Genomic DNA, 112,420 nt, shown 5'->3' with positions numbered 1-112,420 from the left:
AAAGCTGGGAATTGAACGGCTGTACGAATTGAAGTTTAACGCCGCCCTGGCCAGCCTCTCTCCCGAGGATTTCGCACGCAACGTGATTCACGATGGCCTCGGCCTGCGCCACGTCGTTGTCGGGGCCGATTTCTGTTTCGGCAAGGGCCGTGCGGGCGACGCGGACGACCTGCAAAGGTTTGGCCGGCAAATGGGTTTCGGCGTGACGGTTGCCAAGCTGATTGCCGGCGAACAGGGCGAGGTTTCCTCGACCGCGATCCGCAATGCGCTGGCCGAAGGCCGCCCGCGCGACGCGGCTGCCATGCTGGGCCACTGGCACCGCATCGACGGTGCCGTGATCGGCGGCGAACAGCGTGGCCGGGAGCTGGGCTATCCCACCGCGAACATGTCGATAGACGGGCTGCACCCGCCTCGTTTCGGCGTCTATGCCGTGCTGGTCGACGTTCTGGACGGGCCGCACAAGGGCGCCTATCACGGCGCGGCATCCATCGGCGTGCGACCGATGTTCAATGGCGAGCGCCCCAACCTGGAAACCTTCATTTTCGATTTCTCCGGTGACCTTTACGGTGCGGAACTGTCGATTGGGCTGGTCGAGTTTCTGCGCCCCGAAGAAAACTTTGACGGTCTCGATGCGCTGATCGCCCAGATGGATGCAGATTGCGGCCGCGCCCGCGACATCCTTGGCGCGCTATGACGTCGCTGCGCCCACGCTTCTGGGAAACCGTGCCGCTGGAACGGATGACCCATGCCGAGTGGGAGGCGCTGTGCGACGGCTGCGGCAAATGCTGCATGAACAAGCTAGAAGACGAAGACACCGGCGAGGTGGCGCTGACTAATGTCGCCTGCCGCCTGTTCGACGATGCGACCTGTCGGTGCAGCCAGTACCAGATACGTCATCAATTCGTGCCCGAATGCATCGTTCTCAAGCCCGGCAACATGGATCGGAACTTGTACTGGATGCCCGAAACCTGTGCCTACAAGCTGCTTTGGCAGGGTCAGCCTTTGTTTGATTGGCATCCGCTGCTCTCGGGCGATCCGGACAGCGTGCACCGCGCGGGCGTTTCCATGCAGGCCCGTACCGTGCCAGAATTCGAAATCGACGACGACGATTGGGAAGATCACATAATCGAGGAGCCCACCTGATGTTTTTTGCCTCTGACAATGCAGGGCCTGCGCATCCGTCCATAATGCAGGCATTGATTGACGCCAACGCAGGCTATGCCCTGCCTTATGGGGCCGACACCATCATGGAGCGTGTCCGGGCCCGTATTCGCGAGCTGTTCGAAGCGCCAGAGGCGGCGGTTTACCTTGTGGCCACCGGCACCGCGGCCAATTCTCTGGCTCTGGCCTGCATGAGCGAGCCCTGGCAGACGGTATTCTGCTCACCCGTGGCCCACATCCACGAGGACGAGTGCAACGCACCCGAGTTCTACATGGGTGGTGCCAAGCTGACGCTTGTGGGCGACAGCGACAAGATGACACCAGACACCCTGCACAAGGCAATGGCCGCCGAGGAAACCCGCGGTGTTCATGGGCCGCAGCGTGGCCCGGTCTCGATCACGCAGGTTACCGAAAAGGGCCGCGTCTACAGCCTGGAAGAACTGGCCGCGTTGACAGGCGTCGCCCGTGACTTTGGCCAAAAGGCGCATCTGGACGGCGCGCGCTTTGCCAACGCCCTGGTGGCGCTCGGCTGCAGCCCGGCGGAAATGACGTGGAAGGCGGGTATCGACGCGGTCAGTTTCGGCGGCACGAAAAACGGCTGCCCCGGGGTCGAGGCGGTGATTTTCTTCAACCCCGAGAAAGCGTGGGAGTTCGAACTGCGGCGCAAGCGGGGCGCCCATCTGTTTTCCAAGCACCGGTATCTTTCCGCCCAGATGGAGGCCTATCTGACCGACGACCTGTGGCTGACGTCGGCCCGCGCGGCCAACGCCAATTGCAGGCGCCTGGCCGATGGGTTGGCCGGAATACCCGGTGTCGAGATGCTGCACCAGCCGGAGGCCAATATCATCTTCGCGCAAATGCCCCGCGCCGCGCATCAGCGGCTGAACAAGGCCGGCGCCATGTATTACGTGCTGGATGGCGACCTGAACAAGGGCGACCCGGACGAACCGCTGCCCTGCCGCCTGGTGGCCGACTGGTCGATCAGCGCAAAACAGATCGACCAGTTCGTCGAGATCGCGAAAGGCTGACCCGCGTCAGGGCAGCACCGGCTGTTTCTCGGGCACGCTTTCAAGGAAACCGCGCACCTGCGCGGCCACTTCTTCTGGGTGGGTGATCGGGACCATGTGCCCTGCCCCATCGACAACGATCCGTTCGGCCCGCCGCAAGCGCTTCATCAAGCCGTCATTGATGGCCGCGACATAGGGGGGCGAGTCGCCCCCCTCGATCAGCAGGGTCGGATGTGACAGACGATCAAGCGCGCCACTGGCAAGGATACCGGCCTTGTCGCCATAGATCTGCGGGTGGCCTGCATGCACGAGGCGAATACGCTTGACCATGGCGGCGCGCTGCGGCGCCGGGATCGTATCCCACGCGCGGCCATCGCCCCAGAAACCGCTGAAGATGCGCGTGGCCTCTTCCAACTCACCCGCCTGCATCGCGCGGTAGTAGGGCCCCAGGTCCTGATCATGCATGTCCAGCAGGTCAGGCCGATCGGCCATGGCCACGGCAAAGAACACCGGCTCGATCAACACAAGGCTGCGCACCAGTTCCGGTCGCTCAACCGCGATGCGCAGGGCAATCGTACCGCCGAAACTGTGGCCGATCAGGTCCAACGGCTGGTCAGGATCCAGAAAATCCAGCGCCATGTTCATCGACACGGTTTGCAGGTCGCTGACCCCGTCCCAATCCGCGCTGCGGCCATGGCCCGGCAAATCAAAGGCCGTCATGTCCAGCATGTCGTCCAGGTACCGCGCCACGCCCTGCCAGCCACCGGAATGACCCAACGAACAATGCAGCAACAGGGCCTTGCGGTGGCCGTGCCCCATGCGCACCCAATGCGTATCCACGCCACCACGCCGATCGACAGGCATCACAGATCCCCCGCCAGGTGGGCATCAAGGTCTGCCAGCCGATCCTGCCCCCAGAACATCTGCCCCCCGTCGGTGATATAAAAGGGCGCACCGAATACCCCGCGCGTGACGGCCTCTTCGGTATTTGCAGCATAAGTTTCGGCCCCTGCCAGCAGCCCCTTGTCGGCCAGGCTCGGATCGAAACCGGCGGCCGACAGGCAACCGCGGATCACGTCATCCTGCGCGATATCCTTTTGCTCGACCCAGACGGCGCGCAAGATACCATGCACCAGCCCCCCCAGGTCGCCACCTTCCGCCGACTGTGCCGCTATGATCGCATAAGAAGACGGCGCTGCATTCGTCGGGAAATGTGCGGGTTGGAAATTCAACGGCATTCCCAGTTTCTTCGCCTGGCGCGGCAGCTCTTGGGCGCGATAGGCGGTGCGGGATGGGTGGCGCTGATCGACAGGGGCGCCGCCGGTGCGCGGAAAGGCGGCAACCAGGTCAAAGGGTTTATAGGTGATGGTCGCGCCGTGGTGTGCGGCGATTTTCTCCAACCGGCCGCCCGCCAGGTAGCAATAGGGCGATAGGGTGGAGAAAAAGTAATCGACATGGGCCATTTGCGCGGCTCCCCGAATGCATAGGTTTGCCCGAACGTATTCAGATGATAGGCAGTGTCAACGTCACGAATCTGTCATTCACAGCTTTCCCGGAACAGTCCTCATGCCCTCCATGACCGAACCCAAACTTATCACCGGCAATGCCAATCTGCCTCTGGCCAACGCCATCGCCCGCCGGATGTCGATGCATCGCGGCATTTCGCAAAACCTAGTCGATGCCCGCGTGGAGCGTTTCAACGACCAGGAGATTTTCGTCGAAGTTTACGAAAACGTCCGCGGCGAAGACATGTTCATCATTCAGCCGACTTCGAACCCGGCCAATGACAACCTGATGGAGCTGCTGATCATTTCAGACGCGCTGCGGCGGTCTTCGGCATCGCGGATCACCGCCGTGATCCCGTATTTCGGCTACGCGCGGCAAGATCGTCGCTCGAAGGCGCGCACGCCCATTTCCGCCAAGCTGGTGGCCAACATGATGGTCGAAGCCGGAATCGAACGGGTGCTGACCATGGATCTCCACGCCGCCCAGATTCAGGGCTTCTTCGATATCCCGGTCGATAACCTTTATGCCTCGCCGGTTTTCGCACTGGATATTCTGCACCAGTTCAAGGATACGCTGGAAGATGTGATGGTGGTCAGCCCCGATGTGGGCGGCGTGGCGCGGGCACGTGAACTTGCCAAGCGGATTAACGCACCGCTGTCGATCGTCGACAAACGCCGTGAAAGGCCGGGCGAGATCGCGGAAATGACTGTGATCGGAGATGTCTCCGGCAAGAAATGTATCATCGTCGACGATATCTGCGACACCGCCGGGACCTTGTGCAAGGCCGCCGAAGTGCTGATGTCACATGGCGCAACCGAGGTGCACAGCTACATCACGCATGGCGTGCTGTCGGGCCCTGCGGTCGAACGGATAACCAAATCGGTGATGAACTCCCTTGTCATCACCGACTCGATCGAGGCGACAGACAATGTCAAAGCAGCATCCAACATCCGGATCTTGCCAACAGCACCGATCTTTGCGCAGGCCATCCTGAATATCTGGAATGGCACAAGCGTGTCGTCGCTGTTCGAAACCGAAACGCTCGGCCCGATTTACGAAGGTATCCTGTAAAACCGCGGCAGTATCGCGCGTGGTCAGTACAGATCCCAATCGTCGTCGTTGCTGACCTCGCCGATCGCCATCCAGCCGACGCGGGCGCGGGCCACGCGCGTATTGCCCCATGTTCGAAAAACCAGGTCAAAGCCGGTGTCGCTGATATTTTCGGCGCTGACATCGGCGCGCACGTTCGTGGCGTGATCAACATCCCACATACTGAGCGAACACTGCACCACCGGCGGCGAGCAGAATCGCTCGGAGAAGTCTACGGATTTCCGTCTTTCGCGCGGGCCGTCGCCCGTCCACATTTCGCCGCCGTCTTCGTAGTCGGAAAACAGAACATTGTCGCCCTGATCGATGCCGATTCTGTGCGTTCCCAGTTTTTTCATCAGATCTGAACTCTTTCGCCTTCAGCCTACCATACTGGACAAATTCGGCATAATTTTGGAACAAAAATGAAAAAGCCCCCGTCCAAGACGGGGGCTTTGAACCTTGGGTACCCAGATCACAGGTTGGGCGGTGAAATCCCGATATGGTCGCCCATGGCAACCATGTCTGCCAGCAACTTTGCGGCGTCATCCACCGGGCCGGGCTCGTTCTGGAAGGTCTCACGCGCCTTCGCGTGAGCCTCATGCGCAGATTTGACCATATCGTGGTAAATCTCTTGCGTCATGTCCTCGACGGGCACAGCCCGCTCGGCCAGGATGCTGGCGCCCGCGCTGCTGATCTCGGCGAAACCGCCGGTCACGACAAACTTGGCCTCCCCGTCCGGGCCGTCCACGCTCAGAACACCGGGACGCAGGGTGGTAATCAACGGCGCATGGTCTTTCATCGCCGTAAGATCGCCATCAGCGCCGGGGATCTGAACCGCCGCCACCTGAAGCGACGCAACGCGCCGTTCCGGGCTGACGAGGTCGAATTGCATTGTCTCTGCCATCGTAATTCTCCTTGCGAGTGTCCCCGGGCCGGGGCGCGCGTCGGCGACGGGCGCCCGCTGATCCCAGGTTACGCCGCGTCGGCAGCCATCTTCTCGGCCTTGGCTTTCACGTCTTCGATGCCGCCTACCATGTAGAACGCGCCCTCGGGCAGGTGGTCGTATTCACCCGCAACAACGGCCTTGAACGATGCGATCGTGTCTTCCAGCGGGACCTGGATACCGTCCGAGCCGGTGAACACCTTTGCCACGTCGAACGGCTGCGACAGGAAACGCTGGATTTTCCGGGCACGGGCCACGATCAGCTTGTCCTCTTCGCTCAGTTCATCCATGCCAAGGATCGCGATGATGTCTTGCAGCGACTTATAGCGCTGCAGGATGCCCTGCACGTCGCGTGCCACCTGGTAATGCTCTTCGCCGATGATCTGCGGGTCCATCAGACGCGAGGTGGAATCGAGCGGGTCCACGGCGGGGTAGATGCCCAGCTCGGAAATCGCGCGGTTCAGAACCGTAGTTGCGTCAAGGTGCGCAAAGGTGGTTGCCGGTGCGGGGTCGGTAAGGTCATCCGCAGGCACGTACACGGCCTGGATCGAGGTAATCGAGCCCGACTTGGTCGAGGTGATGCGTTCCTGCATCTGGCCCATGTCGGTGGCCAGCGTCGGCTGATAGCCCACGGCCGAGGGGATACGACCCAGCAGAGCCGACATTTCCGAACCCGCCTGCGTAAAGCGGAAGATGTTGTCGACAAAGAACAGCACGTCGGTACCGGTGGCGTCGCGGAACTGCTCGGCCAGGGTCAGGCCGGTCAGCGCAACGCGAGCACGTGCACCCGGCGGCTCGTTCATCTGGCCATAAACCAGCGCGATCTTGGAATCGGTCAGGTTGTCGGGTGTCAGAACGCCGGATTCGATCATCTCGTGATACAGGTCGTTGCCTTCGCGGGTCCGCTCACCCACACCGGCGAACACCGACAGGCCCGAGTGCACCTTGGCGATGTTGTTGATCAATTCCTGGATCAGAACCGTCTTGCCCACACCGGCACCGCCGAACAGGCCGATCTTACCGCCCTTGGCGTAGGGGGCCAGCAGGTCGATCACCTTGATGCCGGTCACCAGAACCTCGGCCTCGGTGGCCTGGTCCGCGAAATCGGGCGCTTCTGCGTGGATCGGGCGGTATTCATCCGCCTTGACGGGGCCCTGTTCGTCAACCGGGTCGCCCGTCACGTTCAGGATGCGGCCCAGCGTTGCGGTGCCGACCGGCACCGTGATCGGCGCGTCGGTGTCGGTCACTTCTTGACCGCGCACCAAGCCTTCGGTTGCGTCCATGGCGATGGTGCGCACGGTGCCTTCGCCCAAGTGCTGCGCCACTTCCAGAACCAGGCGCTTGCCGTTGTTGTCGGTTTCAAGCGCGTTGAGGATTTCCGGCAGGTGGTCGCTGAACTGCACGTCCACGACGGCACCGATCACCTGGGTGATTTTGCCTTTTGCGTTTGCCATCTATTCGTCTCCGTCCTCTTAGAGCGCCTCGGCGCCCGAGATGATTTCAATAAGCTCGTTGGTGATCACGGCCTGGCGCGAGCGGTTGTATTCGATCGTCAGCTTGTCGATCATTTCGCCCGCGTTGCGTGTAGCGTTGTCCATCGCCGACATGCGCGCGCCCTGTTCGGACGCCGCGTTTTCCAGCAGCGCTGTGAAAATCTGCGTCGCCACGCCGCGCGGCAAAAGATCGGCCAGAATGGCCTCTTCGTCCGGCTCGTAATCGTACAGCGTGGTGCTGCCGTCGCTGTCGCCCTCGTCCGCGGTGTCGTAATCGGCCGGGATGATCTGCTGGGCGGTCGGAATCTGGCTGACGACGTTCACGAACTCCGAGTAGAAGATCGTTGCAACGTCGAATTCACCGTCGTCAAAACGGTTCAGGATATCCCGCGCAATGCCCTGCGCGTCCGTGTAGCCCACTCGTTTGACCTCGGTCAGGTCCACGTGACCGACGAACAGGTCACCATAGTCCCGCCTCATGCTGTCGCGGCCCTTCTTGCCGACAGTCAGGATTTTGACTGTCTTGCCCTGCCCTTTGAGCTTGGCAGCATGGTTCTTGGCCAGCTTGGCGATGTTGGCGTTGAAGCCGCCGCAAAGCCCGCGCTCGGCCGTCATCACGACCAATAGGTGCACGTCATCCTTTCCGGTTCCCGTCAGCAGCTTGGGCGCGCTGTCGGAATCGCCGACCGAGGCCGCCAGCCCTGCCAGAACGGCATTGAACCGTTCAGCATAGGGGCGGGCCGACTCGGCCGCATCCTGTGCCCGCCGCAGCTTCGCGGCGGCCACCATCTGCATGGCCTTTGTGATCTTGCGGGTCGATTTGACCGACTCGATCCGGTTTTTCAGGTCCTTAAGACTTGGCATAGCCTCGTCTCCTTACGAGAAATCGGCGGCGTATTCGTCCAGCGCGGCCTTGATCTTGTCTTCGGCCTCACCCTTTACCTTGGGGTCTTCGGTGGTGAGCCAGTCCAGCAGGCCCTGGTGCTTGCCGCGCAGGTGTTTCAGCAGGCCTTGTTCGAAACGACCCACATCCTTGACGTCGATATTGTCGAGATAGCCGTTGGTGCCGGCGTAGATCACGCAGACGATCTCGGAGTTTGTCAGCGGCGAATACTGCGGCTGCTTCATCAGTTCGGTCAGGCGTGCACCACGGTTCAGCAACTGCTGGGTAGCAGCGTCGAGGTCGGAGCCGAACTGAGCGAATGCCGCCATTTCACGATACTGTGCCAGCGACAGCTTCACCGGACCAGCGACCGATTTCATCGCGTTCGTCTGGGCCGACGACCCAACGCGCGAAACCGACAGACCCGTGTTCACGGCCGGACGGATACCTTGGTAAAACAGTTCCGTTTCCAAGAATATCTGGCCATCGGTGATCGAGATCACGTTGGTCGGAATAAAGGCCGACACGTCGCCGCCCTGGGTTTCGATGATCGGCAACGCGGTCAGCGAGCCCGAGCCGTTATCCTCGTTCAGCTTGGCCGAACGCTCCAGCAGGCGGGAGTGCAGGTAGAAAACGTCGCCGGGGTAGGCTTCGCGGCCCGGCGGGCGGCGCAGCAGCAGCGACATCTGGCGGTAGGCCACGGCTTGCTTCGACAAGTCATCATAGATGATCAGCGCGTGCTTGCCGTTGTCGCGGAAATACTCGGCCATCGCTGTCGCGGCATAGGGCGCCAGGAACTGCATCGGCGCGGGGTCCGACGCGGTGGCAGCCACCACGATCGAGTATTCGATAGCGCCGCTTTCTTCCAGTTTCTTCACGAGCTGGGCCACGGTCGACCGCTTCTGGCCGATGGCGACGTAGACGCAATACAGCTTGTCGCTCTCGTCTTTTGCAGCGTCGTTGTAGGTTTTCTGGTTCAGGATCGTGTCGAGCGCCACGGCGGTCTTGCCAGTCTGACGGTCGCCAATGATCAGCTCGCGCTGGCCACGGCCGATCGGGATCATGGCGTCAACGGCCTTGAGGCCGGTTGCCATCGGCTCGTGCACCGATTTACGCGGGATGATGCCCGGCGCCTTGACGTCGGCCACGCGACGCTCGGTCGCCTTGATCGGGCCCTTGCCATCCACCGGATTGCCCAGGCCATCGACGACGCGACCCAGCAATTCGGGGCCGGTGGGCACGTCCACGATCGAGTTGGTGCGCTTTACCGTGTCACCTTCGCCAATTTCACGGTCCGAGCCGAAGATCACGATACCGACATTGTCGGCTTCCAGGTTCAGGGCCATGCCCTGAATACCACCGGGAAATTCGACCATCTCACCGGCCTGAATGTTGTCGAGGCCATGCACACGGGCAATACCGTCGCCAACCGACAGCACCCGGCCAACCTCGGCCACCTCGGCCTCTTGACCGAAATTCTTGATCTGGTCCTTCAGGATCGCAGAAATCTCTGCCGCTTGGATACCCATTTATCCGACCTCTTTCATTGCATTCTGGAGGGAGTTCAGCTTCGAAGCGATCGAGGTATCGATCATCTTCGAACCCACTTTGACGATAAGACCGCCGATAAGACTTTCATCGACGGTCGCGTTGATTTTCACATCCTTGCCCACACGCTCTTTCAGCGTTTTCGCCAGCTTTTCGGCCTGGGTCTTGGTAAGGGCCTTGGCGCTTACCACGTCGGCGGTGACTTCGCCCTTGTCTTCCGCGATCTGTGCACGCAGGGCGGAAATCATGTAGGGCAGAACGAAAAGACGGCGCTTTTGCGCCATCAGGCCCAGCACATTTGTGACCACTGCGGTCAGGCCCATCTTCTTGGCCAGCGCTGCGATCGCCTTGCCCTGCTCATCGCGCGAGTAGATCGGTGATGAGATCAGGGCGCGGAAATCTTCGCTGTCGGTCAGCGCGGCTTCCAGAGCGTCCAGGTCTTTTTCGATCTTGGCAACGGATTTATCTTCTTTGGCCAATTCAAAGACGGCCGTGGCATAGCGCGCGGCGATGCCGGAGGAAATCGAAGCTGGTTCGGACACGTCCACCCTTCCGATATTCTGGCCCCGGTTTGAATGGCCTTCAGGCCCCGGGGGTGATTGCACAGCCTGACTGTTATCAAGGCACGGAAATTCGGCAGGGGTGTAGCAGAGCAATCCTAAGCTATCAACCTGCTATAAAACATACTCGCACAAAGCGTTTGATCATGTTTTCAATTACTTAGCGAAAGTTCGGCCCATTCTGCGCATTTCTTGTGCAACATTTTTTACGAACTGGTCGCAGGTTTTTCGATTCCTCGGACATCCCTGCCCCGATTTCGTTAACGCTATCACACGGGGCGGGCCTGTTCAAAGCTCCGATCGCCTGCCGGTAACCGGCTTGCCCAGACCATCGAGCACCCCCAGGGGGCGACGTACCGCCTCGGTCAGGCCACTGGTTGGCGCATGAACGCGCTTGCTGGCCTCGACAATCAGCACGCCGCCCGCCAAGGCCAACGGCAAGCGGCGCCCGGCGGTTTCCCAGAACCCCGCGGTCTTGCGCCAGAACCGCCGCTGGCTGGGCGGCTGGTGCAAGGTCGTGACATGGCGTTCGGGCAGAAAATGGTGGCGCTTGAGCTGCGCCTCGATCTGGCTCAGCGTGTAAGGGCGGCCGTAGCCAAAGGGCGTGCGGTCGCTGCGCGACCACAACCCGCCGCGGTTCGGCACGATGAACAACGCCTTGCCGCCCGGCCCAAGCACGCGGAAACACTCATCGAGCAGCGCGGTTGGATTCTCACTGGTCTCCAAGCCGTGCATCAACAGCAACCTGTCCACATGTCCCGTTTCCAGCGGCCACAGCGTTTCTTCGCATAGCACGCTGACATTGGGTTGACCGGCGGGCCAGGGCATCACGCCTTGCGGCCCGGGCATCAACCCGATCACCCGGCGCGCGTCTTTCAGGTAGGGGCGCAACAGCGGCACGGCAAAACCGAACCCCACGACCGTCTGGCCCTGCGCCTCGGGCCAGAGCTCAAGCACGGCGTTTCTGACAGTTTTCTGGGCCGCGCGCCCCAAGCTGCTGCGGTAGTAGAAATTACGCAGATCCTGCACATCCAGATGCATTGCGGGTCGGCCTCTGATCAGTCACTGTACTCCCGACAATACCAAGCAAAGGATGAAACGCCATGCCCCTTGAGATCGTGACCATCCCATGCCTCAGTGACAACTACGCTTTCCTGGCACATGACAAGGCCAGCGGCGAAACCGCACTGATCGACGTTCCCGAAGCCGGCCCGATTCTGGAAGAGCTTGACCGCCGCGGCTGGCAGCTCACACATATCCTGCTTACCCATCACCATCTTGATCACGTTCAGGGCATCGACGCCGTGCTGGCGGCCTATCCCGCCAAGGTCGTCGGGGCCACCGCCGACGCGCATCGGCTACCGCCGCTGGATATCGGCGTGGCCGAAGGTGACACGGTGCAGATCGGGGGGGAAAGCGGTCATGTCATCGACGTATCTGGCCACACCGTTGGGCATATCGCCTTTCATTTCCCCGAAAGCCAGGTGGCCTTCACCGCCGACAGCCTGATGGCCCTGGGCTGCGGGCGCCTGTTCGAAGGGACACCCGGCCAGATGTGGCAAAGCCTGCAGAAACTGGCCGCGCTCCCGCCCGAAACGCTGATTTGTTCGGGCCATGAATACACCGCTACGAACGCGCGATTTGCACAGACCATTGAACCCGGCAACACAAGACTTATGTCTCGTATCGACCGCATCGGCGAAGCCCGCGCCAAGGGGCTGCCCACTGTCCCCTCGCTGCTATCCGTTGAGTTGGAGACAAACCCGTTTCTGCGCGCCGATCAACCGGGCGTGCGACAAGGTGTCGGCATGGAAGGGGCCGCACCTGACGAGGTCTTTGCCGAAGTGCGCCGACGCAAGGACGCATTCTAGGCGGTCAATCAAAGGGCGGGGCGAGCCTGCGATCGGCAATTGTGATCGCTCCGTACCAGAAAACACTTGAAGCGCGGCCGTTATCGACCAAACTTTAATAGCATGAGGCCCATGGTTGGATCGCATGACGAACCGGCCGATTGAACAAGACAGGAGCACGCATCGTGCCTTCATTCTCGAACACGCTCGAACAAGCAATCCACGCGGCGCTGGCGCTGGCCAATGCGCGCCGCCACGAATTCGCAACGCTGGAGCATCTGCTGCTTGCCCTTGTGGACGAGCCAGATGCCGCACGCGTGATGAAAGCATGCTCCGTGGACACCGAGGAATTGCGCCAGACGCTGGTCGAATTCATCGACGAGGATCTTGAGAACCTTGTCACCGATATTGACGGCTCCGAGGCGGTCCCGACAGCCGCGTTCCAGCGGGTGATCCAGCGGGCTGCAATCCACGTGCAAAGCTCGGGCCGGACCGAGGTGACAGGCGCGAACGTGCTGGTCGCCATCTTCGCCGAGCGGGAATCAAACGCCGCCTATTTCCTGCAAGAGCAGGACATGACCCGCTATGACGCGGTGAATTTCATCGCGCATGGCGTGGCGAAAGACCCTGCTTACGGCGAAAGCCGTCCTGTAAGCGGCGCGACCACGCCCGAGGCGGAAGAAATCAACCAAGGCTCTGAGAAAGTGACCGAAGGTGAATCGGCCTTGGCAAAATATTGCGTCGACCTGAACGAAAAGGCGCGCACCGGCGATGTCGATCCGCTGATCGGTCGCAGCTACGAGGTTGACCGTTGCATCCAGGTGCTGTGCCGTCGTCGCAAGAACAACCCGCTGCTTGTGGGAGACCCGGGCGTGGGCAAAACCGCCATCGCCGAGGGCCTGGCCCGCAAGGTCGTGCAAGGCGAAACTCCGCAGGTGCTGTCGAAAACCACCATTTTCAGCCTCGATATGGGCGCGCTTCTGGCGGGCACTCGCTACCGTGGCGATTTCGAGGAACGGCTCAAGGCCGTGGTGACCGAGCTGGAAAACCACCCCGACGCTGTGCTGTTCATCGACGAGATTCACACGGTGATCGGCGCGGGTGCCACCTCGGGCGGGGCAATGGATGCCTCGAACCTGCTGAAGCCCGCATTGCAGGGCGGCAAGCTGCGATGCATGGGCTCGACCACCTACAAGGAATACCGCCAGCATTTCGAAAAGGATCGTGCGCTCAGCCGCCGGTTCCAGAAAATCGACGTGAACGAACCGACCACCGAGGATGCGATCAAGATTCTCAGGGGCCTGAAGCCCTATTTCGAAGAGCATCACAGCGTCAAGTTCACCAATGACGCGATCAAGACGGCGGTTGAACTTTCGGCCCGCTACATCAATGACCGCAAGCTGCCCGACAAGGCCATCGACGTGATAGACGAAGCCGGCGCGGCGCAGCACCTTGTGGCCGAATCCAAGCGCCGCAAGACGATCGGCACCAAGGAAATCGAGAATGTCGTGGCCAAGATTGCCCGCATCCCGCCGAAAAACGTCTCGAAAGACGATGCCGAGGTGCTCAAGGATCTGGAAAGAACGCTCAAGCGCGTCGTCTTTGGCCAGGATCCGGCGATCGAGGCACTTTCAAGCGCGATCAAGCTGGCCCGTGCCGGCCTTCGTGAGCCTGAAAAGCCCATCGGGAACTACCTGTTTGCCGGCCCCACCGGCGTGGGCAAGACCGAAGTGGCCAAGCAACTGGCCGATACGCTTGGGGTGGAATTGCTGCGTTTTGACATGTCGGAATACATGGAGAAGCACGCGGTCAGCCGCCTGATCGGCGCGCCACCGGGCTATGTCGGGTTCGACCAGGGTGGTCAGTTGACCGATGGCGTCGACCAGCACCCGCATTGCGTGCTGTTGCTCGACGAGATCGAAAAGGCCCACCCGGATGTCTACAACATCTTGTTGCAGGTGATGGATCACGGCAGCTTGACCGACCACAACGGGCGCACGGTGGATTTCCGCAACGTGATCCTCATCATGACATCGAACGCGGGCGCGACCGAGCAGGCCAAGGCGGCCATCGGCTTTGGCCGCGACCGGCGCGAAGGCGAAGACACGGCCGCGATCGAACGCACCTTTACCCCGGAATTCCGCAACCGCCTGGATGCCGTCATCAGCTTCCGGCCTCTGCCGAAATCGGTGATCATGCAGGTCGTCGAGAAATTCGTGCTTCAGCTTGAGGCACAGTTGATGGATCGCAACGTGTCCATCGAACTGACCAAGGCCGCCGCCGAATGGCTGGGCAACAAGGGGTATGACGACAAGATGGGCGCCCGCCCGCTTGGCCGGGTGATCCAGGAATACATCAAGAAACCGCTGGCCGAAGAACTGCTGTTCGGCAAGCTGTCCAAGGGCGGGCTGGTCAAGGTCGGCGTCAAGAACGGCGAGATTGACCTGCGCATCGAAGGACCGGGAAACCCCCGCCTGTCAGGCAACAAGCCACCGCTTTTGACGGCGGATTGATGCGCGCGCTTACGGCGCCCATATTCATGATATGCGTTGCGGCGGCCACATCGGCCGCCGCACGCGATCTGCCCCTTGCGATTCCGGTCGATTGCACATTGGGGGACAGTTGCTTCATTCAGCAATATGTCGATCATGACAACGGCCCCGGCGCACATGATTTCACCTGTGGCCCGCTTAGCTATGACGGGCACAAGGGAACCGATTTCGGCCTGCCCTCTTTCGCGGCGATGCGTGCAGGAGTGGATGTGCTGGCTGCGGCCCCCGGCACGGTTGCTGGCACGCGCGACGAGTTGCCCGATACCGGCTGGTCACCCGAATTCGAAGGCAAGGATTGCGGCAACGGCGTGGTCATCGACCACGGCGGCGGCTGGCAGACCCAATATTGCCACATGAAGCGCGGCAGCATCACAGTAGAACCCGGTCAGCGCGTGGCAATGAACACCGTGCTTGGCAAAATCGGCTTTTCCGGGCGCACCCAGTTTCCCCATCTGCACCTGTCCGTGCGACAGGATGGCAAGGTTGTCGACCCGTTCGACCCCGACGGTCAGATCACGTGCGACATGGTGGATGACAGCCCGCTTTGGTCGGCGACGCTCGATTACATGCCCGGCGGGTTGTTGTCGGCCGGATTTGCCGATGCCGTGCCCGCCTATGACGCGATCAAGGATGGCACCGCCCATGCCGGAACGCTGCCGGCCAGTACCGATGCCGTGGTCTTGTGGGGCTATGCTTTCGGGGCCAAGGCCGGTGACACGATACGCTTGGTCATCGAATCCCCCGATGGCACCCGTTTCTTCAGCCACGATGCCGCTGTCGCCGACGCCAAGGCGCAGTTGTTTCGCGCCGCAGGCAAGCGGTTGCGCAGCCCGATGGCAAGCGGCAGCTATCGTGGCGAAGTTACGCTGATCCGCGCGGGCCGCGTGATAGACCAGATGCAGACGCAACTCCGCGTCGATTAACGCTCGGTCAGTTTCAGTTCGATACGCCGGTTCTGCGCCCGGGCCTCGTCGGTATCGGCGGGGTCGACGGGCTGGTACTGGCCAAACCCGTTCGCAGCCAGCCTGTCGGGCGGAATGCCCAGGAAATTTATCATGTAACGCACCACCGAAAGCGCACGTGCCTGGCTAAGTTCCCAGTTGTCCGAGAACTCTCCCAAACCGGAAAGCGGCACGTTGTCGGTATGCCCGTCGACGCGGATGATCCAGTCGATACCGTCAGGGATTTCCCCAGCCACGTTGCGCAGGATGCCGGCAACCTTGGCGATCTCGCGTTCGCCTTCAGTGCTCAGGTCGGCGCTGCCCGGATCGAACAGCACTTCGGAGGAAAACACGAACCGGTCCCCGTCGATCCGCACGCCTTCCTGGTCGCCCAGGATGTCGCGCAGGCGCCCGAAGAACTCGCTGCGATACCGTTCAAGATCGACCTTCTCGGCCTCCAGCCGCTTGCGTTCTTCCTCTTCCAGTATGCGGCGGCGGCGTTCTTCCGCGGCCACCCGCGCCAGCGCGGCGTTCAAGTCGGCGCCAAGGGATTCGATCTGCACCTGTGCGGCGGCATCGCGTTCCTCGTAGTCGTCCAAAAGCGCCCGCAACTCGCCCAGTTGCGTGCGCAACGCGGCGACCTGCCGGTTAAGCAGGGCCTCCTGTCGCTGCGCCTCGGTACTGGCCGATTCCGCCGCCTCAAGCTCGCGCTCGGCCTGTGCCAGCAGCGCAGCCTGGCGGTCAGCCTTGCTCAGCGCCTCTTCGGCGCGGCTTTCGGCAGCCAGTTTCGCGGCCAGGGCCTCGGCCAGTTGTTGCTGCACATCCGTCTGGCTGGCATTGAGCGCCTGTTCGGCCTCGTTCGCGCGCGCCTCGGCGGCCAGCTTGGCGGCAAGCGCACGCTCCAGTTCCGCGCGAATCGCGGCCTCGTCTTCCGCCGCCTCGGCCCGCAAGGTTTCGGCTTGCCGTTCGGCGGCCAACTTCTCGGCCAGCGCACGCTCCAGCGCGGCCTCGGCATCGGCCATTTCACCCTGCGCCTCTTGCTGCGCGGCCAGTGCCTGCGCCAGGCGCTCTTCCAGTTCGGCGTTGTCAGCCTGCACCGCGGACAACCGCTCTTCCGCCTCGCCGCGCGCGGTGGCCAACGCGGCCCGGGTTTCGTTCAACTCCTGGCGCAGGTCGGTAACGGTGGCAGCGTTCTCGTCGGCCTCGGCCACGGCGCGCGCAAGCGCCTCTTGAATCTCGGTCAACTGCGTGACCGTGATCTCGCGGCCTTCCTGGGCGCGTTCCAGGTCGGTTTGCAGGCGGGCAATCTCGGCTTCGGCCGCAGCCAGCGAATCTTGCGCAGTGTCTCGTGCCAGAAGAGCCGCGGCCAGGTTACCCTCGGTATCCTCTTGTGCCAGCAACGCTTGCGCAAGGCGCGTGTTCAGATCCTCCTGTGCCTCTTCGGCGGCGGCCAGCAGGGTCAGGGTTTCTTCGGCGCGGGCGCGCTCTTCCTCCAGGGCCATGGTCATCGCGGTCAATTCGGCGTCAGCCTCTTCCAACCGTTTCCGAAGGGCGGCCGCGGCCTCGGCCTCGGCCAGTCGCGCGGCCTCTTCCTCGCTCAACTGCTGTTCCAAGGTGTCTACCTGCGAGCTCAAGCCCGCAGCGGTATCCGCAGCCTCGGCATTGCGCGCGCGCAGATCGGCGATCAGCGCCTCCAGCGCCTCGCGTCGGGCGGCCGCCAGGCGCGCAGCCTCGGCGCCAGCATCCAACTCGTCGCGTGCCTGAGCCAGGGCCGCGTTCAGCGCCTCTTGCTCGCTCAGCAACTCGGCCCGCTCGCCACGCAGATCTGACACTTGCTCTTGTGCCGAGTCACGCTCGGCAATCAACGCGGCGACCTGCGCTTCGAAATCGGTGATCCGCGATTGTGCCGCCGTCAATTCGGCCTCGCGGGCGCCCAGATCGGCACGCAGGCTATCGATCAACGCCGATTGTGCCGCTGCTTCTTCGCGCGCGGCACTGAGCGTTGCATCCAGTTCGCCGACCTGGTCTGTCAACGCAGCATTGCGACGCCGCTCCAGCCCCAGCGCCTGTGCAAGCGCCGCGATTTCCGAGGACAGCGCATCCAGCCGCTTATCCTGGCCCGAGATCGTTTCGCGCAGCACGAATTGCACAACCATGAAAATGGTCAGCACGAAAACCAACACCATCAAAAGCCCGGTGACAGCATCCACGAAGCCCGGCCAGATCGAGCCCTGAAACCGTTGCCCGGTGCGCCGCGACAGGGCCATGCCTCAGCCCTCCTGCCCCGGCTCCGCGTCGGGGCGGGCCTTGTCGGTCGGCCACATCTTGCGCGTGCTGGCCGGGCGCCGTGTCTGGCCAACCGCCCGCGTCAAGGCAGCCAGGTCGGTGCGCAGTTCGGTCATGGTTTCCTGCCGCCCCGCGCTCAACTCTTCGAGGATCCGCAGCAATTGCACGTCGATCGAACGCAGGCGCATCCGGCTTTCGGCATCCATGCCCTCGCCACGTTCCTGGTTCACCATCACGTCGACCAGGTTCTCTTGGCTTTCCGCCACGCGGGTCAGCGCATCATGCACCTGCCCCGTACCGGCCAGCCTGTCGGTCAGGCGCTCGACCGATGCCGCCAAGAGCCCCAGTTGCCCTTCAAGTTCCTGCCGGCCCGCCTCGCCCGCGGCGTGCATTTCGCGCAGGCCCTCCATCTGCTCGGCCATGTGGTCGATCAACTGGACCATCGCGCCTTGATCGCCGGTGCCCTCTCCCTCGCCAGAGAAACCCAGCCGGGTGATCGAACTCAGCCATTCCTCCAGTTCGCGGTAGAACCGGTTCTGGCCGTGGCCCGCGAACAATTCCAGCAGCCCCACGACCAGCGAACCGGCCAGGCCCAGCAGGGATGAACCGAACGCAACGCCCATCCCCGAAAGCTGCGCCTCGAGCCCGCCCATCAGGCGGCCAAATATCGCCAACCCCTCTTCACCCTCTTGCGGGGCCATGCCGCGAATGGTGTCGATAAGTGCCGGAACTGTCGTGGCCAGACCGTAGAACGTGCCCAAGAGGCCCAGGAAGATCAAAAGATTGACGATATAGCGCGTGATCTCGCGGTCTTCGTCAATGCGGGTACCGACGGAATCCAGGATCGAGCGGGTCGATGTCGCCCCGATTTGCATCCGCTTGCCGCGCGTGCGCAACAAGGTGGCCAAGGGTGCCAGCAAAACCGGGGCACGGCCCGCGTCACCCCCGCCCGCGAAATCGCCGATCCAGCGAACGGAATTGAACAGTTGCGCCACCTGGTAGAAGCAGGCCACCACGCCCAGAACGAAAACGAAGAAGATAAAGCCGTTCAGATAAGGGTTTGCCTCGAATATCGGCAAGATCGTCGGCAGCGCCAGCGCCACGACGACACCGGTCAGCAATAGCACAATCAGCATCAGAAAAATCTGACGCACAGGTCGGGTAAATTGCGGCTCGGCCTCGCGGTCCGGCTGATCCATCAGGACAGCTCCTGACACTTGTTTTCTTTGGGCAATCCTAGAGCCTCGCCCGGCATAATCCAAGGACTATCCACAGATCACCCGCACCCGTTCGTCCAGCCACTCCAGGTCGCCGTCCTCGATGCCCAATTGCCGCAAATGTGCCACCGTGTTGTGCAGGTACTCGGGGTTTGGCCCACGCCCACCCAACGCGCAGGCGATGGTCTGTGCCTGTTCTTCCAGCGGCATGTCGCCGCAATACTGTTCGTGCGCCGCGTCGACGACATAAGCCACTGCTTCAACCCGCCGGCCATCCGTCAGGTCAAGCCAAAGCCGCTTTTCAACGTAGGCCGAGCTGACAAGTTCTCGCTCGCGCAGATAGTCTAGCGTTTCGTCCTCGGCGCCGGGCGCCACTGCCAAACCCAAGCCGGTGCAGGCCGCGCCAGGCCATTCATCCAGTGCCAGCACCAGCCCCGGTTTCTCGGGCGTGCCGCGATGATGGACCGAGCGCATGCAGAAACTACGGTGATAATCCGGCAACCGCGCCAATACGCGATCAGCCACCGGAAACCCGGGGTTCCATAAAAGCGACCCGTATCCGAAAACCCACATCGTCATGCATCTGGCCCTTTGCTTGCCGCCCTTGTAAACACCACGGCGCGGCAAAGGAAAAGGGGTGCCCCGATGAAACGCCTGCTATTCGTAATCGTGATTGGCGCCCTGGCCTGGGCAGGATACTGGTGGGCCGGCGCCACGGGCACGCGCACCGGCTATGCCGTGTGGTTCGATGCGCGCCGCGCCGAGGGCTGGGTGGCCGAGGCCAGCGAAATCGCCGTGCGCGGTTTTCCCAACCGTTTCGACACCACGCTGAGCGATATTCGCCTGGCCGACCCTGAAACCGGCTGGGCATGGGAGGCCCCGTTTCTCCAGGTTTTCGCGCTGAGCTACAGGCCCAACCACGTGATCGCCACATGGCCGGGGCAGCACCTTCTGGCCACACCCACGCAGAAATACGAGATCACCAACAGCGAGATGCAGGCAAGCGTCGTCCTGGGTGCCGAAGGCCTGTTGCCGCTCAACCGGGCCAACCTCGTGGCCGACACGCTGGCCATTACCGACGAAGGCGGGAACACCACCGCGATGACATCACTACGGCTGGCGGTGGAGCGTGTCGCAGAAACCGAGGCCACTTATCAATTGGGCTGGGCCGCCGACAACCTGGCCCCGGCGCGCGCCACGCGGTTGCGCATCGACACCGGCGGCCAGTTGCCGCAAACGCTCAGCGCCTTTCGCGCCGATATCGAGGCCACCTTCACCCGCCCGTGGGACAGGCGCGCACTGGAACAAACCCGCCCCCAGCCCACGCAAGTGACCGTAAGACTGGCCAAGGCCCGCTGGGGTGACCTGGAATTGGCTCTGGCAGGCCGTCTTGATATCGACGATCAAGGCCGACCCAGTGGAAGGATTGATGTGAAGGCCCGCAATTGGCGCGAAATACTGCACCTCGCCCGGGCCTCCGGGCAAATACCCGACGTTCTGGCCGACCAGATCGAAACCGGGCTTGCCACTCTGGCGCAGCTTTCCGGCAACAGGCAAACGCTCGATGTGCCTCTCGACTTTCGCGGTGGGCGGGTGTTTCTTGGCCCGGTGCCCATTGGCCGCGCACCCATCATCCGATTGCGCTGACCCATTCCGGGCGGCGTTCGCCCGGCTATCGGGCCAACAGGTCGCAGCCGTTTACCGGCAAAAGGTGCCGCTGCGATACCCGGCCGTATCGAAATGGAAATGATCGCGGTGAAACCGGTTGGCCTCGGGGCCCAGCACGGTGCCAAAAGGGCCGCAGGCGGTGCGGTGCATCTTGCGCAGTATTCGACCCTCGCGGCTCTTCCCCCAATCGCGCAGCACGCTGATCTCGGCCCCGTTTCGCAAACCAAAGGCGCCGATATCAAGCGCCCGGCCTTTTCCGTGCTCGGAAATGCGTGCGCCCTTTTGGCTGTTTCGGGTGCGGCAGGCATAGCTTGCAAAGACCCGGATACTGTCAACGCCCCCGCCCCGGTTGCCCACCGCCGGGCGCATCCCGCGCTCGACCCAGGATTTCAACGCCTTCGCGGTTCCGCAATCTACCGTGACCGGCGAGGACAGGCGCACGCCCGACACCGATTTCAGCCGCACGGCGTTGTCGATGCCGCAGCCGCGCATTTGACCCGTGACGCGCCCCAGGACATCACCTTGCAAATCCGCATCGCCACAAACGGCGCCACGGCGCAGCGCGGCGCGCGACTGACGGGCGCGCCGCTCCACGTTGTCGCTGCGTTCGCGTGGGCGCAATGACTGGAAAAGGCCGAGCCTTCCACGGTTGCCCGTGGGCTCGGCCTGTGACGGGTCGGCTGCATCTGTGCGCAGAACCGGGCGCAGCGAAGTGTCGGGGGCCTCGGCCAGGGCGGCACCGGCCAGCAGCAGAACCAGAACAGCCGCCAGCCCCTTCATTCGCCCTGTTTCCCCCGGCCGAAATCGGGCGCGTCGGTATCCTGGCCAGCCTCGATAATGCCGCGTCGAATGGCGCGGGTGCGCGAAAAATAGTCGAACAGGTGGTCGCCATCGCCGGTGCGGATCGCGCGTTGCAGTGCGAACAACTCTTCGGTGAAGCGACCCAGGATTTCGAGCGTCGCGTCCTTGTTCGACAGGAACACGTCGCGCCACATTGTCGGGTCGCTGGCGGCAATCCGGGTGAAATCGCGGAAACCGGCGGCGGAATACTTGATCACCTCGCTGTCGGTCACCCGGCGCAGGTCATCGGCCACACCCACCATCGTGTAGGCGATAAGGTGCGGCGCGTGGCTGGTCACCGCCAGCACGAGGTCATGGTGGTCGGGCTCCATCTGGTCGACATGCGCGCCCATACCTTCCCAAAGCAAACGCAGGTTTGCCATCGCCGCGTCGTCCACACCGCCCTCGGGCACAAGCAGGCACCAACGATTGTCGAAAAGCTTGGCAAAGCCTGATTCCGGGCCGGAATGTTCGGTTCCCGCCAACGGATGCGCAGGAATGAAGTGCACGCCCTGCGGCACGTGCGGGCCGACTGCATCTATCACCGCCCGCTTGGTCGAGCCCACATCGGATAACGTGGCACCCGTCTTAAGGTGCGGCGCGATATCGACGGCCACCGCCTCCATGGCACCAACAGGCACGCACAGAACCACCAGGTCGGCGCCTTCCACGGCCTCGGCCGCACTATCGCAAACTCGGTCGACCAGACCGATCCGGCGCGCGGTGTCGCGTGTTTCGGCGCTACGTGCGTACCCTGTCACCTCGCCCGCCAGGCCCCGCCGGCGCATTGCCAGCGACATCGACCCGGCAATCAGCCCCAGGCCGATCAGGGCGACGCGGTCATAGATAACGCTCACCGCGCGCCCTCCTTGAATTGGCCGATGGCGTGGGCGACGCGGCGGCACGACGCCTCGTCACCAATTGTGATGCGCAAACAGGCGGGCAGGTTGTAGCCGGCCACCGACCGCACGATCAGCCCTTGCGACAGCAGGTAGGCGTTACAGGCCTCGGCCTCGTCGGCGTCGGTGAAACGGGCCAGGATGAAATTCGCCTCGCTTGGGTCGCAGGGCACGCCATGACCTTCCAGAACATCGATCAGCCAAGCACGCAGTCGACGATTGTCAGCCCGGCATTTCGCAACCCATGCCTGGTCTTTCACCGCGGCCTCGGCCGCCGCCAGCGCGGGGCCCGACAGGTTGAAAGGTCCACGAATGCGGTTCAACACGTCGATCACATGCGCCGGCCCATACCCCCAGCCGACGCGCAGACCGCCAAGGCCGTATATTTTTGAAAAGGTGCGTGTCATCACGACGTTGTCGCGCTGATCGACCAGCGCCGCGCCGCCATCAAAACCCTCGACATACTCGGCATAGGCGCCGTCCAGCACCAAAAGCGCAGTATCGGGGATGCCATCGGCCAGCCGCTGTACCTCCTCCGCGCCGATCATCGTGCCTGTGGGGTTGTTGGGGTTGGCGATGAACACCAGCCTTGTTGCCGGGCCGCAGGCCGCCAGAATGGCATCGACATCGGTCGTGCGCTCATTTTCCGCCACTTCGACAGGCGTAGCGCCGGCGGCCAGCGCGCCAATGCGATAGATGGCAAAGCCGTGCTCGGTATGAATCACCTCGTCGCCGGGGCCCGCGTAGGCCTGGCACAGCAGGTGCAAGATCTCGTCGCTGCCGACGCCGCAGATGATCCGCGCGGCATCCAGCCCGTGCGCATCGGCGATGGCGCCGCGCAAGGCCGCGTGATCGGTTGGCGGATAGCGATGGAGATCGAACCCGGCGCGACGGAACGCCTCGATCGCAGCCTCGGATGGGCCAAACGGGTTCTCGTTCGAGCTGAGCTTTACCGCATCCGTCCGTCCGGCCACCTGGCTGGCCCCGCCCACGTAGGGGGCAATGTCCAATATACCGGGTTGTGGGGTGATCTTGGTCATGGCAGCACTCCTTGCCCCGTCTTTAGCTGGGGGTGTTCCGCATGGAAAGAACCAAACGCCGGGGCGCGGGCCGATGTTGCGCCCATGCACAAGTCGGGCAAAGGAAAACCCGCCGCGGCCGGGCCGGGCGGGTTTCCATCGTTACAAAGGGTCGGCGCAGATCAGTTCTGCGCGTAGAATTCGATGACCAGGTTCGGTTCCATCATCACCGGATAGGGCACATCGCCCAAGCCGGGAGTGCGGACGAAGGTCGCCGTCATCTTGGAATGGTCGGCATCGATGTAATCGGGCACGTCACGCTCGGGCAGTTGGGTGGCCTCGAGCAGCGCGGCCATCTGCTTGGACTTTTCGCGGACTTCGATCACGTCACCCTCTTTCACGCGGTAGGAGGGAATGTTGACGCGCTTACCGTTCACCAGGACATGGCCATGGTTCACGAACTGTCGTGCGGCAAAGACGGTTGCAACGAACTTGGCGCGGTAAACAACCGCGTCCAGGCGGCGCTCCAGCAGACCGACAAGCAGCTCACCGGTGTCGCCGCGCTGACGCTCGGCTTCGCGGAAGATGCGGCGGAACTGTTTTTCCGTCAGGTCGCCGTAATACCCCTTGAGCTTTTGCTTGGCGCGCAGCTGCAGGCCAAAATCGCTCATCTTGCCCTTGCGGCGCTGACCGTGCTGGCCGGGGCCATATTCGCGGCGGTTGACGGGGGATTTCGGGCGGCCCCAGATGTTTTCACCCATCCGGCGGTCAATCTTGTACTTGGCAGACGTGCGTTTGGTCACGGCTGATCTCCTTCTTAGAATGTGAAGGGCGTTGTCCTCTGGATTGCTCCCGACAGGCATCCCCTTGCGGGGGCCACCAACACCAATGAAGCCGCGCTTATACGCGTGCCCGGCCCGGAGTCAACCGCTTGTCGCACAAGCGGCCCAAGGGATTACCCCATTGGCCGCTTGCGGGTACCACCGATGCATCTTGGTCAATCGACCTTGTAATCCGCGAAGGCCGCGTCGACCGGCGTGCCGGCAAGATGGTTGACATAGTTCGAGAACGTCTTGCACGCGATGGCAACAACGATGCCCAGAACATGGTCCTTGCTATACCCGGCGTCCAGGAAGGTATCGACCGCCTCTTTGCCAGGGTTCCCGCGAGAAACCACCATCGATTCCACGAAATGCGACAGCGCCGCAAGTTTGGCATCGGGCAGGTCTTCACCGGCGCGCAACGCTTTCAGGACATCCTCGGGCACGCCTGACTTCTTGTCGGCGATCATGGAATGCGCAGCGGTGCAATAATCACAACCGTTGACCTTGCTGATGGTCAGAAATACCACTTCTTGCTCGGGCGGTGTAAACCCCGAGTTTTCGCGAAAATCTGCATAGGTTTGCATGTAACCGGCCAGAACGCTCGGCTGCACGCCCATGTAGGTATACATGTTGGGCACGAAACCAAGGTTGGATTTCGCGGTTTCCATCAGGTCACGGGCGCGTGGTTGTGCGGTTTCCAGCGTGACTGGTTCAATCGACATAAGAGGGCCTCGGCTCATGAAAGTAGCTCCTTTTCTATAGAACGTTTGTTCTGCTAATTACGCTTACATTGACGCGCTTTTTAAAGAAAGGTATTTTCAGAACGATGAGTTCAAAAACCAGTGAGGAACAAGGCGCGAAACGGCGCGGCCGCCCCCCGAAAGCCGGGCAGGCCCAGGTGCTTGAGGCCGCGATGACGGTTTTCTGGGCCGAGGGTTACGAGGCGTCCTCGGTCGATACGTTGTGCCGGGCTACCGGTTTGCCGCGTGCAAGCCTCTACAAGAAGTATGACGGCAAGGAGGGTTTGTTCCTCGCCGCTCTTCAACACTACGTTGAAACGCGCATCGCCCCGATGCTTGCCGCGCTTGACCAAGGTGGCTCTCTGACATCGGACCTTGCGGCCTTCTTTGAAAAGGTGGTGGCACTGGCCACCGGGCAACACGGGCCCAACGGCTGTCTCATATCATGTGTTTTAAGCGATGCCGCCGGCACCAACCCGAGGTTCAAGACCGAGTTGGAGACAAGGTTTTCCGCGCTTGAGACGCGGCTGGCAGACCGCATTGCCGCCGAGGCCGCCGCTGATAGCGGCGCTATCGCGCCGCGGGTTCAGGGCATGCTTTTGGCGGCCGTCGCCCGCGGAATAATGGTACGCGCACGCGCGGGCACGCCGGCATCGCAACTTGCGCCGGTTGCCCATGCAGCGGTTCAGGTCTGCGCACCGCAACCCGGCGTGTGAAGATCAGGCCGCCTCGTGCTGCAAAATAGCCGCCTCCGAGCGCGACAGGTTGCGCCGGGCGTAACTGCCATAGCTTGTGGGGTCGTATTCCAACTCGGGGTGCAGGGCCAGAAGCCGGGCGCGATCCTCTTCGGCCAGCGTGCTGAGCGCCGCGTTGGCGGGGTGGAAACTTTCGCTTTCCACACCGTTTGCCCAAACCACCTGGTGCTGGGGCAAAAGCAGATGAATATAGGTCACCTGCCTTAAATTGGTGTCCACGGCCACGGTCGACCCGTTGACCAGATCGCGTGCCGCGACCAATACTTCGGGTGTGTTGAACAGAGCCTGCGCGGCACGCCCCCGCACCAACATGCGGTGTTCGGGCGACACGATCAATTCCTGGTCGGGGCGTTCGATCCCCAAAGCGCCCGCCCGGATTCGGATCGGGCGCAGCTTGGGCATCGCGAAAAGCCGCGCGCCAGTCATCCTGCGGCTGCCGATCCACAGTACCTCTTGCGCGCCGCTGTCTCTTGTCTGGACATGATCGCCTTCGCGCAGGTCCTGGACCAGGCGCGGCCCATCGGGCGTGCTGATCCACGTGCCGGGGGTGAAACAGATCACCCCACCGCTGGACGGACCCATCGGGTTTTGCTGCGTGACGTTGTCGATCGTGTGATGCACGACCCAAAGATCACGGCCGCGAGGTGGAATCTTGTCAAGGAACATCAACAAGGGTGAAGCACCGGGGCCCACCTCGATCATCGTGATTGTATAGGTCTGCGCGCCATCGGTCACGACTATGGCGCTGTCATCCGACATTTCAGGTGTGCCCACCTGATGCAAGTCGCGCTGGCCACTGATGGCCGCCCCTACCAGGCGCCGCACCATGTGCGCCGCACGCCGCCTGACATTGTCTTCGCCATCCGCCTGCTCCAGCCGCAACACGTCGCCGGGGCCGTCCACGCGCACGGCCTCTCCGCGCCACGCCCAGGCTGCACCCACCGACAAGGATTCGACAGGTGCGGCCACGAGACCGTCGACTTCCGTTTGCGACCAGGAGATGACGAACGTGCCTCCAAAGCCCGTTCCCATGCTCTGCCTGTATATCTGCCTCAGTTTTATTATTGTCCCGAGGATAACAGAGCCGATTCGTCACGGAAAGGTTTTTCTTGCCAAGGCGTTAAAGCGTGATCTTCATGCACCGTGACACACCGGTCAAAAACGAACCCTGAGGCGCAGCGACCCTGTCAGTTGCCCGTCGGGCTGTGCCTCGAATTCCTTGCCGAGCCAGGTCAGGCCATAGAACAGGCTGCCAAGGCGCCCGTCATGATGCACACCCAGCCGCAGACGTGTGCGCATGTCGGTCAAATCATACCCACGATCGGCAGGCAGGTAGATACTGTCAGAGACATGGGCGACATCACCCCCAAGCACCAGCGCCGCCCCCCCTGAACGATGGTTGCACAGCGCGATATCGATGGCCCGATACCATGTCGCGTACCATCAAGGCTCCTTGCCCCACCTGGCCGAACACCAGGTCGGCGCCCGCGCGCACCAAGGTTTCATCGCCCCAACGTCCTTCGACAAACGGGTGCAATGTCGCCGACGAGCCCAGGGAAATGTCGCGCCCGATCTCGAACACAAGGGTTGGATGCAGGCCATCGTCGATCTGGTTGGCTCGCACGCCGGGTGACGGACCAGCCACCCCAAGCAGATCGTGCAGCGACTGTTGCAGATCGTCGAGGCCCGTTTGCGGCCCGGTCATCACCAGGTCGGTACCCAGTGACATATCTGCAGCGCCCCGGCGGAAATGGGTGTGAAGCCCGGCGAAAAGCGCACCGGCATAAGGTCGGTCCGTCGGGTTGGGCGCGCTCAGACTGGCGGGGGCCATGACCTGCCCGCCCCAGCGCAGTTCGATCAGCTGACCGAACCTCTGGGGCATTTGCCCCGACCATGTCGGCCCCCAGACATGGCTTGCCTGGATCGACCCGGTCCGCCAGCGATCCTTGAAATCGCCGAAGCTGTCATTTGTCAGCAAAAGCCCTTGGCCCAGGTAGCGCCGGGCCTCTTCGGCCGACGCGGTGCTGACAACGCCAAGACATCCCACCAGAATCGCCGCGAAAAAACGGATCATGACCGCTCCCTTCAACCGCCCCCAGCGACTTTCCTAGCGCCGATACCCCCGCCGCGATAGTGCGCAAGGGCAACACATCCGTACCGATCAAATCGAAAGGTAGGCGTCGCGGATCTCGGGATGGGCATTCAGCTCTTCCAGCGTGCCGTTGAATTTCTGTGTGCCCCCCTCGATGATCACCGCCATATCGGCCACCGCGCGGGCGAAATGCAGGTTCTGCTCTGACAACAGCACCGTCAGCCCGTCAGCCTTGAGCGTCTTGATCACGTTGACCATCTGTTCAACGATCACGGGGGCGATGCCCTCGCTCGGTTCATCGAGCAAAACCAGGCTGGGGTTGCCCATCAGCGTGCGCGCAATGGTCAACATCTGCTGCTCTCCCCCGGAAAGGGCCTTGCCGCGGTTGCCGCGCCGCTCGGCCAGGTTCGGGAACAGGTCGAAAAGCATGTCGGTCGTCCAGGCATAGGTGCCATCACGCGGCGGCTGGCGGCCAACCTCAAGGTTTTCGGCCACTGTCAGATCGGTAAAGATTCGCCGCTCTTCGGGAACATAGCCCAGCCCCAGCTTGGCCACCTTGTGCGTGGGCATGCCGGTGATGTCCTGGCCCTGGAACGTCACCTTGCCGCTGCGCGGCTGCACCAGTTGCATGATGGATTTCATCGTCGTGGTCTTGCCCGCGCCATTGCGGCCAAGTAATGCCACCACCTGCCCGCGCGCGACCGTGAAACTCAGGTCGTTCAGCACATGTGCCTTGCCGTAAAAGGAATTGACCGCGCTCAGTTCAAGCATCTTCTGCCTCGTCTTCCGATTTGAACACGGTGCCGCCGCCAAGGTACACCTCTTGCACGCGGGGGTCGTTTCGAATGGCTTCGACATTGCCATCGGCAATCAACTGCCCGCGGTTCAGCACCATGATGCGATGCGAATGGGCAAACACCACGTCCATGTCATGTTCGGTGAACAGCACACTTACACCCTGGTCGCGCACGATATCCGCCGTCAGTTGCATCAGCGCGATCCGCTCTCGCGGGGCCATGCCGGCCGTGGGTTCGTCCATCAGCAACAGCGTCGGCTCATGCGCCAACGCGATGGCCAACTCCAGCCGCTTGAGATCACCGTAGGCCAGGACCGCGCAATGGCGATCCGCCTGTTCGGCCATGCCGACCATCTCAAGCAGCTCATGCGCGCGGTCGCGGTGCATCTTGTGCGCATAGGGCAGCACCTTCAGCACCTGGTGATTATGCGACAGCAGCGCCATCTGAACATTTTCAACCACCGTCATCGAGGCATAGGTGGCCGTGATCTGGAACGTCCGCCCGACGCCCCGACGCCAGATTACGCGCGGCGAAAGCCCGGTTATGTCCTCTCCCATAAGGTGCACGCTGCCCTTGGTGGGGCGCAACTGCCCCATCAGCATGTTGAAACACGTGCTTTTGCCTGCGCCGTTGGGCCCGATCAGTGCCAGCAACTCGCCCTTGTGCAACTGTAACGATACGTCGTTCACCGCCACCAGCCCGCCAAAGGCCTTGGTCAGGCCCCGGGTTTCCAGAACCACGCTCATGACTCGTCCTCCGCTCTTTTCAGCACGCCCAGCCGCTCGGCCCATTTGCGCAATGTTCCCACGATCCCGTCAGGCGCGAGGATGACCACACCGATAATCAACAGACCCATGGCAAGCCTCCAATATTCAAAGCGGGTCAGCACGTCCTCGACCCCCTTGAAGAAGGCGGCGCCGACGATGCCACCCGAAAGGGTTTTCACACCGCCCAGGAACACCACGATCAACGCGTCGAAACTGCGCGTGATCTCAAGCTCGTTGGGGAAAATGCTGCCTTTGGAGAAGACGAACAAACCGCCCGCCAGCCCGGCCATGAAGCCCGCGAAGGAAAAGGCCAGCATACGCACGCGACGTGTGTTGATACCCGTCGCCTCGGCCTGGCGTTCGCTGTCACGCGCGGCGCGCAAGGCATAGCCAAAGGGCGAATGCGCGACATGTCTCAAGAACAGTACGCCCCCCACGCTGAAGACCAGGGTAAAGTAGAAATAGGGCGTCGTGCCGCTCAACCATTTCGCGGGCCATAGCCCCAGGATGCCATCGTCACCGCCGGTGAATTCGCCCCATTGGAACACCAGGCTCCACAGCAGTTGTGCGAAAGCCAACGTCAGCATGGCGAAGTAGACGCCCGTCAACCGCAGGCACACCCAGCCGATGATGAACGCGCCCAGACCCGCGCCAAGCGGCGCCAGGATAAACGCCAACTCCATCGGCGTGCCGGCATGTTTCACCAACAGCCCGGCCACGTAGGCGCCACCGCCGAAATAGGCCGCGTGCCCAAAGCTGACCAGCCCGCCCAGACCCAGCAGGAAATGCAGCGAGGCGGCAAACAGGCAGAAGATCAGGATGTCGGTTGTAAGAACCTGCATGAAGCCCGAGCCATAAAGCGGCAGCGCCGCCAGTGCCGCCACGCCCGCGGCCACCAGCAGGCGCACCTGCAAACCGGCGGGTTTGATCGGGCGCTCGGGCTCGCCGACCTGGCCGTGCTCACCGGCCACCTCTTCGCGGCCAAACAGGCCGTAGGGACGGATCATCAGCACCAGCACCATGACGATGAACATCAGCACAAGGGTGGATTGCGGAATGTAGGTCACGCCGAACACGTTCAGAACGCTGATGATCACTGCGGCCAGGTAGGCGCCGGGCAAAGACCCCATGCCGCCGATCACCACCACCACGAACACGGCCGTCAGGATGTTGAAATCCATCATCAGGTCCGCACCGCCCTTGGGCAGTTGCAAAGCCCCGCCCAGCCCAGCCAGGCCACACCCCAACGCGAAGACGCCCGTGAACAGCCATGCCTGGTTTACACCCAGCGCGCCCACCATTTCCCGGTCCTGGGTCGCGGCGCGCACAAGCACGCCAACGCGCGTCTGCGTCATCAGGTACCACAAGGCCAGCGCCACGAAGGGCGTGATCACCAGCAAGGCGATATCGTATTTCGGAACGGGTTCACCCATGATGCGCACCACGCCGACCAGCCCCGGTGAACGCGGGCCCAGCAGATCCTCGGGGCCCCATGTCATCAGTGCCAGGTCCTGAATCACAAGGATCACCCCGAAAGTGGCAACCAGTTGAAACAGCTCGGGCGCGCGATAGACGGGGCGCAGCACCAGGATTTCGACCAACATGCCGATCAGCCCCACGGCCAGCCCCGCCAGTAGGATGGCCCCCCAGAATCCGACCACGCCGGGAAGCACCTGAATCAGAGTGTAACCGACATAGGCGCCCAGCATGTAGAAACTGCCATGCGCGAAATTTACGATGCGGGTGACGCCAAAGATCAGGCTAAGCCCCGAGGCGACCATGAAAAGCGCCCCTGCATTGGCAAGCCCCGTCAATAGCTGAGCGATGAAAAGGCCCATCTACATCCCTGTCCTGGTTTATGTGGGAAATGCCCCGCCGCACGGCGCTGACCGCGCGGCGGGTATCGATATCGCGCGGATCAGTCCGCCGGGCGGAGCTTGCTGACCTCTTCGTCGGACGGCAGGTAATCGGCGCCATCCTTGTAGACCCAATCCACCATCACGCCCTTGTCGTCACGCAAGGCGAGTGTGCCCACGTAGGCGCCCATGGTCGACTGGTGGTCGATGCCGCGATAGGTGATTTCACCCATCGGCGTGTCCAGCGTGAGGTCCTTGAACGCCTCGCGGATCGCGTCGGTTTCGGTGCTGCCGGCCTTTTCCAGTGCTGCGGCGATGGATTGCACGGTCATGTAACCCACGATCGACCCCAGCCGCGGATAGTCGTCCCACCGCTCTTGATAGGCGGAAACGAACGCGCCCGCCGCGCCCTCTTTCAGATCATACCAGGGATAGCCGGTCACGATCCAACCCTCGGGTGCCTCGGCACCCAGCGGGTCCAGGTACTCGGGTTCGCCCGACAGCAGGCCGAAAACCTGACGGCCTTCGAACAGACCACGGTCAGTACCTTCACGCACGAATTTGCCCAGGTCCGGCCCAAAGGTCACGTTGTAGATGGCGTCAGGCTTGGACCGTTCGAGCGCCTGGACCTCGGCCCCGGCGTCGATCTTGAACAGGGCGGGCCACTGCTCGGCCACGAATTCGGCTTCCGGTTTCAGCCGCAGCAGATTTTCCTTGAAGGCCGACACCGCATCCTTGCCATAGGCATAGTTGGGCGCGATCGTCGCGAATGTCGTGGCATCGGTCTTGGCCGCCTCTTCGGCCAGCATGGCGGCCTGCATGTAGGTCGAGGTACGCAGCCGGAAGGTGTAGTCGTTGCCCGACTCCCAGACCAGGCTGTCGGCCAGCGGCTCGGACGCCAAGTAGACATAGCCGCGCTGCGCCGCCAGCGACGAGATCGCCAGACCGACATTCGACAGGATCGAGCCGGTCAGCATCACCGCGCCGTCGCGGGTCATCAGTTCTTCGGCGATCTTGATCGCCTCGCCGGGCTCGCCCTGGTCATCGCGAAAGATGAATTCCAGCGGCCGGCCCATCACGCCACCGTTTTCGTTCACCTGTTCAAGCGCCAGTTCGATCCCGTTCCTGTAGGGCTCGGCAAAGGCAGCCATGCGTTTGTAGTGGTTGATCTCGCCGATCTTGATGGGGTCTTGCGCGGCGGCACTCAGCGGCATCGCGGCCAGCGCGGCGGCCCCGATCATGCCTTTGAGAAATGTCTTTCTTTTCATTTTCTTCCCTCTCTGTTGGTTCCTGTTCAGCCTCAGTCGTGCTGAACGAATGTCGGCCTTTCCGGTTCTCCCGGATATTCTGACGTTTCCGCATCGACCAGATCGCGGATGCGCTTGCTGTAAACATTCGGCGCCTTGTCGATGGCGATGCGAACGGGCTTTCGTGTCTGCGGCCTCTGCTCTTCCTCGTGAATGGCGCCCAGCACCTGCTTATCCTCTTCACAGTCGCCCCGGAGCACCGCATCCATACGGGCGCGGGCCTTGTCATGATCCTGCGCCATGCTGCGCATATGCATCCAGTGGTCGATTGCGTAATCTTCGGTCACGCGGATCACGTAATGCAAGGGGGCATCCTCGGGCAGGTTGCGCCCCGCATCGACGCGGCCAAAATAAATCCGCTCGACGATCCGGCCCGCCGAGGCGCAAAACATCTCCTTGGCCCGCCCACCGGTCATGACCGGTTTCAGCGTATCGCCGAAATCGCGCGACCAGCCGGCGACAGGCCGGACATTTTGGACAAAACTCATGCGCGACCACTCCCTTGCTGGCATTCAGACTCGCTCGCAGCTGCGGCACCGTGTCTCGATTGGGCACCATCATATTGTTAGTTGTCAAACAATTTCTGCCCCCGTATTCCCGCAAATATTGGACCATGCGCGAATAACGTGAAAGAGTGGTTCCAAACTGGGCGGAACGGATGGACATGAACGTCAACACCGACACGGAATACCGGCTTGAGGACCAGATCGGTTTCAAGCTGCGGCTGGCGAACCAGAAACATCTTGAACTGTTCGCCCGCATGATGCCCGAGGTCACGCCCACCCAGTTCGCCATCCTGGCACGGCTGCGTGAAACCGGGCCGATCTCTCAAAACGACCTGGGCCGGCGCGTCGGGCTCGACGCCGCGACAACCAAGGGCGTGGTCGACAGGCTGCGCGCCAAGGGGTTGGTGGAAAGCCGCAAAAGCCCGACGGACCTGCGCCGGCTGGTGATTTCCCTGACCGACGAGGGCCACATGTTCGCAGACCGGGCCGTGGCCACCGCGACCGAGATTTCACGCGCCACCGCCGCCAAGCTGACCCAGCGCGAACTGACCCGGCTTTTGGCGTTGCTGGACAAGCTTTGAGTTCTCCAAAAGCGCCGTAACGATGGCCGCGTAGGGTGGGCAGGCCTGCCCACCGCCACGGCCCGTATCAACGCAGCCCGTCTTTTCCTTCGGCCTCGTCATGGGTCAGCCCGCCCACGCGTGGCAAGGGGCGACCGCTGTCGGTCACGGCCACGGCGACGAGGATTTCATCAGCACGCGGCGCATCGTTCAACCGCACTTCCACCCCGTCGAAATGGCTCCGCACATAGGCCGCATCCTTGTGGCCCAAAGGCACGTCCAGGTCCTGACCGGGCCCACCCATTTTCTTGGACGACGGCACCAGCGCCGCCCCCTTTTCCACCGCTTTCCGCAAGGGTGCACCCAGTTTCGGGTGCAGGATGGCGGCAGCATGTTCCAGTTCGCCATTCTCGCCGACCATTGCGGCCTTGCCATAACTTTCGGCCTGTTCCGGCGCGATGCCCAGAGCGGCCACGGCCCGTTCGCCCAGCAAGCCGCCCAGTTCGGCGCCGATCTCCATCAGTTCCGAAAGATCGTCATGGTAGTGCCCGGCAAAGGGGTTGGCGATCACCGCCACGGCCACCGCCTTGCGGGTGGGCGGGTCGATCCGTTTGCCTATCTCGGTGTGTGTTTCTTCGACCCAGACAGCCAGTTTGCGAATATCCGCGCTCATCTCAAACCATCCTCTCCCTTGATGTCCTTGGCAGCCAACCCGCCCGCACGGTCATGCACGCGCGCGCCCGTTGTCATCACGAGAACAACCGCCATCTCTCTCGCGCGCGGTGCATCGTTCAGCCCCACCTCGATCGCGTCAAAATGGCTGCGCACATAGGACGCATCGGTATGCGTCACGGGCACGTCCAGCCGGGTGCCCGGCCCGCCCACTTTCTTGGTCGACGGCACGATGGCCTTGGAGCCTCCCAGTACCTCGCGCATCGCGTAGCCACCCGGCGCGTGCCACAACGCGCCGTGCTCAACCTCACCCTCAAGGCCCACGATGGCGCCCTTGCCGTAGCCTTCGACAACCGACGAATCGCCACCCAGCGCTTCGACCAGCCGCTGCGCCATCATCACACCCAACGGTTTGAGGTCTTCCATGAAGGGCTGGATATCCTCGACATATTCACCGGCGTAGGGGTTGGCGATCACGGCCACGATGGCCGCCCGGCGATAGGGCACGTTGGCGCGCGGTCCGCCCTCGTGAAACACCTCTTCGACGGTGGTCAGGATCTTTCGGATTTCCACGTCAGGCATGGGCCAGGATTCCTTCTTCTTGTTTGTCATGAACGGCACGCGGGGCGATATCGCCCACCACGCGCGCCTGCCCGCGCAGCATAAGCGCCGCGCCGACGATCAGCCCACGCTGCCGCATCTGCCTTGCCGCCGCAACACCGGCTGCCAAGGCACGTGCCACCTCATCCGGGGTCAACAGACCGACCGCACGCACGACCGGGCGGTCGCCCAGGTCACTGTCATCCTGCACGTCGCTTGCGGGCACGCGTCGAATTTCGGGATGATCGGCCAGGTCGACCGCCCCCGCGATCAGCGTGGCCGCCACATCCGCCGCAGCGGCATTGGCCGCCAGAACAGTCACGCTGTCGGCGATCCCCAGGCTCAGGCTGCGCCCGCCCGCGCCACTGGTCGCCACGCCACGCACCGCCATGTCCGCATCGACACAGGCCCTGCCCAGGCCGATGCCATCCAGACCGGCCAGACCGATCTCGAACCGCGCGCCCGGACCAAGGTACAGCGCGATATCGCCGCCGTTGTTTACATAGGCGCGGGTCAGCGGCGCTGCGGCAACCATCGCGGCCAGAACCTCATCAGCAACCGATCCGGCCACCGCGGCCATTGGCGTGACAAAGGTGACACCCTCGGCCTGGGGTATGCATGCTGCGTGCATGCGTTGCGCCACCAGGCCGGCAGGCGCATCCCCCACCGGGCGGCGCAGCAGCGGCAACTCCTGCACGAGTTCCTCCAACACGGTTTGGAAGCGGTCTGTTGCAGCAGCAAAAGCGGCGTCACGGTCGCCATCCGCCCCGATCACCAGGTCGATGGGCCCGTGCTGCAAATGCAAGCGCTGGCCGGGCAGGATGGCGGCGACAGGTCCGGTCATTTGCGCCCCTTGCGTGAATGGCTCCATCGGTGGTGCTGGCGCGTATGCGGATCAGGCCCGCCCTGCGGCAGCACCTTGCGGATCTCGGGGTTCAGCACGGAGTCAACCGGCTGCACATGTTCCGTGTGCCCGCCCAACGCGGCGTAGTCCTCGGCCCGCAGGGTGAATTCAATGGGTGCGACCAACGCGGGGGTCGGCACGTAACCGAACGAATTCGTGGGCATATCCATCACATCGGCCATGAAGGTGATACCACCACCGGGCCAGACATAGGCCTCGGCCCCGCCACAGCTGACATATGTCAGCGCATCCTTGACCGAATGGGTCAGGCGCACCGGGTTTTCAGTGACACCGGCACGCAGGCTGCCCCCTGCACCGCCCATGAACAGAACCGAGCAAAGCGACGGTTCGCAGTTTTCCGCGATGCGCTCGCAGGTTTTAAGCAGCGGCGGCGTGATGTCGGCCGGTTGTGGCTGCAACTCTTCGTCAAGCGTGAAAAAGGCCCATTGCTCACCCGTCGTCGAAACCATCAGCAGCCGCAAACCGGGCCAGGCGTTCTTTGGATCGGCGGGGCGCAAGACCGTCAACGGGTCATCAACATCGGTGCCCCCCCAGCCGGTGCCCGGTTCGGCCACCTGGAAATAGCGCCCCGGCGTCGAGCGGCGGCCGTTGATCCTTATCCCCGAGGGTCGCATGCCCAGCTGTTTGCCAGCCTCGTGCTCGGTCAGCACACCGGTGATATGATCATCCACCACGATCACCTCGTCTACGTGACCTTCCCACTGCTTGGCGAACATCCCGATCGTGGCCGAGCCACAGCCGACGCGCATCAATTTCTCGGGCGCCCCATTGATGACAGGTGGCTTTCCGGCCTGCACCACCAGCGTGGCGCCCCCGTCGATCTGCATTTCCACAGCGTCGCGATTGCACAGGCGCAGCAGCGCATCGCAGGTCACGCGGCCCTCTTTCTTGCTGCCCCCTGTCAAATGCTCGACGCCGCCCAGCGACAGCATTTTCGAGCCGTATTCCGAGGTCATCACATGGCCGATCGCCTCGCCATCCACGCGCACCACGGCGCGCTCGTGGCCGATATGGCGATCGGTGTCGATCTTGACCTTGACGCCGCAGTAGCTGAATATTCCCTCGGTCACGACGGTGACCATGTCCACCCCTTCGACATCCTGGCTGACGATGAAGGGCGCGGGCTTGTAATCGGGATAAGTGGTGCCAGCCCCCACGGCAGTTACAAAGGTCCGGTCACCCTGGATCACGTCGCCATCCCAATCCTGGGCCTGTGCATCATCATGCAGGAACGCAACCGCCCGCGCGCCTGACTGGATCACCGTCAGCGGATCGAGCCGCACCAGTTCCCCCCCGTGATTGGCATAACGGTCGCAGGCGCCAGCCTTGCCGTCGGCGATGTAGCACATGACCGGGCAGGCATCGCAACGGATCTTTTCCGGCTTGGGGCGGCGGGGGGTATCGTCAGGCATCTCGGGTTCCTACATCTTTTCTCAGGGAGCGGCGGCTTTGCCGCAGGTCACGCCGGGGCCAACATCATCGCCTCACGCATGGCCCGCCTCCTTCAACGCCGCGCGCAAGCGCGCGGGCGTGACGGGCACCTGCCGCAGCCGTGCGCCGGTGGCACGCGCAATGGCATTCAAAATCGCGGGTGCCGTGGGGATCAGCGCGTGTTCACCCAGCCCCTTTGCGCCAAAGGGGCCGTGCGCGTCCTCTTCTTCGATGACAAGGGTTTCGATCTCCGGCATGTCACCGAAGGTGGGGATCAGGTAATCGTGCAGGTTCTCGGTGCGGCCTGGGATGTATTCCTCCATCAGGGCAAGGCCCAGCCCCTGCGCCACCCCGCCTTCGACCTGACCCTCGATCAGAAGCGGGTTTATTGCGCGGCCCACGTCATGGGCGGCCTTGAACCGCAGCACGCGCGCGGTGCCCAGCCTTGTGTCGACCTCAACCAGTGCCAGGTGCGCGGCATAGCCGAACTGCGCATAAGGCACGCCCTGGCCGTTTTCATCCAGGGGCTCGGTCGGCGGGTCATAGGTTTCGGCCACGCGCATCACGAAACCCTCGGAATCGGCGGGGAGCTGGTCAAGCCGCAGATCATGCGCGCCGCTGCCATCCTGCACATGGGCATCCGGCCCGAGCCGAAGAACCGCGTCCTCGGGCGCGTTGACCAGCGCCAGCACCTGCCGCCGAAGCGCCGTGCCCGACAGCCGCGCGGCGTTGCCGGTGACGAAAGTCTGCCGGCTGGCCGAGGTCTTGCCCGCGTCCGGCGTGACATCGGTATCGCCCCCCTTGATCAGTACGTCGCGCGGATCAACGCCCAATGCCTGTGCGAAGATCTGCGTGATAACCGTATTCGAGCCTTGGCCGATATCCGCAGCGCCCTGGTGCAGCACAACCGTGCCGTCGGCACGCAGACCGGCCTTGATGGTCGAGGGGTTGGGCAACGAGGTGTTGCCGCAGCCGTACCAGCCCCCGGCAATGCCGACGCCACGTTTCAGCGTATCGTTTTCAGCGTTGAACGCCGCGCAGGCCGCACCCCATTCGGCCCAGGCGGGGCGCAGCGCCTCGAAGCAGGGCTTGATGCCAACACCCTGATCGAACACTTGCCCGCAAACCGTGGGCACGCCGTTTACCAGCGCGTTCTTCAGACGAAAATCCAGTGCGTCTATGCCAAGCTGATCGGCGAGTTCGTCGAACAAAACCTCTTGCGCGATGGCCGATTGCGGCACGCCAAAGCCGCGAAACGCACCCGCGGGCGGGCCGTTGGTGTAGATTCCGCGCGCCTGTGCCAGGTAATCGGCCACGCGATAGGGCCCCGAGGCATGGATCGGCACACGGTTGGCCACGGTCGGCCCCCAACTGGCATAAGCACCAGTGTTGAACAGCCCCTCGAAATGCATCCCCGACAGCGTGCCATCCTTGCACGCGCCGATTTTAAGGCTGATCTGCGCGGGATGGCGTTTGGTGGTCGATTGCATCGATTCGATGCGCGAATAGGCCATGCGCACCGGCTGGCCCAGTTTCAGCGCGGCCAGCGCAAGGAATGGCTGCACGGAAACATCGAGCTTCGAGCCAAACCCACCCCCGGTGGCTGTCGGCACGATGCGGATGCTTTCAAGTGGCAAGGCCAATGCCTTGGCCAGCATTTGCTGGTCCATCACCGGGGCCTGCGTGCAGGCATGCACATGCACGCGGCCATCCACGACCTCGGCAAACCCGGCTTCGGGCTCGATATAGGCGTGCTCGACAAAGCCAGTGGTGAAATCGCCCTCGGCCACCACATCGGCACGCGCCAGCGCGTCATCGGCCTGCCCGTGCCGCACGAAACCACCGGTCATCACGTTTTGCGCGTGCCCCTTGTGCAGTTCGGGCGCGCCATCGGCCATCGCCTCAGCAACATCCAGGATCGGCGGCAGGTCTTCCCAGGTGACCGGAAAATCGGACGCGTCGAAGCGGGCCAACTGGTCGGCCGAGCCAACGATGGCGGCGATCGGCTCGCCGCGGAACCGGGCATAACCTTCGGCGAAAACGGGCTGATCCTCGAACCCCGGGATCACGCCAAAGGCGTTGCTTCCGGGCACGTCATCCGCTGTCAACACCAATGCCACCCAAGGATGCGCCGCCCGAAACCCGTCAATATCCCCAAGGGTGAATCGTGCGTGGAAGTGGGGCGAGCGGATCACCCGCAGCGCAAGCGCACCATCGGGCGCCACATCATCGCCGAACGCCTCGCGCCCGTCGACCTTGGGCGCACCATCCAGCCGGGTCAGGGCCGTGCCTACCGCACCGCTGACCTCTGCCTGGGCCACGTTGCCCGCGCCGGCGGCCACGATCGCATCGACGATCTTGGCATAGCCGGTACAGCGGCACAAAACCCCGCCCAGGGCATCGCGCACCTGTTGGGCTGTCGGCGCGCCGACATCGCGCAGCAGCGCCACGGCGCTGACCATCATGCCTGGCGTGCAGATACCGCATTGCGCGGCCTGGTGGGCCTGGAACGCCAGCGCCAGGCGGGCACCTTCGTCGCTGCGTACCAGCCCTGTCAGCGTATCGACCTGCGCGCCATCGGCCCGCGCCGTCGGCATCAGGCAGGCACAGACCGCCGCGCCATCGACCAGCACCGTACAAGCCCCGCAATCGCCCGCGTTGCACCCCACCTTTACGTCGCGCGCGCCCAGCCGTTCGCGCAAGGAGTGTGACAGCCGTTCACCCGGGTCGGCATCGACCGACACCGCCTGCCCGTTCAGCTTGAAACCCGTGCGCGTGATTGCCGTCTGGTCGTCCATCATGCCCCCCTTGCCGCCTGCGCTATGGCCCGGCCTACCAATTCTGCCACAGCGTCAAGGCGATAGCCCGCGCTGCCGCGCACATCGCCGATGGGCGACAGATCTTTCAGATGATCGGGGCGCACCGCACCGGCCAAGGCGTTGACCGCCACGCCCTGCAGGTCGGCCTCAAGCGCCGACAGGCGCCGCGCAACCGGCGAACAGGCCCCAACGGCCACACGCGCCCAGGCCACGCGCCCGCCTTCGACATGGACAAGCGCCGCGACCATGGCGATCGAGATCACCAGGTATTTCCGCGCACCCAGCTTGATGAAACCGCCCGCCGATGGCCCGGGGTCGGGGATGTGCAGCGCGGCCAGCAACTCGCCCTCGCGCAGGTCGGCCTGGCGCGGGCCGGTCACGAAATCGGCCAAGGGAACCTCGCGCGCGCCATGCGGGCCGATCAGTTCAACCTTTGGGTCCAGCGTCAGCAGCGGCGGCATCCCGTCAGCTGCGGGCGAGGCGTTGCACAGGTTGCCGCCCAGTGTGCCCGCGTTCTGGATCTGTAGTCCGCCGACCTCTCGCGCGGCCCGCTTCAACCCGTCAAAAGCGGGCGGCAAGTCGGCGCGCGCAATGTCGGTCCAGGTGGTGGCTGCGCCAATGCGCCACCCGGCCCCGTCGCGCGTGATGCCGCGAAACCCCTGCAGGCGCGTCACGTCCAGCACGTTCATGGGCACCGGCCCATCGCCGCGCGACGGGTACCAATCGGTGCCCCCCGCGATCACCGAGGCGCCGCTTGCCAAGGCCGCAAGCGCATCCTCGATCCTGTCAGGCCGGTGAAACCCCATGTGCCCTCCGCCAATTTCATTTGCACACATACAAGAAAGCGCGGCACGGGGGATTCTGTCAAACCCTTTCGAACATGCTGCATCTGCAAAAGCGCCCGCTTGATCGATCTGCCAATTCTGTTAGCGTTCAAATGAAATCAACAGAAGGGGCACGGCCATGTCCGACACGCCGCAGAAACTAGTTATCCGCAATATCGGCCTGATCCTGTCGGGCAAGATGGAAGAGCCGATTTTCGACGGCGACTGCCTGATCGCCATAGACGGGCGCATTTCAGCATGGGGCCGCGAGGCCGACATGGACACCACCGGCGCGACCACTGAGATTGATGCCAATGGCGTCACGCTGGCGCCGGGGCTGATCGACAGCCACGTGCACCCGGTGGTCGGCGACTATACCCCCCGACAGCAACAACTGCACTGGATCGACAGCACCCTGCATGGCGGTGTAACGACAATGATTTCCGCGGGCGAAGTGCATATGCCCGGCCGCCCCAACGACCCGATCGGCACCAAGGCAATGGCGATCGCCGCGCAGCGCTGGTACGAAAACCTGCGCCCCTCGGGGATGAAGGTCCATGCCGGCGCGCCGCTGCTGCAGCAGGGCCTTGAAGAAGAGGATTTCAAGGAAATGGCCGAGGCCGGCGTGCGCCTGATCGGCGAGGTCGGGCTGGGCACCGTCAAGGACGGCAAGACCGCCAACAAGATGATCGGCTGGGCACGCAAATACGGGATGCAAAGCACCATCCATACCGGTGGGCCCTCGATTCCCGGTTCGGGGCTGATCGACGCTGACATGGTACTGGAAACCGGCACCGACGTGGTGGGCCACATCAACGGGGGCCATTCCGCCCTGCCCGACGACCAGATCGTGTGCCTGTGCGAAAACTGCAAGGCGGCGCTGGAAATCGTGCATAACGGCAACGAACGCGCAGCCCTTCTGACGCTGAACACCGCGCGCGAGCTGGACAAGATGGACCAGTTGATCCTGGGCACAGACGGGCCGGCCGGCTCGGGCGTGCAGCCTCTGGGCATCCTGCGGATGGTGGCGCTGCTGTCTTCGCTGGGCAACATCCCGGCCGAGGTAGCGTTCTGCTTTGCCAACGGGAACACGGCACGTCGGCGCGAACTGGATTGTGGCATCATCGAGGAAGGTCGTGCCGCCGATTTCGTCCTAATGGACCAGGCCCAGCACGCACCCGGAAAGCACATGCTTGAATCCGTGCAACTGGGCAACCTGCCCGGCGTGGGCATGACGATCATCGACGGCATCGTGCGGTCGACCCGCAGCCGGAACACGCCGCCCGCAACGCGGTTGCCCCAGGTTATGGCATGAAATCTGCCGGGGTTTGCTTGATCCTGCAGGCCCCGCGCTGCATCCTGAGCGCCCGACCTGAACGGAGGGCCGATGCGCCTGTTTTCCACCCGTAACCGGCCCCTGCACCTGGGGCCCTATCCCGTTGACCGGCTGAAACGCGGGGCGATGCCCGACCTTTCGGGCGTGCCCCATGCCACGCCGGTGGGATTTGAGCGCCCCGATGACCCCGCCAGCATCGTGAACGCCATGCGCGACGCGCAGGCCATGCTTGACGTGCTGCGAACCGGGGCGGCCAATCCCGCGCGCTCGGAAATTCCTGCCGACCCTGTCGAAAGGGCCAATCACCTGAAGGCGTTCGCTCATTTCTGTGATGCGGACATGGCTGGCGTGGCGCGCATTCCCAAGCTCGCCTGGCTGGATTCGGCAGTGGAAAATCCCGCCATAGCCCCCCTGACCGACCGGCTGCGCACCGAACAGACCAATACCCTGGCCGCCGGCATCGACCAGGTCATGGCCGATTTGCGCAGCAGCGTCGAAACCCCGCCCGCGCCGATCTCGCACCACACCCACGCGCTGGTATTGCTTTATGCCTGGCCGCGAGACCCGCGTGAGGACGAGCCGGGCAGCGACTGGATCATGAATGCGCAAGCCCAGCGCGCGTGCCTGCGTGGCGCTGAAACCGCCACGGTGCTGGCAAATTACATCCGCCTACTGGGATGGGATGCGCGGGCACATTCCGGTGCTGCGGCCGATGTCTGCATGAACCGGCTGGCGGTGGCGGCGGGACTGGTCGATTCCGATCTGGCTGCGCCCTGGCTGGGCCATCGCTACGGGCTGAGCGTGATCACGACGGATATAGCTCTTGCCTGCGATGCCCCGCTGGCCCCGATGGACCGGCAGCCCTGGTATTGGATGCGCGGCCCCGGCTGGCAGTTGGGAACTGGCCACACCGCTAAAACCGGCCGCACCGCCGACCCTTACGCCAACCGCGATTTCGCCGACGGCCCGCACCCGTTCGAAACGCTCAAACGGGTGGACGACCCCACCACCTATATCGACGAGCCCAACGTCGCCCGCGTGCCCAAACGCACCGACCTGTTCGCCCGGGCGCAATTCGGTGATATGGGCCGCGCGCTGCAAAAGGGTGCGGCGGGTGGTCTTTACGTACGTAGGCAGGCGCCGTCGCTGGCGCAGCGGCGCGCGTTGGGGGCCTTTGTTCTGCTGCAGGATGGCCCAGCGGCAAGCCCGCGCATCACCACAGACCCCGCGCGAAACGCGGCCAACCTGAAAGCTGCAAGTTATTTCCTGGGAATGGATGCCGTGGGCCTGTCGCGCTGTCCCGAATGGGCCTGGTATTCGCATGACGCCCTTGGCGACCCGATCGACCCGCCGCACGACCAGGCGATTTCCATGATCGTCGACCAGGGCTACGAGACGATGGAAGGCGCCTCGGGCGACGACTGGATCTCGGTCGCGCAATCCATGCGCGCCTATCTGCGCTTTTCGATCTTGGGCAGCGTTATTGCCCAACAGATTCGCAACCTCGGGTTCTCGGCCAAGGCCCACAGCGTGATGGATGGCGAGGTGCTGCAACCGCCGCTTTTGCTTTTGTCGGGCCTGGGCGAGGTAAGCCGGATCGGCGAGGTGATCCTGAACCCCTTCCTCGGGCCGCGCCTCAAATCGGGCGCTGTCACCACCGACATGCCCGTCGCCCACGACCGGCCGATAGATTTTGGCCTGCAACGATTTTGCGAAGCCTGCAACAAGTGCGCGCGCGAATGCCCCTCGGGTGCCATCACCGCCGGGCCCAAGCGGATGTTCAACGGCTACGAGATCTGGAAATCGGACAGCCAGCGTTGCGCCGCCTATCGCATTACCACGCAAGGCGGCGCCATGTGCGGGCGCTGCATGAAAACCTGCCCCTGGAACCTTGAAGGGCTGTTTGCCGAGGCCCCTTTCCGCTGGGCGGCGATGCACATACCCGCAGCCGCGCCCGTATTGGCGAAGCTGGATGACGCGGTGGGCAATGGCGGGCTGAACGATTCCAAGAAATGGTGGTGGGATATCGAGCTGAAGGAAGATGGCAGTTATGGCATGCCCGCCGCCCCGGTAAACCGGCGCGACCTGCAAAAGGACCTGGTGCTGCGCCATGAAGACCAGACGCTGGCCGTCTATCCCGCGCCGCTGGCGCCGTGGCCCTGGCCATACCCCTTTCCGATGGACCGCGAGGCCGGAATCGCCGCCTACAAGGCGATGCTGCCCGCCGAAGACTACCGCGCCCGCAGCGCGCGCGGCGAAACGGGCCACATACACCGCTACACCGTGCCGGGTGATCCGCCCGTGGTGAAAGTAACGCTTGCCGACGTTTCGCAGATGACGCCGGATATCACGAAATACACCTTCACCGCGCCCGATGGCGCCGCATTGCCGCGATGGAGCGCGGGCGCGCACCTGGACGTGGTGGTGACGCCCGAGTTCCTGCGGCAATACTCCATGTCGGGCGACCCCGCCGACCGGAGCCGATACGAGATCGGCGTTCTGCGCGAAGATGCGGGGCGTGGCGGCTCGGCCATGTTGCACCGGATATTCACGCCGGGACGACGGGTATTCGTGTCAAAACCGATCAACCATTTCGGGTTGGTGGAAAACGCGGAAAAGACTTTTCTGATGGGCGGCGGCATCGGCATCACCCCGATGATCGCCTTTGCCCACAGCTTGCACGCGCTTGGGCGTGACTTCGCACTGCATTATTCGTGCTCCAGCCGCACGGCAGCCGCCTATCTGGACGATTTGAGCGCCGCGCCATGGGCCGACCGCGTCCACCTGCATTTCAGCGACGAGGGCAGCCGCGCCGACCTGTCTGCCATCCTGACGGGCTACCGCCCCGGCTGGCATGTCTATACCTGCGGGCCGAACCGTTACATCGATGCGGTGATACAAGCCGCGGAACAGGCAGGCTTCCCCGAAGAGGCACGGCATCTCGAATATTTCTCGGCCCCCGAGGAACCGGATTACGAGAACTACCCCTTCACACTGCAACTGCGCGACGGGCGCCAAGTGAACGTGGCCGCCGACCAGTCCGCCACCGATGCGCTGGCGGCGGCGGGCGTGCATGTCGACGTTAAATGTGCCGAAGGTCTGTGCGGCGTATGCCAATGCAGGGTTCTGTCGGGTGACGTTGAACACCGCGATTTCGTTTTGTCAGCCAGCCAGCGGCAATCTGCGATGATTTTATGCAAATCGCGCGCGGCAACGGCTGACGCCGTGATTGAGTTGGACCTCTGACGCCCGGCGCAGTATGGCTGGGGCCGACAAGGAAAACGCGGATTGCGCGCATGGCCCGCCTGAAGAAAACCGACTGGATCGCTGCCGGCCTCAGGATGCTGGCCGATACCGGGCCGGAGTCGCTCAAGGCCGAGCCGATGGCCCGCGCGCTTGGAAATACCAAGGGGTCATTCTACTGGCATTTCGCGGATGTGCCCAGTTTTCACAACGCCCTTATCTCGCACTGGGCCGAACGGGTGAACGCCCCGCTCTTCGACCGCGCCGAAGCGGCCGACACCCACACCGCCGCCCTGCGAAGCATGACCCAGCAGATCGCCCAACGCGATTTCGGCGATCACGCAAGGGCCGAGCCGGCAATACGCGCCTGGGCCCTGTCAAACGACCAGGCAGCACGGGCCGTGGCCCGGGTGGATGACGAACGCTTGCAAGCGATTTCCGCATTGCTTGAGCGGGTCGGTGTATCGAACCGCGATATCGCGCACGCGATTCTGGCCGCAGCTACCGGAATGCCCGACGACATCACCGGCGACCCGATGGGCACGCTGGTCGACTTGGTGTTGGCGTTGCGATGATCAGCCGTTGCGCGCAAGGCGACGCTGCATGGCATCAACGAAACGGTGGCGCGCTTCGGGCAAGGGTTTGTCGCCCATGTCATATGCCATGTGATTGGCCAGGAAATGCCCCGTCACCCCAAGGCCCTCAATGATCTCGGCATCTGATGCATCGCCTTGCCCCAACAGGCATTGCGGCAACGGCAGCAATCGATCAGCCCATTCCCCCGCGCCGGCGGCCGACACGGCCCGCCCGCTTTTGGGCGAGATGTAAACCAGCCCCGCACGCGCCCCTGTCACAGCACAGGTCGAAAGATCCAGCCCGTATCCCAGTTCTTCAAGAAGGGTCATCTCCCAGCGCAGATAGGCCAGCGGCCACAAATCGGCATCGCCCAGCAGATCCAGCAGGTTTTCCGAGTGGAGGTAAAGCGCACCATGCGCCTCGCGCTCGGGCAGGGCAAAATGCAAGAGCGCCAGCACCGCGTTCAGCCCCGCCAAGGACAGCCGGTCGCCCATCGCCTCGATCCGGCTGCGCACCGGTTCCACGGTGAAGGCCCCGATATGATCCTCCAGTCGCGCGCGCCAGGTCACATCCAATTGCGCACCCGGTTGCAACACCGGCGCCATGCGACGCCCCGCGCCACCGCGCACCACGCCGGCGTGGCGCCCGCGCGAGGGTGTGAACACCTCGATTATCGCGGCGCTTTCCCCGTGCCGACGGCTGTGCAGCAATATTCCCTGGTCGCGCCATTCCATGCGCAGATCATTTCGTGCAAGACCGCGAATAACAAGGGCTCAGCCCAGCCCCTCGGCATCCAGCATGTGCCGGCCCTGCCGGTCCTCGACCTCGATCACCCAAAGGTCGGGGTCGGTGGCGCGCTGGCGGGCCAGCACCGCGTCAACATTGGCCTCGTCACCCTCGGCCAGCACGTCCCAAACCCGCGCGCCGCTTGCCAGGTCAAAGGTGCGGTGAAACAGCCACGCCTGCCCATCGAGCGTGTTCAGCTTGATCATCACCGTGCCGCCGGTGTCGTCACCATGCGCGACGACAAAAGCCGGAATATCCACAAGCCGCAGCCGCGCAAGATAGGCATCTACCCAAAACCGCGCGGTCAGCCGGTCGCTCACGCGTTGCCATCCTTGAAATCGAGGCCCATTTCCGAATAGCGCTCGGCCTCGTCCAGCCAGTTCTCCCGAACCTTGACCTGTAGAAACAGGTGCACGCGGCGGCCCAGGAACTCTTCCAATTCTTCGCGCGCGGCCTTTGATATGGCCTTGATCGTTTCACCCTTCTTGCCAAGGATGATGCCCTTGTGCCCATCGCGCGCCACATAAATCATCTGGTCGATCCGGGCCGAGCCATCCTTGCGCTCTTCCCAGTTCTCGGTCTCGACGGTCAGTTGATAGGGCAATTCCTGGTGCAGCCGCAGGGTCAGCTTTTCGCGCGTCATTTCTGCGGCAATCATGCGCATCGGCAGATCTGCAATCTGGTCTTCGGGGTAAAGCCAATGCCCCTCGGGCAATTCGCTCGCCAGCCATTTTTTCAGGTGGTCAACGCCATGGCCCTTTTCCGCGGAGATCATGAATGTTTCGGCGAAATCGAACCGTTCATTCATGTCCTTGGTCAGCGCCAGCAGCGCGGGTGCCTCGACCCGGTCGATCTTGTTGATGGCCAGCGCCACCTTGCGGCCGCGCGCAACAGCGGGCAGTTGCTCCAGGATCGCCTCGACCCCTTCGGTGATGCCACGATGCGCCTCGATCAGCAGCACGACGATATCGGCATCGGCCGCGCCACCCCAGGCGGCGGCCACCATCGCACGATCCAACCGGCGGCGCGGCTTGAACAGGCCCGGCGTATCAACAAACACGATCTGGGCGTCGCCTTCGATCGCGACGCCGCGAATACGCGCGCGCGTCGTCTGCACCTTGTGGGTGACAATCGAAACCTTGGCCCCGACCATGCGGTTGGTCAGGGTGGATTTGCCGGCGTTTGGTTCGCCGATCAGGGCGACAAAGCCGCTGCGTTGGGTCATTTAGCTTTTTTCCTTTGCGATCTTGCGGCGGGAATAGCCGATTGCGCCGCTCAAGGCGAGTCCGGTGATCGCCAAGGCGCTGCAAGTCCTGCGGGTTCGGCAGCCGGGCGGTATCGTTACTGTTTCAAGTGCCAAGCGGGCTGGCGTGGAAGGGGTCAGGCCCCGGATTCGACCTGCGCCAGCAGCGCTTTGGCCGCGGCCTGTTCGGCCTGACGCTTGCTGCCGGCTATGGCCGCAGCGCGCTGGCCATCCTGTAGTTCCACCGCGATGGTGAATTCGGGCGCGTGGTCGGGGCCCGAGCGTCGCTGTTCGGAATAGACGGGCGGCGGCATCCCGCGGGCCTGCGCCCATTCCTGCAACGCGGTCTTGGGGTCGCGGGCGTCGGCCTCGACCCGGCCGATACGGTCACCCCAAAGCCGCAGGATCATGTTCTTCGCCGCGTCGAAACCGGCATCAAGGTAAACGGCGGCGATCACCGCCTCCATCGCGTCGCCCAGAAGGGCCTGCTTGCGCCGACCGCCCGACATCATTTCCGACCGGCCCAGTTTCAGCGCGTCACCCAGGGAAATGGCGCGGGCCACGTCGGCGCAGGTTTCCTTGCGCACCAATGCATTGAACCTTGGCGCCAACTGACCCTCGGTCGCCGCCTTGTCATGGGCCAGCAGCGCCTCGGCCATCACAAGCCCCAGCACCCGGTCGCCCAGGAATTCCAGGCGCTGGTTATCCTTGCGGGTGGGAGACGACATCGAGGAATGTGTAACCGCACGCTGCAACAGCTCGGACCGGGAAAACCGGTGCCCGATCCGCGCCTCAAGCGCAGTCAATTCGGCCGACAGCTTCACTCGATCCCCTTGAAGAAACGATCGCCCCGCCATGTCCAGAAGGCCAGCATCGAACGCCCCGCGGACGAGAACATGACGCGATCCGCCCGCCCGATCAGGTTTTCATAGGGCACGTACCCCACGCCGCCTGCCTGTGGCGGCACGCGGCTGTCGGTAGAGTTGTCGCGATTGTCACCCATGAAAAAGTAATGTCCCGCAGGCACGTTATAAACAGGTGTATCGTCCGAGCCCTGGCGCGTGATGTTCAGGACCGCGTGTTCCGTGCCGCCGGGCAGGGTTTCGATCTGGCGCGATTTTTCGCACAGCCCACCACGACCGACCGGCCCGTTCTCGCAGCGTGGGCGCAGACCCTGCGGCCCCTGCGGCTCGGCCACTTCGGTGAAGGTGCCGTCGTCGCGCAGTTCGACCGGGGTTCCGTTGATCACCAACCGCCCTTCGCGCATCTGGATGCTGTCGCCGGGCAAGCCTATCAGGCGCTTGATATAGTCGGTGCCGTTGACGGGATGGCGAAACACCACAACGTCGCCGCGCTTGGGCTCGCCGCCCAGGATGCGGGTGTTATCGCCATCCAGAAAACCGCAAATGTCCTTGGCGTCGATATGCAACCCGATCGCGGGCACGCGGATCGTGGGGCAGGACGCGTAGGAATAGCCGTAGGTCATCTTGTTGACGAACAGGAAATCCCCGATCAGCAGCGTGTCCTTCATCGACCCGGAGGGAATCCAGAATGGCTGGAAAAATATCGTGCGGAACACGCCTGCGATCAACAGGGCATAGACAATCGTCTTTACGGTTTCGACGAAGGCGTTGCCCTTCTTGGCCTCGGATGCCATTGGCGTGCTCCTTGCGGGGTTGGAATGGTCGCTACATGCGGGGCGAGGGTGCCGGTGTCAAGGCAGGGGCCGCGCCTCGATCACGACAAAGGCCTGCGCCCAAGGGTGATCGTCGGTCAGGGTGACGTGAATGATCGCCTCGTGGCCCGGTGGTGTCATCGCATCCAGCCGGTCGCGCGCCCAGCCCGTCACCTCCATAACCGGCTGGCCGGTATGCAGGTTGGATACGGCCATGTCCTTCCACGCGATGCCCATACGCAAACCGGTGCCCAACGCCTTGGAACAGGCCTCTTTCGCGGCCCATCGCTTGGCATAGGTGCCAGGCGTGTCGGCGCGGCGTTCCGCCTTGGCCTGTTCGACAGGCGTGAAGACACGATTGCGGAACCTGTCGCCAAAGCGGTCGAGCGTCCCGGCGATCCGGTCGATATTCGCAAGGTCGGTGCCGATGCCCAAGATCATCGCGCTACCCCTGGAACAGCGGAAAGCTGACCGCCAGCGCCCAGCCAAGGATCACGCCCAAGGCCAGCCCCGGCGCAGCGGCACCTGCGCGCAGGGCCACGGCCCGGCCCATGCTGCCGAACACAAGGAAAAACAGCAATATCACCGGCACGATCATCACGACGAAGAACAACCCCTCGAAATCCATCGCGACCGCCAGGGCCAGCGATGCGAAAAACCCCAGTCTCGCCAGCACTCTTTGCCAAAACGGCGCGTGGTGGACAAGCAGCGCGTCAGACAGGCCGAAAGGCAACGCCCCCGCCACGAGCGCAACCAGGACCCAGCCACGCCCCGGACCAGGCCAGAAATTCGCACCGTACCGATCCAGTGCGAAGCCGAAAACGGCTAGACCCCAGATCAACAGCAAGGCAATCGCCCCCGGTGAAAGCGGCCCCAACGGCCGCCCCAGCCAGCGCAGAACTGCGAGTTGCATCGCACCGTAGATAAACAGGTGCAGCGCCAGGTAATCGGCGACCAGAACCGGCAACCACCCCATGTTGAGCGGCACCGCGATCAGCGGCGCGGCAATCGCGGGCACGACAATGGCCAGCGCAAAGCGTCGCGCCGCCAGGGCTGGCAGTGCCGTATCGCGCGCAGGCAATGCCCGTGCCAGCGGCCATGTCAGGGCAACCAACGCGGCCAGCAGGCCCAGCAATGCCCAGCCGGTGCGCGGATAGGTTATGTCGCTGGCACGGCCATTTGCCCGATCAAGCCAGGAAGTGCTTTCCGCCATTGCCGCACGGCTGTGCAGGATGGCGACGTGATCAGCAGCAGGTGCCAGCGCCGCGCGGCGGGTGACACCGCCAGCGGTGACCGTCTGGCCCAAGCCGGCGTCTGGCTGCACCATCCGCAGGGCGCGCAGCGCGAAATCGCGCAGTCCCGGCTCCCAGGCGCCCGCAACCAGTAGCATCTGGTCAGGCACGGCGTCATCAATGGCCTCGGAAAACGCCGAGATCAGCACCAGCGGCTCATCCCCAGGTGTTTCAAGCGCAACGCGCACAAGGATATCGCTGGCCATCGAATGGCCCAGCAGCGCCACGGGCCCATCCATTGCCACCGCATCGACCACCGCGCGGGTCTGATCCACCAGCAGCCGTGTGGTGCCGTCAATCGCGGTCACATCGCCCGACATCGGCACCGGGTTTCGCCCGTGCCCTTCGAAATCGAAGGCATAGGCAGCATAGCCCGCCCGTGCCAGCGCAAGGGAATACGCCTGCATGATCTGGCGCGACCCTGCAAAGCCATGCGCCACCACCACGGCCGGACCATCCGCATCGGGCTTTGCATATCGGGTTACCGGCGTCTTGCCGACGCTGATCTGGGTGATCGCAATGTCATGGCGCGCCCGTTCCAGTGTCCAGAGGCAGGCCAGCGCCAACACCAAGGCCGCGATGGCAATCAGAACTGGCCTTGCTGCACGGGCGACGGTCATGGGCGCCTCCTTGATGTTCAGGTGCTGCCGGGGCCATGACGGCCCGAATAAAGCGGCAGGGCGCGGTGCTCTTCCTGGCCACCGTGATAGCTGAACGCATCCCCCGATGCGGCACACAGATCGGCGATGCCAAGGCGCGGAAACTGGAAATAGGCGGGGCCGATATTGGCTTGCGTGGCGGCAAAGACAACGCGCCCGATTCCTGCCCAGCGCATCGCGGCCAGGCACATCTCGCACGGTTGGCACGAGGCGATCAGCGTGCAACCCTCAAGATCAGGCGTTTCCAGCAACGCACCTGCGCGCGCCATGGCCTCAATCTCGGCATGGCGGGTCGGGTCACAGGTTTCGGCCACGCGGTTTTGCGCGCGGCACAGCTCGGACCCGTCTTTCAGAATGGCCGCGGTGAATATGGGCATGGGCCTGGTTTGCGCCAGCTTCAGCGCCCAATCGACGATCTCACGCAGCACGGCTGCTTCAAGCGCGTTGGGCGCGGTCATTGGGTTGCCTCTTGAAAAGCAAGGTGATGCGCAGCGCCGATCACGCCCGCGCCTCGTCCATCAGGCGGCGCATTTCGGCAATCGCAGGGCCCAGCCCGCGGAAGATCGACTCGCCGATCAGGAAATGGCCGATATTCAACTCCATCACCTGCGGCAGCGCCGCGACCGGCTTTACCGTGTCATAGGTCAAGCCGTGGCCTGCGTGCACCTCCAGCCCCAACTCATGCGCATAAGCGGCCATGTCGCTCATGCGCGCCAGTTCGGCGTCGCGCTGGTCGAACGCACCCTCGGCGTGGAAATCGCAATAAGCCCCTGTGTGCAGCTCGATCACCTGCGCGCCAATACGAGCAGCGGCCTCGATCTGGGGTCGATCGGCGGCGATGAAGATCGATACGCGGCATCCCGCATCGCGCAAAGGCGCGATGAAATGGGCCAGGCGGTTTTCCTCGCGCGCGACTTCGAGCCCGCCTTCGGTGGTTCTTTCCTCGCGCTTTTCGGGCACGATGCAGACAGCATGCGGTTTGTGCCGCAACGCGATTTCCTGCATTTCCCCGGTTGCCGCCATCTCGAAATTCAGCGGCACGCTCAGCGCCTCCATCAGCGCGTCGATATCGGCATCGGCGATATGTCGACGGTCTTCGCGCAGATGCGCGGTGATTCCGTCAGCGCCTGCCTCTTCGGCCAGTTTCGCGGCGCGCACCGGGTCGGGATAGACCCCGCCACGCGCGTTCCGCACGGTCGCCACGTGGTCGATATTGACGCCCAGGCGCAGTTTTCCCAACGGTTCCATCGCGTTTCCCTTTTCTCTTAATAGCGCCAGAATCGCCGCTCAATCGCCCTTTTTACTGTCATCGCCGGCCAGGTGTGTTTTCTTGCGCAGCGCCGCCAGCTTGGCCTTGATCGCGCCCCGCCGGCGATTCTGATAGGCGCGGATCAGCGGAACAGACACATAGTAGCAGATGAGCCCGACGACGACGCCGGGTATGATGCCCCCGATCATGTAAGGAAAGAATACCTCGTCATAGAATACCGACAAGCGCGACCAGTCGGCCACATCATCGGTGAAAAGCGCGGCCAGGTTGGCTTTGAGATCAGCCGCCGCATCTACGAACATGCGCCCCAACGAGGTGTGCATTTCATCTGTTGCCGCCGTGTCGGGCCGCAAACCCAACAGGAAATACCCTGTCTTTAGCGACACAACGCCGATGGGCACATAGGTCAGTGGATTGCCGAAAAACGTTGCCAGGAGCGCCGCGATGATATTGCCCCGCATGATCCAGGCAAGCAGCCCCGCCACCAAGAAATGCAAACCGTAAAACGGCGTGAACGTGGTAAATACCCCGGCGAAGATTCCGCGCGCGATGCGGTGGGGCGGGTCGGGCAAACGGTGCAGGCGATGCTTGACATAGCGCGCCGCGCGCGCCCAACCGCCGCGGGGCCAGAAGAATTCAAGCACGATCTTCCAGATCGGCCGTCTGTCCCTGCGTTTGAAAACCACTTTTTGGCCTCTTCGTCAGTTCCTTTGCGCGTTCAGACGCGCCGGATCGCGTAAACGACTGACCGCAGCCACGTCGCTTTCTGCCTCTAGCGCCGTAACAAGAGAATGAAGATGCTCGGCGTCGCGCAAATCCACATCTATGCTCAGGCGAAAAAAGTCAGGCTTTCGGTCCACGAACACAAGGTTCGAGATATTGGCCTTCTGCTCGCCGATCAATGTACAAATCCGCCCCAGCACGCCCGCATCGTTGCCAATCGTCACATCGAGCGTTGCGGCATAGATAGCCGGGTGGGGGCCGGAATGCCAGTGCAGATCCAGCCACCTTTCGGGCTGATCCTCGTAGGCGGCAAGTGCCTCGCAATCAATGGCGTGCACCACGACACCACGACCGCGAAAGGTGATTCCGACGATGCGTTCACCCGGCAAAGGCTGACAACAAGGTGCCCTTTCAAAGCTCTGCTCGGGTGACAGGCCGATGACGGCACGGGCACGGTCGATCGCATCAGCCTTGACGGGGGCCAAATCGGGATAGATCGCCTGCACGACCTCTCGGCCGGTCAGCTCGGCACTGCCCAGACGTGCCAACAACTCGTCGCGGTCGGGCAGGCGCAGACGCTTGGCTGCGGTATCCAGCGCCTTGTCAGTGGCTTTCTTGCCCACGTGGTCAAACGCGGCACGCGCCAGTTCGCGCCCCAGCTTTGAAAATCGCTGGCGGTCGACGACGCGCAAGGCACGGCGAATAGCCGTCTTGGCCTTGCCGGTGGTGGCAATGTCCAGCCAGGTGGCTTGCGGCGTCTGCCCTTCGGCGGTGATGATCTCGACAGACTGGCCGTTCTTGAGCCGTGTCCATAACGGCACGCGCATCGTGTCGACCTTGGCGCCGACACAGGCGTTACCGATCCGGGTATGGATGGCATAGGCAAAATCAATCGGCGTGGCGCCCTTTGGCAACTTCACCACCTCGCCCTTGGGCGTGAAGCAGAACACCTTGTCAGTGTACATCTCTAGCTTGACCGCTTCGAGGAAATCCTCGTGATCCTCTTCCGAGGTGAACTGCTCGGTCAGGCCACTGATCCACTTGGCCGGATCTACTGCAAAGGGGTTTTCGCTGCGCACCCCATCACGATAAGACCAATGCGCGGCGACACCGGTTTCAGCCACATCATGCATGGCCTGCGTGCGTATCTGCACCTCGACCCGCTTGCCGTCGCGCCCGGACACGGTCGTATGGATAGAGCGGTAGCCGTTCGATTTCGGCTGGCTGATGTAATCCTTGAACCGCCCCGGCACAGCGCGCCAGCGTTGATGGATGGCCCCAAGGGCACGGTAGCAGTCCATCTCGCCCGACGTGATGACCCGGAACCCGTAAATGTCGGACAGGCGTGAAAACCCCATGCCCTTTTCCTGCATCTTGCGCCAGATCGAATAGGGTTTCTTGGCACGTCCCAGCACCTGCGCCTCGATACCGGCCTTGTCCAGCTCGGTGCGCATGTCGCCGGTGATGCGCGGGATCACATCGCCGGTTTCCTTTTGCAGCATGATGAAGCGACGCATGATAGAGGCACGACCCTCGGGGTTGAGCACCTTGAAGGCCAGGTCTTCCAGTTCTTCGCGCATCCACTGCATCCCCATGCGCCCCGCAAGAGGCGCATAGATATCCATAGTCTCGCGCGCTTTCTTGACCTGCTTTTCTGGCTTCATGGCCTTGATCGTGCGCATGTTGTGCAGCCGGTCGGCCAGCTTGACCAGAATGACCCGCAAATCCTTGGACATCGCCATGAAAAGCTTGCGGAAATTCTCGGCCTGCTGGGTTTCGGTACTGGAAAGTTGCAGGTTGGTCAGCTTGGTCACGCCATCGACCAGTTCGGCAATCTCGCCGCCGAACAATTTTTCCACCTCGGCAAAGCTTGCCTTGGTGTCTTCGATCGTGTCGTGCAACAGCGCGGTAACGATGGTCGCATCGTCCAACCGCTGCTCGGTCAGGATAGCCGCAACGGCAACGGGATGCATGAAATACGGCTCGCCCGAACGACGAAACTGCCCCTCGTGCATGTTGCGGCCATAATCATAGGCCGAACGAATGAGAGCTTCGTTGGTTTTCGGGTTGTAGTTGCGGACAAGCGCGATCAGGTCGTCGGCCGCGATCATTCTGTCCGCATCCTTGGTGCCGGGTTCGGGCCGGGGTGAGCTCAGCCCTGCCCCTGTGCTTCCATCAATGCGCGAAGCAGCTTTTCTTCTGACATATCGTCCTCGGCCGGCTTGTCAGCAGGTTCGCCCCGTCCCATCAGCAGGGCCATCGAATCCTCTTCGGGTTCGTCCACCTCGATCTGGGTCTGATTCGACTCGATCAGCCGTTCGCGCAGTTCATCTGCCGATTGTGTCTCATCGGCAATTTCCCGAAGCGCAACGACAGGGTTCTTGTCATTATCACGATCCACGGTAACAGGCGCACCCGATGAAATCTCGCGGGCGCGGTGCGCCGCCAGCATTACCAGCTCGAACCGGTTAGGAACCTTGTCTACGCAGTCTTCTACGGTTACGCGGGCCATTAAGGGCACTCCAATCGTCAGGGTTGGATCAGAAAGCAGCCGTGTAACGCATTGACTGCAAAATGGCAAGGCCCCTTAGCCGTTGGGAACAACCTCGTCGCGGACATCCCGGGGCAAGGCGGCACACATTTGCGCGACGCTTTGGCCCAGCACCGGATGCCTCCAGTCAGGCGCAATTTCGGCAAGCGGAACAAGTACAAAGGCCCTGTCTTGCAGTCGCGGATGCGGCAACACCAGTGTATCGGGCGCTTTTTCGCGCTGTGCGTCGGGGGGCAAATCACGCCAGGCCGCGTGGGTGGCAAGGTCGGGCATCACGAGATCGCCCGCCGCGAGCAGGTCAAGATCAAGCGTGCGCTGGCCCCAACGCGTATCTCGCGACCGGCCGAATTCAGCCTCGGCCCGATGCAAAAGCGCCATGAACGGCATGGGCGCAAGATCGCTTTGCAGATGGGCAGCAGCATTCACGTAATCGGGGCCGGCGCCTGCAGGAAAGCAGGGCGTGTGGTAGAACGTGCTGACCGCCAATACGGCCACACCTTCGGCGGACAGGCGACCCAGCGCCTTGTCCAGAACAACGCTTGGCGAATGGCCCCGCCACGGCATGTTCGCGCCGAGGGCGATCAAGTAGTTTTGATCCGTCATGTAAGCCGACCTATCCTTTATAGAGTGTGCGCGGTCTTGCGGGGCCTTTTGGATGGCTCTACCATTCCGCGCTCTTCTGACGCCACGCTATTTCACTCACGGACAAACGTCAGATCCATTCGGAAGGAACTTAGATGTTTTACAAGGACGAACGGCTTGCGCTGTTCATCGACGGGTCAAACCTCTATGCAGCGGCCAAGGCGCTGGGGTTCGACATCGATTACAAGCTGTTGCGGCAGGAATTCATGCGTCGCGGCAAGCTACTACGCGCTTTCTACTACACAGCGTTGCTGGAAAACGACGAATACTCTCCCATTCGGCCCCTGGTGGACTGGCTGCATTACAACGGCTTCACCATGGTCACGAAACCGGCCAAGGAATACACGGACAGCCAGGGACGCCGCAAGGTCAAAGGCAACATGGATATCGAACTGACCGTCGACGCCATGGAGCTGGCGCCGCGCATCGACCATATCGTTCTGTTCTCGGGCGATGGCGATTTCCGCCCCTTGGTGGAAAGCCTTCAACGGCAGGGCGTGCGGGTATCGGTCGTTTCGACGATCCGGAGCCACCCCCCGATGATTGCCGATGAACTGCGCCGGCAGGCCGACAATTTCATCGAACTTGACGAGTTGAAAGAAGTGATCGGTCGCCCCCCGCGCGAAGCCTCGGCTATCCGCGAAAACGATTACGAGGCAAGCTGAGCCGGTCAATCGTCGGCAGTGGCGTTCAACTGGTTGTGCCGGTCGATGACCGACGTGGGCCAGGTGCTCTTGATGTAGGCCAGGATCGATATGATTTCGGCATCCGTCAGGACATCTGCAAAGCCGATCATGCGGCTCTTGTAGCCATTGCCGACGATAGCCTCGATCCCGCGGCGGGTGATGTCGATCAACTGGCTGTCTGGGTGGTGCCACGTGTGCCCCGACGCATCATGCGGCGGGGCGGGTAAATACCCGTCTGCATCGCGGCTGCGCCAGTTTTCTTCACCCTCGAGCTCGGCACCATGGCAGACGGCACAGTGGTCGGCATATAGCTCTTGGCCCTGTGCGACGACTCCGGCATCGCGATAAGGCAAAATCCCACCTCCCCCGTCTTCCGCCGCAAGGGGTGGCGGGGCAAGGGCAAGACCGATGATCAGGACTAGGCCAAACTGGTGCACGTTCATGCCCCCATGAAAGGCCATTCCGCCTGCACAGCCAAGCAACACTTGCGTGAACCGCGTAAAGGCAACGTCAGATCGCCTCGATCTCGTGCGACGCCCCACAGGCGCGGGTGAGCCAAACCCCGGTATTTCAAGACGACGGTCCTGCCAGATTTTCGAACGTCGTGATCGCCTCTTCGATCGTGGCAACGGTACTGTCGGGGCCGATCCTGTCGAGCAGGTCGGGATCTTCCAGAACGATGCGGCCACTCACGATCACATGGATATTCGGATGGGCAAGGCGCACGTCGCCCAACAACCGCGCCAGTGCATCGCCTGATGCGCGCCCGCTGGATGACAAGCCAAGGATCAGACAGGAACTGCGCGCTATTTCTGCCATCACCTCATCATGGCTGCCACCGATCAGCAACTTTATATCCCAACCACGCTGCCGCAGCAGCTCGGCCGCCATTTCGATACCGATACCGTGGTGCTCGCCAGGAACCGTCGCGAACAGAACGACCGAATCTCGGGTGACGCGCGGTGGGGGCAGACGGTCGCGCAGCAGCCGAACAAGGTCATATATCCGGCCGACACCCAACGCGACCTGAAGGAATGTCAGCTCGTCACGCTCCCACATCAGGCCAAGACGTTCAGCAGCCGGCGCAAGATAGCGCATGTAAAGCGCGTCCAGGCTTTCTTCCCCGGCCTGGATGTCCAGCACCAGCCGGACCACGCTTTCTTGCGACTCGGCGATCAGCGCATGGCACAACGCGTCGATCCGTTCCGCCACCTCTTCCGACATCGCGGCGGTATCGTGCCGGCGTGTGGCCAAACGCAACAAAACTTCTCGCGACAACTCGTCAAGCGCCGACCTTGACAGTCTTTCTTCCAGCGCGCGAACACGTTGGAGCGATCTTTGCAAAGAACCGTCGTCAAACCGTTTCATGGCCGCCTTGTATGCGATTGAATACGAGTCAATAGTTTCGCCACAACTCAAATCAAGGCTGGACTGGACGAATGGCACCCGTTCCCCTACCTCTAGGCCAAAGGCCGGAGACCGAAATGACCAAGTCCTCCTTGACCGTCTACCTTGCTGCCCCGCGTGGTTTCTGCGCAGGGGTAGACCGCGCGATAAAGATCGTCGAAATGGCGCTCCAGAAATGGGGGGCACCTGTTTATGTCCGCCACGAGATCGTTCACAACAAGTACGTGGTCGACAACCTGCGCGCGCAAGGCGCCGTCTTCGTCGAAGAACTGGAAGACTGCCCCGATGACCGCCCGGTGATATTTTCAGCGCACGGGGTGCCGAAATCGGTGCCCGCCGCCGCCGAGGCCCGGCAGATGGTTTTCGTCGATGCCACCTGCCCGCTTGTCAGCAAGGTCCACATCGAGGCCGAACGCCACGCGGAGGCGGGCCTGCAGATCATCATGATCGGCCATGCAGGGCACCCCGAAACGGTGGGCACAATGGGCCAGCTACCGTCCGGTGACGTTCTGCTGGTGGAAACCGTCGAAGACGTGGCCAGGCTGGATGTGCGCGACCCGGGCAAGCTGGCTTTCGTGACGCAAACCACCCTCTCGATCGACGACACCGCAGACGTGGTCGCCGCCTTGCAGGCGCGCTTTCCCGCCATCGTAGGCCCGCACAAGGAAGACATCTGCTACGCCACCACGAACCGCCAACAGGCGGTCAAGGAAATCGCGCCGAAATGCGATGCGCTGCTGGTCGTGGGGGCGCCGAATTCATCCAACTCCAAGCGCCTGGTCGAGGTGGGTGCACGCGCAGGCTGTGGCTACGCCCAATTGGTGCAACGCGCCAAGGACATCGACTGGCGCGCGCTGGAAGGGATATCCAATATCGGTATAACCGCCGGCGCCAGCGCGCCCGAGGTACTGGTGAACGAAGTGATCGACGCCTTTCGCGACCGCTTCGATGTAACGGTCGAGGTGGTGGAAACCGCGCAGGAACGGGTAAATTTCAAGGTGCCCCGCGTTTTGCGCGAACCGGCCTGACGGGCCATGCCCACGCCCTTCGATCCACGCGAAGTGCTTGAAAAGCCGCTCATGGCCAACCTTGCGACGCTGGCCGAAGATGGCAGCCCCCGAAATTCACCGGTCTGGTATCACTGGGAGGATGATGCGCTCTGGATGCTTGGCGATGCGGGGGCGTCCTCGGTGCGGCGCATCGTGCGTGACCCGCGCGTTGCCGTCGAGATTGTCGATTACGACAATTCGCTTGGTATCTTGCGCCATCTGGGCCTGCGCGGGCGGGCACAAGTCGTCTCGATGGACCCGGCGCTGTTTCGGCGTCTGCTCACGCGCTACCTTGGGCCTGAAACCACCTGGAACCCCTGGTTCATCGAAACCGTGGCCCGTCCCGACGATTTGAACGGGCGACTGATCCGGCTTGCCCCGCAAAGTACGTTCACGAACGATGCCAGCTTTTTCCGAACCGGGCCGAAACTGGCCCGCCCTACCCGAAATGGCCACTCCGCGTGATCGAGAGGTGCAAACTGACAGCTGGCAAAGCCAGGCCACGGTTCAGGTTCCTCCGTGGCGCAATGGCGCGCAACGCGTGAGCGTTATTTACCGCACCCCCCATCGGGCCGGCTTGCGTCGGGCCGTGTCCGGGGGCCATAAAGGCACCATGACACAGATACCCCGCGCCGCCCTGTTGCTTGGCCTTGCCGGCCTGATCCCTTTTGCCTGGGGTGCCGTTACCACCATCTTGCCCGACGTGGGCATGTGGAGCGCACGTGCCATCGGCCCACGGTTCACCGGCCCTTATGTCGGGCTGTTCTATGGCGCGATCATCCTGTCCTTCATGTCGGGCGTGCTTTGGGGGTTTGCCACCCGTGCCACCGGGCAGGTGGCAGCGACGGGCTACGCGCTGTCGGTCATTCCCGCCCTTTGGGCGTTCTTCATGACGGGCGGCGGCCCCACCAGTGCCGGGATAAGCCTGATCGCCGGTTTCATCGCGCTTCTCGGTCTCGACTGGTTATTCTGGAAACAAGAGCTCGCCCCGCCCTGGTGGATGTCCCTGCGCATCATGCTGACGGTCGTCGTGGTCGCCTGCCTGGCCATTCCCCTGATATGAGCCGCGACGACGAAACCCTGCGGGTCTACGACGCCCGCGCCGCAGAATATGCCCGGGTGACGCATACCGACACGCCGGGCCCCCTGCTGGCCGCTTTCATCACGGCACTGCCCCCAGGCGCCCGCGTGCTTGACCTGGGCTGCGGACCCGGCGTCGATGCCGGCCACATGGCCGCAGCAGGCCTCGTGGTCGAGGCGCTGGATGCCTCGGCCGCGATGGTCGCGCAGGCCCGGAAGCGCCATGGCGTTGCCGCGCGCCAGGCCGATTTCGATGATTTCGTGGCCGAAGGTCATGACGGCGCCTACCATGGCATCTGGGCCAATTTCAGCCTTCTTCATGCCCCCGAAGCGTCCCTGCCCGCCTACCTTGCGGCGATACATGACGCGCTGCGCCCCGGCGGCCAGTTTCATATCGCGGTCAAATCCGGTACCGGCAGCCGCCGCGATGAACTGGGCCGCATCTACACCTATTACACACCCGACGGGCTGGCCACGCTGCTGTCCAACACTGGGCTGAAACCCCTGGCTCATGCCGCCGGGCGCGAACCGGGGCTTGACGGCAAACCGGCCGACTGGATCGCCATCCGCGCTACCCGGGCCTGAGCGGCTTGCACCCGGCCCCGCCACTCAGCTAGATGCGCCCATGACCAAGCTTTACGCCTATACCGACGGAGCGTGCTCCGGCAATCCCGGCCCGGGGGGCTGGGGCGTTCTCATGCGTGCGATGGACGGCGAAACCGTCGTGAAAGAGCGCGAGCTTTGCGGTGGCGAGGCGGAAACCACCAACAACCGGATGGAGCTTCTTGCCGCGATCACCGCGCTGGAAACCCTGGCCAAACCGTCACGCCTCACCATCGTCACCGACAGCGCCTATGTAAAAAACGGCGTCACCGGCTGGATCCACGGATGGAAGCGCAACGGCTGGAAAACCTCCGCGAAAAAACCCGTCAAGAATGTGGAACTGTGGCAAAGGCTCGACGCGGCACAGGCCCGCCACGACGTGACGTGGGAGTGGGTCAAGGGCCATGCGGGCCACCCCGAGAACGAACGCGCCGATGAACTGGCCCGGCGCGGAATGGCCCCCTTCAAACGCGGCAAAAGCGCATGAACACGGCTCTTCTCGCGCTCGACTACACCTCGGTGCTGATCTTCGCCCTGACCGGCGCACTGGTGGCCAGCCGCACGCAGCTCGACATCGTGGGCTTCGCCTTTCTGGCCTGTCTAACCGCCGTGGGCGGCGGCACGCTGCGTGACGTGCTGCTCGATCGCAACCCGGTTTTCTGGATCGCGTCTCCCGGCTTCATTGGCGTCGCCGTGGCCGCCGCCATCACGATGTTTTTCACCGCGCACCTGTTCGAGAATCGCTACCGCGCCCTTCTATGGCTCGATGCCTGTGCGCTATCCGTGGCCGTCAGTGCCGGCGCCGGCGTCGCCCTTTCGTTGAACCAGCCGGCGCCCATCGTCATCATCATGGGTATGATAACCGGCTGCATGGGCGGGCTGATGCGCGACGTGGTGGTGGGCCAGGTGCCGCTTGTCCTAAAACAGGGCGAACTTTACGTCAGCGCCGCCTTTGCCGGGGCAACGGCCGCCGTGCTGGCAACCAATGCCGACACCCCGCCCTGGCTGCCACTCACCATCTGCGCAACCGTCACGCTGATCCTGCGCGCGGGTTCGCTGCGCTTTGGCTGGCGCCTGCCCGTTTATCGCAGCCGTCCGCCACGCAATTGATCTTCCTCTTGCCGCAAGTACCCCGGGGAGTTTGAGGGGCAGCGCCCCTCATCCCGCATCGCGCCAGCGATGCGACCAAAGCGCGGGCATCAGCCCGCTCCGCCGGATCAGCGACGGCCTTCGCGCAGCCAGGCACCGACGATCAGCGCCGAGGCCAGCAACAGAACCAGCCATTGCGGCAATAGTGGCACCTTGGTCACGTCCAGGGTCTGGTAGGCGTCGCGCGGGGTGATCCCGATCCAGCCACGCCCGGCCGCAGGCCTACCTTCGCGCACCGCGCGGATTTGCGGCACACCCTCGGCCGCAAGCGCCACCGCCCCGCCGCGTCCCGCGTCGATCACCGGGCGCAACACCGCGTCGGTGGCGATGGTCTGGACGAATTCGCGCGGCGCCGCGGGGCCAAGGCCGATCACAGCCTCTTCCTCACCTTCCTGCAACCGATACAACCCGATCTCCGGCCCGCGATAGATCGCCTCGTATTGCCCGGGGCGCAGCTCGCGCAGGGGGACCTGCACCTCCTCACCCGATGGCGTGGTCACCGTCACGTCACCCACGGAATCCTCGAGGGTGCGGCGAATGATGCGCATCGTCTGACCCGTGGGCTCGGCCCAGATGGCCTCCTCCTCAAGCTCGGGTTCCTTCATCATCCAATGTGCCAGGCGGCGCAGCAACTCCAGCTGCGGGCCGCCCCCTTCAAAGCCACGGTCCCAAAGCCAGGCCTGGTCCGAGGCGAGCAACGCGATCCGTCCCTCGCCGACCCGGTCCAGCACCAGCAGGGGCTTTTCCTCGGCGCCCGACATAACAACGTGGCCCGCCCGTGGCTCGACCTCGATCTGGCGCATCCAGCGCCCCCAGTCGCCCGCGCCGTCGGGCGCCAGCCCGGCGGTCACCGGGTGGCGCTGGCCGATATCGGTGACGCTGGGAGTATAACCTTGCTCGATCACCCTGGCGGTGGGCTCGGCCGGCACCACCTGGCTCAGCGGCGAGCGATAGATGGAATCCGCGCTGGCGAAATCCGGCCCCGCCGCGATCAGCACGGCTCCGCCGGTTTCAACGTAGTTGCGCACGTTATCGAGGTAGAGCGAGGGCAGTATTCCCCGCCGCTTGTATCGGTCGAAAATGATCAGATCGAAATCCTCGATCTTCTCCATGAACAATTCGCGTGTTGGAAAGGCGATCAGCGACAGTTCGTTCACGGGCACGCCGTCCTGTTTCTCGGGCGGTCGCAGGATGGTGAAATGCACCAGGTCCACGCTCGAATCCGATTTCAAAAGGTTGCGCCAAGTGCGCCCGCCCGCGTGCGGCTCGCCCGAGACCAGCAACACGCGCAGACGATCGCGCACGCCGTTGATCTGCACCAACGCGGTGTTGTTGCGGTCGGTCAACTCTCCTTCGGCCTCGGGCACCGAGAACTGGATCACGTTGCGCCCGCCATGCGGCAGCTCAAGCGGCAATTCCACCGTGCGGCCCACCCGCAGGTCAAAACTTTGCGGCTCACCCCCGTCAACCGAGATATCCAGTTGCGCCATCGCGTTTTCTTGCGGTGCCGCGCCCATATCCTCGATCCGGATGGTCAAGGTCACCGGCTCGCCCAGGATGGCAAAGGCCGGTGCGTTTTCCACCACAAGGCGACGGTCCCAATCTTCTTCGCGGCCCGTGTGCAACAGGTGGAAGGGTGCAGGCATGTCGAGGCCCAGGTCGGCGTCATGCACACGGCCATCGGACAACGCGATGACCCCGGCGATGCGGCCACGCGGCTCTTCCGCCAGGGCTTCGTTGATGGCTGTCATCAGCTGCGTGCCGGTGTCATCCTCTCCATCGCCCAGCTCGATCCGGCGCAATTCGGTGTTGGGGCGCGCGGCGATTGCGGCTTCGATCTCGCGCGCGGCGTTCTCGGTCATGTCGGCGCGGTCGCCCAACTGTTGGCTTGAAGACCCGTCAACGGCCATCAGCACGATATCCGACAATGGCGCACGATCCTCTCGCTGCCAGCTCGGCCCCGCCAAGGCGCCCAGAACAACGAGGGCCGCCAGCGCGCGCAGCGCCCAGCCGGTCAAACCGCGCCATATCGCCAGCGCCACGCCTGCCGCAGCGATAGCGGCCAGAGCGGCCAGCACGGGCCAGGGCAAAAGCGGATCGAACAGAACGGTGCCGGTCATCAGTTTCCCAACCTGTCAAGCAACGCAGGCACATGCACCTGGTCGGATTTGTAGTTGCCGGTCAGCACATGCATCACCAGGTTCACGCCAAACCGATAGGCCAGTTCCCGCTGCCGTTCGCCGCTAAAGCCGCGACCCACCGGGTAGATCGGGTTGCCTCGGTCATCCATCGCCCAGGCAGCGGCCCAATCGTTGCCGCCGATCACCACCGGCGTTACCCCGTCATTGAGGTTTCGAAACGGCATCCCCTCGATCTGTTCGGCATCCGCAGGCGCGGCTTCGACCCAGACATCGCGGCTGACGTGGCGACCCGGGAAATCCTGCAACAGGTAAAAGGTGCGTGTCAGCACGTGATCGCCCGGCACCTGTTCCAACGGCGGAATATCCAGCGGGCCGGCCAATTCCTGAAGTTTTCGACCATTGGGGCTGGCCGCGCCGAACCCGGCCACATCGGCATCGCGGGTGTCGAACAGAATCATACCGCCCGAACGCAGGTAGCGGTTCAGCTTGGCATAGGCGTCGGCCGAAGGGGTCGGTTGCTCGGGCGTTACAGGCCAGTAGAGCATGGGAAACAGCGACAGGTCGTCGTTTTCAAGGTTCACGCCGATCGGCTCGGCGGGTTCGACCGACGTTCGAAAAAACAAGATGTCGGCCAGGCCGCGCATCCCGGCTTCGGCCATGTCATCCAGTTGTCGGTTGCCGGTCAGCACATGCGCCAGCACCACCTCGGAGGTGGCCGAAATGGCATAGGCGTCATCGGACTGGCCAGCCTCCTGATCCTGCGCACGCGCCTGGCCCGGAAGGGTCAGCAGCACCCCCAGCAGCAGTGCGACGGCCGAGCTTGTGCCCTTGTTGGCCATGCCATCACCGCGCAACCGGCCCGAAAGGGCCAGCGTGGCGATCACGTCGCCCGCCAGCAGCAGTAGTGCCAACGCCAGCAACCAGCCGCCAAGAGGTTGTTCGGGCGGGCGGTTCATGCCCTCCACGGGGATACGGGCCGGCCAATTCGCGGGCGCAAGCACGCGGTCGGAGGTCATGGCGTTGCGTGCGATCCGGCGATCATCGCCCTCGTAGACGCCGGGGCGCAATTCGGGGCCCAGCGGTGCCGTCACCAGGTCAGCCCCGTCGACGCCGGGTAAAGTCTGCGCCTCGTCCAGACGCCCGAACCCATCAAGCACCGCGCGCGGTTGCCAACTGCTGCCTTCCAATTCCTCCGGTTCGGGCTGCGCCGTGACCGATGAAACCGCCAGCCGTTCCAGCATGTCCACGAAAAGGCCCGACAGCGGAAGCGTAGACCATTCGGCATTGGCCGTGACATGGACCAGGACCACCTGCCCCTGGCCGATCCGCTTGCGCGTGACCAGCGGCGTGCCATCCGAAAGCTGTGCGATAACCCTGTCGGCCAGTGTCGGGTCGGGCTGCGCCATGACCTGCGCACTTACCCGCACGTCGCCCGGAATATCGAGACCGTAGAACGGGCTGTCTTCGGGAAACGGCGCAAGCGATTTCGGCTCGCCCCAGCTCATCGCGCCGCCGACGGTGCGGCCACCTGCACGCAGGCGCACGGGCATCAGCGGCGCCTCTTCGCTGCGACTGACATCGCTGGCGGCAAGGCGCGGCCCGGCAAAGCGCAACAGCAGCCCCCCGTCATCGACCCAATCCAAAAGGTCAGCCTGTTCGGCCCCCGACAGGGTGGCCACGTCCGCCAGCACCACCACGTCGGGATTGGCCGGCAGAACATCGGTCAAAGCGCCATCCAGCAAGTCGGCCGAGGGCTCCAAAGCCTGTCGCAGGTAATGCAACGGTTCAAGCAACTCCAGCCCCTCTCGGTCGTCGCGGCCCGCGATCAGGGCAACTTCGCGCCGGCGCAGGCTGTCATCGGAAAGCGCCACGGCACCCGCGCTGCGCAAACCTTCGATTTCAAAGCGCGTGATGCGGCCACGCAGTTCGGCGGGCAGCGAAAGCTCGCCGCTGGCCTCGGCCTCGCCGGGGGCAAAGCTCAGGTCGAGGCGGGCAAGAACACGCGCCACGCCCGCCGGATCGAGGCCATGCGCCGCTACGGTGATGTCGCGCGGGCCTTCGGTGACAAGGCGGCGCGCCGTCAGTGTCACGATCCCGCCCTCGAACGTGGCGGGCAAAAGGGCAAACGGGCCGCGCCCACCCTCGATCACGCGAACGGCTCCGCGCCTTTCCAGCGCGGTCAACAACGCGTCGCGCCCCGGCCGCGCCACACCATCCGACAACCAGACAGTATCGAACGCATCGTCACCGAGGCCATCTGCGGCCTGCTCCATCATCGCCTCTGATGGCTCCCACGGTTGCGGGGTCAGGCCGGCGATGCGCGCTTGCCATTGGGCCGGTGCCTGAAACAGCGGCGTCTCGGGCGTGGTCAGTCGCAGCACGGCCACGGTGCGGCCCGCGCGACCGGCCTCGGCCAGCAGGCGGTCGAGCATGTCGGCGCGCGCGGTCCAGTCCTGTGCCCCGGTCCAACCGCCATCCAGAATGAACAGAACCGGGCCGTTGCCCGCGGATTCGTCGTCAGGCTCGGGGTTCAGGATGGGGCCAGCCAGCCCGACGATCACCGCAGCCACGGCCAGCATCCGCAAAAGCAACAGCCACCACGGCGTGCGATCGGTGACCGTGTCGTCATCTGTCAGGCCCAAAAGCAGCGCCACGCCCGGAAACCGCCGTTTGATCGGCGCGGGCGGTATCGCCCGAAGGATCAGCCACAGGATGGGCAGCGCAACCAGCGCCACCAGCAGCCACGGGGCCGCGAAACCGATGGGGCCGAGGGTCATCGCAACGCCCCCTGATCCATCGCCCGCCATGCCCACAGCAGCGCTGTTTGCGCGCTGTTATCGGTGTGATGGCAGTTAAATTGCCAGCCGGTCAGTCGGCAAAGCTGCGCGAGCTCATCCTTGCGCTCAGACAGGCGTTGCAGATAGCGGTCACGCAGATCGCCCGCCTTCAATGTTTCATGGCTGATAGTGCCGCCCATGCTTTCGAAAACGGTGCGGCCGTGGAAGGGAAACGCCTCTTCGCTGGGGTCAAGAACCTGGACCAACAGGCCGCGCACGCCCCGGTCGGCCGCCTTGGTCAGCGCCGCGCGCACGGGTGTGATATCGCCCATGAAATCCGAGATGAAAACGGCCCGCGCATGGGGAATCATGCCGCGCGCCTCGGGCGTGCCGTAATCGCTGACATCCTCATCCAGAAAGATTGTGGCCAGCCGCTCCAACTGCGCATTACCGCGGCGGGGCGGCAGGCTGGCGCCGGTCAGGCCAACACGCTCACCCCCACGGATCAGCATGACCGAAAGCGCCAGCGCCAGCAGCCGTGCGCGATCACCCTTTTCCGGCAATTCCTTCTCAGACGAGAACCGCATCGAAGCCGACCTGTCGACCCAAAGCATGACCGATTGCGCTATTTGCCATTCGCGTTCGCGCACGAATTGCTGGTCGCCCCGGCCCGAGCGGCGCCAGTCGATCATGTGGGCCGGATCACCCGGCTGAACGGGGCGGTATTGCCAGAAGTCATCGCCCATCCCCGAACGGCGGCGGCCATGTTCGCCCAACAAGACGGTACCAGCCAACTGCTCGGCCCGGGCCAGCAGCGGGGGCAGCCGGGCGGCCTCGGCCTCGGCGCGGGCGCGAAGGGCGATGGGTGTTGTCACGCCGCGGCCTCGCTCCGGGTCACCTGTGCAACAGTTTCGTCGATCAAGCCCGGCAGGTCATCGCCCCGTGCCCGAGCGGCGAAATTCAACGCCATGCGATGTATCAACACCGGGTGCGCCATGTCGACGACATCCTCGATCGAGGGTGCCAGCCTACCCTGCAAAAGGGCGCGCGCCCGCACCGTCAGCATCAGCGCCTGCGCGGCACGTGGGCCAGGCCCCCAGGCCACGGTTTGACGCACCCGGTCTGACGCGCTGTCATCACCGGGTCGGAAGGCGCGCACAAGGTCAAGGATGGCCTCCACCACGCTGTCGCCCACGGGCATGCGGCGCAGCAGCGTCTGTGCCTCGATCAGCTGGGCGGCGGTGAAAACCTCGTGCGCCTCGTCCTCGGCCACACCGGTGGTGGCAAGCAGAATGTCGCGCTCGGTCTGTCGATCAGGATAATGCACGTCGATTTGTACCAGGAAACGGTCAAGCTGAGCTTCGGGCAACGGATAGGTGCCTTCTTGCTCGATCGGGTTTTGCGTGGCCAGCACGTGGAAGGGCACGCCAAGCGCACGATCATCGCCCGCCACGGTCACGCGGCGTTCCTGCATCGCCTGCAAAAGCGCCGACTGCGTGCGCGGGCTGGCACGGTTGATTTCATCGGCCATAAGAAGCTGGCAGAAGATCGGCCCGGGTACGAACCGGAAATGCCGCTTGCCGTCATCGCTGGTCTCCAGCACTTCGGACCCCAGGATGTCTGACGGCATCAGGTCGGGGGTAAACTGGATGCGGTTACCATCGAGCCCCATCACCGTGCCCAGAGTTTCCACCAGCCGCGTCTTGCCCAGCCCCGGCAGGCCGATAAGCAGCCCGTGCCCGCCACACAAAAGCGCCGTCAACGTCAGGTCGACCACCCTTTCCTGCCCGATGAATCGCCGCGTGATCGATGCGCGCGCACTTGCCAGTTTTTCTTCCAGCGCCTCGATCCCGGCCACCAGATCGGTGTCATCGGACATGGCAATACTCCTGTCATGGACCTATGTGTTTCGTAAGAGTGTATCGCGCACGAAAGAAATGGCAAAAGTAATGAGCGGACAAAACATCGTGAAACCCTCGGCTGACAGCGTCATGGAATCGGTCAAGGCCGCCCAAAAGGGCAAGGGCCTGCCGCCCGTGCACAAGTGGAACCCGCCCTTTAGCGGTGATCTGGATATGCGCATCGCCCGCGATGGAACGTGGTTTTACCAAGGCACCCCTATCACACGTCCGGGCCTTGTGCGGTTGTTTTCCACCATTCTTCGCAAAGATGGCGACAAGTATTTTCTTGTCACGCCCGTAGAAAAGGTTGGCATCACCGTCGACGACGCGCCTTTCGTTGCAATTGATTTCGAGAAGGAAGGCACCGGGCGCGATCAGACCCTGACCTTTCATACCAATGTTGGCGATCAGGCCATCGCAGGCCCCCAGCACCCAATTCGCATGGAGCGCGATGAAAAAACAGGCGAACCGTCGCCTTACATCATGATCCGCGCGGGGCTCGAGGCGTTGATCGACCGGAAAAGTTTCTATCGGCTGGTCGAGATCGGCACGCATCACGACGGCTGGTTCGGGCTTTGGTCGGGGGGGGAGTTCTTTGGAATGGTCCCTTCCGACGACCTGCCCGAAGTGTGATGCCCTCAACCCCGGACACTGGCGCACAGGCGATGTGCGTTGCATTGGCACTATGACATTCTACATTCAGAATATGTAATGTCATCGCCAAGATTCACCGGAGAGCGCCATGATTCCACAACGCTACGCACAAATCCTTTTCGGGTTTCTGCTGTCGGGCATGATGTCCGGCCTGATTTCCGGCCTTTCCACCTTTCTCGCGGTTGGCTTTCCACCCGGATTCGCGGCAACCTGGTTGTCGTCCTGGCTGACAAGCTGGGCCGTGGCTTTTCCAACGGTTCTGGTGGTTGCCCCGATCGCGCGGCGGCTGGTCGCGGTTTTGACGCGCTCTTCCTGACAGCGCGCCCGCGTTGCGCACCGAACCGGGCACAGGCCATTGCAAGCCCAGCCACGGTGGCAGCCCGGCTATCGCATGAAAGCGCGCTTACGTTCTGGGCTTGATGTTGCGCACCAGCCCTTCTTGCGCGACATTCGCCACCAGGCGCCCGTCACGGGTAAAGATGCGGCCACGGTTGAACCCCCGCGCACCACCGGCCCACGGGCTGTCCATCACGTATAACAACCAGTCATCGACGCGGAAATCATCATGAATCCAAAGCGCGTGATCGAGGCTGGCAAACTGCATGTCGGCATCTGCAAAGGCCTTGCCATGCGGCATCATCGAGGTGCCAAGCAGGCCGAAATCCGAGATGAAGGCCAAGGCCGCGCGATGCACCTTCGGGTCATCACCCAAAGACCCCTTGGTGCGGAACCACATATGTTGCAGCGCGGGACGCGGGGTGCGGTCGAACGGTGGGCGTGGAAACTCGGCGCGCATTTCGACCGGCCGTGGCGTGGCCAACCATTTCAGGAACATCTCTGGCAGTTCATCGCGCATGGTCTCGGCCAGGGCGTGTTCGGTCGGCAGATCCTCGGGCGCGGTCACGTCGGGCATGTCGTCCTGGTGAAAAAGCCCCTCTTCCTGCACGTGGAAAGACGCCGCCAGGTTCAGGATCGGCGCCCCATGCTGGATCGCAACGACCCGACGGGTGGTGAAACTGCCGCCATCCCTGTCACGATCAACCTGGTAGAGCACCGGCTTAGTGGCGTCGCCCGGACGCATGAAATACCCGTGCAGGGAATGGGCGGGCCGCCCCTCGGGCACAGTCATCGTGGCCGCGCTGAGGGCCTGGGCGATCACCTGGCCGCCAAAGCTACGCCCGCGCCCTTGCGGTGTGGCGATCCCGCGATAGAAATTCTCCTCGATCCGTTCGACGGTCAGGACGTCGACGAATGCGCGCGTCAGCGTGGCGTCGTCGATCTGTTGGGGTTCATCTGCCATCGGTGTCTCCGTCTGTTTGGCGCCAAAAGGCTGCAAAACGCGCCCGAGTGCAACCCCTAGCCCTGCCCGATCAGGTCCGTGTCATGGCAGACGGCAGCGGCGGTTTCCAGCTCCAGGGCGGCATGGGTGATGCCGAACCGCTGCGCCAGCACTGCCTTCAGCTCGGCGCGCAACGCGTCCAGGTTGCCTGTATCCTCGATCACCACATGGGCCTGCAACGCAACGCGGTGTTCCTGCAAGCGCCACAGGTGCAGCGCATGCACATCGGCCACGCCATCTATTTCGCACATGGCACGCGCAACTTCCTCTACGCCAGGGCTGTCGGGGCTGGCCAGCATAAGCACGCGGATCACTGGACCAAGCCCACGCCAAGAATGCCACAGGATATAGCCCGAGATCATCAGCGTTATGATCGGGTCGACAACCCACCAGCCAAAAAGCAGGATAAGCGCACCGCCGACGATCACCGCGACCGAGCCCATTGCATCGGCCACGTTATGCAGGAAAGCCGCGCGAATATTCATGCTGTCGCGCGAAAGGCGCATGATAAGCCCGGCAGTAAACAGATCAACGAAAAGCGCCACGCCCGCGACGATCACCACGGTCCAGCCTTCGATCGTGACAGGGTTGAAGAACCGCCCTACCCCTTCGGCCGCCAGCCAAAGCGCGATGACGATCAGCGTGACATAGTTGACCAACGCGGCCACCACCTCGGCGCGGCCATAACCGAAGGTCATGTCTGAATCCGCGGGTCGCCGGGCAATGCGGCGGGCCGCGAAGGCGATGACCAGCGACACCGCGTCAGACAGGTTATGCACCCCGTCCGCGATCAGCGCCAGCGACCCCGAAAACAGCCCCGCCACGATCTGCACGACCGTTAGCAGAACGTTGACGGCAACCGCCCCTGCAACGCGGCGGTCGCCCGCAAGGTCAAGCTCGTGGTGGTGATGGTGGTCGTGGGGCATCTGCGGCGCCTCCTCGCGCTGGTGACGCAGGGGTATCTAAGTCATCATGCGGCAGCGGGTTCAAGGGGCAGACCATTTTGTGCGCAACGCCTACCGCTATCAGGTGGCCTGTGCGGTCACGCATTGCCGCCCGTCGGGGCCACGCACCCAGAGCGTGCCATCCTCGCGCCAGCAAACCTGCGCCTCTTCATCATGCATGAGAGGAGCCGTGGCGCGAAAGGCGAATGTCGATAATGCGCCCAGTTGACGCTCGGCCAGAAGCATCAAGAGCTGCGCCAGTAGCGGCCCGTGCGTGACCAGCCCGGCATAGCCTTCGACCCCGGTGCTGTAGTCCATGTCGTAATGTATGCGATGCCCGTTGAAAGTCAGCGCCGAGTAGCGAAACAGCCGCGTTGTGCCGAAAATCCAGGTTTCGGCGGCATCTTCGCCGGTAGGGGCCTGCGGGGGCATGGGTGCCGGGGTGGTTGGATCGGGATCTTCGCGATAGACCAGATCCTGCCACTCAGTCACGCGCGTCACGCCCTCTTGCCGGAACTCGTGACGCAGGGTGACAAAGGCCAAAGGGCCGGTGCGCCCCTCTTTGCGCTTGGTACTTTCCACGACCGATCGCCTCTCGGCCATCACACCGGCGCGCAACGGGCCGTGAAATTCCAGCCGCCCGCCGGCCCACATGCGGCGGGGCAAACCCATGTCAGGGATCAGGCCGATACCTGTTTTCGGGTGCCCATCCCGGCCCAGTCGTGCGGGCGGCTCGGGCGCCCAGAAATAGACCTGATGGAAAAAGGGCGGCAGGGGATCGCCATCTTCAATCGTCGTCGGCAGCCCAAGCGTTGCCTGCAACGCGCGGGCGCGCGCTGGGTCCATCACATCGGTTTGACTGTCGCTCATCTCTGGATCATCCTTTTCATCTGCCGCGCAAGCTAGGCCCGTGCCGAACAAGGAGCAATGCCGAATGCCGAAACTGACCGCGCTGGACCATCTTGTGCTGACGGTAGCAGACATTCCCGCGACGATTGCCTTTTACCGCGATACGCTGGGCATGACGCCCGAACCCTTCACCCCCGCCGATGGCACAACCCGATGGGCGCTGAAATTCGGCACCTCGAAGATCAACCTGCACCAGGCGGGGCACGAGTTCACCCCCAAGGCAGCCCAAGTGCAGCCGGGCAGCGCCGATCTGTGTTTTCTGACGGATACACCGCTGGAATCGTGGCAGGCGCATCTGGCCGCGCGAGATGTGCCAACAGAGATCGGCCCCATCGCCCGAACCGGGGCCACGGGGCCGCTCATGTCGATCTATATACGTGACCCCGACGGCAACCTGATCGAGATTGCCGAACCCGCCCGATCGATCAGCGCGCCATCTCCGCCTTCAGCGCCGCCATAAGGTCGGTCAGGGTTTTCACGTTCATCTCACCCCGTAACCGGCCGTCGTCGTCGAACGCATCCGCCGAAGCGGCAACCAGTACCTCGGGGCCTTGCAGCAGGCGGGGACGGAACGGGTACAGGCACATGCGCAGCATGACCTGCGTGCGCTCGCCCCCAGCGCGCCCCGCCGTGGCCGAGGTGATGGCAACCGGCTTGTCGGACCACGGGTTACCCTTTGTCCGGCTGACCCAATCCAGCGCGTTCTTCAAAACACCAGTTATGCCCTTGTTGTATTCTGGCCCCGAGATAATCACCGCGTCCGCGGCGGCGATCTGGTCGGCCAGGGTCTGCACCTCTGGCGGAATGCCCTGCGCGTCTTCCAGGTCGCCGTCATAAAGCGGGAAATGCAAATCGGCCTCGGTAAAGTCGCACTCACCAAACAGCCGCGCGGCCTCGCGCAGAAGTTTGGTGTTGGTCGATGCCTTGCGCAGCGACCCCGAAATTCCAAGAAGTTTCGGTTTTGCCATCTGTTGCCCTTTCTTGTTCGCGCCTTCTAGCCGAATAGCTAGGGCATCTTCCGGCACACCAAAACATGCGCAACCGCACAAGGGGTGTGACGCAAAACGCCCCGTGTCGGAACACGGGGCGCTTGATGTGCGAAGGTTGATGCCGCTCAGGTCGTCGGCAGGATCACGATTTCCACGCGGCGGTTCTGTGCCCGGCCTTCGGGTGTCAGGTTCGACGCCACGGGCTGATCTTCACCCCGGCCGATGGTCTGGATGCGATTTGCCGAAACCCCGGACGAGATCAGCTCGGACGACACGGCTGCCGCGCGGCGCTGTGACAGGTCCAGGTTATAGCTCGCTTCGCCGGTATTGTCGGTGTGGCCCAGCACCTGAACACGCGATTCCGGATATTTCTGTAGGCTGGCGGCAACGCTGCGCAGCTCGTCCCGGATGGAGGTCGCCAGCGTGGAGCTGTCGGTGGCAAACAGGATGTCCTGCGACATCGAAACGATCAGCCGGTCGCCGGTATTGGTAATGGTCGCGCTGTTGCCCAGGCTGCGGCGCAGCTCGGCCTCTTGCGCATCCAGGCCATAGCCGATCGCACCACCAGCCGCGGCCCCTATTGCCGCGCCGCGGATCGCGTCGCGCGCGCCGTCATCGCCGCTGATCGCGCCCACGACACCGCCCAGGATGCCGCCGGTGATGGCACCCCGGCGGGTGTTCTCGCCCGGCTCGACCGTGCAGGCCGTTGTCAGCAACACTGCGGCCCCGACCGCGATGAGGGGGAAATTCTTTGCTCGGATCATGTCAGTATGCCTTTGAACCTTTGGAATTATCTCCGTATGCGGATTGGAGACAGTATATGCGCCCTGCGCCTACAGCCCAACAGGCGATTACAGGGTTTTCGGCGATAATCCGCGCAAATCCGACCATCAGGCCCCGGTACGCGCGCTTTCCCAGGCCAGGATCGTCCGCTTGACCGGCAACCCCCAATGATAACCGCCCAAGGCGCCCGACTTGCGCAGGGCACGATGGCAGGGGATCAGGAAACTGACCGGGTTCCGCCCCACGGCGGTGCCCACCGCGCGCACCGCGCGGGGCCGGCCTATGGCCTGTGCGATATCGGAGTAGGTGGTCACATGGCCGGTGGGCACGTTCAGCAAAGCCTCCCATACCTTGATCTGGAAAGGCGCGCCGATCATGTGCATCCGCGCCTCGCCCTTTTCCGCAAACCCCGCCTCGACCCAGTGGCGAATGGCCTGCGGCTCTTCAACGAAAGTTGCGTTCGGCCAGCGGCCGCGCAAATCGTCCATCGCCTCGGACGCGCCTGTCTCTTCGGCAAAGGCCAGCCCGCACAGGCCAAGGTCTGTGCCCATCGCCAACGTGCGGCCAAAGGGGCTGTCGAACCAACCCCACCGTATCAAAAGCCCCGCGCCGCCGCGCGCGTAATCGCCCGGGCGCATCGCTTCCCACCGCAGGAACAGATCGTGCAACCGCCCCGCCCCCGAAAGGCCGGCCCCATCCGCCGCCTCGAGCACGGTGTGGCGACTGGCCAGCAAGTCGCGCGCATGGCCCAGCGCAAGGTATTGCTGATACCGCTTGGGGCTGACACCCACCCAACGCGTGAAAAGACGCTGGAAATGCGCGGCGCTCATGCCCATCTCGCCCGCCAGGGCCTCAAGCGGCAGCGGCGCGCCGGCCGAGTCGATCACATCAAGCGCGCGGCGCATGATCTTGTAATGATAACTGCCTTCAGGGGCCTGTACGGTCATCGGGTCACTCCTTTACGCGCAGATTACCGCCCGGTCCCGCGCGGTGCGACCCGAATCCTGCGCAACCTTCTGGACGCCCCCAAGGCAATCGGGCATACCCGTCGCCATCATGGCAAAGCAACTCGATTACCACACGATCCGTGCGATCTTCGACCGCTTTCGCGCGGCCGAACCCGAACCCAAGGGCGAGTTGGAGCATGTGAACGCCTATACCCTTGTCGTGGCCGTGGCCCTGTCGGCCCAGGCCACCGATGCGGGCGTCAACCGCGCAACGCGCGGTCTTTTTGCCGTGGCCGACACGCCCGAAAAGATGCTCGCCCTCGGCGAGGAAGGCGTGATCGAGCATATCAAGACCATCGGTCTATACCGCAACAAGGCCAGGAACGTCATCAAGCTGAGCCGGATACTGGTCGAGGACTACGGCGGCGAGGTGCCCAACAGCCGTGCCGCGTTGCAAGCCCTGCCCGGCGTTGGCCGCAAGACGGCCAACGTGGTGTTGAACATGTGGTGGCACTATCCTGCGCAGGCGGTCGATACGCATATCTTTCGCGTCGGCAACCGCACCGGCATCTGCCCGGGCAAGGACGTGGTCGCCGTTGAACGGGCCATTGAAGACAACATTCCCGTCGACTACCAGCAACATGCGCATCATTGGCTGATCCTGCATGGCCGCTACACCTGTGTGGCGCGCAAACCCAAATGCAATGCCTGCCTGATCCGTGACCTGTGCCAATTCGAGGACAAGACAGAATGACCAAATACCAACTGGTCGGCATCGGCAACGCCGTCGTCGACGTGATTTCGCAATGTGACGACCATTTCCTGACCCGCATGGGCATCGACAAGGGCGTGATGCAGCTTGTCGAACAAGAGCGGGGCGAGTTCCTGTATGAGCAGATGGAAAACCGCGTTCAGATGGCGGGCGGCTCGGTCGCCAACTCGGTCGCGGGGGCCGGTGCACTGGGGTTGTCGACCGCCTTTATCGGGCGCGTACATGACGATGAGCTGGGCCGCTTTTACGCCAAGGGCATGGCCGATGACGGCACCGATTTCGTCAACGCACCCGTGCCCGGGGGCGAATTGCCCACCTCGCGCAGCATGATCTTCGTCAGCCCCGATGGCGAACGCTCGATGAACACGTATCTTGGCATTTCGTCCGAACTCGGCCCGGATGACGTGCCCGACGATGTGGCGGGCGGAGCGCAGATCCTGTTTCTGGAAGGATACCTTTACGACAAGCCCAAGGGCAAAGAGGCGTTCGAACGCGCCGCCGAACTTTGCCGCAAGGGCGGCGGGCAGGCAGGCATCGCGCTGTCCGACCCCTTCTGCGTCGATCGTCACCGCGCCGATTTCCGGCGGCTGGTCAAATCGCTGGACTACGTGATCGGCAACGAGCACGAATGGAAATCTCTCTATGAAACCGAGGACCTGGGCCATGCGCTGGAACAGGCCGCCTCGGACAGCGGGCTCATTGTCTGCACACGCTCGGGCCACGACGTGGTTCTGGTGCGGGGCGACGAAATGGTGAACGTGCCAGTCAACCCGGTTACGCCCGTTGACGCCACCGGCGCCGGCGACCAGTTCGCCGCCGGCTTTCTTTACGGTCTGTCCACTGGCGCCACGCTGACTGCGGCGGGCCGCATGGGCTGCATCGCTGCGGCCGAGGTCATCGGCCATTACGGCGCCCGCCCCGAGACGGATGTGAAGGCCCTGTTCAAGGCCGAAGGGCTGATCTGAGCCCTGCCCTTCATCTTGCCCGGTAAACGCCGGGAATGGGGCCTGGGCCCCAACAGGGGCAACGCCCCCTTGCGCCGCGCATTCGCGCGGCGCGCCGTTCAGGCCACAACCTTTTGCTTGGAAAGCTGCACCATCAGGATACCCGCGGCGATCACCACGACGCCCACAACATCCAGTGCGCCCAGTTTTTCGCCCAGCAGGGCAGCGGCGATGGCCACACCGAAAAACGGGTTGAGAAAGTGGAAGGTCGCGGCCTTCACGGCCCCTATTTCACCCACCAGTGTGAACCACACCCAGGTCGCCGCCAGCCCCGGCACCAAGGTGGTATAGGCAAAGGCCAGCACCAGTTGCCAACTCCAATCCACCTTAATGGTTTCGGTCATCGCCGAGGCCACCGCCAGGCAAGCCGCGCCGACGAACATCTGCAAGCCCACGACCATCATCACGTTGCCGCCCGACGACGCACCGCGCACCGACAGCGTGGCCACCGTCAACGCAGCCGCCCCCAGGATACACAGCGCCAACCCCGTTCGGTCCACCCCGGCTTCGAGCCGCGCCCCCATGATGAGCGACACGCCCATCACTCCCAGCACCAGGCCCAGGACACCCATCCAGGGCAGTTTGTCGCGAAACAGAACCCAGCCGGCAAAGGCCACCATAAGCGGCATGGTCGACGCGATGATCGAGGCCAGCGACGCCTCGATCCACTGCATCGCCACGAAGTTGAGCCCCAGGTAAAGCGCGTTCTGGCAGATCCCGAAAATGATGGTCGCGCGCCATTGGCCCCGCGTCAGGCGCAATGTCTGGCCCAGCGCCAACGCGATACCCACGCCCAGCAGGCCAGACAAGAAGAACCGAAGCGACAGCGACGCCAGCGGCGGCGCGTCGGCCACGATAACCCGGGCTGACGTGAAGGCGCTTGACCACATAAGGGCAAAGGCCAGCCCCAACACGATCGCCCGAATATTCATCTGCACCCCCGTCAATCAAGCCCGCCTTTTAGACACGCGGACGGTTCGGGATGCAATCACCTGTCAGTTAAAGCGTGACTGTGCGTTCTTGATCGCTTCCGACAGGTTCGCCCAGGCCGCGTCCATTCCGGCCTTCATATCCGACCATGCGGCCTCGCTTGATTGCTGGGTTTCTTTCAGTTTCTCCTCAAGCGCATCGCGCTTGCCACGAAGATCCTGCAATGTCTCCCGATAAGCGATTTCGCTATCGGCCGACGCCTCGCGGGCACGGGCTTCCAGCTTGTCGATCTCGGCGTTCCACTGATCCAGCTGCGCCTTGGCCTTGTCGATATATGCGTCGCGTTCAGCCATTTTTCGAACTCCTTTATCCAAATCTTTCAGCCACTTAAATTGCCATCTTCGACCGTGGCCTTGGTACCGAGGTAGTAATCGTCGCCAAAGTTTTTAAGTGGGTGAAAGACACAAATCAGAGGAAAGAAAATGTCAGAGACAAGCAAGTTGACACTGCCGATTGTCGACATGGCCCTTAAGAACGACGAATTCAGGCAGGTCGTCTGGACCGGCGAAAAGGCACAGCTGGTGCTTATGGCAATTCCCGAAGGCGGCGAGATCGGCGGCGAGGTACACGAGGGTCACGACCAGCTTTTGTATTTCGTTTCAGGTCAGGGCCGCGCCAAGATTGGCGATGTCGAATATGACGTGGCAAAGGGCGATGTCAGCATGGTGCCATCGGGCAGCTTCCACAACTTCACCAACACCGGCAGCGGTATGTTGAAGCTTTACACGACCTATAGTCCGCCCGAACACGCGCCGGGCACGGAACATGAAACCAAGGCCGAAGCCGACGCTGAATAAGCGACACCCAAAACAGAAAAGAGCCGCCCTTTGGGCGGCTCTTCAATATTAAAAAACATCTATAAATCAGCTGTTTACGCTGTCTTTCAGTGCCTTGGCAATGGTCATCTTGACCTGCTTGTCGGCTTCTTTCTTGATCTGGTCGCCGGTGGCAGGGTTACGCACCATGCGCTCGGGGCGCTCGCGGCAATAGATCTTGCCCACGCCCGGCAGCGTCACTGCGCCACCAGCCGAAACCTCGCGGGTGATGATGGAAACGACAGCGTCCAGCGCGGCGCCGGCAGTTTTCTTGTCGCTGTCCATCTCTTCGGCCAGTGCGGCCACCAGCTGGGTCTTCGTCATCGGTTTCGTTGCCATGTTTCGGTCTCCTTGTGCTGCCCGATTTCTTGGGCCTCTGGCTTTATATTTAACGGTATATAGGGGTTAAACACAACGATTAGCGGTAGGTTTGCAAGCGAAAAACAGGTGTTTTTCGCATTTTCCCGGCGTCAGAGGAATGCAGTCTCGTCAAAGCTGCGCAACTTTCGACTATGCATGCGCTCCAACGGCATGCCGCGCAGCAGCTCCATCGCCCGAATACCAATTCGCAAATGGCGCGCAACCTGCGTCTTGTAGAAATCGCTGGCCATGCCCGGCAGTTTCAACTCGCCATGAAGCGGTTTGTCGCTGACGCATAACAAGGTGCCATAGGGCACGTGAAAGCGGAAACCGTTTGCCGCGATCGTCGCGCTTTCCATGTCCAGCGCGATGGCGCGGGATTGCGACAGGCGCTGCACCGGGCCTTGTTGGTCGCGCAATTCCCAGTTGCGGTTGTCCACACTGGCCACCGTGCCGGTGCGCATGATCCGCTTCAGGTCGTACCCGTCAAGCGCCGTTTCCTCGGCGACCGCGTTTTGCAGCGCGATCTGGATTTCCGCCAGCGCCGGCACCGGCACCCAGACGGGCAGATCGTCGTCCAGCACCTTGTCTTCGCGCAAATACGCATGGGCCAACACGAAATCGCCCAGGCTTTGCGAATTGCGCAACCCCGCGCAATGGCCCACCATGACCCAGGCATGCGGGCGTAGCACGGCGATATGATCGGTCGCGGTCTTGGCGTTTGACGGCCCCACCCCGATATTGACCAGCGTGATCCCGTCACCATTCGCGCGTTTCAGGTGATAGGTCGGCATTTGGGGCATCTTGGCCGGCTCGATCAGCGGTGCCTCGGGGTCGGTGATCGTGGCATTCCCGCTGCCGACAAAGGCGGTATAGCCGCTTTCAGAATCGGCCAGGGCCTTGCGGGCAAAGGTTTCGAACTCCTGCACATAGAATTGGTAGTTGGTAAACAGAACGAAGTTCTGGAAATGGCCCGGATCGGTCGCGGTGTAATGGGCCAGCCGTGCCAGGCTGTAATCCACCCGCTGCGCGGTAAAGGGCGCCAGCGGCCCCGCCCCGTCGGGCCCGGGCCTATGGATGCCGTTCACGATGTCATCATTCGTGGTGCTCAACTCGGGCACGTCGAACACGTCGCGCAGAGTGAATTCGGCCGCACCTTCCTGCGGCACGGCCAGGCCCGGCCTGCCGGCCACCGCGAAATGCACGGGCATCGGCGTGTCGGATATGCCGATTTGCACAGGTTGCCCGTGGTTTTGCACCAGAAGGCCAATCTGCTGCTCAAGGTAGTGGCGAAACAGGTCGGGCCGGGTGATCGTGGTGGCATGGGTGCCGGGCCCCGCGACATGGCCGAAGCTCAACCGGCTGTCCACTTGCGCAAAGGTTTGCGTGGTAATGCGGATTTCGGGGTAAAAAGCGCGCACGCGGCCACGCGGCACGGCACCGTCCATCGCGGCGGTAAAGGCATCGCACAGGTGCCCGACCGCGCGATCATAAAGCACGATCAACTGCTCGACCGCGGCCTTGGGGTCGGTAAACAGCACAGGCCCCGGCGTTTCGGGAATGTCGATATCACTGGCGTGGGGCATCGGCGGCTCCTGTCTTGCGTTCGTTTCACTGGATCAGGTCGCAGGGCGAAGATCAACTTTGATGACAGACATTGACGCGCCGATACCCCCCGTCAAAGCTGGGCGCAGGAAAGCCAGGGGCCCGGACATGAATTTCGAAACCGTCACCGCCGAGGAATTCGGCGCCAGCCTGCGCGGCCTGGGGCTGAACCTGCTGGTGCGCGACGTGGCCGCACAGGCCGATTTCCTGGCCGATCTTTTCGGGATGACCGCCCATCGCGTCAGCGCCGATTTCGCGATCATGGCCTATGGCGCCCAAGTGTTTCAATTGCACGCTGACGGCACTTATCGCGCGCACCCGCTGCAAGGCCTGTTGCCCGAGGCGGGGCCGCGCGGTGCGGGGCTGGAAATTCGCTTGTACGACACCAACCCGGATGCCGCAGCCGCACGGGCCGCGGCCCGTGGTGCCGTCGTGCTGCAACCGCCCACCGACAAACCCCACGGGCTGCGTGAAACCTGTATTCTGTGCGACAACGGCTATGCTTGGGTCGCCAGTCAGCCCAAACCGGATATGCAAATCAAGGAGCCCGAGACATGAGCGTAACCAACCTGAAACCCAATATCGACCATTGGCAGGAACGCGTCGACCTCGCCGCCGCCTTTCGCTGGACCGCGCGCCTGAACATGCACGAGGCCGTGGCGAACCATTTCTCGCTGGCCGTAAACGACGATGGCACGCGCTTCTTGATGAACCCCAACCAGATGCATTTTTCGCGCATCCGGGCCTCCGATCTGATCGAGGTGGACGCGAATGACCCCGACACCCAGAAAGGCCCGGACGCGCCCGACCCCACCGCCTGGGGCCTGCATGGCGGCATTCACCGGCATTGCGCCCACGCGCGCTGCGCGATGCATGTGCATTCGATCCACGCCACGGTTCTGGCCTCCTTGGCGGACAGTCGCCTGCCCCCGATCGACCAGAACTGCGCCACGTTCTTCAATCGCTATGTCATCGACGATGGATACGGGGGCCTCGCCTTCGAGGACGAGGGTGAACGCTGTGCCCGGCTGTTCGATGATCCGAAGAAACGGGTAATGATCATGGGCAATCATGGTGTCCTGGTGATCGGGCAGACAGTGGCCGAGACATTCAACCGGATGTATTATTTCGAACGCGCGGCCGAAACCTATATCCGCGCGCTACAAACCGGACAGACGCTGCGCGTCCTGTCGGATGAAATTGCCGAGAAAACCGCGCAAGAGCTGGAAACCTATCCCGAACAGGATGCCCGCCACCTGGCCGAGTTGAAGGCCATCCTGGATGAAGAGGGCAGTAATTACGCAACCTAAAGCGCCTGACGTGACGGAACGTTCCCCTGCCATCGCGCGCGGGGCGGCGTTAGGGTCTGGCCGAACGACTCATCAGGAGGGGAAAGCATGAGCGACGATATCGTGATTCTGGGCGGCGCCCGCACCGCCATTGGTACATTCGGCGGCAGTCTCGCCGGCACCGCGCCCATCGACACTGCAACCGTGGTCGCGAAGGCCGCGTTGGAACGCGCCGGCGTCGAGGGTGGCCAGATCGGCCACGTCGTGTTCGGCCACGTGATCAACACCGAACCGCGCGACATGTACCTGTCGCGCGTGGCCGCGATCCAGGCCGGAATACCCGACACGACACCGGCGATGAACGTGAACCGCCTGTGCGGCTCGGGTGCGCAGGCCATCGTGTCGTCGACCCAGGCGCTGATGCTTGGCGATGCCGATTTTGCCCTAGCGGGCGGGGCCGAGGCGATGTCACGCAGCCCCTACATCAACCAGCACCAGCGCTGGGGTGCCAAGATGGGCGACATCAAGACGCTGGACATGATGCTGGGTGCGCTGAATTGCCCGTTCGGGACCGGACACATGGGCGTAACGGCCGAAAACGTGGCCGCCGAGCACGGAATTTCCCGCGACGACCAGGACGGCTTTGCACTGGAAAGTCAGAAACGCGCCGCAGCAGCGATCGAGGCGGGTCATTTCAGGGACCAGATCGTGCCGGTCGAGGTCAAGGTAAAGCGCGACATGGTGCCCTTTGACACCGACGAACACCCCAAGGCCACAACATCCGATGCGCTGGCCGGTCTGCGCCCCGTGTTCAAGAAGGATGGCAGCGTGACCGCAGGCAATGCCAGCGGGATCAACGACGGCGCGGCATCCATCGTTCTGGCCCGGGCCAGCGCCGCGGAAAAGGCAGGGCTGACCCCGAAATTCCGTATTCTGGGCTATGCCCATGCCGGCGTCCGCCCCGAGGTTATGGGCATCGGTCCCATCCCGGCGGTTGAAAACCTGCTGGCGCGTACCGGCTTGTCTATCGGCGATTTCGACGTGATCGAGTCCAACGAGGCGTTCGCCGCCCAGGCGGTGGCGGTGAATAACGGGCTGGGTCTGGACCCTGCCAAGGTCAACCCGAATGGCGGGGCGATTGCGCTGGGGCACCCGGTTGGGGCCACGGGCTGCATCATCACCGTCAAGGCGATGTACGAGCTGGAACGCACGGGCGGCTCGAAAGCGTTGATCACGATGTGCATCGGCGGCGGTCAGGGCATCGCGCTGGCCATCGAACGCCTGTAAAGCGGCCTTTTTCACAAAAGACCGCGTGTCAATCGACACGAATTCGCGCACGGGCGGCACGCCCGTGCGCGTCTATCACCGACAACGTGACGAAACCGGGGCCCGGCGCGGGCAGGGTAATTTCGCGCCGGCGCGCGCCGGTCTGCATCGGGTTGCCATTGGCCAGAACGGTGAATGGCGCGATGCCGTCCCGCAGCTTGATCACCAGGTTGCCCCCTTCCAGCGCCAGGCGCGCGCCATCGGGCGGAAAGGCCAGTTTCGGTGCATTCTCATCGGGTGCAAAGGCTGCATCGCGACCGCGAAATCGTTGTAACGGTGCAGGCAGACGGTCGGTGGAGACCAGCAAGGCATCGGCCGGCGGGGGTGGCAGCGGGTCTATGCGCGGCTTCAGCCGCGTGAACGCCCGGAACAGCACGGGCGCAGCCAGCTCTCCGCCAAAGGCGCCGGGCACCGGCGTGCCATCCGCCCTGCCCATCCAGACACCCACGACGTGCCGCCCGTCATAGCCCACGGCCCAGGCATCGCGATAACCGTAAGACGTGCCGGTCTTGTAGGCCAGCCGCAGGTTGGGGCTCCCCGGCGGTGGCGCCAGCCCGGCCAGCACGTGCCCCACCGACCAGGCCGCGCGCGCAGTGGTCAGGCGGCGCGACTTGGTCGGTCCATCCCGGCTGCGCAGCCCCACTGCCCGTCCGCCATTGGCAATCCCGGCATAGATCTGCACCAGGTCGCGCAGCGACACGCCGACCCCGCCAAGCGCCACGGCCAGACCGGGCCGGCCGCCGGGAATGACGGGTTGCGCCCCTGCCCGCTCCATCGCCGCAACCAGCCGCGCCGGTCCAACCGCCTGCATCATCGCGACGGCGGGCACGTTCAGCGACAATTGCAGCGCACGTTCCACCGTCAATTCGCCGCGAAAGCCCCCATCGAAATTCTGCGGCGCATAACCGCCGAAATCTGTCGGACGGTCCGCGATCAAGGTTTGTGGATGCGCCAGCCCCTGGTCGAAACCCAACGCATAGATCAGCGGCTTCAATGTCGAGCCAGGCGACCGCAAGGCGCGGGTCATGTCAACGAAGCCTTGCCGGCGTTCGGCCGCGTAATCGGGTGAGCCGACCGAGGCCAGAACCTCGCCCGTGCGGTGATCGGCCACCAGGATCGCAACCGACAACCGGGCGGGCTGCCCGGCAACCGCGCCGCGCGCCAGATCTTCCATTCCGCGCTGTACCTGCGCATCCACCGTCACGTCATGTCGCGGCGCGGTGGGGTCTTCCATGTGCAGGCGGTCGCCAAGGTGTGGCGCCAGCATGGGAAACGGGCGGCGCGATGCGGGCACGGGCTCTGACCGGGCGGCGCTGGCGGCGTAGGGCGACAAGACGCCCGCGCCCACCATCCGGGCCAAAACCCGGTCACGCGCCCGCGTGGCGGCACGGTGGTGGCGGTCGGGGCGACGTGCCTCGGGCGATTGTGGCAGGGCGATCAGCAAAGCCGCCTGTGCCGGGGTCAGGCGCGCAGGTTCTTTGCCGAACCAGGCCAGCGTGGCGGCGCGCACCCCCTCGATATTGCCGCCGAAAGGCGCAAGCGTCAGGTAGAGCGACAGGATCTCGTCCTTGCCAATCTGGCGTTCCAGCGCCAGCGCCACGCGTATCTGGCGCAGCTTGCCCCGCCAGGCGCCGGTGCCGCTGTTCTCGAGCAAGCGCGCCACCTGCATCGTCAGAGTCGATCCGCCCGACACCACGCGCCCGTGCCCGACGGCCTGCCCGGCGGCACGCAGCAGCCCCAGAAGATCGACGCCCGCATGGCTGGCGAACCGCCGGTCTTCATAGGCAAAAAGCATCTCAAGATAGGTCGGGTCCACCTGGTCGGACCGCGCGCCCAACCGCCAGCGCCCGTTTTCAACCGGGTAGGCGCGCAAAAGCTGACCGCTCCGGTCCCGAATTTCTACCGATTGGGCCACCAGTGTCGGCGGCAAAACGGTTGCATCCACCCAACGGTCGAACGCATCGCGCGCCGCCGCCGCGCTAATAAGAACAAGCACGGCCAAGGCCAGAAGCCGCTCAACCCTGGGCATGGATCACCCCGCCCCGCCTTTCGGCGCCCGGTCGCCCATCTCATTCAACCTGAACAGCGCCGGTATCGGTGCGGGCCCGGTATTGCGGCCGATACATGTCTTCGACCGTGGCGGCAGGGTGATGATACCGCCCCGGCGTGGTGGCGCGCAGGATATAAGCCAGGCGGAACGGGTCTGGCGAACGCCAATCGACGGCAGCCACGAACCGGTCGGCCCGAAACTCGGAATGTTCGGCACCCGCTGGTTCCAGCCAGTCAAGGCCACGGATATCGCCGCTGCGCAGCAGGTTGGGGTTGTCGATCTCGAACCCGGCCGGCAGCGGGTCATCCACGATCAGGCGCGCGCCGGTTTCCTGGAATGGCGTGATCTGCAACACGGCCACCATGCGCGTGCCGGCGGCCACGCGGGCCGGGTCGATCTGCGCGCCATCCAGGTCGTAATAACTGCGCGTGATCGAATAGCCATAGCCGCCAGCCGGTTCGGGCTGCGCAGGCACACCAAGCGTGGTGAGCGTGACGCGAACGGGGGCATCCCCTTCGTTCGCCAGGCTCAACGGTTGGCCCAGGTCCTGCGCGAAGCGACGCACCAAGAGGTCGGGCGCGGGCTGGCCGTTCAACAACAGGCCATTGGCCGGGTCATCCACCAGTGCACGGGCGGCCATCAACGTCCAGGCGGCCTCTTGCGTAGACATCCCGGCAGTGTTGCGCCCCAGATGCGCGGCCAGCGCGGGGCGGTCTATCATGGTGCTGCCCGCCTCGGATGCAAGCGCCAACAACCCTGCCGCATCCCGCAGGTTGGTGCCATAATCGGACCGCCAGACCGGGGCCGTATCCGTGCCCAAACGCGGGGCCATCTTGCGTGCGGCCACGCCGAACATCGCGTCGGCGCGAGTCTGGTCGCCATAGGCGGCAAGCGCCGCGCCCAGTTGCGCCGCCGCCAGCGGCGTGGCGAAAGCCTGTGCCTTTTCATCGGCATAATAGCGCAGATCGCCCATCGCGGCGGCACCCTCGCGGGCCAGCACGTGCAATGCATAGGCAAGCGCCTCTCCACCCTGGTCGAAATCCGGGGCATAGTTCACCCGGTTGCGCAGGTTATCCAGCGCCGCACGAAACGCCACGTCAGGCACGTCATGGCCCCGGGCGCGGGCGCGTGACAGGAAATCGGTCACATAGGCATCCAGCCAGAAATCACCGCTGTCCGCGCGCCACAGCCCGAACGCGCCCGAGGATGATTGCCGGGTCAGGATACGTTCAACTGCCTGCGCGATACGGACATCGATGCGCGCACCATCGCCAAGGCCCAGCGGGTCGGCCACCGACGACAGGTAAAGCAACGGCAATGCCTGGCTGGCAACCTGCTCGGTGCAGCCGTAGGGGTAGCGATCAAGTTGCGCCATCAGCCCCGGCACGTCCAACTGCGCCAGCGGGCCGGCCGAAAGTACCGCCTGCCCCGTGCCTGGCCGAAAGTTGGCCAGCACATCGGCATCGAAAGACAACGTTTGCCCGGGGTCGAGCGCAACTTGTCGCGTCTGCGACACTGGCGGATCGTTGGCCCGCACCCCAAGTGTCAGCGTCTTGACCAGTTGCCGCCCATCCGGCGTCGTCAAGGCGACCCGCAGGCTATGATCGCCCACTTCGCCTGCGGTGATCGGCACCGACAGCGTGGCCTTGCCTTGCGCGGCCAGTTCCACCTCCGAAGGGATCGACCCGGCATCAAGCGTCAGCCCATCGGCCGTCACGTCCAGCCCCATTCGGCCCACCGGGCCGTTGGCATGCACGATTTCCAGCAACATCCGGCTGTCATCGCCGGGCGCCAGGAACCGTGGCAGGCTGGCCGTCACGACCACCGGGTCGGCCACGACCACGTCGGCCTGTGCCTGCCCCACGGCGCGGGGCGACCATGCAACCGCCATCAGCCGAACGGTGCCATTGAAATCAGGCAGATCAAAGGCGACCTGCGCCCTGCCCTCGGCATCGACGGTGACGGGACCGGTGAAATACGCCACGAGGTGTTCGGTCGGGGGCGGGCTTTGCATCTGCATACGGCTGCCCGCATCGCCGCCGGAGCGAACCTGCCCCAACGCGCCGTTCAACCCATCGATCAACCGGCCATAGACATCCCGTATTTCCACGCCCAACCGCCGCTGCCCGAAATAGTGCCCGGCAGGGTCGGGCGCGTCGAACCGCGTGAGATTCAGGATACCGACATCCACCGCAGCCAGCGTCACATGGGCCGTCTCGCCCTCTGCCAGCCCGTCGATATGCACGGCTGCCCTTAGCGGGCCGCGCGGGTCGGCGCGTTCGGGCGCGTCGATCGACACCTGCAACAGCTTGTCCCCCGGATCAACGCTGGCATGAGCCAGCCCCAGCGCGCGCGCGGGGTTGCGCCCGGCCGCCATGTCCATCGGGCGGATTGCCTGCGCCGCAACGTAAACACCCGCCCCCCAGTCATCTGTCACGGGAAGGTCGATCAGGTTCTCGCCCTCGGCCAGCTCGACCGCCTGCATCGAGATCAACCGGTTCGACATCACGGTGATCAGCGCCTTACCGGACGCGCGCGGCACCACGCGAAGCTGCGCCGTTTCACCCGGAGCGTAACCGGGTTTGTCCAGCGATACTTCCAGCATGTCGGGCGTGGTGGCCGGGTTTGCGGGCGCGTACCAGCCGGCGTGAAAATCAACGGACGAGGCGGTATAGGCCCCTTGCGCGCTTTCGACGACCAGCTCGTAGCGGCCCCAGTCGACAGGTGCGGAAATGGTCGTCGGCGCCTCGCTCAGCGTGGTGGTACCCTCGGCGACGCGGGTGCGGTCTGTCACCGGCTCCCACCGCCAATCGCCGTTTTGCGAATACCATTGATAGCGCGTGACCACGCGGTTCAGCGACCATTCGACGGGCAACGCTTCATTGGTCGCGATCAGCGAAAACGTGGCCGCCGCGCCTTGGGGCAGCACATCGTCAAAGCCGGGGCGGATACCGATCATCGGGTTGGCCGCGGCAAGCTCGCGCGTGATGCTACGCTCGACCGGGCGGCCCGACCCCTCGGTGACGCTGACATCCAGCCGCGCGCTCGACGGCCCCGTGTAATCCTGCGTATCGGGAAATTCCAAGGACAGCCGGGCCCGGCCCTGCGCGTCGGTTCGGGCATCACCGATGCTGGTGCTGCGCCCGCGGAACGGATCGTCATGCCGCCCGAACAGGTAACCGGGATGCGCGTCACGGCTGCGGCTGGGCATGATGTGCATCGTGCCCGTCACACCCAGGTCAGCCGCCGGGGCCCCGAACAGATAGCGCGCGTCGATTGTCACCGCGCCGACCGCGCGGGGCGACAACGGGCCATCCGGCAATGCCAGGTCAAACTCGATCCGTTCAGGCAAGAAATCCTCGACCAGCACCGAGGTGCTGGCCAGGGCCGGCGCATCCGGGTCGGCCTTGATATCAAGGCTCCAACTGCCGCGCGGCGCGCTTGCCGCCACGGGCAGCGCAAAGACATGGCCCCCTGCCACGTCCTCGGCGCTCAAATGCCGGCTGTATTCCACGCCATCCGGACGGGTCAGAATTGCCGTCAGCGGCAGGCCTGTGATCGCCTGTGCCTGCCCGTCACGCGCCAGGGCGGTGGCATGGATCACCTCGCCCGCGCGATAGGCACCACGATCGGTGGTCAGGAATACGTCGACGGGCGGTGCGGCTTCGCGCCCCTCGACCCCGCGATCGGACAGGTCAAAGGCCGGGTCGGTAAGGGAAAGGAACGCCATGTCCTCTTGCCCGTCGCGCACGGTAACCAAGGCGGGCGCCGCGCCGCCGGTTCCCAGGGTCAGCCCGGCTGCAAAAACCGCATGGCCCATCGCGTCGGTCTGCGCGGTATCCAACACCCGGTTCGCGCGCGAGACCAGCGTGACGGTCAGCCCCGCACGCGGGGCGGCATCACCAAGGCCCCGCACAAAGACGTGCAGACCATCGGTGCCCGACATGGTCGTCAATCCCAGATCGGACAGGATGAACCACTGTGTTGCGCCCGGGTCTTCGTAATCTTTCACCCCCGGCACCGCAGCGCTCAGCGCGTAAAGGCCGGGCGCCAGATCGCTGACGATATCGCCCATGGGCAACCGCGTCGTCATGTCAACGTTCAGACGGCTCTCAACCTGGCCCGTGCCGCGCCATACCTCTTCGCCCACGTCGCCGGCAAAATCGCGCCTTTCCCAATTTCGCAACGGGTTACCGAAATACCCTTCCTGCATGGTGCGCAACAGGTTGCGGTCATCAACGCGGCGCAAGACCAGATCGATCGTCTCAAGGTTGACGGTCTGCACCGGCACCGCCGCATCGGCCCCGCGTGGCAACATGTAGGCCCGTCCTGGGAACACGATCTGCGGTGAGCGGTCCTTCACGTAAAAGCGCAGCTGCACATCCTTGATCAGCCCCTCGCCCTTGGCATCGGGCAGGCCCGCACGAAAGGTCACGCTGTAGCGCTCTCCGTGGCTGCCGCCGGCAATGCAAAGCGAGCGGCCCTCGGTGGTCACGGCCATCGTCGGGCTGGGCAGGCGCAGGTAGTCGGCATATTCCACCCCGTTGCGGGCCAGCGGTTCGGAAAATTCGGCGCAAAAGCGCGGGGCGGCCAGATCGCTTTCAACGCGGGTATTGGTGATGCGAAAGCCGTATTTGCCTACCGCGTCATCCAACATGTCGGCGATATCCTGCTGCGGCTGGATGGATTGCGCCAACCGCAAGGCCGGGATCATGTCGCGCCCGCGGCCGTTGTCTTCCAGCACACGGGCCATCACCTCGAGGGCCAAAACGCGCGCGCCATCCGAAGCTGCCCGCAAATAGCCGTTCACGGCAGCCGACAAGGCACGCCCCTTGAAAACGCGGGCATCCCCCGACGACGGCAAAAGCCGGGCAAGGCGCGCGTACTCAATCCAAAGATCGGCGCGGTCTTGATGCGCCAATGCGCCCCCCGTCCAGCGGAGGGCGTTGATATGGTCCTGTGCGCTGCGCCGTTTCTGCGCGGCTTCCAGCATCCGATCGACCGTGTACTGGCCCGACGGGTGCACATTGCCGATATCCGCCGCAAGGTCACGCGCCGCATCCAGCGTCGTCTGGCCCAGGAACGCCAGATCTGGCCCGCGTGCGGCGCCGCGCTGCATCATTTCCGGCGGGGTATCGCGCCGCTCGGCCGAAATCGCGCCCTCGAAGGATTGGCGCTGATCCACGCCGGTTTTGGGGAAACACGCGTTCGACCGTTGGTTGAAGGTAAAGGCCCGGCAGCTCGGTTGGGCGCGGCAAGTTCTTTCACAGGCATCATAGGTGGTATCGAAAAGCGGCTGCAGATCGCCGCCGAAAAAATCCATGTCGCGGGTGACGATGAACCGCTCTGATGGCAGCGCCACCCCATCCTGGGCCTTGGAGGGCCCGCCGGCACCGGCCATGCAGATCAAGGCCGCCAGAAAGACAAAAAGACTGCGCATCAAGATACCCCCGCTACAATACACCCACCGTGGCACCACGTCCGAGTCGGCGCAACGGCCTTGACCAGCAGCGCTTAACGCCATGTTCACCGGAACCGGAGACCTTGCCACGCGGCGCCCGGATCGGGGCGATGTCGGAGGACGGGCATGAGCCTTGCCAACAAACTGGCCGAAGAACGCCGTGCGCGCCTGGCAGCGGAACGCCTGCTGGAGCTGAAACAGGCCGAGTTGTTCGCGGCCAACCGCAAGCTCGGTCAACACGCCAAGGCATTGTCAGACGAAATCGTCGAAACCCGCGCGCAGGTGGCAACCTACCGCGATGAAAACCAGCGCGTGAAATCCGACCTGACCGCCGCGCGCGAAAAGATCGAGATCGCCGAACGCCGGCTGTGGCTGTCGATCGAAACGATCCAGGACGGGTTTGCCTTTTTCGATGATGAGGACCGAATGATCGCCGCGAATAACGCCTATGTCGATTTTTTCGACGGGCTGCGCGAGGTGCGCCCCGGCATCACCTATCCGCGGATACTGCAACTGCTTACCGAAGAAGGGATCGTGAATATCGGAGACATGACACCGACCGAATGGCGCACGATGATGATGGAACGCTGGCAATCCCCCGCCCCTGAACCTTTTGTCATGCGCAGCTGGAACGACCAGTATATCAGGCTGGTCGACCAGCGCGGGCGTGGCGGTGACGTCGTCAGCCTGGCGCTCAACATAACGGCCAACGTGCGTTACGAGGCCGAGTTGCACGAGGCACGCATGGTGGCCGAGGCCGCGAACCGCGCCAAGTCGGCATTTCTGGCCACCATCAGCCATGAAATCCGAACGCCCATGAACGGGGTAGTCGGCATGGCCGATCTGCTGTCCGAGACCACGCTGACCGAAGAACAGCAGCTTTACGTCACCACCATACGCAACTCGGGCCAGGCATTGCTGGTGATCATCAACGACGTTCTCGATTACTCGAAGATCGAGGCCGAGAAACTTGTGCTTCACCCCGAGCCCTTCGACCTGGAACACTGCCTGCACGAACTGGTGATGCTTCTGCAACCGGGGGCGCGCGACAAGGGGCTTTGTATCGTGGTGGATTACGATCTGTTCCTGCCATCCTTGGTGATCGGCGACCCTGGCCGCATCCGGCAGGTTCTGACCAACCTGATGGGGAACGCCGTCAAGTTCACGGCAAGGGGCCATGTGGTGGTGCGCGTCGCGGGAACGACAACCGATGACGGCAAATGCCAGTTGCATATCACCGTCGAAGACACCGGCATCGGCATCGCACCAGACAAGATCGACCACGTGTTCGGCGAGTTCAACCAGGTCGAAAGCGAGAAGAACCGGCAGTTCGAAGGCACCGGGCTGGGGCTGGCCATCTCGCGCCGCCTGATCGAGCTGATGGGCGGCACGATCTGGGTCGATAGCGATGAAGGGCGCGGGTCGGTTTTCGGAATCACGATGACACTCCCGGTTGCCGAGGCGAATCCCGACATGCCTGCCCTTCCAGGAGCTTTGCGGCGCGTGTTGATCGTGGAGACTCTGGCGGTCAACCGGCGCATCCTCGAAAAGCAGATGGCGCTGCTGGGGCTCTCATCCATCTCCTGTGACAGCGGCGCGGAGGCGCTGGATGCGTTCGATGACGGCATCGACCTTGTTCTGACCAGTTACACCATGCCGGGGATGAACGGCCTGGAACTGGCCACCGCGTTGAAAGCCCGCAAAGCCGACGTTCCCATCATGTTGCTGAGTTCGAACCCGGGCAGCGCCGAACACGACCCCGCGCACAGGCATGTGCAGGCGGTATTGAACAAGCCAACCCCACGTGCGCAACTTGTCGCGCAGCTTGCAAAGATCGGGGCTTCCGCTTCCGGCGTCTTACCGCAGCGGGCCGACATCCAACGGGATCTTCCCAAGGCCCATGGCCGCGCCATGCGTATCCTGGCCGCCGAGGACAATCGCACGAACAGGCTCGTGTTCCAAAAAATGGTGCAAGATATGGATATCGACCTGGAGTTTGCAGGCAACGGGACCGAGGCAATCGCGCATTTCGAAACCTTTGCCCCGGACCTGATCTTCATGGATATCTCGATGCCAGGGATGGATGGCAAGACAGCCACCGCCAAAATTCGCGCGCTGCCAGGGGGCCACGTGCCGATAGTGGCGATGACGGCCCATGCCATGGATGGCGACCGTGAAGGAGTTCTTGATGCAGGGCTGGATGATTACCTGACCAAGCCATTGCGCAAGGCGGCGATCCGCGAAGTCATCTGCGCACATTGCCCGGCAGACGCCCGCCCCCCACAAGGCCAGGAACCGCGCAACCGCGCGATTGCCAGCGCATAGCGCGCGAAATCCGGCCGGCTGCCACGCAGCTTGGGCGCGCGCAAGATATCATGTCGGGGTGCGTGCCCCGGGTTACGCGGCGTTTGCGGCTGCCTCGGCGCTGCGCAGGAAAACCGGTTTTCCTGGTTCCGACAGGTCAGGCTGGTAGGCATAGCCGCCAACATCGAATTCGCGCAGATCATCCGGGTCGGTCAGGCGGTTTTCCATGATATGGCGGGCCATCGCACCACGGGCGCGCTTGGCATAGAAACTGACGATCTTGGGCCCGCCCGGCTTGTCTTCCATGAAGACCGGGGTGATCACGGGCACCTTCAGGGTATCCAGGTCAACGGCACCGAAATATTCCTGGCTTGCGCAGTTCACAAGCGTCGTCGCGCCCACCGCCTTGGCCCGCGCATTGATCGCCTTGGCAATCTTGTCGCCCCAATAATCATAGAGCGTCTTGCCGTGGTCGGTTTTCAGCCTGCTACCCATCTCCAGCCGGTAGGGCTCGATCGCGTCAAGCGGCCGCAGGATGCCGTAAAGACCTGACAATATGCCGAAATGATCCTGCGCCCAGCGCAGCGCGTCTTCATCCAGCGTGCTGGCCTCGAACCCCTGGTAGGTATCGCCGGCAAAGGCGTAGACCGCCGGCTTGCTCTCCATCTCGCCGAAATCGCGGAACCGCTCGGCATTCAGCTTCGCAAGGTTTTCGCTGATATGCATCAGCTTTTGCAGATCGCCAACCGACAGGCCCCGCGCGACCCCGGCCAGCTCCTGCGCGGCGGCCGAAAATTCGGGCGTTGTGGCCGAAACACCCTCAACCGGCGACATGTCGAGCTTTTTTGCAGGCGATACGACGACAAACATGGCTTACCTCGTGATTAGGCTTTCCGGCCTATCTAGTCCGCCATGCGCAGAACGTCCAGAAAGGCCGGGCCAAACCGTTCCGCGCGGCGATCGCCAAGAATGCGGACAAGCCCCTGCTCATCGCCCGGGCGCATCTGGGCCAGTTTCGCCAATTGTGACGACGAGCACGAGATCGGTTTTTCCGTTCCGTCCGGGCCACGCATCAAATCGGCCTGCGCCGCCAGCAACCGATCGTAAAGCGTACCGGCGTCACGGCCGGCCAGCTTGCGGCGCGTGGGATGCATTTCCTGTGTGTCGCCATTGATCACTTGCAGGAAATCGTCGCCGTAGCGCTCCAGCTTTTTCGCGCCCACGCCGTTGATCCCCGCCATCTGGTCCAGGTTGGCCGGGCGCTGTTCGGCCATTTCTATCAAGGTGCGGTCGTTGAAAATCATGTAGGCGGGCAGGCTTGCGGCCTCGGCCAATGCGCGCCGTTTCGCCTTGAGCGCTGACAAAAGCGGCGCGTCCTCGTCACTGACCAACGCGCGCACCGCGGGGCGGCGATCGGGCTTGGCCACGGTGTCGCGACGCAAGGTGATTGCCTGTTGATCGCGCAGGATCGGCAGCGCGGCATCGGTCATGGTCAGGGCGCCGTGGCGGTCGGGGTTGGGGCGGATCAGGTCATGCCCCATCATCTGACGGAAAACCGCCTGCCATTGTGCGCGGCTCATGTCGCGGCCGACGCCAAAGGTTGGCAGGCGGTCATGCCCGCGCTCGCGCACCTTGTCAGTCATGTTGCCCATGAGAATGTCGACCAGGTGGCCCGCACCGAACCATTCCTCGGTGCGCAGGATGGCCGACAAGGCCTTGCGCACGGCCTGCGTGCCATCGAAACTTTCGGGCGGGCTGTCGCACAGGTCGCAATGGCCGCAGGGCGCGGTTTCTTCCCCGAAATAGCCAAGCAGCGCCTGGCGCCGGCATTTCAACGCCTCGGCCAGCCCCAACAGCGCATTAAGCCGCCCGTGATCGGCCATGCGGCGCTCGGGCGGGGCAAGCCCCTCGTCGATCTGCGACCGGCGCAGGCGGATATCATCGGGGCCGAACAGCGTCAGCGTCTCGGCCGGGGCGCCATCGCGGCCCGCACGACCGATTTCCTGGTAATAAGCTTCGATCGACTTTGGCAGGTCCGCATGCGCGACCCAGCGGATATCGGGCTTGTCCACCCCCATGCCAAAGGCCACCGTGGCCACCACGATCAGCCCGTCTTCGCGGCTGAAACGCGCCTCGACCTGGCGGCGCGCCTCGGCCTCCATCCCGCCATGATAGGCGCAGGCGTTGTGCCCCTCTTCGCGCAGGGCACCGGCCAGAGATTCCGTCTTGGCCCGGGTGCCACAATACACGATGCCCGACTGCCCCTTGCGCGCCGCGGCAAATGACAAGATCTGCTGGCGCGGCCCGCTCTTGGCGGCAAAGGCCAGGTGGATGTTGGGGCGGTCAAAACCGCGCAGGAAGCTGCGTGGCGCTTGCCCGCCGAACAGGCGCGTCACGATCTCGTCGCGGGTTTCGGCATCGGCGGTGGCGGTAAAGGCAGCAAGCGGCACATCCAGCGTGCGGCGCAATTCACCGATGCGCAGGTAATCGGGCCGGAAATCATGGCCCCACTGGCTAACGCAATGGGCCTCGTCCACGGCGATCAGGCTTACGCCGATGCGCCGCAACATGCCAAGCGCAGATCCCGCGGCCAGTCGTTCGGGCGCGATGTACAACAGTTTAAGGGTTCCCTGCTCCAACGCCAGCCAGACCGCGTCGGTTTCTTCCTCGGTATTGCCCGAGGTCAGCGCCCCCGCCGCAACACCCGCCTCGCGCAGGGCGCGCACCTGGTCGCGCATCAGCGCGATCAGTGGCGAAATTACCACCGTCACACCGTCGCGCATCAGCGCAGGCAACTGGAAACACAACGACTTGCCACCACCGGTGGGCATGATTGCCAGCACGTTTTCGCCCCGCGCCACGGCCTGCACGATCTCTTCCTGGCCCGGGCGGAAGGCGTCGAATCCGAACACGTCGCGCAAAAGACCACTGGCCGATGTCATGGGGAACCCTGCAAGATTGAACTATATCTGCTCTTTTTCGGGGTATCCCATACCACAGGTGGCGGGATCAAGCCCTGCCGGGCGTGCTGCGCCTGCGTTGCTGCACAGGTGGGTGCAAACGCGCGCTTGGCGCGGTCGCGTATCAGCGCAACAGGAGTTCGGGCAGGATGAAGTCGCGCAGCGAAATGATTATGATGAACAATACCAGCGGCGCCAGGTCCAGCGGCCGCGTGTCGGGTAGAACCCGCCGGATCGGTTGATAAAGCGGTTCGAGCAAACGGTTCAGGCCATACCAGATCTGCGCCACGAATTGCTGGTGCAGGTTCAGCACCTGGAAATTGATCAACCAGCTCATGATGATATGAGCGAGCGCGATCCAGAAAATCACGTCGAGGATCAGGGCCAGCGGTCCGTAAAGTGCCATCATCTGCGAAAACCTTTCTTGCGACGCGCAAGAGGTAAGCGCCGAGCGGCCGAAGGGCAAGGGGTGCCGCACCGTCGCGCTTGACCTTGGGGCCGGCGCACGGCACCCCGCACCGCAAACACCAGAGGTCCGATGTATCCGTTTATCCGACTTGCCGCCCAAAGCCTGCGCGCCCACCGCCTGCCCGACCTGCCGTTGGACGGTACGCACGTGTCGCACCACCTGTGCCTGCCCTGGGATCTTGACCCGTTCCTGGAGCTGAACAACGGGCGGACGCTGACACTCTATGACCTGGGTCGGATACCGCTGGCGCATCGGGTCGGGCTGATCGGGGCGTTGCGTGACAACGGCTGGGGGCTGACGATGGCAGGGGCGTGCGTGCGCTATCGCCGCCGGGTGCGCCTTTTTGACAGGCTCGAAATGCGCAGCCGCGCGCTGTGCTGGGATGCGCGTTTCATCTACCTTGAGCAATCCATTTGGCGGCGGGATGGCGAATGTGCCGGACACATCCTGTATCGCGCGGCGGTGACCGATGAAAACGGCATCGTGGGCACCGAAAGGGTTTTGCAGGCGCTGGGGCAGCCGGGCGAGACGCGCGACATTCCCGAATGGGTGGCGCGCTGGATCGCGGCGGAAGACGCGCGCCCCTGGCCTCCCATGCAGGACTGAACCCAAGATTGTCTTGCCACCGTCATGCTTTGCCGGTCTTATGCCCGGCAAAGACATGGGGGACAGGCGCATGGCAGCACCGTCGCAGCGCAAGCGCATATGGGGGTGGTATTTCTTTGACTGGGCAAGCCAGCCCTACAACACGCTGTTGATCACCTTCATCTTCGCGCCCTATGTAAAGGAACTGATCGGTGATGGCGCGGCTGCGCAATCGGCCTGGGGGTTCGGCATCGGGGCGGCGGGGTTCGTCATCGCGATATTGGCGCCCGTCCTGGGCGCGCTGTCGGACCTGTCGGGCAATCGCCTGCGCTGGATCTGGGTTTTTTCGCTGCTGTATGTCGTCGGCGCCTATGGGCTGTGGTGGGCCGTGCCGGGTGATTTCAACCTGTACCTCGTCCTGCTGTCCTTTGCCATCGGCATGATCGGGATGGAGTTTGCCACGATCTTTACCAACTCGATGTTGCCAGACCTGGGTCCACGCGACCAGATCGGGCGGATTTCGGGCAATGGCTGGGCCTTTGGTTATGCCGGGGGGCTGGTGACACTGGTGATCATGTTGCTTTTGCTGGCCGAAAGCGCCGATACCGGCAAGACGCTGATCGGGCTCGACCCGGTTCTGGGGTTGGATGCCGACATGCGAGAGGGCACGCGCGCCGTGGGCCCGCTGACGGCGATCTGGTACGCGGTTTTCATGATCCCCTTTTTCCTGTGGGTGCGCGACCCGAAACCCGCGCGCCCTCCGCGCGGCGCCTTGAAAAAGGCGCTGGCCGAGGTGGTGACGACCCTGCGCGGCCTGCCGCGCACGCCTTCGCTGTTCGCCTATCTTGGCAGTTCGATGTTCTACCGCGATGCCCTGAACGGGATGTATGTATTCGGCGGCATATATGCGGCGGGGGTTCTGGAATGGTCGGTGGTCGACACCGGTATCTTTGGCATCATCGCCATCATCACCGGCGCCGTTTTCGCCATGATCGGCGGGCGCGCAGACGAACGGTTCGGGCCCAAGCCGGTGATCACCTTCTGTATCCTTGTCCTGACATTCGTGGCGGTGTCCATCGTCTTTATCTCGCGCAGCAGCGTCTATGGCATACCCGTGGCGCCCAGTTCGGCCCTGCCTGACATCGTGTTCTACGTGATGGGCGCACTGATCGGGGCGGCGGGTGGCGTGATCCAGGCCGCCAGCCGCACCATGATGGTGCGCCAAGCCAACCCCGACCGGATGGCCGAGGCGTTCGGCCTTTACGCGCTGGCGGGCAAGGCCACGTCGTTTCTTGCGCCGACGGCCATCGGCATCGCCACCACGATAAGCGGCAGCCAGCAATTGGGCGTGACCCCGCTGATCGCCCTTTTCCTGATAGGGTTGATACTGCTACGATGGGTAAAACCGACAGGAGATCATGGCCAATGCTCCGCGCCTTCACCATCGCAGCCCTTGCCTTTGGACTAGGCGCCTGTGGCAGCCGCACCTCCGACGATTACGGGGCCGGCGCCCCTCGCGTCTCGACGCAGCAGGCGATACCAGCCTCGATGCAGAGGGTTGAGGCCAAGCGCCTGTTCGGCGCGGCACCGCGCGGGTCGGGCCAACGCGCCGAACCCTTTGGCGGATATTCCAAGGGATGCCTTGCGGGCGGTACGGCGCTGCCGGAAACCGGCCCCACCTGGCAGGCCATGCGCCTGAGCCGCAACCGCAACTGGGCGCATCCCGAGACCATAGACTTCGTCAAGACACTGTCGGCCAAGGCCGCACAACACCCAGGATGGAGCGGGCTTTACGTCGGCGACATGAGCCAGCCGCGCGGCGGACCGATGCTGACCGGCCACCGCAGCCATCAGTCGGGCATGGATATCGACATCTGGATGCGCCCTGCCGACCGGCTGAACCTGTCCCGGCAAGAACGCGAGGCGATCTCGTCCATATCAATGCGCCGCGCAAGTGGCGCCTATGTAAACGACAATTGGACCCGCGCCCATCACGAGATCATAAAGGCCGCCGCGCAAGACCCGCGCACGGCCCGCATCTTTGTCTTTCCCGGCGCCAAGGTGCAAATGTGCGAAGATGAAAAAGGCGACCGCAGCTGGCTGCGCAAGGTGCGGCCCTGGTGGGGGCATCACTACCATTTCCACGTGCGGCTGAACTGCCCCGCCGGTGCGCGCGACTGCGAAAACCAATCGCCCCCGCCGCCCGGTGACGGATGCGCGGATGCGCGGCAATGGCAGGCCAACATCCTGAACCCGCCACCGCCCGACCCGAACGCCCCCAAGCCCAAGCCACGCCGCGAATACACGCTGGCCGACCTGCCCAACCAATGCGTCGCGGTTCTTCAGGCCGACTGAGCGCCGCTCTGGCGCTGATCTTGCTGGCGTGCGCGGCCCGCGCGGATGAGCCGGCGCGCCTGCTGGCCAGTTTCACGTGGCGGGTGGACGACCCGCGGTTCGGCGGGTTTTCCGGGCTTGAGGTCACGGACGATGGCGGCGCGCTTGTCGCCGTGTCCGACCGCGGCGCAATGTTGCGCGGCCGCATCACGCGACAAAAGGGGGCCATCGCGGGCATCACGATCACCGATTTCGGCCCAATCCGATTGGACCGCCCAGCCAAGCCGCCCGGCCTGCGCGACACCGAAGGGCTTGCAATAGCGCCCGGTGGCCGCGTGTTCGTCAGCCTTGAAGGGATGTCGCGCGTGTTGCGTCTGTCTGACAAGGGCCGCGCGACCCGCTTGCCCGATCATCCCGATTTTGCCGGGCTTGCCGGCAATGCCGCGCTCGAGGTGCTGGCCATCGATGCCCGGGGGCGGCTTTACACGATGCCGGAAAAGTCGTCAGCGTGGGATGCACCCTTTCCGGTCTGGCGGTTCGAGAACGGGCAATGGACCACGGCCTTTCACATCACGCGCAGCCCCGGTTTCCTGCCAGTGGGCGGCGATTTCGGATATGACGGCGCGTTCTACCTGCTTGAGCGTGGGTTCAACGGAATAGGGTTCCGCACGCGCGTGCGACGGTTTGAACTGACAGGCAACCGCCCGCTATCGGGCCGCATCATGTTTACCGCCCCGGTGCTGCGGCACGACAACCTCGAAGGGCTGTCGGTCTGGCGTGACGGGCAAGGCCGCACCCGCCTGACGATGATATCCGACGACAATTTCCGCCGCCTGCAACGCACCGAAATCGTGGAATACGTTATCGGAAACCCCTTGCAATAAGGCGGTCAGACGCGTATTCGCGGCGCGTTCTGCGTGATGCAGGGCCAAGTCTCCGCAACCTTGTAAAAACGGATCACATCATGAGCCGAACCCATATTCCCGGCATTCTTGCCATGGCCGCCATCGTCGTGGCCTCGAACATTCTTGTGCAATTCCTGTTCGGCCAATGGCTGACCTGGGGTGCCTTTACCTATCCGCTGGCCTTTCTGGTCACCGACGTGATGAACCGCGTCTACGGCGTGCCTGCCGCGCGCAAGGTGGTGGCGGCCGGGTTCGTGGCAGGGGTGATCTGCTCGCTTGTCGGCACCCAGATCATGCTGCAGGGCGATGGATACACCTATCCGGCAGTGACGCTGCGCATTGCAATCGGCTCGGGCCTTGCATTCCTGACCGCGCAATTGATGGACGTGGCGATTTTCGACAGGTTGCGCGAAGGGCGCTGGTGGCGGGCGCCGCTGGCCTCGACTCTGGTTGGCTCGTCGCTGGATACGGCCATCTTCTTTACCATCGCCTTTTCCGGCACCATGGCCTGGTTGGAGCCGGGCAACGATGTAGCCTGGGCCGGTGAGGCGCTGCCGCTTTTGGGGGCGGGTCCGGTGGTGCCCTTGTGGGTGTCGCTGGCGGTGGCCGACTGGTTGGTCAAGCTGTCGCTTGCCATCCTTGCTCTTGTTCCCTTCCGCATCATCGTGGGGGCGCTTCGGGCGCGCACCACATGATTTTGTTTTGACATAGCCAAATTTTGTGGCAGGCTAGTGTCATGTTCAACAGCAGAAAGGAGGTGCTCTAGTGTCTAATGGGATATTGGAGAAAGGTGTCGGAACAGTTCAGGGGGCACGCATCTGAGGCAGCCCTTGGCTGCGTGAAACCTGAATTGGTGGGAACCTAACCGAAACCACCTCCGAATTCTGTGGGGCCGCTCGACATGTCGGGCGGCCCTTTCCATTCGCTGGCTGACCGGAACAAGCTGCGATAAGCTGACACCATGCTGCGCATTACCGACGACATAACCATCGAGGACTGGGAACTGACCGAGCAGTTCATCCGCGCCAGTGGCCCTGGCGGGCAGAACGTGAACAAGGTCAGCACTGCGGTCGAACTGCGGTTCGAGGCCGAGCGCTCTCCCAACCTGCCGGGTGCGGTCAAGACACGGTTGAAAAGGCTGGCCGGTCGAAGATGGACCAAGGATGGCGCCCTGGTGATCCAAGTGGACGAGACCCGCAGCCAGGCCCGGAACCGCGACATTGCACGCCAACGGTTGGCCGATCTGGTAGAGCAGGCCACCCGCAAGCCCAAGCGCCGCATTGCCACACGCCCGACGCTGGGATCGAAGAAACGCCGCCTGAAAGCCAAGAAAGTGCGCGGTGAGGTCAAATCCCTGCGCGGCAAGGTATCCGGCGAGGACTGAGACCGGCCTGGCGCGCCGGGAACTTCGGCGCGTCCTAGTCCGCCCGTGTCAGGGCCAGGAACACGTCTTGCAGATCGGCCTCTTCCGTCTTTACGTCGCGGATGGAAATGCCCGCGTCATGGGCCGCCGCCAGCACCGCATCAGCCGAAACCTCGGCCGTGCGATAGGTGATGGCGATGGCCCCATCTGCCCGGCGCGTAACCTCCATTCCCGGCCCTTCAGGCAGGGTCGTGACCTCACTGGCAGGATGAATCACCATCGTCTTGGCGTCGATCCGGCCCAGCAGGTTGGCGGTGCTGTCCTGCGCCACCTTTTCACCATTGTTGATGATGGCGATCTCGTCGCACATTTCCTCGGCTTCTTCTAGGTAATGCGTGGTCAGGATGATGGTCATGCCCTGCTGGTTCAGCTTGCGCACGTTTTCCCACAACATCTGGCGTAATTCGATATCGACGCCCGCCGTCGGTTCGTCCAGCACCAGGATATGAGGGTTATGCACCAGCGCCTTGGCCAGCAAAAGCCGCCGCCGCATCCCCCCGGAAAGGGTGCGGGCGTAGGATTCGGCCTTGTCCAATAGGCCCACCAGTTCAAGAATTTCATCCGACCGGCGCTGCGATTTCGGCACGCCGTAAAGCCCCGCTTGCACCTCGAGCGCGGCACGGGGCGTGAAGAACGGATCAAGGTTCAGCTCTTGCGGCATGACGCCGATGGCCGCGCGCGACTGGCGTGGGTTCACGTCCTGGTCGAACCCCCAGATGCGCACGGTTCCCGCGGTTTTCACCACCAGCCCCGCCAGGATGTTGATGAGCGTCGACTTGCCCGCACCGTTCGGCCCCAAAAGGCCGAACACCGACCCTTGGGGAATCGCCAGGTCGATGCCTTTCAGCGCCTCTTTCGGGCCTGCGCCCTTCTGGCCGGCATAGGTCTTGCGCAACCCTTCTATTTCAATCGCATTCCCGCTCATGCACCACTTGCCCCTCTGGTCGGCTTCACGCATAAGGGGCTAACCCATCAGCAGCCAAAAGGGAATGTCCCCCATGACGATCGACGCCCCGGAAACCAAGGTTGTGGACAACTGGCGCGTGGCCTGCGACGGGGGCGAAGGCGCCCTGGGTCATCCGCGCGTGTGGTTGCAGATCCCGCACGAGACGGGTTTCGTGGAATGCCCCTATTGCGACGCGAAATACGTACACCGCGATTTCGAGGGCAAGGCCTGACCGGGCCGCCGATACGCGCATGTCACCTGCAAAAGCCTCCGGCGGGATCATATTTGGCAAGATAGTGCGGCACTGCCGTGAGAGAGAGGGGCGTCATGGCCTTTGGTAAAGGATGTCATCTGCATCTGATCGACGGGTCCGCGTATATCTTTCGCGCCTATCATGCGCTGCCCCCCCTGACACGCAAATCCGATGGCCTGCCGATTGGCGCCGTCAGCGGTTTTTGCAACATGTTGCAGCGCTATATCGACGGAAACAACGGCGGCTCGGATGCCCCAACGCATGTGGCGGTTGTGTTCGACAAGGGCAGCCACACCTTCCGCAACGATCTGTATGACCAATACAAGGCCAATCGCGAGGCAATGCCCGAGGAACTGCGCCCGCAGATTCCGCTCACCCGCCGCGCCACCGAGGCCTTCAACATCGCCTGCAAGGAAATCGAAGGGTTCGAGGCCGACGACATCATTGCAACGCTGGCCTGCCAGGCGCGCGACGCGGGCGGGCGTGTAACCATCCTGAGCTCCGACAAGGACTTGATGCAACTGGTGGGGGACGGCGTGGAAATGCTGGACCCGATGAAAAACCGCCGCATCGACCGCGAGGGGGTCGAGGAAAAGTTCGGGGTAGGCCCGGAACGGGTGGTCGATGTGCAGGCGCTGGCAGGTGACAGCGTCGACAACGTGCCCGGCGCACCGGGCATCGGCATCAAGACCGCGTCATTGTTGATCAACGAGTTCGGCAGCCTTGAAGAGCTGCTGGACCGCGCCGAGGAAATCAAGCAACCCAAGCGCCGCCAGACCCTGATAGAAAAACGCGAACAGATCGAGCTGTCGAAAAAGCTGGTGCAGCTTGATTGCGATATGGAACTGCCCTTTACGCTGGACGAGCTTGAGGTGCGCGAGGTCGAGCCGCAGAAGCTGTTGGAATTCCTGGCCGAAATGGAATTTCGCACCCTGTCCAAGCGCGTGGCCGACGCGCTGGATGTCGAGCCGCCGGTCATCATGGATACCGACCCGGGCGGGGTCGAGGTGGAGGGGCCCGCGGATCTGCCCTTTACGCCCGAAAACTACGAGCGTGTGCGCGACATGGAGGCCCTGCAAGGCTGGATCGACCGGATCACCGAACGCGGCTACGTGGCCATAGACACCGAAACCACCGGCCTGAACGAAATGCAGGCCGACCTGGTGGGTATTTCGCTGGCCGTGGACGCCGGCCATGCCTGTTACATCCCGCTGACCCATCGCGCGGGCGGCGCGGATGACCTTTTCGGATCAGACGAGCTGGCCGAAGGGCAGTTGGCACTGGACGACGTGCTGGCGGCGCTGAAACCGGTGCTGGAGGATGAGGCCATCCTGAAAATCGGCCAGAACATGAAATACGATGCAAAGATCTTTGCCCGAAACGGTGTCGCAATCGCGCCAATCGACGACACGATGCTGATGTCTTACGCGATGAACGCGGGGCTGCACGGGCATGGGATGGATACGCTGGCCGAACGCTACCTGGGGCACACGCCGATCCCGATAAAGGAGCTTATCGGATCGGGCAAAAACCAGATCACGTTTGACCGCGTCGCCATCGACGAGGCCGTGAAATATGCCGCCGAAGATGCCGATATCACCCTGCGCCTGTGGCAACGGTTCAAGCCGCAATTGCACCAGGTACAGGTAACCACCGTCTACGAAACGCTTGAACGCCCGCTGGTGCCGGTGCTGGCCGAGATGGAAATGACCGGCATCAAGGTCGACCGCTCGGTGCTGAGCCGCATGTCCGGCGCGTTTGCCCAGAAAATGGCCCAGCTCGAAGATGAGATTCACGAACTGGCGGGCGAAAAGTTCAACGTGGGCTCGCCCGCGCAGGTCGGTGAGATCCTGTTTGGCAAGATGGGGCTCGAGGGCGGCAAACGCGGCAAGACGGGCAAGTATTCGACCCCCGCAGATGTGCTGGAGGATCTGGCAACAGAACATGACTTGCCCGCCCGCATCCTGGACTGGCGCCAGGTTTCCAAGCTGAAATCCACCTATACCGACGCGTTGCAAGATCATATCTCCCCCGACACGGGCCGGGTGCATACTTCTTATCTTCAAACCGGGGCCAGCACCGGGCGGCTGGCGTCGAGCGATCCGAATTTGCAGAACATTCCCGTGCGCAGCGAAGAGGGCCGTCGCATCCGCGAGGCGTTTGTCGCCGACCAAGGCAAGGTGCTGTTGAGCCTCGATTATAGCCAGATCGAGCTGCGCATCCTGGCGCATGTGGCGGGTATCGACGCGCTGAAAGCGGCGTTCCATGAGGGTCAGGACATTCATGCCATGACCGCATCCGAGATGTTCGACGTGCCGCTGGATGAAATGACGCCCGAGATCCGCAGGCAGGCCAAGGCGATCAATTTCGGCGTGATTTATGGCATTTCCGGTTTCGGGCTGGCACGTAACCTGCGCATCCCGCGATCAGAGGCACAAGGTTTCATCGACCGCTATTTCGAACGGTTCCCGGGCATCCGCGATTACATGGATGACACGGTAAAATTCGCCAAGGAGCACGGTTTCGTCCAGACCCTGTTCGGGCGCAAGATCAATACGCCCGAGATCAACGCCAAGGGGCCCGGCGCGGGCTTCGCCAAGCGCGCGGCGATCAACGCGCCGATCCAGGGCACCGCTGCAGACGTGATCCGCCGCGCCATGATACGGATGCCCGATGCCATCGCCGAGCTACCCGCGAGAATGCTTTTGCAGGTGCATGACGAATTGCTTTTCGAGGTGGACGAAGACGCCGCCGACAAGGTGGTAGAAGCCGCGCGCGAGATCATGGAAGGCGCGGCCGAACCGGCGGTAAAGCTCGACGTGCCGTTGACCGTGGACGCGGGCCAGGGCGCGAACTGGGCCGAAGCGCATTGAACAAAGCGGCAGGCGTCAGCCTTTCGCGCGTTGCGCGGCCATGATGCACAGCATTTCGAACATGATCGACACGGCAAGAAAGGCGGTGTTGCCCGACATGTCAAAGGGCGGCGACACCTCGACCATGTCGGCGCCAACCAGGTTCACGCCCTGCAATTCTCGCACCACCTGCAACGCCTGGTAACTGTTGGGGCCGCCCAGCTCGGGCGTGCCTGTACCAGGGGCGAAAGCCGGGTCGACGAAGTCGATGTCATAGCTGAGATACGTGGGCGCTGCGCCCACGATCTGCCGTGCCTCGGCCATCACGTCGCCGGGGCCACGGGCATGAAATTCCTCGATCGGGATCACGCGGATACCCACGCTTGCGGCGAAATCACGGTCTTCGCTGTCATAGGTGGTGCCGCGAATACCGATTTGCACCACGCGTTTCGGGTCCAGCAACCCCTCTTCGACCGCGCGGCGAAACGGTGTGCCGTGGGTATACATCGTGCCACCGAAGTAGCTGTGAAACAGGTCAGTGTGACTGTCGAAAAGCACCATTCCCAGCGGGCCGTTTCTGGCCAGTGCGCGCAACACGGGCAGCGAGGTAAGATGATCGCCCCCTGCGGTCAGTGGCGTGATGCCCGCCTGCACCAGGTCATCATAATAGGCGGTGATGCGATCAAGGCTGTCCTGGATGTCGGCGGGGTTGGGCCCCACGTCGCCCAGGTCGGCGCAGTTGACCATCTCGAACGGGCGCAGGCCCGACACACCGTGCTGAGCACGGATCATGGTTGAAGCGTCGCGCAACTGCCGGGGCCCGTGGCGAGGACCGGGGCGGTTGGTGGTGCCGCTGTCCCACGGCACGCCCACAAGGCCGATATCGACCTCGGACCGGCGCGAATGCTCGGGCGGCAGATGCGGCAACCGCATGAAGCTGGGCACTCCGGCAAAGCGTGGCAGGTCGAAACCGCTCACCGGGTGAAAGAACGGGTCGGACGTCATGGCATGCTCCTTTTCGGCGGCGGTATCGTGGGGACACGCCCCGGCGTTTAGCTTGCTGGATCAACGTGCAGACGGGCGTGGCGGGTGACGGGGCCCTCGCCCTGGGCCACGATCCGGGCAAGGGCCTTGGTGAGGGGCTCATGCGCGACGGCCATGTGGTGGGCGTTTGCGTGCAGCAGCGTATCGCGGTCGGCCACCCAGGCGACGTGGCCCCGCCAGAACAGCAGGTCGCCACGTCGCGGCGTGGTGCCGGGGGAAAGGGTTTCACCCAGCGCGGCTTCTTGCTGATCGCTGTCACCGGGGCAGTTGACCCCGCAGGCGTGGCAGGCGATCTGGACCAACCCCGAGCAGTCGATGCCCAGGGCCGAGTTACCACCCCAGAGGTAGGGTGTTCCGATCAGCCGTTCGGCCACGGCGACCGGATCACTTTTCAGCCAATCAACGGGTGCAAGATGTTGCGATGGCACGAACAGGTCCTTGTCAGCTTGGCCGCGGGCCCAGGCGATGCGCGCCCAGCCATCGGTGGCATCAAGCACCACCAGCTCTGCCCCCATCGACAAGGGCGTGACCTCCCCCGAGGTTTTCAGGCCGCTGTTGTCCTTTGCATAGCTTTGCGCGGCAACCACACGGTGCGTGGGCGCATCTGCCGGATGGCGGCGCAGATCGTCGGCATTTTCGATCCAGCCCGAGTAGCCGTCGGTCAGCGTTTCTCCATGCGCCCAGCCATCTTCGGCCACAGCGCGAATGGTAAAAGCCTGCCCCCGGAGTAACTGGCGGTCGCGTGCACCCCGTTGGGCGGCGAAAATATCGGTCACGGGCAGGATGCCGCGTAGCAGCCGAGGGTCGACCAAGCGCAGGCCATCGCGGCAGCAGGCCCTGGAAATTTCGGCCTCGGTGGCCTCGGCCCAAAAGCGTCGCCTGTCGGTCACAGCCCCAGAACCCCCGGCAGCGCCGCCAACAGGGCGCGGGCCCCCTGCCCGACGCCCCCCTTGGGCCGGGCAGGCGCCGGCGTGGGGTTCCAGCCGTAGATGTCGAAATGGGTGAAGGGCGTATCACCGGCAAAGCGGCGCAGGAAAAGCGCGGCGGTTATCGAGCCGGCAAACCCGCCCGCGGGCGCGTTGTCGAGGTCGGCAATGCCAGGTTCGATCATCTTTTCGTAAGGCGCCCAGAATGGCATACGCCAGACCGGGTCGGCCGCCTGCGCGGCCCCTTGCGACAATGCCTGCGCCAGCGCGTCATCATCGGTATAGAAGGGCGCCAGATCAGGCCCCACGGCAACGCGCGCCGCGCCTGTCAGGGTGGCCATCGAGATCATCTGGTCGGGCGTCTCTTCGGCGCCCAGGGCCAGGGCGTCGGCCAGCACCAGCCGCCCTTCGGCGTCAGTGTTGTTGATCTCGACCGTCTTGCCGTTTCGCGCGGTCAGGATGTCACCGGGGCGAAAGCTGTTCGACGACACGCTGTTTTCTACCGCGGGTATCAAAACGCGCAGACGCAAGGAAAGGCCCAGCGACATGATCATCTGCGCCAGCCCGAGCACCGTGGCTGCGCCACCCATGTCCTTTTTCATGAGGGCCATGGAATTTCCAGGTTTCAGGTTCAGCCCGCCTGTGTCGAAACACACACCCTTGCCCACCAATGTCAATGCCGGCCCGGCATCGCCCCAGCGCATGTCGATCAAGCGGGGCTCTTGCGGCGCGGCGCGGCCCACCGCGTGGATCATCGGAAAGTTCTGCGCCAACAAATCGTCGCCGGTGGTGACCGCGACCGATGCGCCGAAAGCGCCCGCCAGGTCGTGCACTGCCTGCTCCAGCGCATCGGGGCCCATGTCGCTGGCCGGCGTGTTGATAAGGTCGCGCGTCAGGCATTCACCCGCGGCGATGGCTTGCAGGCGCACAGCATCAACGCCCTGTGGTGCGACCAGCCGGGCCTTTGTGCCCTGCTGGTCCTTGTAGCGATCAAAGGCATAGGCCGACAAAAGCCAGCCCAGCGCCTCGACCCCGGCCTGGTCGGCGGGCAGACCGCTGGCAATGCTGTAGGTGCCTTCGGGCAGGTTCGCGGCCACGGCGGCCAGGTGAAACCTCCCACGCGCCCGCGCGACAGCCGTGCCATAGCCCGCCAGCACCGCCATCGGCGCCCCATCCTGGCCGGGAATCAACAAGTGGCTGCCCAAAGCGCCGGTAAACCCGTTTGCCGTGACCCACGCCTGCACATGCGGGGGCTGGTCATCGGACCACGCCGTTTGGCCGCCCTCCTCGATCATGTGAACCGGAATGGCGTTGCGGGTGGTGTCGGCAAATTCAGGCGTCATGGGAACCCCGGTTCTGGAAAGGTGCCGGTGCAGGTTACGCCCTTGGCGTCTGCCTGCAAGCCCCAGATCAGACCGACAGGCCCTGCATGTCCCAAACCGCCGTCAGCGACCCCTCACCCGACCGGAAAAGCCGTGCCAAGACTGCTGCCAACGCCACCCTGTCGCCCAGATCGACGCAGGCGGTGACATCGCGCCCGACCCGTGCCAGCGTCGCCATGCCCATCTGGTCGGCGATGGCCGCCAACGCCCGTGCGCCCTTGCGCAGTTCGATCCAGCGGCCCGCGCCGTAATCGCGGTCGATCTGCGACAGGCGCGCGGCCAGCTCTTCCATCGCGCGGCATACCACGTCTTCGGCACCCGATGGCCCGAGACGGTCGTAAAGCTCGCATAACCTGCCCTGGTCAAGACGGATAGCTTCATCCGTCTGCAAAATCGTGACCCTTTCCAATGTCTCACCCCTGTTTGCTCAGGTCCCCACAAGCGCCGAATTTCGCGTGGCCTTCCTTCCAAAAGGTTTAAGTGCCCGGGTCTTTCCTCTCGAATTCGAGTTGAATTCCGTCTATGACGCCCGACAGGCACGCAAAGGACGAGACTTTTCATGCAGCACGCCAAGCCACTGCCGACCTACCTGGTACAAAGATACCAAGGCTGGAAGGCCACCACCTATGTCGAGAACGAAAGCTGGTATCGCCGTCTGGCCGAAAGCGGGCAGCACCCGCGCGCCATGGTGATTTCGTGCTGCGACTCGCGCGTGCACGTGACTTCGATTTTCGGGGCCGACCAGGGCGAATTCTTCATTCACCGCAACATCGCCAACCTCGTGCCGCCTCACAAACCCGACGGTTTGCAGCACGGCACCTCGGCGGCGGTGGAATACGCGGTGAACGCGCTGAAGGTGGCGCATCTGATCGTTTTGGGCCACTCCAACTGCGGCGGCGTTCAGGGCTGCCTTGATATGTGCAGCGGTCATGCCCCGGAACTGGAGGAAAAGACCAGCTTCGTGGGACGCTGGATGGATATCCTCCGCCCCGGATATGAACGCGTCAAGGACATCTCCGACGAAACCGACCGCCGTAACGCGCTGGAAAAGCAGGCGGTCCTTGTCAGCCTTGAAAACCTGATGACCTTTCCGTTCGTGGCCGAGGCGGTCACGGGGGGCAAGCTGTCGCTGCACGGGTTGTGGACCGATATCGGCGAAGGATCGCTGGAATATTACAGCCCCGACAAGGCCCAGTTCGCGCGCGTCTGATCCTTCGGCGCCACCTGTCGGACCGCCCTGCTGGATTGCCCTCAAATGGGCGCAATTGCACCGCGAAGCCGCCCTGCTTTGTTGGAACCATCGACCAAAAGTTGATGACCAGGCAGGATGTCGAAAGATGGTACAGCAAAGCTTTCATGACCGTATCGCGCGGATAAACCAGAAACATGGCCGGGCCGAGATATTGATTGGCCCCGCGGAAACCAATGGCCCGCGCGGCGCGCCCAACGGCGTCGCGGCCGCAGCAGTGGCACCGCGGCGTCAGGATACGGGGGTCATCAAGCTCATGATGGTGGCCATGTTGATGGTGCCGGTAGGGATGGCCATCGGGTTGATGACAACGCAGTTTCTTGATCCTGCAATGTCGCCGGGCGCGGCGAATTACCTGCCCTTGATGGTCTTCGTGTTGCTGGCGCATCTGGGCCTGCTGACCGGGGCGATCACGGCAATTTTCGCGAGATTCCGCATGAAGGTGCTGAACTACGCGCTGCTGTTTGTCTTTGCCGGCCATGGCATCGCCACCGCCACGTTGGCGGCCATGGTCCAATAGACCCCGTCACCACCCGGGCTGGCAGGGCGATGGCGACAAGGCGTTGCGCCCGTTAAAGCCGGGGGTGACGTAACGCCGCGAAACGAAAAGGCCGGATGCGTCCCCGCACCCGGCCCACCGTTTACTCGTGCCTCGCGGCTCAGCCCTTTTTCAGAACCTCGCGGCCCAGCAATTCGGCGATCTGGACGGCGTTCAGCGCCGCGCCCTTGCGCAGGTTGTCGCTGACACACCAAAGGTTCAGGCCGTTGTCGATGGTGCCATCCTGCCGGATGCGGCTGATGAAGGTCGCGAAATCGCCCACGCAT

111 protein-coding genes (2 of these 111 cut by a window edge) are annotated in these 112,420 nt (G+C 63.4%); 40 read left to right on the top strand and 71 right to left on the bottom strand.

The window, feature by feature from the left end:
* The 3 genes in view from M8744_RS11010 to M8744_RS11000 are tightly spaced (each overlapping or abutting the next) and all read left to right on the top strand, a layout consistent with a single transcriptional unit that may run on beyond the window.
* A protein-coding gene (locus M8744_RS11010; protein WP_251415516.1) for a bifunctional riboflavin kinase/FAD synthetase crosses the window boundary here: on the top strand, nt 1-694 show its 3' portion. It extends 245 nt beyond the left edge of the window; 694 of the gene's 939 nt are visible here — the last part of the coding sequence; the start codon falls outside the window, past its left edge; its stop codon occupies nt 692-694.
* Nucleotides 691-1,143 (top strand): YcgN family cysteine cluster protein, encoded by a 453-nt coding sequence (locus M8744_RS11005; protein WP_251415513.1) that lies wholly within the window; start codon nt 691-693, stop codon nt 1,141-1,143. The genes M8744_RS11010 and M8744_RS11005 overlap by 4 nt, the downstream gene beginning before the upstream one ends.
* Entirely contained in the window at nt 1,143-2,189 is a 1,047-nt protein-coding gene (locus tag M8744_RS11000) for a threonine aldolase family protein (RefSeq protein ID WP_251415496.1), read from the top strand. Before M8744_RS11005 ends, M8744_RS11000 begins: the two co-directional genes overlap by 1 nt.
* 6 nt (nt 2,190-2,195) lie before the next feature.
* Here M8744_RS11000 and M8744_RS10995 read toward each other — a convergent pair whose 3' ends face one another.
* Together M8744_RS10995 and M8744_RS10990 are read right to left on the bottom strand one after the other, a co-directional pair.
* Nucleotides 2,196-3,032 (bottom strand): alpha/beta fold hydrolase, encoded by an 837-nt coding sequence (locus M8744_RS10995; protein ID WP_251415493.1) that lies wholly within the window; start codon nt 3,030-3,032, stop codon nt 2,196-2,198.
* Nucleotides 3,032-3,631 carry a 2-hydroxychromene-2-carboxylate isomerase gene (locus M8744_RS10990; protein WP_251415490.1) on the bottom strand — a complete coding sequence of 200 codons (600 nt, stop codon included), beginning with the start codon at nt 3,629-3,631 and terminating at the stop codon, nt 3,032-3,034. The genes M8744_RS10995 and M8744_RS10990 overlap by 1 nt, the downstream gene beginning before the upstream one ends.
* Before the next feature lie 103 nt (nt 3,632-3,734).
* On the opposite strand from M8744_RS10990, the gene M8744_RS10985 reads away from it, so the two are divergent.
* Nucleotides 3,735-4,745 carry a ribose-phosphate pyrophosphokinase gene (locus M8744_RS10985; RefSeq protein ID WP_251415487.1) on the top strand — a complete coding sequence of 337 codons (1,011 nt, stop codon included), beginning with the start codon at nt 3,735-3,737 and terminating at the stop codon, nt 4,743-4,745.
* A gap of 23 nt (nt 4,746-4,768) precedes the next feature.
* Here M8744_RS10985 and M8744_RS10980 read toward each other — a convergent pair whose 3' ends face one another.
* The 7 genes from M8744_RS10980 to M8744_RS10950 all read right to left on the bottom strand — a co-directional run bounded on the left by M8744_RS10980 (nt 4,769) and on the right by M8744_RS10950 (nt 11,231).
* Nucleotides 4,769-5,119, bottom strand: a complete 351-nt coding sequence (locus M8744_RS10980; RefSeq protein WP_251415484.1) for an H-type lectin domain-containing protein — start codon at nt 5,117-5,119, stop codon at nt 4,769-4,771.
* A gap of 116 nt (nt 5,120-5,235) precedes the next feature.
* The gene (locus M8744_RS10975) at nt 5,236-5,667 is read right to left on the bottom strand and encodes a F0F1 ATP synthase subunit epsilon (RefSeq protein ID WP_251415482.1); all 432 of its coding nucleotides are present in this window, start codon (nt 5,665-5,667) and stop codon (nt 5,236-5,238) included.
* Nucleotides 5,668-5,735: 68 nt separating this feature from the next.
* Nucleotides 5,736-7,160: a F0F1 ATP synthase subunit beta gene (atpD, locus tag M8744_RS10970; protein WP_251415479.1), complete on the bottom strand. Its 1,425-nt coding sequence runs from the start codon at nt 7,158-7,160 to the stop codon at nt 5,736-5,738.
* Nucleotides 7,161-7,178: 18 nt separating this feature from the next.
* Nucleotides 7,179-8,063 (bottom strand): F0F1 ATP synthase subunit gamma, encoded by an 885-nt coding sequence (locus M8744_RS10965; protein ID WP_251415462.1) that lies wholly within the window; start codon nt 8,061-8,063, stop codon nt 7,179-7,181.
* Nucleotides 8,064-8,075: 12 nt separating this feature from the next.
* Nucleotides 8,076-9,611 (bottom strand): F0F1 ATP synthase subunit alpha, encoded by a 1,536-nt coding sequence (gene atpA / locus M8744_RS10960; protein WP_251415459.1) that lies wholly within the window; start codon nt 9,609-9,611, stop codon nt 8,076-8,078.
* Nucleotides 9,612-10,172 (bottom strand): F0F1 ATP synthase subunit delta, encoded by a 561-nt coding sequence (locus M8744_RS10955; protein WP_251415456.1) that lies wholly within the window; start codon nt 10,170-10,172, stop codon nt 9,612-9,614.
* Nucleotides 10,173-10,478: 306 nt separating this feature from the next.
* Complete coding sequence (locus M8744_RS10950) at nt 10,479-11,231, bottom strand: class I SAM-dependent methyltransferase (protein WP_251415453.1); 753 nt, start codon at nt 11,229-11,231, stop codon at nt 10,479-10,481.
* 62 nt (nt 11,232-11,293) lie between these two features.
* Between M8744_RS10950 and gloB the strand changes: the two genes are divergently transcribed.
* The 3 genes from gloB to M8744_RS10935 all read left to right on the top strand — a co-directional run bounded on the left by gloB (nt 11,294) and on the right by M8744_RS10935 (nt 15,515).
* The gene (gene gloB, locus M8744_RS10945; RefSeq protein ID WP_251415449.1) at nt 11,294-12,061 is read left to right on the top strand and encodes a hydroxyacylglutathione hydrolase; all 768 of its coding nucleotides are present in this window, start codon (nt 11,294-11,296) and stop codon (nt 12,059-12,061) included.
* Nucleotides 12,062-12,225: 164 nt separating this feature from the next.
* The gene (gene clpA / locus M8744_RS10940; RefSeq protein ID WP_251415431.1) at nt 12,226-14,553 is read left to right on the top strand and encodes an ATP-dependent Clp protease ATP-binding subunit ClpA; all 2,328 of its coding nucleotides are present in this window, start codon (nt 12,226-12,228) and stop codon (nt 14,551-14,553) included.
* Entirely contained in the window at nt 14,553-15,515 is a 963-nt protein-coding gene (locus M8744_RS10935; RefSeq protein WP_251415428.1) for a M23 family metallopeptidase, read from the top strand. The genes clpA and M8744_RS10935 overlap by 1 nt, the downstream gene beginning before the upstream one ends.
* Here the strand turns inward: M8744_RS10935 and M8744_RS10930 are convergent.
* From M8744_RS10930 to M8744_RS10920, 3 genes are all read right to left on the bottom strand, one after another.
* Nucleotides 15,512-17,800, bottom strand: a complete 2,289-nt coding sequence (locus M8744_RS10930; protein WP_251415425.1) for a peptidoglycan -binding protein — start codon at nt 17,798-17,800, stop codon at nt 15,512-15,514. The two genes, M8744_RS10935 and M8744_RS10930, sit on opposite strands and share 4 nt — an antisense overlap.
* Before the next feature lie 3 nt (nt 17,801-17,803).
* Complete coding sequence (locus M8744_RS10925) at nt 17,804-19,018, bottom strand: biopolymer transporter ExbB (RefSeq protein ID WP_251415422.1); 1,215 nt, start codon at nt 19,016-19,018, stop codon at nt 17,804-17,806.
* A gap of 66 nt (nt 19,019-19,084) precedes the next feature.
* Nucleotides 19,085-19,615, bottom strand: a complete 531-nt coding sequence (locus tag M8744_RS10920; protein WP_251415419.1) for a gamma-glutamylcyclotransferase — start codon at nt 19,613-19,615, stop codon at nt 19,085-19,087.
* A 66-nt stretch (nt 19,616-19,681) separates the two neighbouring features.
* On the opposite strand from M8744_RS10920, the gene M8744_RS10915 reads away from it, so the two are divergent.
* Complete coding sequence (locus tag M8744_RS10915; protein ID WP_251415403.1) at nt 19,682-20,683, top strand: DUF2125 domain-containing protein; 1,002 nt, start codon at nt 19,682-19,684, stop codon at nt 20,681-20,683.
* Nucleotides 20,684-20,734: 51 nt separating this feature from the next.
* On the opposite strand, the gene M8744_RS10910 is transcribed toward M8744_RS10915, so the two are convergent.
* The 5 genes from M8744_RS10910 to M8744_RS10890 form a co-directional block, all read right to left on the bottom strand.
* Entirely contained in the window at nt 20,735-21,484 is a 750-nt protein-coding gene (locus M8744_RS10910) for an extensin-like domain-containing protein (RefSeq protein WP_251415398.1), read from the bottom strand.
* A complete protein-coding gene (locus M8744_RS10905) occupies nt 21,481-22,401 on the bottom strand; it encodes a prephenate/arogenate dehydrogenase family protein (protein WP_251415395.1) in 921 nt (306 codons plus the stop codon). Before M8744_RS10905 ends, M8744_RS10910 begins: the two co-directional genes overlap by 4 nt.
* Nucleotides 22,398-23,483, bottom strand: coding sequence for a histidinol-phosphate transaminase (hisC, locus tag M8744_RS10900; protein WP_251415391.1), 1,086 nt, complete (start codon nt 23,481-23,483; stop codon nt 22,398-22,400). The genes M8744_RS10905 and hisC overlap by 4 nt, the downstream gene beginning before the upstream one ends.
* Nucleotides 23,484-23,644: 161 nt before the next feature.
* Nucleotides 23,645-24,265, bottom strand: coding sequence for a 30S ribosomal protein S4 (rpsD, locus tag M8744_RS10895; protein ID WP_251415388.1), 621 nt, complete (start codon nt 24,263-24,265; stop codon nt 23,645-23,647).
* A 194-nt stretch (nt 24,266-24,459) separates the two neighbouring features.
* The gene (locus M8744_RS10890; RefSeq protein WP_251415374.1) at nt 24,460-25,026 is read right to left on the bottom strand and encodes a carboxymuconolactone decarboxylase family protein; all 567 of its coding nucleotides are present in this window, start codon (nt 25,024-25,026) and stop codon (nt 24,460-24,462) included.
* A gap of 86 nt (nt 25,027-25,112) precedes the next feature.
* Between M8744_RS10890 and M8744_RS10885 the strand changes: the two genes are divergently transcribed.
* Complete coding sequence (locus tag M8744_RS10885) at nt 25,113-25,742, top strand: TetR/AcrR family transcriptional regulator (RefSeq protein WP_251415371.1); 630 nt, start codon at nt 25,113-25,115, stop codon at nt 25,740-25,742.
* A 3-nt stretch (nt 25,743-25,745) separates the two neighbouring features.
* Here M8744_RS10885 and M8744_RS10880 read toward each other — a convergent pair whose 3' ends face one another.
* The 8 genes from M8744_RS10880 to M8744_RS10845 all read right to left on the bottom strand — a co-directional run bounded on the left by M8744_RS10880 (nt 25,746) and on the right by M8744_RS10845 (nt 33,088).
* Nucleotides 25,746-26,813, bottom strand: coding sequence for a Hint domain-containing protein (locus M8744_RS10880; RefSeq protein ID WP_251415367.1), 1,068 nt, complete (start codon nt 26,811-26,813; stop codon nt 25,746-25,748).
* Nucleotides 26,814-26,936: 123 nt separating this feature from the next.
* Nucleotides 26,937-27,155, bottom strand: a complete 219-nt coding sequence (locus M8744_RS10875; RefSeq protein WP_251415364.1) for a lipid A-modifier LpxR family protein — start codon at nt 27,153-27,155, stop codon at nt 26,937-26,939.
* Nucleotides 27,142-27,855, bottom strand: coding sequence for a lipid A-modifier LpxR family protein (locus M8744_RS10870; RefSeq protein WP_251415362.1), 714 nt, complete (start codon nt 27,853-27,855; stop codon nt 27,142-27,144). The genes M8744_RS10875 and M8744_RS10870 overlap by 14 nt, the downstream gene beginning before the upstream one ends.
* Before the next feature lie 87 nt (nt 27,856-27,942).
* Nucleotides 27,943-28,644, bottom strand: coding sequence for an ABC transporter ATP-binding protein (locus M8744_RS10865; protein WP_251415359.1), 702 nt, complete (start codon nt 28,642-28,644; stop codon nt 27,943-27,945).
* Nucleotides 28,637-29,416, bottom strand: coding sequence for an ABC transporter ATP-binding protein (locus M8744_RS10860; protein ID WP_251415356.1), 780 nt, complete (start codon nt 29,414-29,416; stop codon nt 28,637-28,639). Before M8744_RS10860 ends, M8744_RS10865 begins: the two co-directional genes overlap by 8 nt.
* Nucleotides 29,413-31,275: an ABC transporter permease gene (locus M8744_RS10855; protein WP_251415353.1), complete on the bottom strand. Its 1,863-nt coding sequence runs from the start codon at nt 31,273-31,275 to the stop codon at nt 29,413-29,415. Before M8744_RS10855 ends, M8744_RS10860 begins: the two co-directional genes overlap by 4 nt.
* 80 nt (nt 31,276-31,355) lie before the next feature.
* Entirely contained in the window at nt 31,356-32,561 is a 1,206-nt protein-coding gene (locus tag M8744_RS10850; RefSeq protein ID WP_251415350.1) for an ABC transporter substrate-binding protein, read from the bottom strand.
* 32 nt (nt 32,562-32,593) lie between these two features.
* Nucleotides 32,594-33,088 carry a hypothetical protein gene (locus tag M8744_RS10845; RefSeq protein ID WP_251415347.1) on the bottom strand — a complete coding sequence of 165 codons (495 nt, stop codon included), beginning with the start codon at nt 33,086-33,088 and terminating at the stop codon, nt 32,594-32,596.
* Between the two features lie 176 nt (nt 33,089-33,264).
* On the opposite strand from M8744_RS10845, the gene M8744_RS10840 reads away from it, so the two are divergent.
* Nucleotides 33,265-33,687, top strand: coding sequence for a MarR family winged helix-turn-helix transcriptional regulator (locus M8744_RS10840; protein ID WP_251415344.1), 423 nt, complete (start codon nt 33,265-33,267; stop codon nt 33,685-33,687).
* Between the two features lie 67 nt (nt 33,688-33,754).
* Here M8744_RS10840 and M8744_RS10835 read toward each other — a convergent pair whose 3' ends face one another.
* The 6 genes from M8744_RS10835 to M8744_RS10810 form a co-directional block, all read right to left on the bottom strand.
* Nucleotides 33,755-34,339 carry an amino acid synthesis family protein gene (locus M8744_RS10835; protein WP_251415325.1) on the bottom strand — a complete coding sequence of 195 codons (585 nt, stop codon included), beginning with the start codon at nt 34,337-34,339 and terminating at the stop codon, nt 33,755-33,757.
* Nucleotides 34,336-34,920 carry an amino acid synthesis family protein gene (locus M8744_RS10830; protein ID WP_251415322.1) on the bottom strand — a complete coding sequence of 195 codons (585 nt, stop codon included), beginning with the start codon at nt 34,918-34,920 and terminating at the stop codon, nt 34,336-34,338. Before M8744_RS10830 ends, M8744_RS10835 begins: the two co-directional genes overlap by 4 nt.
* Complete coding sequence (locus tag M8744_RS10825; protein WP_251415319.1) at nt 34,913-35,782, bottom strand: UPF0280 family protein; 870 nt, start codon at nt 35,780-35,782, stop codon at nt 34,913-34,915. Before M8744_RS10825 ends, M8744_RS10830 begins: the two co-directional genes overlap by 8 nt.
* Complete coding sequence (locus tag M8744_RS10820) at nt 35,779-37,275, bottom strand: 6-hydroxynicotinate reductase (RefSeq protein WP_251415316.1); 1,497 nt, start codon at nt 37,273-37,275, stop codon at nt 35,779-35,781. The genes M8744_RS10825 and M8744_RS10820 overlap by 4 nt, the downstream gene beginning before the upstream one ends.
* A gap of 72 nt (nt 37,276-37,347) precedes the next feature.
* Nucleotides 37,348-40,092: a molybdopterin-dependent oxidoreductase gene (locus M8744_RS10815; RefSeq protein ID WP_251415312.1), complete on the bottom strand. Its 2,745-nt coding sequence runs from the start codon at nt 40,090-40,092 to the stop codon at nt 37,348-37,350.
* Nucleotides 40,092-40,919: an FAD binding domain-containing protein gene (locus M8744_RS10810; RefSeq protein ID WP_251415309.1), complete on the bottom strand. Its 828-nt coding sequence runs from the start codon at nt 40,917-40,919 to the stop codon at nt 40,092-40,094. The genes M8744_RS10815 and M8744_RS10810 overlap by 1 nt, the downstream gene beginning before the upstream one ends.
* Before the next feature lie 157 nt (nt 40,920-41,076).
* On the opposite strand from M8744_RS10810, the gene M8744_RS10805 reads away from it, so the two are divergent.
* The 3 genes from M8744_RS10805 to M8744_RS10795 all read left to right on the top strand — a co-directional run bounded on the left by M8744_RS10805 (nt 41,077) and on the right by M8744_RS10795 (nt 46,091).
* The gene (locus tag M8744_RS10805) at nt 41,077-42,252 is read left to right on the top strand and encodes an amidohydrolase family protein (protein ID WP_251415295.1); all 1,176 of its coding nucleotides are present in this window, start codon (nt 41,077-41,079) and stop codon (nt 42,250-42,252) included.
* 72 nt (nt 42,253-42,324) lie between these two features.
* Nucleotides 42,325-45,519, top strand: coding sequence for a 2Fe-2S iron-sulfur cluster-binding protein (locus M8744_RS10800; protein ID WP_251415279.1), 3,195 nt, complete (start codon nt 42,325-42,327; stop codon nt 45,517-45,519).
* A 50-nt stretch (nt 45,520-45,569) separates the two neighbouring features.
* The gene (locus tag M8744_RS10795) at nt 45,570-46,091 is read left to right on the top strand and encodes a TetR/AcrR family transcriptional regulator (protein ID WP_251415276.1); all 522 of its coding nucleotides are present in this window, start codon (nt 45,570-45,572) and stop codon (nt 46,089-46,091) included.
* Here M8744_RS10795 and recO read toward each other — a convergent pair whose 3' ends face one another.
* From recO to folK, 13 genes are all read right to left on the bottom strand, one after another.
* Entirely contained in the window at nt 46,092-46,826 is a 735-nt protein-coding gene (gene recO / locus M8744_RS10790) for a DNA repair protein RecO (RefSeq protein ID WP_251415273.1), read from the bottom strand. It abuts the gene before it with no gap.
* Between the two features lie 39 nt (nt 46,827-46,865).
* The gene (locus tag M8744_RS10785; protein ID WP_251415258.1) at nt 46,866-47,198 is read right to left on the bottom strand and encodes a DUF1491 family protein; all 333 of its coding nucleotides are present in this window, start codon (nt 47,196-47,198) and stop codon (nt 46,866-46,868) included.
* Nucleotides 47,195-48,103, bottom strand: coding sequence for a GTPase Era (gene era, locus M8744_RS10780; protein WP_251415255.1), 909 nt, complete (start codon nt 48,101-48,103; stop codon nt 47,195-47,197). Before era ends, M8744_RS10785 begins: the two co-directional genes overlap by 4 nt.
* 155 nt (nt 48,104-48,258) lie before the next feature.
* On the bottom strand, nt 48,259-48,945 hold the full coding sequence (gene rnc, locus M8744_RS10775) for a ribonuclease III (protein WP_251415239.1): 687 nt from the start codon (nt 48,943-48,945) through the stop codon (nt 48,259-48,261).
* A complete protein-coding gene (gene lepB / locus M8744_RS10770) occupies nt 48,942-49,778 on the bottom strand; it encodes a signal peptidase I (protein ID WP_251415222.1) in 837 nt (278 codons plus the stop codon). Before lepB ends, rnc begins: the two co-directional genes overlap by 4 nt.
* Nucleotides 49,779-49,835: 57 nt before the next feature.
* A complete protein-coding gene (gene acpS / locus M8744_RS10765) occupies nt 49,836-50,237 on the bottom strand; it encodes a holo-ACP synthase (RefSeq protein WP_251415221.1) in 402 nt (133 codons plus the stop codon).
* Nucleotides 50,238-50,241: 4 nt separating this feature from the next.
* On the bottom strand, nt 50,242-51,708 hold the full coding sequence (locus M8744_RS10760; protein WP_251415216.1) for an alpha/beta hydrolase: 1,467 nt from the start codon (nt 51,706-51,708) through the stop codon (nt 50,242-50,244).
* A 17-nt stretch (nt 51,709-51,725) separates the two neighbouring features.
* Complete coding sequence (locus M8744_RS10755) at nt 51,726-52,205, bottom strand: nucleoside deaminase (protein ID WP_251415213.1); 480 nt, start codon at nt 52,203-52,205, stop codon at nt 51,726-51,728.
* Nucleotides 52,206-52,245: 40 nt separating this feature from the next.
* Nucleotides 52,246-52,995, bottom strand: a complete 750-nt coding sequence (locus M8744_RS10750; RefSeq protein ID WP_251415210.1) for a pyridoxine 5'-phosphate synthase — start codon at nt 52,993-52,995, stop codon at nt 52,246-52,248.
* A 39-nt stretch (nt 52,996-53,034) separates the two neighbouring features.
* Nucleotides 53,035-53,703 (bottom strand): DUF2062 domain-containing protein, encoded by a 669-nt coding sequence (locus M8744_RS10745; protein WP_251415207.1) that lies wholly within the window; start codon nt 53,701-53,703, stop codon nt 53,035-53,037.
* A 15-nt stretch (nt 53,704-53,718) separates the two neighbouring features.
* Nucleotides 53,719-55,851, bottom strand: a complete 2,133-nt coding sequence (locus M8744_RS10740; protein ID WP_251415205.1) for a RelA/SpoT family protein — start codon at nt 55,849-55,851, stop codon at nt 53,719-53,721.
* A 41-nt stretch (nt 55,852-55,892) separates the two neighbouring features.
* Nucleotides 55,893-56,252 carry a DNA-directed RNA polymerase subunit omega gene (gene rpoZ / locus M8744_RS10735; RefSeq protein WP_251415203.1) on the bottom strand — a complete coding sequence of 120 codons (360 nt, stop codon included), beginning with the start codon at nt 56,250-56,252 and terminating at the stop codon, nt 55,893-55,895.
* A gap of 75 nt (nt 56,253-56,327) precedes the next feature.
* A complete protein-coding gene (folK, locus tag M8744_RS10730) occupies nt 56,328-56,894 on the bottom strand; it encodes a 2-amino-4-hydroxy-6-hydroxymethyldihydropteridine diphosphokinase (protein ID WP_251415190.1) in 567 nt (188 codons plus the stop codon).
* 134 nt (nt 56,895-57,028) lie between these two features.
* Between folK and M8744_RS10725 the strand changes: the two genes are divergently transcribed.
* The gene (locus tag M8744_RS10725; protein WP_251415187.1) at nt 57,029-57,598 is read left to right on the top strand and encodes a LabA-like NYN domain-containing protein; all 570 of its coding nucleotides are present in this window, start codon (nt 57,029-57,031) and stop codon (nt 57,596-57,598) included.
* 5 nt (nt 57,599-57,603) lie between these two features.
* Here the strand turns inward: M8744_RS10725 and M8744_RS10720 are convergent, their stop codons facing one another.
* Both M8744_RS10720 and M8744_RS10715 read right to left on the bottom strand, forming a co-directional pair.
* Entirely contained in the window at nt 57,604-58,062 is a 459-nt protein-coding gene (locus M8744_RS10720) for a c-type cytochrome (protein ID WP_251415184.1), read from the bottom strand.
* Nucleotides 58,063-58,189: 127 nt separating this feature from the next.
* Nucleotides 58,190-58,987 (bottom strand): cobalamin B12-binding domain-containing protein, encoded by a 798-nt coding sequence (locus tag M8744_RS10715; RefSeq protein WP_251415181.1) that lies wholly within the window; start codon nt 58,985-58,987, stop codon nt 58,190-58,192.
* A gap of 116 nt (nt 58,988-59,103) precedes the next feature.
* Here M8744_RS10715 and ispH point away from each other — a divergent pair, with 116 nt between their 5' ends.
* The 6 genes from ispH (at nt 59,104) to M8744_RS10685 (ending at nt 62,868) form a co-directional block, all read left to right on the top strand.
* Nucleotides 59,104-60,054, top strand: a complete 951-nt coding sequence (gene ispH, locus M8744_RS10710) for a 4-hydroxy-3-methylbut-2-enyl diphosphate reductase (protein WP_251415164.1) — start codon at nt 59,104-59,106, stop codon at nt 60,052-60,054.
* A gap of 6 nt (nt 60,055-60,060) precedes the next feature.
* Nucleotides 60,061-60,540: a pyridoxamine 5'-phosphate oxidase family protein gene (locus M8744_RS10705; protein ID WP_251415162.1), complete on the top strand. Its 480-nt coding sequence runs from the start codon at nt 60,061-60,063 to the stop codon at nt 60,538-60,540.
* Between the two features lie 148 nt (nt 60,541-60,688).
* Nucleotides 60,689-61,138 (top strand): DUF3429 domain-containing protein, encoded by a 450-nt coding sequence (locus tag M8744_RS10700; RefSeq protein ID WP_251415147.1) that lies wholly within the window; start codon nt 60,689-60,691, stop codon nt 61,136-61,138.
* Nucleotides 61,135-61,740 (top strand): class I SAM-dependent DNA methyltransferase, encoded by a 606-nt coding sequence (locus M8744_RS10695; protein ID WP_251415144.1) that lies wholly within the window; start codon nt 61,135-61,137, stop codon nt 61,738-61,740. The genes M8744_RS10700 and M8744_RS10695 overlap by 4 nt, the downstream gene beginning before the upstream one ends.
* 40 nt (nt 61,741-61,780) lie before the next feature.
* Nucleotides 61,781-62,245 (top strand): ribonuclease HI, encoded by a 465-nt coding sequence (gene rnhA, locus M8744_RS10690; RefSeq protein ID WP_251415141.1) that lies wholly within the window; start codon nt 61,781-61,783, stop codon nt 62,243-62,245.
* Nucleotides 62,242-62,868, top strand: a complete 627-nt coding sequence (locus M8744_RS10685) for a trimeric intracellular cation channel family protein (RefSeq protein WP_251415125.1) — start codon at nt 62,242-62,244, stop codon at nt 62,866-62,868. The genes rnhA and M8744_RS10685 overlap by 4 nt, the downstream gene beginning before the upstream one ends.
* Before the next feature lie 107 nt (nt 62,869-62,975).
* On the opposite strand, the gene M8744_RS10680 is transcribed toward M8744_RS10685, so the two are convergent.
* The 4 genes from M8744_RS10680 to M8744_RS10665 are packed head-to-tail and all read right to left on the bottom strand — an operon-like array spanning nt 62,976 to nt 69,704.
* A complete protein-coding gene (locus M8744_RS10680) occupies nt 62,976-65,027 on the bottom strand; it encodes a hypothetical protein (protein WP_251415122.1) in 2,052 nt (683 codons plus the stop codon).
* The gene (locus tag M8744_RS10675; RefSeq protein ID WP_251415119.1) at nt 65,027-67,825 is read right to left on the bottom strand and encodes a DUF4159 domain-containing protein; all 2,799 of its coding nucleotides are present in this window, start codon (nt 67,823-67,825) and stop codon (nt 65,027-65,029) included. Before M8744_RS10675 ends, M8744_RS10680 begins: the two co-directional genes overlap by 1 nt.
* Complete coding sequence (locus tag M8744_RS10670; RefSeq protein WP_251415114.1) at nt 67,822-68,700, bottom strand: DUF58 domain-containing protein; 879 nt, start codon at nt 68,698-68,700, stop codon at nt 67,822-67,824. Before M8744_RS10670 ends, M8744_RS10675 begins: the two co-directional genes overlap by 4 nt.
* Nucleotides 68,697-69,704: an AAA family ATPase gene (locus M8744_RS10665; protein ID WP_251415111.1), complete on the bottom strand. Its 1,008-nt coding sequence runs from the start codon at nt 69,702-69,704 to the stop codon at nt 68,697-68,699. Before M8744_RS10665 ends, M8744_RS10670 begins: the two co-directional genes overlap by 4 nt.
* Nucleotides 69,705-69,774: 70 nt before the next feature.
* On the opposite strand from M8744_RS10665, the gene M8744_RS10660 reads away from it, so the two are divergent.
* Entirely contained in the window at nt 69,775-70,359 is a 585-nt protein-coding gene (locus M8744_RS10660) for a DUF1285 domain-containing protein (protein WP_251415108.1), read from the top strand.
* 109 nt (nt 70,360-70,468) lie between these two features.
* A complete protein-coding gene (locus M8744_RS10655) occupies nt 70,469-70,696 on the top strand; it encodes a DUF2798 domain-containing protein (RefSeq protein WP_251415105.1) in 228 nt (75 codons plus the stop codon).
* A gap of 87 nt (nt 70,697-70,783) precedes the next feature.
* Here the strand turns inward: M8744_RS10655 and M8744_RS10650 are convergent, their stop codons facing one another.
* The 3 genes from M8744_RS10650 to M8744_RS10640 all read right to left on the bottom strand — a co-directional run bounded on the left by M8744_RS10650 (nt 70,784) and on the right by M8744_RS10640 (nt 73,533).
* Complete coding sequence (locus tag M8744_RS10650; RefSeq protein ID WP_251415090.1) at nt 70,784-71,680, bottom strand: acyl-CoA thioesterase; 897 nt, start codon at nt 71,678-71,680, stop codon at nt 70,784-70,786.
* Between the two features lie 56 nt (nt 71,681-71,736).
* Nucleotides 71,737-72,645 (bottom strand): cation diffusion facilitator family transporter, encoded by a 909-nt coding sequence (locus M8744_RS10645; protein ID WP_251415087.1) that lies wholly within the window; start codon nt 72,643-72,645, stop codon nt 71,737-71,739.
* A 99-nt stretch (nt 72,646-72,744) separates the two neighbouring features.
* On the bottom strand, nt 72,745-73,533 hold the full coding sequence (locus M8744_RS10640; RefSeq protein ID WP_251415084.1) for an HTD2 family dehydratase: 789 nt from the start codon (nt 73,531-73,533) through the stop codon (nt 72,745-72,747).
* Nucleotides 73,534-73,597: 64 nt separating this feature from the next.
* Here M8744_RS10640 and M8744_RS10635 point away from each other — a divergent pair, with 64 nt between their 5' ends.
* Nucleotides 73,598-74,032, top strand: coding sequence for a VOC family protein (locus M8744_RS10635; protein WP_251415081.1), 435 nt, complete (start codon nt 73,598-73,600; stop codon nt 74,030-74,032).
* Here M8744_RS10635 and M8744_RS10630 read toward each other — a convergent pair.
* The 3 genes from M8744_RS10630 to M8744_RS10620 form a co-directional block, all read right to left on the bottom strand.
* Nucleotides 73,998-74,540, bottom strand: a complete 543-nt coding sequence (locus tag M8744_RS10630) for an NADPH-dependent FMN reductase (protein WP_251415079.1) — start codon at nt 74,538-74,540, stop codon at nt 73,998-74,000. The two genes, M8744_RS10635 and M8744_RS10630, sit on opposite strands and share 35 nt — an antisense overlap.
* A gap of 146 nt (nt 74,541-74,686) precedes the next feature.
* Nucleotides 74,687-75,325, bottom strand: a complete 639-nt coding sequence (locus M8744_RS10625; RefSeq protein ID WP_251415076.1) for a YiaD family glycine zipper/OmpA-like lipoprotein — start codon at nt 75,323-75,325, stop codon at nt 74,687-74,689.
* A gap of 126 nt (nt 75,326-75,451) precedes the next feature.
* Nucleotides 75,452-76,291, bottom strand: a complete 840-nt coding sequence (locus M8744_RS10620; RefSeq protein WP_251415073.1) for a methylated-DNA--[protein]-cysteine S-methyltransferase — start codon at nt 76,289-76,291, stop codon at nt 75,452-75,454.
* Nucleotides 76,292-76,400: 109 nt separating this feature from the next.
* On the opposite strand from M8744_RS10620, the gene nth reads away from it, so the two are divergent.
* Nucleotides 76,401-77,045, top strand: coding sequence for an endonuclease III (gene nth, locus M8744_RS10615; protein ID WP_251415070.1), 645 nt, complete (start codon nt 76,401-76,403; stop codon nt 77,043-77,045).
* Entirely contained in the window at nt 77,042-78,028 is a 987-nt protein-coding gene (locus tag M8744_RS10610; RefSeq protein ID WP_251415068.1) for an adenosine kinase, read from the top strand. Before nth ends, M8744_RS10610 begins: the two co-directional genes overlap by 4 nt.
* Before the next feature lie 98 nt (nt 78,029-78,126).
* Here the strand turns inward: M8744_RS10610 and M8744_RS10605 are convergent, their stop codons facing one another.
* Nucleotides 78,127-78,999, bottom strand: coding sequence for a DMT family transporter (locus M8744_RS10605; protein WP_251415065.1), 873 nt, complete (start codon nt 78,997-78,999; stop codon nt 78,127-78,129).
* Between the two features lie 63 nt (nt 79,000-79,062).
* Nucleotides 79,063-79,350: a sll1863 family stress response protein gene (locus tag M8744_RS10600; RefSeq protein ID WP_251415062.1), complete on the bottom strand. Its 288-nt coding sequence runs from the start codon at nt 79,348-79,350 to the stop codon at nt 79,063-79,065.
* Between the two features lie 129 nt (nt 79,351-79,479).
* Here M8744_RS10600 and M8744_RS10595 point away from each other — a divergent pair, with 129 nt between their 5' ends.
* Nucleotides 79,480-79,854 carry a cupin domain-containing protein gene (locus tag M8744_RS10595; protein ID WP_251415059.1) on the top strand — a complete coding sequence of 125 codons (375 nt, stop codon included), beginning with the start codon at nt 79,480-79,482 and terminating at the stop codon, nt 79,852-79,854.
* A gap of 66 nt (nt 79,855-79,920) precedes the next feature.
* Here M8744_RS10595 and M8744_RS10590 read toward each other — a convergent pair whose 3' ends face one another.
* On the bottom strand, nt 79,921-80,211 hold the full coding sequence (locus M8744_RS10590; RefSeq protein ID WP_251415056.1) for an HU family DNA-binding protein: 291 nt from the start codon (nt 80,209-80,211) through the stop codon (nt 79,921-79,923).
* Between the two features lie 131 nt (nt 80,212-80,342).
* A complete protein-coding gene (locus M8744_RS10585) occupies nt 80,343-81,818 on the bottom strand; it encodes an AMP nucleosidase (RefSeq protein WP_251415053.1) in 1,476 nt (491 codons plus the stop codon).
* A 127-nt stretch (nt 81,819-81,945) separates the two neighbouring features.
* Here M8744_RS10585 and M8744_RS10580 point away from each other — a divergent pair, with 127 nt between their 5' ends.
* The 3 genes from M8744_RS10580 to M8744_RS10570 all read left to right on the top strand — a co-directional run bounded on the left by M8744_RS10580 (nt 81,946) and on the right by M8744_RS10570 (nt 84,413).
* Nucleotides 81,946-82,395 (top strand): VOC family protein, encoded by a 450-nt coding sequence (locus tag M8744_RS10580; RefSeq protein WP_251415050.1) that lies wholly within the window; start codon nt 81,946-81,948, stop codon nt 82,393-82,395.
* Nucleotides 82,392-83,147, top strand: coding sequence for a class II aldolase and adducin N-terminal domain-containing protein (locus M8744_RS10575; RefSeq protein ID WP_251415047.1), 756 nt, complete (start codon nt 82,392-82,394; stop codon nt 83,145-83,147). Before M8744_RS10580 ends, M8744_RS10575 begins: the two co-directional genes overlap by 4 nt.
* Nucleotides 83,148-83,234: 87 nt before the next feature.
* Nucleotides 83,235-84,413 carry an acetyl-CoA C-acyltransferase family protein gene (locus M8744_RS10570; RefSeq protein ID WP_251415044.1) on the top strand — a complete coding sequence of 393 codons (1,179 nt, stop codon included), beginning with the start codon at nt 83,235-83,237 and terminating at the stop codon, nt 84,411-84,413.
* 28 nt (nt 84,414-84,441) lie between these two features.
* Here M8744_RS10570 and pbpC read toward each other — a convergent pair whose 3' ends face one another.
* Together pbpC and M8744_RS10560 are read right to left on the bottom strand one after the other, a co-directional pair.
* Nucleotides 84,442-86,481 carry a penicillin-binding protein 1C gene (gene pbpC, locus M8744_RS10565; RefSeq protein WP_251415041.1) on the bottom strand — a complete coding sequence of 680 codons (2,040 nt, stop codon included), beginning with the start codon at nt 86,479-86,481 and terminating at the stop codon, nt 84,442-84,444.
* A 40-nt stretch (nt 86,482-86,521) separates the two neighbouring features.
* Nucleotides 86,522-91,942 carry an alpha-2-macroglobulin family protein gene (locus tag M8744_RS10560; RefSeq protein ID WP_251415038.1) on the bottom strand — a complete coding sequence of 1,807 codons (5,421 nt, stop codon included), beginning with the start codon at nt 91,940-91,942 and terminating at the stop codon, nt 86,522-86,524.
* Between the two features lie 147 nt (nt 91,943-92,089).
* Between M8744_RS10560 and M8744_RS10555 the strand changes: the two genes are divergently transcribed.
* Nucleotides 92,090-94,288 (top strand): response regulator, encoded by a 2,199-nt coding sequence (locus M8744_RS10555; protein ID WP_251415035.1) that lies wholly within the window; start codon nt 92,090-92,092, stop codon nt 94,286-94,288.
* A gap of 72 nt (nt 94,289-94,360) precedes the next feature.
* Here the strand turns inward: M8744_RS10555 and yaaA are convergent, their stop codons facing one another.
* The 3 genes from yaaA to M8744_RS10540 all read right to left on the bottom strand — a co-directional run bounded on the left by yaaA (nt 94,361) and on the right by M8744_RS10540 (nt 97,636).
* Nucleotides 94,361-95,137 carry a peroxide stress protein YaaA gene (yaaA, locus tag M8744_RS10550; protein WP_251415032.1) on the bottom strand — a complete coding sequence of 259 codons (777 nt, stop codon included), beginning with the start codon at nt 95,135-95,137 and terminating at the stop codon, nt 94,361-94,363.
* Between the two features lie 32 nt (nt 95,138-95,169).
* Nucleotides 95,170-97,209: a DNA helicase RecQ gene (recQ, locus tag M8744_RS10545; RefSeq protein ID WP_251415029.1), complete on the bottom strand. Its 2,040-nt coding sequence runs from the start codon at nt 97,207-97,209 to the stop codon at nt 95,170-95,172.
* 142 nt (nt 97,210-97,351) lie between these two features.
* Nucleotides 97,352-97,636 carry a YggT family protein gene (locus tag M8744_RS10540; protein ID WP_251415026.1) on the bottom strand — a complete coding sequence of 95 codons (285 nt, stop codon included), beginning with the start codon at nt 97,634-97,636 and terminating at the stop codon, nt 97,352-97,354.
* Nucleotides 97,637-97,765: 129 nt separating this feature from the next.
* Between M8744_RS10540 and M8744_RS10535 the strand changes: the two genes are divergently transcribed.
* The 6 genes from M8744_RS10535 to arfB all read left to right on the top strand — a co-directional run bounded on the left by M8744_RS10535 (nt 97,766) and on the right by arfB (nt 102,904).
* Nucleotides 97,766-98,302: an acyl-CoA thioesterase gene (locus M8744_RS10535; RefSeq protein WP_251415023.1), complete on the top strand. Its 537-nt coding sequence runs from the start codon at nt 97,766-97,768 to the stop codon at nt 98,300-98,302.
* Nucleotides 98,303-98,372: 70 nt separating this feature from the next.
* Entirely contained in the window at nt 98,373-99,749 is a 1,377-nt protein-coding gene (locus tag M8744_RS10530; RefSeq protein ID WP_251415021.1) for an MFS transporter, read from the top strand.
* Nucleotides 99,707-100,636, top strand: coding sequence for a penicillin-insensitive murein endopeptidase (mepA, locus tag M8744_RS10525; protein ID WP_434481364.1), 930 nt, complete (start codon nt 99,707-99,709; stop codon nt 100,634-100,636). Before M8744_RS10530 ends, mepA begins: the two co-directional genes overlap by 43 nt.
* On the top strand, nt 100,609-101,499 hold the full coding sequence (locus tag M8744_RS10520) for an esterase-like activity of phytase family protein (RefSeq protein ID WP_251415018.1): 891 nt from the start codon (nt 100,609-100,611) through the stop codon (nt 101,497-101,499). Before mepA ends, M8744_RS10520 begins: the two co-directional genes overlap by 28 nt.
* A gap of 80 nt (nt 101,500-101,579) precedes the next feature.
* Complete coding sequence (locus M8744_RS10515; protein ID WP_251415015.1) at nt 101,580-102,215, top strand: queuosine precursor transporter; 636 nt, start codon at nt 101,580-101,582, stop codon at nt 102,213-102,215.
* 266 nt (nt 102,216-102,481) lie between these two features.
* Nucleotides 102,482-102,904 carry an alternative ribosome rescue aminoacyl-tRNA hydrolase ArfB gene (arfB, locus tag M8744_RS10510; RefSeq protein WP_251415012.1) on the top strand — a complete coding sequence of 141 codons (423 nt, stop codon included), beginning with the start codon at nt 102,482-102,484 and terminating at the stop codon, nt 102,902-102,904.
* A 34-nt stretch (nt 102,905-102,938) separates the two neighbouring features.
* Here the strand turns inward: arfB and M8744_RS10505 are convergent, their stop codons facing one another.
* Nucleotides 102,939-103,868 (bottom strand): ABC transporter ATP-binding protein, encoded by a 930-nt coding sequence (locus M8744_RS10505; RefSeq protein WP_251415009.1) that lies wholly within the window; start codon nt 103,866-103,868, stop codon nt 102,939-102,941.
* 73 nt (nt 103,869-103,941) lie between these two features.
* On the opposite strand from M8744_RS10505, the gene M8744_RS10500 reads away from it, so the two are divergent.
* Both M8744_RS10500 and polA read left to right on the top strand, forming a co-directional pair.
* The gene (locus M8744_RS10500; protein WP_251415006.1) at nt 103,942-104,121 is read left to right on the top strand and encodes a zinc-finger domain-containing protein; all 180 of its coding nucleotides are present in this window, start codon (nt 103,942-103,944) and stop codon (nt 104,119-104,121) included.
* Nucleotides 104,122-104,216: 95 nt separating this feature from the next.
* Nucleotides 104,217-107,015: a DNA polymerase I gene (gene polA / locus M8744_RS10495; protein ID WP_251415003.1), complete on the top strand. Its 2,799-nt coding sequence runs from the start codon at nt 104,217-104,219 to the stop codon at nt 107,013-107,015.
* A 15-nt stretch (nt 107,016-107,030) separates the two neighbouring features.
* Here polA and speB read toward each other — a convergent pair whose 3' ends face one another.
* The 4 genes from speB to M8744_RS10475 all read right to left on the bottom strand — a co-directional run bounded on the left by speB (nt 107,031) and on the right by M8744_RS10475 (nt 110,737).
* A complete protein-coding gene (gene speB / locus M8744_RS10490) occupies nt 107,031-107,999 on the bottom strand; it encodes an agmatinase (protein WP_251415000.1) in 969 nt (322 codons plus the stop codon).
* A gap of 47 nt (nt 108,000-108,046) precedes the next feature.
* Nucleotides 108,047-108,928, bottom strand: coding sequence for a C40 family peptidase (locus tag M8744_RS10485; protein WP_251414997.1), 882 nt, complete (start codon nt 108,926-108,928; stop codon nt 108,047-108,049).
* Nucleotides 108,925-110,307, bottom strand: coding sequence for a leucyl aminopeptidase family protein (locus M8744_RS10480; RefSeq protein ID WP_251414994.1), 1,383 nt, complete (start codon nt 110,305-110,307; stop codon nt 108,925-108,927). Before M8744_RS10480 ends, M8744_RS10485 begins: the two co-directional genes overlap by 4 nt.
* Before the next feature lie 67 nt (nt 110,308-110,374).
* Entirely contained in the window at nt 110,375-110,737 is a 363-nt protein-coding gene (locus M8744_RS10475; protein WP_251414991.1) for a hypothetical protein, read from the bottom strand.
* Nucleotides 110,738-110,905: 168 nt separating this feature from the next.
* Here M8744_RS10475 and M8744_RS10470 point away from each other — a divergent pair, with 168 nt between their 5' ends.
* Both M8744_RS10470 and M8744_RS10465 read left to right on the top strand, forming a co-directional pair.
* Nucleotides 110,906-111,556: a carbonic anhydrase gene (locus tag M8744_RS10470; protein ID WP_251414988.1), complete on the top strand. Its 651-nt coding sequence runs from the start codon at nt 110,906-110,908 to the stop codon at nt 111,554-111,556.
* A 127-nt stretch (nt 111,557-111,683) separates the two neighbouring features.
* The gene (locus tag M8744_RS10465; protein WP_251414985.1) at nt 111,684-112,115 is read left to right on the top strand and encodes a hypothetical protein; all 432 of its coding nucleotides are present in this window, start codon (nt 111,684-111,686) and stop codon (nt 112,113-112,115) included.
* Between the two features lie 139 nt (nt 112,116-112,254).
* On the opposite strand, the gene M8744_RS10460 is transcribed toward M8744_RS10465, so the two are convergent.
* A protein-coding gene (locus tag M8744_RS10460; RefSeq protein ID WP_251414983.1) for an aspartate-semialdehyde dehydrogenase crosses the window boundary here: on the bottom strand, nt 112,255-112,420 show its final stretch. 857 nt of this gene lie beyond the right edge of the window; only the last 166 of its 1,023 coding nucleotides appear in the window; its start codon lies beyond the right edge, outside the window — the gene reads right to left on this strand; it ends in the stop codon at nt 112,255-112,257.

The organism is Lutimaribacter degradans, from assembly GCF_023703375.1.
Lineage (GTDB): Bacteria > Pseudomonadota > Alphaproteobacteria > Rhodobacterales > Rhodobacteraceae > Lutimaribacter > Lutimaribacter degradans.
This window is presented reverse-complemented; position numbering and strand designations above follow the sequence as displayed.

Bases quoted from the DNA above. Each gene is read 5' to 3' on its own strand.
- M8744_RS11005 (WP_251415513.1), top strand. From the start codon at position 691: ATGACGTCGCTGCGCCCACGCTTCTGGGAAACCGTGCCGCTGGAACGG.
- M8744_RS11000 (WP_251415496.1), top strand. From the start codon at position 1,143: ATGTTTTTTGCCTCTGACAATGCAGGGCCTGCGCATCCGTCCATAATG.
- M8744_RS10995 (WP_251415493.1), bottom strand. From the start codon at position 3,032: ATGCCTGTCGATCGGCGTGGTGGCGTGGATACGCATTGGGTGCGCATG.
- M8744_RS10990 (WP_251415490.1), bottom strand. From the start codon at position 3,631: ATGGCCCATGTCGATTACTTTTTCTCCACCCTATCGCCCTATTGCTAC.
- M8744_RS10985 (WP_251415487.1), top strand. From the start codon at position 3,735: ATGCCCTCCATGACCGAACCCAAACTTATCACCGGCAATGCCAATCTG.
- M8744_RS10980 (WP_251415484.1), bottom strand. From the start codon at position 5,119: ATGAAAAAACTGGGAACGCACAGAATCGGCATCGATCAGGGCGACAAT.
- M8744_RS10975 (WP_251415482.1), bottom strand. From the start codon at position 5,667: ATGGCAGAGACAATGCAATTCGACCTCGTCAGCCCGGAACGGCGCGTT.
- atpD (WP_251415479.1), bottom strand. From the start codon at position 7,160: ATGGCAAACGCAAAAGGCAAAATCACCCAGGTGATCGGTGCCGTCGTG.
- M8744_RS10965 (WP_251415462.1), bottom strand. From the start codon at position 8,063: ATGCCAAGTCTTAAGGACCTGAAAAACCGGATCGAGTCGGTCAAATCG.
- atpA (WP_251415459.1), bottom strand. From the start codon at position 9,611: ATGGGTATCCAAGCGGCAGAGATTTCTGCGATCCTGAAGGACCAGATC.
- M8744_RS10950 (WP_251415453.1), bottom strand. From the start codon at position 11,231: ATGCATCTGGATGTGCAGGATCTGCGTAATTTCTACTACCGCAGCAGC.
- gloB (WP_251415449.1), top strand. From the start codon at position 11,294: ATGCCCCTTGAGATCGTGACCATCCCATGCCTCAGTGACAACTACGCT.
- M8744_RS10935 (WP_251415428.1), top strand. From the start codon at position 14,553: ATGCGCGCGCTTACGGCGCCCATATTCATGATATGCGTTGCGGCGGCC.
- M8744_RS10930 (WP_251415425.1), bottom strand. From the start codon at position 17,800: ATGGCCCTGTCGCGGCGCACCGGGCAACGGTTTCAGGGCTCGATCTGG.
- M8744_RS10925 (WP_251415422.1), bottom strand. From the start codon at position 19,018: ATGGATCAGCCGGACCGCGAGGCCGAGCCGCAATTTACCCGACCTGTG.
- M8744_RS10920 (WP_251415419.1), bottom strand. From the start codon at position 19,615: ATGACGATGTGGGTTTTCGGATACGGGTCGCTTTTATGGAACCCCGGG.
- M8744_RS10915 (WP_251415403.1), top strand. From the start codon at position 19,682: ATGAAACGCCTGCTATTCGTAATCGTGATTGGCGCCCTGGCCTGGGCA.
- M8744_RS10910 (WP_251415398.1), bottom strand. From the start codon at position 21,484: ATGAAGGGGCTGGCGGCTGTTCTGGTTCTGCTGCTGGCCGGTGCCGCC.
- hisC (WP_251415391.1), bottom strand. From the start codon at position 23,483: ATGACCAAGATCACCCCACAACCCGGTATATTGGACATTGCCCCCTAC.
- M8744_RS10890 (WP_251415374.1), bottom strand. From the start codon at position 25,026: ATGAGCCGAGGCCCTCTTATGTCGATTGAACCAGTCACGCTGGAAACC.
- M8744_RS10885 (WP_251415371.1), top strand. From the start codon at position 25,113: ATGAGTTCAAAAACCAGTGAGGAACAAGGCGCGAAACGGCGCGGCCGC.
- M8744_RS10880 (WP_251415367.1), bottom strand. From the start codon at position 26,813: ATGGGAACGGGCTTTGGAGGCACGTTCGTCATCTCCTGGTCGCAAACG.
- M8744_RS10870 (WP_251415362.1), bottom strand. From the start codon at position 27,855: ATGATCCGTTTTTTCGCGGCGATTCTGGTGGGATGTCTTGGCGTTGTC.
- M8744_RS10865 (WP_251415359.1), bottom strand. From the start codon at position 28,644: ATGCTTGAACTGAGCGCGGTCAATTCCTTTTACGGCAAGGCACATGTG.
- M8744_RS10860 (WP_251415356.1), bottom strand. From the start codon at position 29,416: ATGAGCGTGGTTCTGGAAACCCGGGGCCTGACCAAGGCCTTTGGCGGG.
- M8744_RS10855 (WP_251415353.1), bottom strand. From the start codon at position 31,275: ATGGGCCTTTTCATCGCTCAGCTATTGACGGGGCTTGCCAATGCAGGG.
- M8744_RS10850 (WP_251415350.1), bottom strand. From the start codon at position 32,561: ATGAAAAGAAAGACATTTCTCAAAGGCATGATCGGGGCCGCCGCGCTG.
- M8744_RS10845 (WP_251415347.1), bottom strand. From the start codon at position 33,088: ATGAGTTTTGTCCAAAATGTCCGGCCTGTCGCCGGCTGGTCGCGCGAT.
- M8744_RS10840 (WP_251415344.1), top strand. From the start codon at position 33,265: ATGAACGTCAACACCGACACGGAATACCGGCTTGAGGACCAGATCGGT.
- M8744_RS10835 (WP_251415325.1), bottom strand. From the start codon at position 34,339: ATGAGCGCGGATATTCGCAAACTGGCTGTCTGGGTCGAAGAAACACAC.
- M8744_RS10830 (WP_251415322.1), bottom strand. From the start codon at position 34,920: ATGCCTGACGTGGAAATCCGAAAGATCCTGACCACCGTCGAAGAGGTG.
- M8744_RS10825 (WP_251415319.1), bottom strand. From the start codon at position 35,782: ATGACCGGACCTGTCGCCGCCATCCTGCCCGGCCAGCGCTTGCATTTG.
- M8744_RS10820 (WP_251415316.1), bottom strand. From the start codon at position 37,275: ATGCCTGACGATACCCCCCGCCGCCCCAAGCCGGAAAAGATCCGTTGC.
- M8744_RS10815 (WP_251415312.1), bottom strand. From the start codon at position 40,092: ATGGACGACCAGACGGCAATCACGCGCACGGGTTTCAAGCTGAACGGG.
- M8744_RS10810 (WP_251415309.1), bottom strand. From the start codon at position 40,919: ATGGGGTTTCACCGGCCTGACAGGATCGAGGATGCGCTTGCGGCCTTG.
- M8744_RS10805 (WP_251415295.1), top strand. From the start codon at position 41,077: ATGTCCGACACGCCGCAGAAACTAGTTATCCGCAATATCGGCCTGATC.
- M8744_RS10800 (WP_251415279.1), top strand. From the start codon at position 42,325: ATGCGCCTGTTTTCCACCCGTAACCGGCCCCTGCACCTGGGGCCCTAT.
- M8744_RS10795 (WP_251415276.1), top strand. From the start codon at position 45,570: ATGGCCCGCCTGAAGAAAACCGACTGGATCGCTGCCGGCCTCAGGATG.
- recO (WP_251415273.1), bottom strand. From the start codon at position 46,826: ATGGAATGGCGCGACCAGGGAATATTGCTGCACAGCCGTCGGCACGGG.
- era (WP_251415255.1), bottom strand. From the start codon at position 48,103: ATGACCCAACGCAGCGGCTTTGTCGCCCTGATCGGCGAACCAAACGCC.
- lepB (WP_251415222.1), bottom strand. From the start codon at position 49,778: ATGGCATCCGAGGCCAAGAAGGGCAACGCCTTCGTCGAAACCGTAAAG.
- acpS (WP_251415221.1), bottom strand. From the start codon at position 50,237: ATGATCTTGGGCATCGGCACCGACCTTGCGAATATCGACCGGATCGCC.
- M8744_RS10760 (WP_251415216.1), bottom strand. From the start codon at position 51,708: ATGACCGTCGCCCGTGCAGCAAGGCCAGTTCTGATTGCCATCGCGGCC.
- M8744_RS10755 (WP_251415213.1), bottom strand. From the start codon at position 52,205: ATGACCGCGCCCAACGCGCTTGAAGCAGCCGTGCTGCGTGAGATCGTC.
- M8744_RS10750 (WP_251415210.1), bottom strand. From the start codon at position 52,995: ATGGAACCGTTGGGAAAACTGCGCCTGGGCGTCAATATCGACCACGTG.
- M8744_RS10740 (WP_251415205.1), bottom strand. From the start codon at position 55,851: ATGATCGCGGCCGACGACCTGATCGCGCTTGTCCGCAACTACAACCCG.
- rpoZ (WP_251415203.1), bottom strand. From the start codon at position 56,252: ATGGCCCGCGTAACCGTAGAAGACTGCGTAGACAAGGTTCCTAACCGG.
- folK (WP_251415190.1), bottom strand. From the start codon at position 56,894: ATGACGGATCAAAACTACTTGATCGCCCTCGGCGCGAACATGCCGTGG.
- M8744_RS10725 (WP_251415187.1), top strand. From the start codon at position 57,029: ATGTTTTACAAGGACGAACGGCTTGCGCTGTTCATCGACGGGTCAAAC.
- M8744_RS10720 (WP_251415184.1), bottom strand. From the start codon at position 58,062: ATGAACGTGCACCAGTTTGGCCTAGTCCTGATCATCGGTCTTGCCCTT.
- M8744_RS10715 (WP_251415181.1), bottom strand. From the start codon at position 58,987: ATGAAACGGTTTGACGACGGTTCTTTGCAAAGATCGCTCCAACGTGTT.
- ispH (WP_251415164.1), top strand. From the start codon at position 59,104: ATGACCAAGTCCTCCTTGACCGTCTACCTTGCTGCCCCGCGTGGTTTC.
- M8744_RS10705 (WP_251415162.1), top strand. From the start codon at position 60,061: ATGCCCACGCCCTTCGATCCACGCGAAGTGCTTGAAAAGCCGCTCATG.
- M8744_RS10700 (WP_251415147.1), top strand. From the start codon at position 60,689: ATGACACAGATACCCCGCGCCGCCCTGTTGCTTGGCCTTGCCGGCCTG.
- M8744_RS10695 (WP_251415144.1), top strand. From the start codon at position 61,135: ATGAGCCGCGACGACGAAACCCTGCGGGTCTACGACGCCCGCGCCGCA.
- rnhA (WP_251415141.1), top strand. From the start codon at position 61,781: ATGACCAAGCTTTACGCCTATACCGACGGAGCGTGCTCCGGCAATCCC.
- M8744_RS10685 (WP_251415125.1), top strand. From the start codon at position 62,242: ATGAACACGGCTCTTCTCGCGCTCGACTACACCTCGGTGCTGATCTTC.
- M8744_RS10680 (WP_251415122.1), bottom strand. From the start codon at position 65,027: ATGACCGGCACCGTTCTGTTCGATCCGCTTTTGCCCTGGCCCGTGCTG.
- M8744_RS10675 (WP_251415119.1), bottom strand. From the start codon at position 67,825: ATGACCCTCGGCCCCATCGGTTTCGCGGCCCCGTGGCTGCTGGTGGCG.
- M8744_RS10665 (WP_251415111.1), bottom strand. From the start codon at position 69,704: ATGTCCGATGACACCGATCTGGTGGCCGGGATCGAGGCGCTGGAAGAA.
- M8744_RS10660 (WP_251415108.1), top strand. From the start codon at position 69,775: ATGAGCGGACAAAACATCGTGAAACCCTCGGCTGACAGCGTCATGGAA.
- M8744_RS10655 (WP_251415105.1), top strand. From the start codon at position 70,469: ATGATTCCACAACGCTACGCACAAATCCTTTTCGGGTTTCTGCTGTCG.
- M8744_RS10650 (WP_251415090.1), bottom strand. From the start codon at position 71,680: ATGGCAGATGAACCCCAACAGATCGACGACGCCACGCTGACGCGCGCA.
- M8744_RS10645 (WP_251415087.1), bottom strand. From the start codon at position 72,645: ATGCCCCACGACCACCATCACCACCACGAGCTTGACCTTGCGGGCGAC.
- M8744_RS10640 (WP_251415084.1), bottom strand. From the start codon at position 73,533: ATGAGCGACAGTCAAACCGATGTGATGGACCCAGCGCGCGCCCGCGCG.
- M8744_RS10635 (WP_251415081.1), top strand. From the start codon at position 73,598: ATGCCGAAACTGACCGCGCTGGACCATCTTGTGCTGACGGTAGCAGAC.
- M8744_RS10630 (WP_251415079.1), bottom strand. From the start codon at position 74,540: ATGGCAAAACCGAAACTTCTTGGAATTTCGGGGTCGCTGCGCAAGGCA.
- M8744_RS10625 (WP_251415076.1), bottom strand. From the start codon at position 75,325: ATGATCCGAGCAAAGAATTTCCCCCTCATCGCGGTCGGGGCCGCAGTG.
- M8744_RS10620 (WP_251415073.1), bottom strand. From the start codon at position 76,291: ATGACCGTACAGGCCCCTGAAGGCAGTTATCATTACAAGATCATGCGC.
- nth (WP_251415070.1), top strand. From the start codon at position 76,401: ATGGCAAAGCAACTCGATTACCACACGATCCGTGCGATCTTCGACCGC.
- M8744_RS10610 (WP_251415068.1), top strand. From the start codon at position 77,042: ATGACCAAATACCAACTGGTCGGCATCGGCAACGCCGTCGTCGACGTG.
- M8744_RS10605 (WP_251415065.1), bottom strand. From the start codon at position 78,999: ATGAATATTCGGGCGATCGTGTTGGGGCTGGCCTTTGCCCTTATGTGG.
- M8744_RS10600 (WP_251415062.1), bottom strand. From the start codon at position 79,350: ATGGCTGAACGCGACGCATATATCGACAAGGCCAAGGCGCAGCTGGAT.
- M8744_RS10595 (WP_251415059.1), top strand. From the start codon at position 79,480: ATGTCAGAGACAAGCAAGTTGACACTGCCGATTGTCGACATGGCCCTT.
- M8744_RS10590 (WP_251415056.1), bottom strand. From the start codon at position 80,211: ATGGCAACGAAACCGATGACGAAGACCCAGCTGGTGGCCGCACTGGCC.
- M8744_RS10585 (WP_251415053.1), bottom strand. From the start codon at position 81,818: ATGCCCCACGCCAGTGATATCGACATTCCCGAAACGCCGGGGCCTGTG.
- M8744_RS10580 (WP_251415050.1), top strand. From the start codon at position 81,946: ATGAATTTCGAAACCGTCACCGCCGAGGAATTCGGCGCCAGCCTGCGC.
- M8744_RS10575 (WP_251415047.1), top strand. From the start codon at position 82,392: ATGAGCGTAACCAACCTGAAACCCAATATCGACCATTGGCAGGAACGC.
- M8744_RS10570 (WP_251415044.1), top strand. From the start codon at position 83,235: ATGAGCGACGATATCGTGATTCTGGGCGGCGCCCGCACCGCCATTGGT.
- pbpC (WP_251415041.1), bottom strand. From the start codon at position 86,481: ATGCCCAGGGTTGAGCGGCTTCTGGCCTTGGCCGTGCTTGTTCTTATT.
- M8744_RS10560 (WP_251415038.1), bottom strand. From the start codon at position 91,942: ATGCGCAGTCTTTTTGTCTTTCTGGCGGCCTTGATCTGCATGGCCGGT.
- M8744_RS10555 (WP_251415035.1), top strand. From the start codon at position 92,090: ATGAGCCTTGCCAACAAACTGGCCGAAGAACGCCGTGCGCGCCTGGCA.
- yaaA (WP_251415032.1), bottom strand. From the start codon at position 95,137: ATGTTTGTCGTCGTATCGCCTGCAAAAAAGCTCGACATGTCGCCGGTT.
- recQ (WP_251415029.1), bottom strand. From the start codon at position 97,209: ATGACATCGGCCAGTGGTCTTTTGCGCGACGTGTTCGGATTCGACGCC.
- M8744_RS10540 (WP_251415026.1), bottom strand. From the start codon at position 97,636: ATGATGGCACTTTACGGACCGCTGGCCCTGATCCTCGACGTGATTTTC.
- M8744_RS10535 (WP_251415023.1), top strand. From the start codon at position 97,766: ATGTATCCGTTTATCCGACTTGCCGCCCAAAGCCTGCGCGCCCACCGC.
- M8744_RS10530 (WP_251415021.1), top strand. From the start codon at position 98,373: ATGGCAGCACCGTCGCAGCGCAAGCGCATATGGGGGTGGTATTTCTTT.
- mepA (WP_434481364.1), top strand. From the start codon at position 99,707: ATGCTCCGCGCCTTCACCATCGCAGCCCTTGCCTTTGGACTAGGCGCC.
- M8744_RS10520 (WP_251415018.1), top strand. From the start codon at position 100,609: ATGCGTCGCGGTTCTTCAGGCCGACTGAGCGCCGCTCTGGCGCTGATC.
- M8744_RS10515 (WP_251415015.1), top strand. From the start codon at position 101,580: ATGAGCCGAACCCATATTCCCGGCATTCTTGCCATGGCCGCCATCGTC.
- arfB (WP_251415012.1), top strand. From the start codon at position 102,482: ATGCTGCGCATTACCGACGACATAACCATCGAGGACTGGGAACTGACC.
- M8744_RS10505 (WP_251415009.1), bottom strand. From the start codon at position 103,868: ATGAGCGGGAATGCGATTGAAATAGAAGGGTTGCGCAAGACCTATGCC.
- M8744_RS10500 (WP_251415006.1), top strand. From the start codon at position 103,942: ATGACGATCGACGCCCCGGAAACCAAGGTTGTGGACAACTGGCGCGTG.
- polA (WP_251415003.1), top strand. From the start codon at position 104,217: ATGGCCTTTGGTAAAGGATGTCATCTGCATCTGATCGACGGGTCCGCG.
- speB (WP_251415000.1), bottom strand. From the start codon at position 107,999: ATGACGTCCGACCCGTTCTTTCACCCGGTGAGCGGTTTCGACCTGCCA.
- M8744_RS10480 (WP_251414994.1), bottom strand. From the start codon at position 110,307: ATGACGCCTGAATTTGCCGACACCACCCGCAACGCCATTCCGGTTCAC.
- M8744_RS10470 (WP_251414988.1), top strand. From the start codon at position 110,906: ATGCAGCACGCCAAGCCACTGCCGACCTACCTGGTACAAAGATACCAA.
- M8744_RS10465 (WP_251414985.1), top strand. From the start codon at position 111,684: ATGGTACAGCAAAGCTTTCATGACCGTATCGCGCGGATAAACCAGAAA.